The sequence below is a fragment of the Mycobacterium deserti genome (genome assembly GCF_025345615.1).
In the GTDB taxonomy this organism is placed as follows: domain Bacteria; phylum Actinomycetota; class Actinomycetes; order Mycobacteriales; family Mycobacteriaceae; genus Mycobacterium; species Mycobacterium deserti.
Window position 1 is genome coordinate 896,311 of sequence record NZ_JAODWD010000001.1, and the last position, 112,686, is coordinate 1,008,996.

Here is a 112,686-nt window from a genome sequence, read left to right on the forward strand (position 1 = left end):
GCGCGTTTTCCCAGGTGGTAGAGCCGGTGGTCGAGTACCGGCAGTGGCCGATCGCGACATGGCCGTCCATCGCAGCCAGCGTCTGCTCGTCGAACACCTGACTGACAAGGCCTAGATCTTTGAAAACGAGCACCTGCGAACCGTCCGCGACCGCGATGCCCGCCGCCTCCTGGCCGCGGTGCTGCAGCGCGTACAAGCCGTAGTAGCTGAGCTTCGCGACGTCTTCACCCGGCGCCCAGACGCCGAATACGCCGCATTCTTCACGCGGCTCTTGATCGGTCTGCGGGCCGGTCACAATATGGCTGCTCCCAGGGCGGATTGGGTAGACGCGTTCAGTCTACGGTCATCACGGGTTGAACTGGAGAATGCATCGGTGGTGTCGCCTTAGGAACAACAGCAGCCGACCGCAATAAATTTCAGGCCCAAGCCTCACGACTCAGCCCGGCTTTCGGCTCCAAGCCGTCGCCTCCGCCCGGCGACACCGCATCCGCACCTGCGTTCGCGCAGCTCAGCCTCCCGATACGGGGTAGCCGGCCACCTTCGCATCGTCGCAAGCGCCGCGAGTATTCGATCGCCGGCCACGTCACTGCGGCACCGCAGCGCTTGACCCACCTCGTCGTCGACGCCGGCGGACTGTGGCGAAACTAACCGTCCAGGGGCACCAGCGGCAGCCAGCGCGCGATCTCGCCAGCCCGCCCGCCGGACAGCTGCATCGCCCCACTCGCGGTCGCGTCGTCGGAGTCCAGCAGCCCCGTCGCCAGCAGCAACCACGTGCGCGGATCGGTCTCCACCACGTTGGGCGGATTGCCGCGCCGGTGGGCCGGACCCGAAATGCACTGCACCGCAACGAAAGGCGGCACTCGCACTTCGACACTCGAGCCTGGCGCGTTGTCCGCAAGTGTGCGGGCCGTCAGCCGCACCGCGTCGGCCAGTTGGGCGCGCGAAGGCGCGGAGCTGTTCTCGTCGCGCAGCCAGCTTTCGATCGCTCGGACTGCGGCGCGGGTCTTCGTCGGATCGGCACTACGCCGTGCGGCCATACCTTAGGGTCTCAAAGTGTTTGTCGACCGCCACCGGCCACCGTACAAGGTGGCCGGCGTGGTGCTCCTGACCATCACCGCTGCCGTCGGCGCGCTGATCTTCCTCCAGTTCCGCGGCGACCTGACCCGCAAGGAACAGCTGACGCTGCTGTCGTCGCGCGCCGGACTGGTCGTCGATCCCGGTTCGAAGGTGACCTACAACGGCGTGGAGATCGGCCGTGTGGCCCAGGTCGGCCTGGTCGATATCGACGGCGTCCAGAAGGCCAAGCTGACGCTCGACGTCGATCCGCACTACCTGACGTTCATCCCCGCCAACGTCGACGCGCAGATCCGGGCAACCACGGTGTTCGGCAACAAGTACATCTCGTTCAGCTCACCGGAACACCCTGCCACTGCTCGGATTTCGAATCGCGACGTCATCGACGCCTCGTCGGTGACGACCGAGTTCAATACGCTGTTCGAGGCGGTCACCCAGATCGCCGAGCGGGTGGATCCGATCAAGTTGAACCAGACCCTGTCGGCGACGGCCGAAGCGCTGACCGGACTCGGCGACGAATTCGGCGAGTCACTGCTCAACGGCAACAAGATCCTCGCTGACGTGAATCCGAAGATGCCGCAGATCCGTCGTGACAATCAAGCGCTGGCTCGTCTGGCCGATGTGTATGCCGACGCATCGCCGGAGGTGTGGGACGGGATCGACAACGCCGTGCGCACCGCGCAGGCCCTCAACCACCACCGCGGCGACCTCGACGCGGCACTGATGGCCGCAGTCGGCATCGCCGGCAATGCCGAGGCCTTCGATCGCGCCGGACCGTATCTGGCGCGGGGCGCCAAGGACCTGGTGCCGACGACACAGCTTCTCGACGAGTACCAGGGGGAGATCTTCTGCTCGATCCGCAAGTTCAACCAGGTGCAGCCACGCGTCGCGAAGACGTTGGGCGGCAACGGGTATTCGCTCACCGGCGGCGGGGTCCTGGCGGGTGCGGCCAACCCCTACGTCTATCCCGACAACCTGCCGAGAGTGAACGCCCGCGGCGGCCCCGAGGGCCGGCCCGGCTGCTGGCAGGACATCACCCGCGAGCTGTACCCCGCGCCGTATCTGGTGATGGACACCGGTGCGAGCATCGCGCCGTACAACCATCTCGAGCTCGGCCAGCCGCTGTTCATCGATTACGTGTGGGGCCGCCAGATCGGTGAGCTGACGATCAATCCGTGAGTGTTGACGTCAACTACCGTTGAGGTTTTACGTTGGGCGGCATGACGTTCAAACCGCACGAAATCGACTATCTGCGCAAGGCCGACCTCGGCCGGCTGGCCACCGTTCAACGCGACGGCACACCGCAGAACAGCCCGGTGGGCTTTGCCTACAACGAGGAACTCGGCACCATCGACATCGCCGGCTACGGGATGTCGAAGAGCCAGAAGTTCCGCAACATCGCCCACCAACGCAAGGTGGCTTTCGTCGTCGACGACATCGCGTCACGCGACCCTTGGCGGGTGCGATGTCTCGAAATCCGGGGCATCGCAGAGCAAGCTGAGGTACCGCCGTCCCGCGGTGGCGCGGGCGACCAACTCGACACCGCGATCATCCGCATCACGCCCCGCCGGATAATCAGCTTCGGCATCGACGATCTGGACAGCGAACCTCATCAACTGGTCGCAGATATTCGAGACGTTTGAGTCCTTCGGCGCTGGACGTACAGCGCTGCGACGGCGGCCGTCTGGTTGACGGCCAGGTGCGCGAGCATCGGCGCGATCACGCTGCCGCTGCGGGCGTACAACCAACCGAATCCCCACCCGGCGGCACCCGTGACCACAACGGTGCCTGCCACGGGGTTCTTCGTGATGCGCGCGTCCATGATGTGCCACAGGCCGAACGCGACAGCCTGCAAGAGCCGCCCACCGGCGGTGCCGAACGCCCGCTCGGACTCGGTGCCCAGGATCGCGCGGTAGGCGACTTCCTCGGGCCAGACGGTGCCCAGCGGAATGTCGAGCAACATCCAGCGGGCCGGGCGCGCGGGCAACTCACGCGCGGCCATCCCCGCCCGCACTGACGGGACAAGCGTGGTCGCGGCCACCCCGAGCGCCAACAGTGCGCCCGCGGCGAGGCCATGGCGCACGCCAGACCACAGCTCCGGAGGGCGCAGCCCCAGCGGCGGCCGGGCAAGCGCATACAGGCCGGTGCCCAACGCGGCGCTCTGCGCCGGGTGAAACCGCACGCGCGGCGCGACGAAACTCCAGCCCACCATCGCGGCGGCAATGGCGAAGGCACGAATCTGGCTGCTGTGCATCAGTATTCGGGTCCATCCTCGGACTCGGTCTTCTTCAGTGCGACACGGATACGTTCGGTGTCCCCGGCAGTCCAGCCGTTCGGCGGCGCGACAGCCGCCCAGCCGTCGAGCACGAAGTCGCCGTAGTTGTGCCCATGGCCTCCCGGCACCGATCCCGCATTGGTCATGTCCGCGGCCACCTGCCAGAACGTGACGATCGGATACCACCGCATCGAGGCCGGACGGTCGCGGCCGGCCGGCTCGCGCAGCCAATCAGGGCGGTTGAACAACAGATCCTGCGACCACCACACGATCGGGTCCGACGGGTGCTGGAGGAACAGCACCCGGGTGCCCTCCCACGGAGGGCTGGCATCAGCGGCGATGTCGGCCGCGTCGGTGCCCTGCGAGAAGCGCACTGTGCGCCCGTTGTCGTACCGCGGCTCGACTTCGGGGGTCCCCGGGTCGCGCCGTTCGGTGATCGCCCGCCACAGCGGACTCGCGTTCGGCGGGCCCACCCACAGCACCGACGAGAAGCCCATCTGCGAGACGTCGGGCAGCCACCCGAAGGCGCCCTGGCCCGCCATCGAGCCGAGGCTCTCGCCGTAGAGCAAGAGTTTCGGCCGCCGGTCGGGCGGCAGCTCTTGCCACCGCTGATGAATCGCGTCGATCATCATGCGGCCTGACTCCATCGACTTCTGCTGGTCGCCGAGGAATGAAATCCAGCTGGGCAGATAGGAATACTGCGATCCGACCATCGCGGTGTCGCCGTTGTACATCAACTCCAGTGAGCGTGCCGCGACGGGGTTGATCCACCCGGTGCCGGTGGTCGGAACGATCACCAGCAGCTTGCGGTCGAACGCGCCGGTACGTTCGAGTTCGCTGAGCAGCACCGCCATGCGTTGCTCATCGGTCTCGGCGGTCTGCAGGCCGACGTACACCCGAATCGGCTCTTTGGCCGGTGCACCGTTGACCGCAGCCAGTTCGGCGGCGTCGGGTCCGCTGGCCACGAAATTCCTACCCTGAAAGCCCAGCGTGTCCCACTCCGCGAAAGAGTCTGGGCTGCCCGACCTTTCGAACTGCTGCGGCTGGACGATGCCCTCCCGGGTGGTGGTGTTCTGAGGCTGGAACACCCGGTTCGCCCCGGCCAGGAACCCTCGGACCAGCACGCCGTTGACCAACGTGAGCACCAAAACCACCACGATCGCGGTGCCGATGAACAGCGCCATCTCGTCGTGCAGATGCCACCGCCGGATGAGAAGCGCGCCATCGTCTTGATGACATCCAGAAGGATGCGCGACAAGGCGACGCACACGCCGCCGACGAGCACCGCGATGAGCAGCGTGCGCAGATAGCCGAGCGTGTTCGGGCCCTCGATGCCCATCACCGCCGACACCTGTCGCTGCCACGCAGCCGCGGGAATCAGCATCAGCACGCTGGCGGTGGCGGACCCGACCACCGTCACGGTCTTGAGCACCCACAGCACCCGCCTCGAGGGAGGCCACCAATCCCGTCGGCGCAGCACGAACCGTCGCACCATCCGTCCGACGAAAACACCTATGCCGTAACCAATTGCCGCGTTCACGCCGCCGATCAGGCCTTGGAACAACCAATCACGCGGCAAGAGCGACGGAGTCAGCGACAGGCAGAAGAACAGCGCGCCGACCGCGACGCCGACGAAGTCGAGTTTGACCAGGCTCCACGCCCAGACGGGAAAGCGGTGTCGTTCGCGGACCGGCGCGGTCACCCGAACAACCCGGGAAGCACGCCCTCCGACGTGCTGCGCAGGTCCTCTAACGTCACCGTGAACATGCCCTGTACCTCAACCGCATCGCTACCCTGATCCACGACGCCAACGCGGGTGACCGGCAGCCCACGGGCCTCGCACATGGAGCGGAAACGGCTCTCCTCGGTGCGTGGAACCGCGACGAGGGCTCGGCCGGCCGACTCGGAGAAGAGCGTGACGAACGGATCGAAGCCCTCGGGAATCAATATGCGGCAACCGGTTTCGCCCGTCAGGGCAGCCTCCACGACGGCCTGGATGAGCCCGCCCTCGGACAGGTCGTGCGCGGCCGACACCAGTCCGTCCCGGGACGCCGAGGCCAATACCTCCGCGAGGAGCTTCTCGCGCGCCAGGTCGACCTTCGGCGGCAGCCCACCGAGATGGTCGGCGGTGACTTGCGCCCAGATCGAGCCGTCGAACTCGTCGCGGGTGTCGCCGAGCAGCAGCAGTGTTTCGCCCGGTTCGGTACCCAATCCGGTCGGAATGCGTCGGCGAACGTCTTCCAAGACACCGAGCACGCCGACGACAGGCGTCGGCAGGATCGGTGTGCTGCCGGTCTGGTTGTAAAAGCTGACGTTCCCGCCCGTAACCGGAATACCAAGGGCCGCACAACCGTCGGCGAGACCTCGTACGGCCTGACTGAATTGCCACATCACGCCGGGGTCCTCGGGCGAGCCGAAGTTCAGGCAGTTGGTCACCGCGACGGGCGCGGCGCCGGTGACCGCGACGTTGCGGTAGGCCTCGGCCAGCGCGAGTTGCGCACCGGTGTACGGGTCCAGGACCGTGTAGCGGCCCGACGCGTCGGTGGAGATGGCGACGCCACGGCCGGTGCTCTCGTCGACCCGCAGGACGCCCCCGTCGGCGTCTTCGGCCAGCACGGTGTTGCCGCGCACATAGCGGTCGTACTGCTCGGTGATGAAGGCCCGGCTGCACAGGTGCGGGCTGCCAAGCAGCGCAAGCAAAGTCGCCTTGAGCTCATCTCCCGACGTGGGCCGGGGCAGCGCGGCCGACGTGTCGGCGTTCAATGCGTCCTGGCTGTCGGGGCGTTGGACGGGGCGCTCGTAAACCGGACCTTCGTGGGCCACTGTGCGCGGCGGCACGTCGACCACCGTTTCGCCGTGCCAGGTGATCTGCAGGCGGTCGCCGTCGGTGACCTCGCCGATGACGGTGGCCAGCACCTCCCACTTGCGGCAGACGGCGAGGAACGAGTCGACGTTCTCCGGTGTGACGACCGCGCACATGCGTTCCTGCGACTCACTGGACAGCACCTCGGCGGGGGTCATGTTGGCCGCGCGCAACGGCACGGTGTCCAGTTCGATGCGCATTCCGCCATCACCGGCCGACGCGAGTTCTGAAGTAGCGCACGATAATCCGGCGCCACCGAGATCCTGAATGCCGACCACCAGTCCGTTGGCGTACAGCTCGAGACAGCACTCTATGAGCACCTTCTCCATGAAGGGGTCGCCGACCTGGACCGAGGGCAGCTTCTTGCGTCCGGGTCCGCCGCCCTCGTCACCGCCGAAGGTCTCCGACGCCAGCACCGACACACCGCCGATGCCGTCGAGTCCGGTGCGTGCGCCGAACAGGATGATCTTGTTGCCTGTGCCCGAGGCGAACGCCAGATGCAGATCCTCCTTGCGCAGAACGCCGACGCACAGCGCGTTGACCAGAGGGTTGCCGGCGTAGGACGGGTCGAAGACCGTTTCGCCGCCGATGTTGGGCAGCCCCAGCGAGTTTCCGTAGCCGCCGATGCCGCGCACCACGCCGTCGAGTACACGTCGGGTGTCGGGTGCGTCGGCCGCTCCGAACCTGAGCTGGTCCATCACCGCGACGGGCCGGGCGCCCATCGCCATGATGTCGCGCACGATGCCTCCGACACCGGTCGCCGCGCCCTGATAGGGCTCCACATACGACGGATGGTTGTGCGACTCCACCTTGAAGGTGACCGCCCAGCCGTCGCCGATGTCGACGACGCCGGCGTTCTCACCGATGCCGGCCAGGATGCCTGCTCGCATCTCGTCGGTGGTGGTCTCACCGAAGTAGCGAAGATGCACCTTGGACGACTTGTAGGAGCAGTGCTCACTCCACATCACCGAGTACATCGCCAATTCGGCGTCGGTGGGCCTGCGGCCGAGGATGTCGCGGATCCGCTGATACTCGTCGTCCTTGAGCCCGAGCTCGCGGTACGGCTGCGGCGTGTCGGGGGAGGCGGCGGCGTGGTCGACGGTGTCGACGTGTGGACCTGGATCGACGGTATCGACCCCTTGGGTCAGCCCGGACGTCACCCGGACAGTCTAGTTGTGCCGTCGCCGCGGTTCGTGTCGACGCTCCCGGCGGCGAACTTTGCGGCCATGGCGACCGCGGCAGCGACGACGAACAGCATCGCGGCAGCTTTGGCCGCCGTCATCACCCCGGCCGCCCGCATGGCCAGTGGTCGTTCGCAGGCGGCCAGCGCGTCCGGGACCGGCCGCAACTTTCTGGCATATTGCCAGGTGACCGAGTCGGTCAGCGCGCCGCAGTTGTCGACGCCCCGAAGCAGCAGATAGATCGCCACACCGGCCGCCGCAACGCCTGCGACGGCGACCACTCGTCCGGCGATGGCCACACCCCGCGGGAACGCGCTCGCCGGTGAACGGGGTCGGCTCATCTTCTCGACGGTACCGAGCAGAGCCTGGCTGGGTTCGGCTCAGCGCATCACGTAGGGCGTCAGGCTTCGGCCACGCAGAACGCGTTGCCAGCCGGATCGGCCAGCACCACCCAGCGGAACGCGTCGCCGAAGGAGTGTCTACCGGTTTCCTGAGCGCCCAGGTCGGTCAGCCGCTTGACCTCCACCTCCACGTCGGGGGCGGTGAAGTCGATGTGCAGCTTGTTCTTGCCGGGCGTCGGGTCGTCGACCTTCTGGAACGCCAACCCGGGCCCGTCCGAGCGCGCAAGGATGACGAATTCGCCTGGGGCGACGGGGTGGACCTCACCACCGACCGCATCAGCCCACCACTGCGCAAGCGAGTCCGGATCGGTGCTGTCGAACGTGATGTTCTCGAACTTCAGTGCCATGGGCTGACCCTAGATCAGGCCGGTGACAAGAACGCCTGAAGTGCCGCGGAGTAGGCGCCGACGTCGTCGGCGCCCATGATCTCGCGCGCCGAATGCATGGCTAGCTGGGCCGCGCCGACGTCGACGGTCGGTATCCCGGTGCCGGCAGCGGTCATCGGCCCGATCGTCGACCCGCAGGGCAGATCGGCGCGGTGCTCGTAGCGCTGGAGCGGCACGCCGGCCTGCGCGCATGCCAATGCGAACGCTGCGGCCGTGCGTCCGTCGGTGGCGTAGCGCAGGTTCGGCTGCACCTTCAGTACGGGCCCCCCGTTGACCTCGATCAGGTGACTCGGTTCGTGACGCTCCGGGTAGTTCGGGTGGGTGGCGTGCGCCATGTCGCCGGAGGCCACCATCGAGCCCGACAGCCGACGCAGGAAGTCTTCGCGGCCCCCTCCCTCGGCCAGCGTGATGCGCTCCAGCACCGTCAGCAGCAGATCGGACTGCGCGCCGTGATCGGACTGCGAGCCGACTTCTTCGTGGTCGAACAGCACCAACACGGGTACGTGGTCAGTCGGCTCGACGGCCACGAACGCCTCCATTCCCGCGTAACACGTGGCCAGGTTGTCCAGGCGCGGCGCGCTGAGCAGCTCGCGGCGAGCGCCGACGAGTGCGGACGGGGTCAGGTCGTGGGTCATCAGGTCCGCGCCGAGTACGTCGTCGGCTGCGACCCCCGCTTTCTCGGCGACGTAGCCGACAAACGACAGCGACCCGCTGCCGACGCCCCACACCGCGTTGACGTGGCGCTGGGGGTTGAGCTCCACTGCTTTGCGGTCCTCGGCCAGATGAATGGCCAGCTGCGGCACCCGCAGGATCGGGTCGTCGATGCGCACCAGCCTGTGCTCGACGGTGTTGCCGTCCCGGATCGACAGCCGGCCACTGACGCCCAGGTCACGATCCAGCCAGGAGTTCAACCAGGCGCCGCCGTAGGGCTGCAGTGCGACGACCTGCCAGCCGGCGACGAACCGATCGGGATGCTGTTTGACCCGCAGGTTGGGGCTGTCGGTATGGGCACCGACGATGCGAAACGGCACCGAACGGCTGTCCGCGTCGGTCCGCCAGGCGATCAGGGAACCGGCCCGCACCGTGAAGAAGCGCCCAGTGGCCGGCCAGGCATCGGATTCGGCCACCTCGCGGTAGCCCGTGGCGCGCAGCCTTTCGGCGACCGTCGCGCAGGCGTGGAACGGCGAGGGCGATGCGTCGATGAACTCACACAGACCGTGGGGGCTGGCTGCCATCCCTTCATCTTCGCGGGTGTTTCAAGATCAGTGGCGCTAGGGTCCACTTGTGCCCGATATCCAGCCGGTGCTCGCGCTTCTGACGCCGGCTGCCATCTTCCTGGTGGTCACCATCGTCGAGGGCCGCGAGTCGACGGTGCCTGATGCGCTGCCGGACATGTCAGGTTTGGTGCGGGCCATCGGTTTCCGGGACCGAGCGTGCTGATCAACTCGGTGCGACCAGCGAGAACAGTTTGTCGTCCGCGCGCTGAACCAGCGTGGTGTGCACCCGCCACACCTCTTTAGCCTCATCCGGTGTTGAAGCCGGGATGGACCACAATGTCTGGCACGTTGCCAGGTCGACGCCTTGTGCCGGCCCGTCCCCGCCGAGTGCGACGGCCACCTCACCGTCGGAGCCGATGTAGTAAGACCCGAGGCTGTTGCCTTCGCAAGTCCTGCCGGCTTCGCCGGTGCGCAGATCGAATTGTTCCCAGACCTGATTCTTTGCGTCGGTCGCGACGTAGAACCTCGATCCGATCAGACGGGCTTCGACCGCCGGGATCGACGGCATCAAACGGAGAAGTTGTCGGCCGTCGATCGTGATGACGATGCGCTCGGTTCTGGTCTGGACCATGGGAAAGTCGAGAGAACCGCCCTCCAGCGTGCCGCCCGATGCCGGCTCACTGAGCATCGTGCCCGTGTCATCGAAGAAAGCCACTCGCTGCCTCGTGAAGTCGCCTTCGGGGGTGAACTCGTATCCGAAGCCGCCGGGATAGACGACGGCTCGTCCAAGCTGATTACCTTGCGGCAAGTCGGCTTTCACGATTGTGCCGTCGACGACAGAGAACACCACATCGGCGACCCCGCCACTGCCCTGGACCGCGAGTGTCGACGGAACGACGTCGCGACCCGGTGTTGTGAACTGGGTCGACAGTAGTCCGTCACCCGGTACGAACCAGGTCAGTTCGCCGCGGGGCCCTACGCCGTGCACTCCTCTACCGCTGACCGTCGCAATCGCGAAGTCACCGATCTGTTCGAGACGAGGCTTATCCTGCGCACCGGCGACCCGCAGATCGGTCGGTCCGTCGTAGGTCAGCTTGCCCGACGATGTATCGACCACCCACGCCGTTGACGGCCCGTTGAGATCGGGTCCCTGCCGCACGCAGAGAACCAGAGGTGGCCCGTTGACGTGACAATTGAAATCCGTTGCGTCGTCGGCTGGCCCGAGTCGCACCGGTCCGAAGGCCCGCCGGCCGTTGGTCAGATCAATGCCGAGCAGCCACCAGCCATCGCCGGCGATGCCCAGGAACACTCCTCGATCGCCGATGTTGCCGATCGGCCGAACCACCGTGCCTGCCGGGAGCCCGAGCTCTTTGACTGTCGTGGTCCATCCCGGTACGGGCTGTTGGCGCATCGACGACGACAGGAGCGTTTGTTGCGGGAAGCCAGGCGGTTCAACTCTCGGCTGTCCTTCCGTTGTGTTGCCCGCGCAGCTGACCAACGCCAGCAAGGTGAGCCCGACCAAAAGTGAACGCCGAACCGTCATTTCGCATCCCGAAATTGCGCATCGAGTCGTTCGACGGCTCGACCGTCAGCAAGCTCCTCACGGTGTTCCGGATGCCGCCAGTAGAAACACAACGATTCGCGCAGCGCGTGGCCACCAGGTGTATACCAGTCGGACGGAAGTACTCGAGTCCGCCCGTCTGCGGTCGTGATGTAGGTGGTTCCGGTGCGATGACGCGCCTTCGGCGGCCTATCGGCGATATCCGCAACATCGTCCCAAGATCGCTCGACCGAGGTCAATGTGTTACCCACCTCGATGCCGTCAGTCGTCATCCGGAGATAACTCGTCCCGCGGCGCCTGATGATCTGCCGAAGACTGAACAGACCCAACAGAACCGCTGCGGCGCAGACGATCACGAGGTATCTCTCGTTGCCGCGCGGCACGGCAATGTCGATCATGTCCAGGGGCGCGAAAATGGCATAGATCGCCATCGAGACGAACGCGCCCAATGTCGAAGCCACTTGATACCCGTCCACCTTCCGGTCCGGCCGCACGGTGACTCCGCCTTGGTCGCGCGTCACACGCGGTGTCACTTTGCGCATCGCGACCGTCGCCAGCATCACAACCAGCCCCAGAGTGAACAACGCGAATCCGAACGCGACGACGGCCGACAGGAACTCGGTGCGCTCGACGAAGATGAACGCCCACGCGACACAGAAGGCTCCGAACGGCCCGAAGACGATGCACAGGAACGCCGTAGCTACTGACGTTTTCACTATCCACACATCGCGTTTCCGACCAGCTTGCCCACATAGCCGAAGATGAAGCCGCCCGCGACGTTGGCGCCCATAGCGGCGAACGGGCCGACCCCCGGGACGGCGCCCACGGCTATCGAGGTGGCGATTCCTCCTGCAAGTCCGATGCCCCCGGACCACTTCGCAACGCACTGGTCGAAGGGCGTGTCCGCCATCTGGTGGGTGAGAACCGCCTGCGCTAGGCCCATCGCCGGCCCCGCGTACTTCGCACCCGCCTTGAGCCCGTCGAGCACAGGCTCGCTCATTCCGACGATGCCCCGGCCCGCCTGTACCTCCAAACCCGAGAAGGGTGCCGCGGCAAGTGTCGGCAGCGGGTCCTGGAAGAACGAATCGGGCAACACGGCGTGTCGTCCATCAGCCGTGGTGCAGCTGCCGGAACGCGTCCCGTCAGCGTTTTGCGAAATGGTGATCTGCGTTCCGCCGGCGTACCACACCTCGGTCAACGTGCCGCCGTCCTCCCGAGGAGTGGTCATGGTCTCGGACACGAAGTTGCCGTTCTTGTCGGTGTGGACGACCTTGAGCGTCCCCGCGGGGTAGACCTGCTGACTCGGCAAGCCCTGATCCACGTACCTCGTCTCCACGTGCGTGCTGCCGTCGAGCATGGTAGTCGTGGTGATCTCGTTGCCGTCTTTGTCGACAGTATGGGTGACTTCACGGACCGTGGTGGCCATGTCTTGAGCAAGAGCGGCCTTCTGGAACTCCTCGCCCTCGGGCGTCGCTGGGTTCGGTACGTCGTCGCCTGGCGGCGGCGTCACCGGCGTAGGCGATCCGGGAATGTCCTCGAAGTGCATGCCCTGCGCCCTCGCCAGGATAAGTTGCTGCGCCGTCCAATCGTCGGCCTTGCCCACGGCGAGCAATAGGCGGTTGATGTCGGCTTGCGCAGCCTCCGCTTGCCTCTGCAATTCGGCTGCTTTGTCAGCCGACATTCCGGCGGGGTCGATCATCACCACCCACTGATCGGTCACGCGCAGTTCGGTTGCGTCGATTTCGGCGGCCCTATTCAGCAGCGCGGTCCTCGCAGCAGCGAGGGACGCACTCCCGCTGCGTAATGCGTTTCCGAATGCCTCCGCATAGTTCTTGAATTTCGATGCCCGGTCGGTGGCCCGGCCGAACATCGCGGCAGCGGCATCGTGTGCCTGCCCCGCCCACCCCCGCGACTCGGGCATCCTGTCGATTCGGTCGTCAAGGTCGCGCACCGCTTGGTAAATCGAGTCCCCCGATGCTGTGATGGACGCCGCCGCGGACGCCAACGATTCAGGGTTCCAGCCTTGCAGTCGCGAACGTGAGGGCAGCACCGTTCAGAAGAGATTTCCGAAGGTGCCGGCGAGCGCAGAATCATCCACTTCATACCGGTCTCCGGCACCGCGGACCGCCGCGCTCATGGCCGAAATGTCCTCGACGAGGTCTTTCCCGACCAGCCCCAGATGAGCGCCGATCTGCCGAGCGGCCCATTGCGTATCGGACCCGGGCACTCCGTCGGCCGATGCCGTAGCAACGCCTTCAACGTCTAGTCCGCTGATCGTCGCTGCAGCGGCGTCCACTTGCTCGGCGAAGGCCCGCAACACCTCAGGATCGACTAACACTGAACCCCCGTAGCCCTTTTCGACGTGGCAGCACACACCAACACGAATCGAACCTAACACCGGCTGCCCGACGCGCAGCGCACCAATTTGCGCAAGCTCGCAGCAAAGGCGCTAGGCGGCCAGGACCACGTCCAGCGCGGAGTAGAACAGGCCGAGGCCGTCGTCGGACGGTCCGGTCAACGCCTCGGTGGCGTGCTCGGGATGCGGCATCAGGCCGACGACGCGACCGTTGGCCGAGCAGATTCCGGCGATGTCGCGCTGCGAACCGTTGGGGTTGTCGCGGTAGCGGAACACCACGCGGCCCTCACCCTCGAGCTCGTCGAGCACCTGCTCACTCGCCACATAGCGGCCTTCGCCGGACTTCAGCGGCACCAGGATGTCCGCGCCCAGTTCGAAGCGCGACGTCCACGCCGACGAGTTCGACGCCACCTGCAACCAGATGTCGCGGCAGACGAAATGCAGTCCCGCGTTGCGTGTCAACGCACCCGGCAGCAGGCCGGCCTCACAGAGAACCTGGAATCCGTTGCAAATACCCAAGACCGGAAGACCCTGCTCGGCGGCCCGAATGACTTCGCCCATCACCGGCGCGAACTTCGCGATCGCACCCGCACGCAGATAGTCGCCGTAGGAGAATCCTCCGGGCACCACCACGGCGTCGACGTTCTTGATATCGGCGTCGGCGTGCCACAGGCTGACCGCCTCAGCGCCTGCCAGCCGGACCGCCCGCGCCGCATCGATGTCGTCGAGCGTTCCCGGGAATGTGATCACCCCCACACGGGCCGTCAAGATTGCTCCCTGGTTACAGACCAGTCCTCGATGACGGTGTTCGCCAACAGCGATTCGGCGATCTCACTGAGCGTGTCGTCGTCGATGCTGTCATCGACCTCGAGCTCAAATCGCTTGCCCTGCCGGACATCCGATACACCGTTGAAGCCAAGACGACCCAGTGCGCCGACGATCGCCTGCCCCTGCGGGTCGAGGATCTCGGCCTTGGGCATCACATGCACCACCACCCTTGCCACGGCGACAACTGTACCGGCGGTCATGTCGACCGCGCCTTACCGGCACGAACCGATATACGCGCTGCACAGCGGTGCCGCCATCGCCGCGAAAACTGTCGCGTCGGACACCGCGGGCCATTCGACCGCGGGCGGCAGGGACGACCACATCGCCAGCTCGACGACGGTGGCGCTGTCGGGGTCGGCCAACAGGTACTCGTGCATGACCTGATCACCGGAAACGCTGATCACCGCGGCGATGCGCTGCCGATCGCTGGTGGTCACCGATGGGGACGCCGCCGGAGCTGTCGCCGCGCAGGAGTCGAACCGGGCCCGGGCGGCGTCCAGCGTCGCCATCGCCACCGGACCGGCATGGGCGACGTCGCCGCGCCAGTGCAGCACCTGCACCAGCAGGTTCCACTGCCCCGGCGGCTGCAACACCACCGAACGCTCGGCTACCACGTGGTGGCGGGGATCCCGGCCCGCAGGCGGGCTCTGGCACAGCGCCTCGAAGCCGAAGCGCGGCGACGGCGCGGTCACCGCGAGCCCAGCCAACCCAGGCCAGCGGTAAACGGAGTTCAGCGGTATCGAGGCCGGCGACATCCACGCGGAGTCCGGAATGGCGTCACAGAAGGGTGGGCACACACCCGGCACGGCTCCGGCGGCGGGCGCAGGCGCGATCGCCATTCCCCAGGCCACCGCGACCACGGCCAGCATCAATCGCACCTAACATCAACCCCCTGCGCCCCCGTGCGCGCCACAATATAGGCATGCAATTGACGCATTTCGGCCATTCATGCCTCCTCGCGGACTTCGGCACCGAATCCGGCGATCGAGCCACGATCCTGTTCGATCCGGGCACGTTCTCGCAGGGATTCGAGGGCATCACCGGGCTTTCGGCCATCCTGATCACCCATCAACACCCCGACCACGCCGACACCGAACGGCTCCCGGCCCTACTCGACGCCAATCCGCAGGCCGCGCTCTACGCCGATCCGCAGACCGCTGAGCAACTCGGCGGCCGGTGGCGCGCCGTGCACGCCGGCGACGAATTCACCGTCGGACATCTACAGGTGCGCGGCGTCGGCGGCCGGCACGCGGTGATCCACCCCGAGCTTCCGGAGATCGACAACATCTCGTACCTCGTCGGCGACGGGCACCACCCAGCCAAGCTGATGCACCCGGGCGACGCATTGCACACCCCCGGCGAACCCGTCGATGTACTGGCGGCCCCCGCTGCTGCGCCGTGGATGAAGATCTCCGAAGCGGTCGACTACCTGCGCGCCGTCGCACCGACCCATGCTGTGCCCATCCACCAGGCGATCATCGATCCCAGCGCCCGAGGCATCTATCACGGGCGTCTCGCCGAGATGACCGACACCGACTTCCAGGTGCTGGACATCGAGCAAGGCACAGAGTTCTGAGCGACAGGCGGCTCCGGTTCACCGGGCACATCGCAGGTTTCGGCACCGCCGCGGGCGTTCGGATGGTCGTCGGATCCTGGCTGCAGTCACCGTTCGGGCCATTCGCAGATGTGATGATCGAGACGACCAAGGGTGAGCGCCTCCTACTGGCCCCCAACGATAAGGTCGCCGAATTCGTCTCGCAGACCTACACTTTCGACCGCGTCGAGCTCACTCCAGTCACGGTGGAGCATCGGCCCGACGGCTTCGCGGTCCGCGCGCAGGGCCTCCGGGTCGACGGAGACCTCGGCGGACCCGCCCCGTTCGACTGGCTGCTGCGTCTGGTTCCGGCGCCGGTGGCGACGGCGCCGGCGTGGCTGGGTACGATCAATCCGATTGCCGCGCGCCTGGTTTCGGGTGTTCGCACGGCGGGAAGTGCGGGTAACGGCCGGCGGGAGTATTACGGCGTGCGACGTACCCGGCGGATCACGGCCGTGCACGCAAGCTTTCGAGGCGCGGACCTCGGCCGCCTGACTGCGCTGGAGCCGCCGGTTCGGTTCGGTTTCTCGTCGGCACCGACGACACCGCAGATGGTTTCGGTGACGACGACGATCGTGCTGCCCTAGCCGACGGCCCGTGCCGCAGCGCGCCCCGCGGCCCGGCCGGAGAACACGCAACCGCCGAGGAAGGTGCCCTCCAGCGAGCGGTAGCCGTGTACCCCGCCGCCACCGAATCCGGCTGCCTCGCCCGCGGCGTACAGCCCGTCGAATACACCGCCGCCCGGCTTGAGCGCCCGGGCGTCCAGGTCGGTTTCCAAGCCGCCCAGCGACTTCCGCGTCAGGATGTGCAACTTCACCGCGATCAGCGGCCCCGCCTTCGGGTCGGTGAGCCGGTGCGGAGCGACGACGCGGCTGACCCGATCGCCGAGGTAGGCGCGGGCCGCCCGGATCGACATCACCTGCGTGTCCTTGGTGAACCGGTTGGCGACCTCCCGATCACGGGCGATGACCTCAGCCGCCACCGTGGCGTAGTCCACGGGTTGGACGTCCGGCACGCTGTTCATCGCGGACACCAATTCGCGCAACGAAGTCGCGCTGACGAAGTCGACTCCGTGGTCGACGAACGCCTGCACCGGCTTCGGCGCGCCGGATCGCACTCGCGACAGCACATCTCTGACACTGCGACCGGTGAGGTCCGGGTTCTGCTCCTGCCCCGAGAGCGCGAACTCCTTGGCGATGATCCGTGCGTTCAGCACGAACCACGTGTAGTCCTGGCCGGTTTGGGCGATGTGTTCGAGGGTGCCCAGCGTGTCGAAACCCGGATACAGCGGTGACGGCAGGCGCCTGCCGCTGGCGTCCAGCCACAACGACGACGGGCCGGGCAGGATGCGGATCCCGTGCATCGGCCAGATCGGGTCGTAGTTCGTGATGCCCTCGGTGTAGTGCCACATCCGATCGCTGTTGATCACCCGCGCCCCGGCACCCTCGGCGATGCCGATCATCCGACCGTCGACATGCTCGGGCACCCCGGAGATCAATTGCTCGGGCACTCGGCCCATGCGCGTTGGCCAGTTCTTCCGCACCAGATCGTGATTGCCGCCGATCCCGCCACTGGCGACGATCACGGCTTGCGCACGAAACTCGAAGTCACCACTGCGGTTTCGTGACGACGCTACACCGCGCGCGGCGTCGGTCGGCTCGAGTGCCGCGCCGCGCACGCCGACCACGGCGTCGTTCTCGACGATCAGCTCGTCGACACGATGCCGGTGCGCGAACCGCACTCGGGGATTGCCGAGCAGTCGCCGGGCGAAGATCTCGACTATCGCAGGGCCGGTGCCCCAAGTGATGTGGAAGCGCGGCACCGAGTTGCCGTGCCCGCGTGCGTCGTAGCCGCCACGCTCGGCCCACCCGACGATGGGAAAGGTCTGCAGCCCGCGTTCGCGCAGCCAGCTGCGCTTCTCGCCGGACGCGAAGTCGACGTAGGCGTGTGCCCACTGCCGCGGCCAGTGATCTTCCTGGCGGTCGAACGCGGCCGAGCCGAGCCAGTCCTGCAGGGCCAGTTCGTGGCTGTCGCGAATGCCCAGGCGGCGCTGCTCGGGGCTGTCGACGAAGAACAGTCCGCCGAAGGACCAGAATGCCTGGCCACCGATGTTGTTGGCGTTCTCCTGGTCGACGATCAGAACCCGGCGCCCCCGTTCGACCAGTTCACAGGCTGCGACCAGGCCCGCAAGCCCCGCCCCCACAACGATGACGTCAGCGTCTGCCATGCCCGCCACGTTAGCGGGCGATCCCTACGCAGCCTCGGTCAGCGCGATGCGCGGCGTCCAGTCGTAGACCGTCGGCTCGCACTGGTGCATCAGCGACAAATCGACCGCGTCGAGCATCGCCTGCCGCGGGCCCGGCCGTCGCAGATGACGTGCCGCCACGGCCACCCGGACGATGCCGTCACGGCGCGCGGTCCGCTCGGCGGACAACACCAGCGTGCGACACCACCACGGCTCGCTGAGGAAGGCCTCGCCGATGCCGAGCACCCGGGACCGCGTCGTCGTACCGCGGACCAGGTCGGTGATGTCGCTGAGCGCCGCGAGTAAACGAAAGCCGTTGCGTGGCAGCGCAGTCACGGTTCCATGCGAGACTGTCCACCCCGGCGCGGCGAACAGGCGGGTTCGCAGCCCGAGGTGTTCCATCACACGATCGGCGGCCATCAGCCGCAGATTGGCCTCGTGCGCGGGCAGGGTCGCGAACTCACCACGTCGCTTCTTGGTGGCGGCCTCGTCGAATCCGTGCAGGACGACGGCGTCACCCGCCCGGCGGCGCGCGGTGAGCCAATCGACGGTGGGAGCGTCATCGTCGAGGCGATAGCCACCCTTGAGTCGCGGGGCCACCAGGAACGACACCGGCACATCACGCGCGTCGAGATGTGCGCAGAAGTCTCGGACCTCGGGCAGAGTGCGTTCGCTGATGCCCGAGATCGAGACGATCAGTTGTCCAGCCACCCGATCAGTGTGGCAACTTCAGGTGTCGCAACGGTTTCCAACACGTGGTCGCCAGTTGGCCATCGCGTGCCCAGGCTACCGGGGCAGGACGTCCTCGATGGCCGCGATCACCTCGGGGGCGTCGGGTTCGGTGCGCGGACGGAACCTCTTGACGACCGTTCCGCCGGGCGCGAGCAGGAACTTCTCGAAATTCCACTGGATGTCGCCGGCCTCGCCGCCGTCATCGGGCGTCTTGGTCAACTCGGCGTACAAAGGATGTCGATCCGCGCCGTTGACGTCGGTTTTCTCCAGCAGCGGGAACGTCACGCCGTAGGTCGTCGAGCAGAAGGTCTGAATTTCCTCGGCAGAGCCCGGCTCCTGACCCATGAACTGGTTGCACGGAACGCCGATCACTGTCAGCCCCCGCTCGCCGTAGTCCTTGGCCAACTGCTCCAGCGCGGCGTACTGCGGGGTGAGACCGCACTTGGAGGCGACGTTGACGACCAGTGCGGCGCCGTCGGCCAGCTCGCCCAAAGTGGTGTCGCGGCCGTCGAGGGTGGTCACAGCGATGTCGGTGAGCGGTGTATCGGTCATCACCAGCACGCTACTCGCTCTTGAACAGCATCCCCGCAACTCGGTGCACCGTCGCGATCGGATCAGTGTCGTTGTCGATGGCCTTATTGAGCCACAGCAGTGAAAAGCCGTGTACCAGTGACCATGCCGCCAGCGCAGCCGCCTGCGGATCCTTGGTGGCGCGCGCGTCGTCGAGCGTTCCGACACCTTGTGCGAGCTCGCTCCCCGCGGCTCCGACCGCGGCAATCAGCTCCGGGTCCTCACGGTTGATGAGCGAGCGATCGAACATCACCGCGTAGTGACCGGGGTGGTCGATCGCGAAGCGCACGTAGGCCAGCGCGGCATCGATGAAGTCGGGCCTCGCGTCTTTCAGCGCGGCGGCCAACAGTCGCCAGCCTTCGGCCGCGAGCGCGGTGAACAACCCGCGGCGGTCGGTGAAGTGGTGTGCGGGCGCGGCGTGCGACACCCCGGCGGCACGGGCCAGCTCGCGCAACGAGATTCCGTCCGCGCCGCGCTCGGCCACCAGGGCGGCGGCCTGGGCCAGGATGACGGCCTTCAAGTCGCCGTGGTGATACGAGGTCCGGGCCATGGGCGCGATCATACTCCGGCAATCTTGACACTGACTAGATCATCGCCTAGCGTGTCATCTTGTCACTGACTAGATTACGACGAAGGAGGTGCCGTTGTGGCGACTCTCCCGTGGACCACGCCTGCAGACACCGCATGCGACGGACAAGATGCCTTGGTCATGGCCTCACGCTTTGAGCTGAAGAAGCGGCGAGATGTGCCGATGTTCCTCGTGGCAGCCCTGCGGGTTCGCCAGCAGATGCTCGCCTCGCCGGGTGTGATCGGCGTATCCCTGATCGCCCAGCCGCTGCGAAAGACGTTCTACACGCTTTCGGCTTGGCAGGATCGCCAGGCCCTCGATTCGGCTGTCGCTACTGCACCGCACGCAGAAACGATGGCCAGGTTCCGCACGAAGATGGCCAGCTCGGTGTTCACCTTCTGGAGAGTCTCCGACGGTCGGCGCCCTGAATGGCCGGACGCCCGCAGACGGCTTGAACAGGCCGCTGTTCACGGGCCGATCTCGTGATCTGCCTTGGCAGCATCTAGCAGCCATGCGTACATGAACGCCGTTTCCTTCCACCGCTCGTAGCGGCCGCTGATGCCACCGTGGCCGGCGTTCATCTCGGTCTTGAGCAGGATGCGATTGGCGTCCGGGTTCGCATACCTCAGTGCCGCAACCCATTTTGCGGGCTCGACGTAGTACACGCGAGTGTCGTTGAGTGAGGTCATCGCCAGTATCGGCGGATAGTTCCTGGTATCGACGTTCTCGTAGGGCGAGTACGACTTCATGTACTCGTAGACGGTGCTGTCCTCCAGCGGATTTCCCCACTCGTCCCACTCGGTCACCGTCAACGGCAGCGAAGGGTCCAGAATCGTCGTGAGCGCATCGACGAACGGCACCTGCGCCAGGACACCGGCGAAAAGCTCGGGCGCCATGTTGGCGACCGCGCCCACCAGAAGGCCGCCCGCACTGCCACCGAGAATGACAAGGTTTTCCGGGCGGGTGACGTCGGTGGTGACGAGATGACTTGCCACGGCGATGAAGTCGGTGAAGGTGTTGCGCTTCTCCAGCATTTTGCCGTGCTCGTACCACGGCCGGCCCAGCTCACCGCCACCGCGCACATGAGCGACTGCGAAGACCATGCCGCGGTCCAGCAGCGAGAGCCGGGCGATCGAGAACCTCGGATCCTCGCACGCCTCATAGGCGCCGTAACCGTAGAGCAGCAGCGGCGCCGGGAACTGCAGACCGATGCGATGGACGATCGAGATCGGCACCCGCGCGCCGTCGGCGGCGACGGCCCAGTCGCGGCGCTCGACGTAGTCTTCGGGCCGATAGTCGCCGAGCACCGGCTGCTCACGCAGCAGGGTGCGCTCACCCGTGGCGAGGTCGACGTCGTAGATCCGCACCGGCGTGACGAACGATGTCGCACCGATACGCAGTTTGGGAGCGCTCCAGTTCGGGTTGCCGCCCAGACCCGCCGACATCAACTCGGATTCGAAGGTGAAGTCTTCGGGCCGGCCGTAGTTCCCGTCGGCATAGATGGGCCACAGCTGGATCTTCGGCAGTGCCTCGCTGCGGTAGCTGACGACGAGGTGACCCTCGAATGCGTCGACCGAGTCCAGTCGCACGTCGTCGCGGTGCTCGATCAGCGTGCGCACCTGCGTCGGGTCACCGACGGGGGCCTCGACGAGCGTGAAATTCTCCGCGCCGTCGTTGTGCAGGATCAGGAAGCGGTCCTCGCCACCCACAACAGCGTGCTCGACGGAGTACTCGACCAGTTCGCGGCGAGGCCACACGGGGGTGAACTCGGTTTCCGGGTCGGTTGCGTCGCCGTAGCGCACCTCGGACGTGACGGCGCTGCCCGCCGCGATGAGCACGTACTTGTCGCTGCGGGTGCGGCCGACCGCGAGCCAGAACCGTTCGTTGGGTTCGTGATAGACCTTCTGCGCCGGTAACCCGGAGCCGATGCGGTGACGCCAGATGGTGTCCGGGCGCCAGGCCTCGTCGACCGTGCTGTAGTAGACGGTCCGGTTGTCGGCCGCCCAGGTGACGCCGGGGCCGATGCCGACGACCTGGTCGTCGTAGAGCTCACCGGTGCGTAAGTCCTTGAACCGCAATGTGTAGCGCTCGTCACCGGTGGTGTCGGTGGAGAAGGCGAGCACGTTGCCGTCCAAGCTCACCGAGGCGGCACCGAGCGCGAAGAAGTCGTGGCCCTCGGCCTCGACGTTCTCGTCGAGCAGTACCTGTTCACCTGCGATGTCGACATCTTCGTCGAGCACCGGCGGCGTCCAGTCGTCGGGATCGGCTATCGGACAACGGCAGTGCACGCTGTACTGCTTGCCCTCGAAGCTGCGGCCGTAGTACCACCACGAGTCGCGGCGCGTGGGCACCGAGAGGTCGGTCTCCTTGGTGCGGGCCTTGATCTCGTCGAAGATCTTCTGCCGCAACGGCGCCAGATGTTCGGTGGCGTGGGTGGTGTAGTCGTTCTCAGCGTTGAGGTAGTCGACGACCTCTGCATTCGTCTTCTCGCGCAGCCACTCGTAGTGGTCGACGAAGACGTCGCCGTGGTGCTCTCGCCGGTGCTCGACGCGCTTGGCAACCGGTGGCTTCATCCGCCGATCCAGCCGTCGAACTTCAGACCGGAAATGCTCTCGTAGGCCTCGATATACCGCGCCCGAGTCGCCTCGACGATGTCGGGCGGCAGGGGCGGTGGAGGGGTGGTGCCGTGCCGGTCCCACCCGGAGTCCGGGCTGGTGAGCCAGTTGCGGACGAACTGCTTGTCAAAGCTCTGCTGCACAACACCTTCCTGCCAGTCGTCGGCGCGCCAGTATCTGCTCGAGTCGGGAGTGAAGACCTCGTCGGCGAGTCTCAAGTCGCCCTGCTTGTCGGCACCGAACTCGAACTTGGTGTCGGCAACGATGATCCCGTTGCTCAACGCGTGTTCGGCGCCGCGGCCATAGGTCTTGAGTGTGAGTTCGCGGAGCTGATCGGCGCGCTGCTCACCGACCAGGCCCACCACGTCTTCGAAAGTGATGTTCTCATCATGTTGTCCGAGTTCGGCTTTGGTCGCGGGCGTGAACAACGGCTCGTCGAACTTGCTGGCCTCGGCAAGACCGGCGGGCAGCGTGTGCCCACACAGTTCGCCGGTCTTCTGGTAGTCGATCAGGCCGGAGCCGGTCAGGTAGCCGCGGGCCACACATTCGACCGGCATCATCTCGAGCTGCTGGACGACAAGGGCCCGGCCGAGAACTTCGGTGGGGATGCGCTCGTCGTCGGGTGGACCGGCCAGGTGGTTGGGCACGTCTGCCGACCGACTCAGGTAATCGAAGAAGAAGACGCTCATCGCGGTCAGGATCCGACCCTTGTCCGGGATCTGGGTGTCGAGAATGAAGTCGTAGGCCGAGATGCGATCGGTGGCGACGAAGAGCAGGTGTTCGTCGTCGATCCGATACAGCTCGCGAACCTTGCCGCTGGCCAAGTGTTGATAGTCGGACAGAGCGGGGCGCATCGGGCCAGCTTATTGTGTTTGATCTAGTCCATGAACTCCCGGTATCTGCCATATGCCACCACACCGGCCCGCTTGCTCGGCCAGCTAGTCAGCGACATCGCCGTGTTCGTCTGGACCGCCATCTGGGTGCTGGTCGGAACGGCGGTGCATGCCGCGGTGTCGACGATCGCCGATGTCGGCCGTCAAGTCGAGGTCGGCGCCAACGGGGTGTCGGAGAACCTCGATACCGCGGGCGATCGCACCGACGACGTCCCCCTCGTCGGCGATGCGCTGAGCAAGCCGTTGCGAGCTGCCAGCGAGGCCGCGCTGGACATCGCCGGCGCCGGGCACAGCCTCGACACGACGGCGTCGTGGCTGGCCTGGGTGCTGGCGATCGCGGTGGCCGCCCCGCCGATCCTGTTCGTCGGGATGCCGTGGCTGGTCCTGCGTATCCGGTTCTTCCGGCGTAAGTGGACCGCGATCACGCTGGCCGCCACCCCGGCGGGTGAGCAGCTGCTGGCTCTGCGGGCCCTGGCCAACCGGCCGCTGGCCAAGCTGGTCGCCGTCAACGACGATCCGGTCAACGCATGGCGGAGCTATGACAGCGTCGCAATTCGCGGCCTGGCCGCATTGGAGTTGCGTGCGGCGGGAGTCCAGCGCATCCGCCGCTAGCTCAGTGCCAGGCGAGCATGCGCCGAAACGCGGTGCCGAAGGCGTAACGCGCCGTCAACGAACCCATTCGGACTTTCCCGCGCACCTCGAGATGCAACCGCTGCGACCGCGGGCCGTGCGGAACCTTCAGCGTCGCGCTGCCCGCGATCGTCTCGAGGCCGTTGAGGTCGGCGGTCGCGCCGTCGGGCAAAATCAACTCCGTCGAACTGCAGTAGTCGTCGATGTCCACGACCACGGAGGCGCTTTGCAGAATCGCGCTGCTGAAATCCAGTGTGGTGTCGCACATCCGCGTGTTGAGCGCCAGCCGCGCCGGCACCCTCCACGGTCCTCGCCGCGACACCGTCGACATCCGACCCCGCAACTGCTCGGCGACCGCAGGCACCGGCGCCACCGGGTGGAGCAGATCCATTCCGGGCAGATCGGCCACGACCTCACTGAGCTCACCTCGGGTGCGCGCCGCCAGCGTCTGATCCATCCGCTCGGTGAACTCGTCGAGCGTGAGCATGCCCTGGCCGACGGCGTGTTCCAGCAGCCGGGTCACATGCGACCGATCGGCGTCGGAGATCCGGAGCTTCGCATCACCTTCGTCCATGCTCACGAGCGTAGGCAATGAGCCGCAGCGCCGCCGCGACCGTCACGGTCATCCACGCCGCGAACGCAATCCAGAAGAACGCCAGCGAAATCGTCCGCAAACCGGACCAGCCCGTCTCGTTCGCCGTCGCGAAGGTGGCCGCCGAGTACATGCCCAGCGGAAACACCATCGCCCACCACACCCCGGCGAAGCGCCGCGCTTCGGCCCGCCGGATGTGCCGCAATCCGAAGATCGACAGCGGCAACAGCCACGCCGTCGCCAGCACCCATGTCACGACGGTCGCCATCCGCATCTCGTCGATGCCCGCGCGGTGCAGGTGGTCGCCCGCGAGCGTCGCGATCGCCAGACCGCCCATCAGAATCCACGCGTCGGGTTCGAACCCTTCGGGGTCCAATCGCGCCGCGAACGCACGCCCGAGTATCAACGCGGTCATCATCGCGTAAGTCAGGATTGCCAACAGCCATACCGCCGCCGAGACGACCAGCACCACCTGCCAGCCGGTATGGCGCGCGAGCAGCACGCCGACGATCACCAGACCTGAGGTGCCGACACTGGCCAGCTCCCACGCACCGCACGCTCGCTGCTGAAGATCCGTCCACGACCACGCAACGAAGTTGCGTGTCAACAACACGACCAGCAGCATCCACGCGATCAGCGCCAGCGCCGACAACACCCACAACACAACGGGATTCGCCGTCACCCTGCTGTCGAGCACCGCGCATGCGGCCACGAACGTGAACAACCGGACCGTCACATCGGGGTCGGTCACGTCAGGCCGACGCCGCGACCACACAATCGAAGCAGTCACCAGCAGGGCGGGAAGCCCGACCGCAGCGAGCACAGCGAGGACATCGCTGATCAGCACCGACTCGTGATCCGCGGCCGCGATCGACACGATGCCGGTCGCCATGACCACCGCGAACACGTCGGGCTTCACGTTCGCAGCTCGACCACCAGATGCCGCATCCCCGTGTGCCGATTACTGCGGGTCCACTCCACAGGCTTCACCACCGACACCGAGCCGAACCGGCTGAGCAGTTCCTCGAACAACACCCGCAACTCGAGGCGAGCCAAGTTCGCCCCAAGGCAGTAGTGCACTCCCTGCCCGAAACCCAAGTGGGGGTTCGGTTTGCGGCCGACGTCGAAAGCGTTCGGGTCGGCGAACACCGAACGGTCGCGGTTGGCCGACCCCTCCCAGATCTGCACCTTCTGCCCCGGCGCGATCTCGTGTCCGCCCAACGACGTCACACAGGTGGCCGTGCGCCGTTTGGACGGCGACGGCGAGGTCCACCGGACCATCTCTTCCACCGCCGTCGGCAGCAACGACGAATCCTCACGCAGTGCGCGCAACTGGTCCGGATGAGACGCCAATGCCAACAGACCGCCGGCCACCGCGTTGCGCGTCGTTTCTGCTCCCGCGCTGAACAGCAGACTGAAGAACAGATACAACTCGAGGTCGGACAGGCCTTCGTCGTCCAATGTCGCGTTGGCGACGATCGACAACATGTCGTCAGTCGGGTCCGCCCGCTTCGCGGCGATCAGTTCTTGCCCGTAGTCGTACATGCGCGAGCCGGCTTCCTCGGCTGACAGCTGCGAGACCGCGGCGCTTCGGGCCCGGCCGAAGTCGAACTGCGGCTCGATGGCCTCGAACAGCCAATGCCGTTCGGAATCAGGCACTCCCAGCAAGATGCAGATCATCTGCATCGGCAACTCCGCCGCCACGTCCACCAAGAAGTCGATGGGTTCGCCCGGTTCGATCGCGTCCAGGAGGCCACACGCGCGGGCCCGCAGATCGTCCTCGACGCGGGCGATCATGCGCGGCGTCAGCCCCGAACTCACCAGCCGGCGGATGTGCGAGTGCCGCGGGTCGTCCATCATGTTCAGCACCTGACCCGCGACGGACAGGTCCTGCAGCAAGGTTCCGCCGTACGGCCGGCTCCCACCGGTCACCGACGAGAACGTTGCGGGATCCTTGAGCACCGCAAGCGTTTCGGCGTATCCCGCGACGGACCAGAACCCCTCGCCGTCGGGCGTGTGCTCGGTGGGTTCGTGCCAGTACACCGGTGCTTCGCGACGGTGGATCTCGAACAGGTCATGCGGAAAGCCGTTGGCGAAGTTGTCCAGATCGGTGAAATCGATCTCCGCCAGGACCGCCGATGTCACAAGATCGCACCCGACGTGTACTTGGCCGCCTCCGGATGGCGGGCCACCAGATCATCGACCGCCCCGACGACCCGATCCACCTGGTCGCCGGCCGCTCCGGTGAAGGCCTGCTTGTCGGCCAGCGCGGCATCGAGCGCGGGCCGGTCCAATGGCAGCCGCGGATCGTCGGCCAACCGGTCCAGCAGATCGGGCTCTCGGCCCTTCTCGCGCATCGCCAAGGCCACCGCGACGGCATGCTCCTTGATGACTTCATGCGCGGTCTCGCGCCCGACGCCCGCCCGCACCGCTGCGATCAGGATCCGGGTGGTCGCAAGGAACGGCAGATAGCGGTCGAGTTCGCGTTGAATGACAGCGGGATACGCGCCGAACTCGTCAAGCACCGTCAGGAACGTCTCGGTCTGACCGTCGAGCGCGAAGAACGCGTCCGGCAAAGCGACACGACGCACGACCGAGCAGAACACGTCGCCCTCGTTCCACTGCGCACCGGCGAGTTCGGCAGCCATCGACGCGTACCCACGCAGCACCACCTGCAGCCCGTTCACCCGCTCGCACGACCGCGTGTTCATCTTGTGCGGCATCGCCGACGATCCGACCTGGCCGGGCGCGAAGCCCTCCGTCACGAGCTCATGGCCCGCCATCAACCGGATGGTGTGCGCCAGTGAGGACGGTCCCGCGCCGACCTGAACCAGAGCCGAGACGACATCGTGGTCCAGCGACCGCGGGTAGACCTGGCCGACGCTGGTGAAAATGTCTGTGAAGCCGAGGAATTCGGCGACCCGACGCTCCAGATCCGCCAATCGTTCGGTGTCGCCGTCGAACAGGTCCAGCATGTCCTGCGCAGTGCCCATCGGACCCTTGACGCCGCGCAACGGGTACCGGTCGATGAGCTCGCGCAGCCGGGTCAGCGCCACCAGCATCTCCTCGGCGGCCGAGGCGAACCGCTTGCCCAACGTGGTGGCCTGCGCTGCGACGTTATGGCTGCGCCCGGCCATCACCAGATCGCGGTACACGACGGCCCTCTCAGCGAGGCGGGCCACGACGGCCACCCCGTGTGAGAAGGCCAGTTCCAGGGAGCGGCGGATCTGCAACTGCTCGACGTTCTCGGTGAGGTCGCGACTCGTCATGCCCTTGTGCACATGCTCGTGGCCGGCCAGCGCGTTGAACTCCTCGATGCGCGCCTTGACGTCGTGGCGCAGCACCCGCTCGCGCGCCGCGATCGAGGCCAGGTCGACGTCCTCGAGCACCCGCTCGTAGTCGTCGACGACGCCCGCGGGCACATCGACACCGAGTTCGGCTTGCGCGCGCAGCACCGCCAGCCACAGCCGACGCTCGGCGACGACCTTGGCCTCCGGCGACCATATGGCCACCATCTCGTCGCTGGCGTAGCGATTGGCCAGCACATTCGGGATCGTCACAAGCACACAGCTTACGACCGCGGTGCAGACCTCGGATAAGGCACAGTGGCCACCATGCACTTCGTTGGACTCGATCTCGCGTGGGGTGAGAAAAGCCAGACCGGCGTCGCGGCCATCGACACCGACGGGCGGCTGCTGCACGTCGGGGTGGCCCAGGACGACGACAGCATCGCCGCCGCCATCGCCCCGTTCACCGGTGCCGACTGTCTCGTCGCCGTCGACGCTCCGCTGATCGTCAACAACCCGGACGGTTATCGACCCGCGGAAACCGCCTACAACCGCGACTTCCGAGGATTCGATGCGGGCGCGTACCCGGCGAACACCGGCAACCCACGATTCAATCCGCCCCGCGGCGCACGCATCGCCAGCGCACTGGGCCTCGACATGGATCCCGCGTCGGCGGCCAGTCGGCGCGCCATCGAGGTCTACCCGCATCCGGCCACGGTCGTGCTGTTCGGCTTCAAGAAGATCCTGAAGTACAAGAAGGGCGAATTCGCAGAGCGCCAACGCGCGCTACTGAAATTGATGTCACTGATCGAGGGGCTCGACGGCGGATCGCCTCGGCTGCGCGCGAACCGCAACGTGTCATGGGTCGAGTTGCGACGTCGCATCGAAGCCGCGACGCGGCCGGCGCATCTCGACCGCGACGAGGATCCGGTCGACGCCGTCCTCTGCGCATACGTCGCGCTGTACTGGTACCGCAGGCCCGAGGACGTGACGATCTACGGCGACTTCGCAACCGGATACATCGTGACGCCGACACTGCCGCCCAGCGTCGCCCCGCGGCGTGCAGCTGCAGAGCCCGGACCCGGCGACGTCCTCATCCGTCTCGAGCAGGTGCAGTCGCTCATCGAGCGCGCCCAGCGCGAGCTGACCGCTATCCGCAGGCAGCTGGGCGGCTAGTCCGGCTTCTCGGCCAGCTGCGTCGGGTCGAGGATGCCCGCTCCCTTGATGCCGAGCTGACGGTTGATCGCCATCGTGAGGAAGAAGAGCACGACGCCGACCGCGACGAGAACCCCGGCCAGAATGTACTGCTGCGCAGGACGACCCGATAGCGGTGTCACCAGATACAGCGAGAGGACGAACCCGATCACGGGCAGTGCCGTCGGTGTCTTGAAGTGCCCGCCGGCCGCGACGACATCGCGCCGCAACACCAGCACCGCGACGTTGACCACAGCGAAGACCGCCAACAGCAGCAGCGACGTGGTGCCGCCCAGCAGTGTGATGGCGCTGCTGTTGGCGAACGCCGTGACATAAAAGATCAACCCGAACGCGATCAGCGTGGTGAAGATGATCGCCACCCACGGCGTCCGCGTCCTCGGATGGACAGACCCCAGCACCGGTGGCAGCACGTGCTGACGAGCCATCCCGTAAATCAGCCGGCTTGCCATCAACATGTTGATCAATGCGGTGTTGGACACCGCGAACATCGTGATGAACGGCAGGATGTTCTCGATCGGCAGGCCCGGCGCTCCCGCCTTCACGACCTCGACCAGCGGGGTGTCGCTGGCCGCCAATTCGCCGACCGGCACCAGCGCGACGGCCACGATCGACACCAGAATGTAAACCATGCCGGCGATCGTCAGACCGCTCAACAGTATTCGCGGGAAGGTCTTGACCGGATCCTTGGTCTCCTCGGCCATGTTGACCGAGTCCTCGAAGCCGACCATCGCGAAGAAGGCCAACGACGTCGCGGAGGTGACCGCCATGAACGCGTTCTTGTCCTCGGCCGTGTCGAAGGCCACCACCCGTGAGAAGTCGACGTCGCCGCCCTTGGTGAAGGCCCACAACCCGACCAGAACGACCAACGCCAGGCCCGCGATCTCGACGATCGTCAAAACGACGTTGAGAATCAGACTTTCGGTGACACCGCGCAGGTTCACCAGCGCAAGAACCAGCATGAACAGCAGCGCGACGACGACCACACCGGCCGTGCCCCATTCCCCACCGATGTCAAGCCCGGTGAGCCCCTCCTCGAAGTTGGCGGCGAACGCACGCGATGCCGTCGACGCCGACGTGATGCCCGAACACATCACGACGAACGCCACCAGGAACGTCACGAACTGAACGCCAAAAGCTTTGTGTGCGTAGAGCGCAGCGCCAGCTGCCTGTGGGTACTTGGTGACCAGCTCCAGATAGCTGAACGCCGTGATGGTCGCGATCAGAAACGCGACGAGAAACGGAAGCCACGCTGCGCCACCGACTTCGGAAGCCACGTCGCCCGTCAGCGCGTAGACACCGGTGCCGAGGATGTCGCCGACAACGAACAGAAGCAGTAGTCCCGGACCCATGACCCGACGCAGCTCTGGCTGCTGTTCGACGGTGTCGGCCTTACTCATAGCCCTCCTTGTCTCACGCCCCGCTTACACCCGCGCAATTCGCTCATCGACCGGTGCCAACACGTCTATCACGTCGATGAGTGTCGCGCGCGCTGTGGCGCGCGGGCCGTCACCGTCGCCGACGAGTGCCGCAACCACCGCACCGTCGACGGCATTGACCAGTGCCGCGAGGTATTCGGTTCGCACCCGCCGCCCGCATCGCTCGATCACTTCGATGACCGCGTCGGTGCGCTGCTGCAGGATGCGCCGCTGAATATCGCGCAGCAGCGGTTGGCGCGCGCACGCGATGTAGCGCTCGTAGCGGGAGATCAACTGCTCGGTGACCCGTTGCCCCACCGCGTCGCCCACCAACAGATCGACCAACACATCAGCCGTCGACTCCGCTCCGCGCCGCCGCCGCGACAGCCCGGCCAGCCGCACCCGAAGCTGTTCGGCCTCCCGCTCGCCGACGTGCGCGACGGCCTTGGCGATCAAGTCGTCGAGAGAGGAGAAGTAGTACGTCGTCGACGCGAGCGGCAGGCCGGCGCGGCGAGCGACGGCGCGATGTCGGACCGCGTCGAAGCCGCCCTCGCACAGCAGATCGGCAGCAGCACTGACCAGCGCATACCTGCGCCGTTCTCCTTTTGGAGTGACCGCTGCCGTCACCTCTAGCATGCTGCCAGTCGGGATGGTTCAGCCGTTGCGCTTTCGCCTAATCAGGCTGCCCTCGACGACGCGGTCTTCCTGGCGATCATCCAAACACCGCCCGGAAGCGCCGAGAAGCCGATGGCATGATGGCCGCCATGGTCGAACTGAGTCGTCGCACAGTTCTGCGCCTCGGGGTCGGCGCAGCGGCGGGCGTCGCCGCCGTGCGGCTTGCCCCGTCGGCGACCGCGGCGCCGACCTACACCACCGGGTCCTTCGTCTCGGCCGCGCGCGGTGGCGTCTCGACCAATTGGGCCATCGCGCGCCCGCCCGGGCAGACCACCCCGCTGCGACCCATCATCGCGCTGCACGGCAAGGGACAGGACGCTGCAGGCGTGATGGCAGGTGGCGTCGAACAAGGTCTGGCCGAGGCGGTCGCCGCCGGACTACCTCCTGTCGCGGTGGTCGCGGTCGACGGCGGCGGAAGCTACTGGCATGCGCGGGCGTCCGGCGAGGACTCGGGGGCCATGGTCCTCGACGAGCTGATCCCGATGCTGGGCAGTCAGGACATCGACACCTCACGCGTCGCGTTTCTTGGGTGGTCGATGGGGGGCTACGGCGCATTGCTGCTCGGGTCGCGCTTGGGTTCCCCGCGGACCGCGGCCATCTGCGCGGTCAGCCCGGCGCTCTGGACGTCGCCCGGCGCGGCCGCGCCGGGCGCGTTCGACGGCGCCGAAGACTACGAGGCAAACAGCGTGTGGGGCGATCCGGCGTTGAATTCCATTCCGCTGCGCATCGACTGCGGCGACAGCGACCCCTTCTATTCGGCGACCCGGAAGTTCATCGCGCAGCTGCCCAATCCGCCGGCGGGCGGGTTCTCCCCCGGCGGCCACGACGGCGCGTTCTGGAGTTCGCAACTGCCGGCGGAGTTGACCTGGATGACCCCGCTGCTGGCGGCCTAGACCGAGACCCGACCCTCCGCCGCGGCCAGCCCGATGTCGCCACGAAAATGACTGCCCGGCAACCGAATCGAGTTGATCAGCGCATACGCCGCTTCACGCGCGGCCGTCAGGTCGGCGCCTGTGCCGACGATCGAGAGAACCCGACCGCCGGACGAGACGATCGCGCCGTCCTCGCGACGGGACGTGCCTGCGTGCAATACCCCGTCGGCTTCGGACCCGACGATCACATCGCCCACCCGGGGCCTGCCGGGGTAGTTCTCTGCGGCGAGCACGACGGTCACCGCCGATCCGTCACGCCATTGCAGCGCCGGCTCACCGGCCAGATCACCGATGGCCGCGGAGTACAGCAATTGCCCAAGCGGGGTTTCCAGAAGGGCGAGCACCGCTTGGGTTTCCGGATCACCGAAGCGGCAGTTGAACTCGACGACCGCCGGGCCTCGCGACGTGATGGCCAAACCCGCGTACAGCAGCCCCGAGAATGAACTGCCACGCGCAACAAGTTCGGCGGCAACGGGTTTGACGATCTCGTCGACGATCTGGGCCACAACGGCGTCGGGCAGCCACGGCAACGGAGCGTAGGCGCCCATACCACCGGTATTCGGCCCGGTGTCGTCGTCGCCGACACGCTTGAAGTCCTGCGCCGCCAGCAGTGGCACGACGGCCTCGCCGTCGACGACGCAGAACAGTGACACCTCGGGGCCGTCGAGGAACGACTCGAGCAGCACGGGGTGCCCCGAGTCGAGCAGTCCGGCGGCGTGCGCGCGCGCCGCCGAGCGATCGGCCGTCACGACCACCCCTTTGCCTGCGGCCAGGCCGTCGTCCTTGACCACCCAGGCCTTATCGCCTGCCGGCGGGCCGAACCGGTCGAGCGCACCGTCGAGGTGGGCCGGATTGTCGACGATTTCGCTCGTTGCAGTGCGCACGCCCGCGGCGGCCATCACGTCTTTGGCGAACGACTTCGACCCTTCGATCCGCGCAGCGTCCTTGCTCGGACCGAAACAGGCGATACCTGCGCCGCGGACCGCGTCGGCGACACCGAGCACCAGGGGCACCTCGGGCCCGATCACCACGAGATCGGCCCCGATCCGCCGGGCCAACGTGGCCACCGCGTCTCCGGAGGTGATGTCGACGTCGTACTGGTCGGCGATGACCGCGGTGCCCGCGTTGCCGGGAGCGACGGCCAGCGTCTCGACCTCCGGGTCACGACGCAGCGCCAGCAGCAGCGCATGTTCACGGGCTCCGGATCCGATCACCAGGACTCGCACAACTGCCAACCCTAAACCCTGCCCGCGGGCCGCAGCGGCCATACACTTGACAAGACACTGTATGGTCGAATGTATGACGCAGAGCACATGTCCGTTCGGTGCCGGCTACGACTTCACCGATCCCGACGTCCTGGTGCGGGGCATTCCCGTCACGGAGTTCGCCGAACTGCGCAAGACCGCGCCGGTGTGGTGGAACGAGCAGCAGGAGTCCGTTTTCGACGACGGCGGCTACTGGGTGATCAGCCGCCACGAAGACATCAAGGCGATTTCACGCAACGGTGAGCTGTGGTCGACCAGTCGCAAGGGCGCGGTGATGCGCCTGCCCGACGGGGTCACCTCGGACCAACTCGAGCTGACCAAGGCGCTGTTGATCAATCACGACGCGCCTGAGCACACCCGGCTACGCAAGATCGTGTCGCGCCTTTTCACACCGAGGGCTGTCGCGGCTCTGGAAGAAAAGCTGGCCGTCGCGGCACGCGAAATCGTCCGTGCCGCAGCACAAAAGGAGACCGGCGACTTCGTTGCCGACATTGCGATGGGGCTGCCGTTGCTCGCGATCGCCGACCTGATCGGCGTGCCCGAGGCTGATCGCGAGAAGTTGTTCCACTGGACCAACGCCATCATGAACTGGGACGATCCGGATTTCGAGACCGACCACGTCGCCGCCAACGCCGAGCTGATGGGCTACGCCTACACGATGGCTGAACAGCGGCGCCGGTGTCCGGCCGACGACATCGTCACCCGTCTCGTGCAGGCGGACCTCGAGGGTGAGTCGCTGCAGGACGTCGAGTTCGCCTTCTTCGTCATCCTGCTCGCGGTGGCCGGAAACGAGACCACCCGCAATGCGATGACGCACGGCATGAACGCCTTTTTCGACAATCCCGACCAGTGGGAGCTCTTCAAACGCGAACGACCTGAAACCGCGGTCGACGAGATCGTCCGCTGGGCCACGCCGGTCCACTGTTTTCAACGGACCGCGCAGGCCGACACCGAGGTCGGTGGCGTCAGCGTCCGCGAGGGCCAGCGCGTCGGCCTGTTCTACAGTTCGGCCAACTACGACGAGGCGGTCTTCGACCGGCCCTTCGAGTTCAACGTCCTGCGCGACCCGAATCCGCATCTGGCGTTCGGCGGCAACGGCGCGCACTACTGCATCGGCGCCAACCTGGCTCGCATGGAGATCAAGCTGATCTTCAACGAGATCGCCGACCAGATTCCCGACATCGCCAAACTCGATGAACCGCAGCGTCTTCGATCGGGCTGGATCAACGGCGTCAACCGCCTGCACGTTTCTTACCGAGGGTGACGCTAGTATCGCTGCGTGCGCACCCACGGCTGGTCCGGATCGGCGCCCGCAACCGATGAGGAAGCGGTCGAGAGGATCCTCGACGCCGCGGCCAAAGCGATCGACGCGCGTGGAGCGGACTTCTCGATCACCGACGTAGCGCGCACTCTCGGGGTCACACGGCAGACGGTCTACCGGTATTTCCCCAGTACTGACGCGCTGCTGGCCGCATCCGCCGAGCGTGGCGCAGCGGATTTCCAGGACCGGCTGGCCCACCACGTGCGAGGGCTCACCGATCCGGTCGAGGCCGTGGTCGAAGCGATCGCGACGGTCTTGGAGTGGTTGCCGAAGGAGAAGCACATCGGACTCCTGCTGGCGCCCGATCGTGCCAACGTGTTCACCCCCGCCGTCACGTCCGACATCGCGCTGCAGTTCGCGCGCACGATGCTCAAGCAGTTCGACGTCGACTGGGCGGCAGGCGGTTTCACCGACCAAGAGCTGTCGGAGCTCGCCGAGCACCTTCTGCGGATCATCCAGTCGTTCATCGTCGATCCCGGCCGGCCACCACGGCAAGGCGCCGAACTCCGTGAGTACATGCGACGCTGGGTCGGTTCGGCGCTCAGAGCACCGTCAGCGGCAGCGAATTACGCTCCTCGAAGTCGAACGACGAGCCACCGCTGAACTTCACCACCGCAACTTCCGACAGTTCCTTTGCCGCGGTGTCGGTTTCGATCACCCTCGCGGTCCACTCCTGGGCCTCACCGGTGACCTCGACGTTCAGATGTGGGTCGACGGCCCCGACGACGGCCTGCAGTGGACGAACCTCGTCGGGCCTCACCAACGACACCCACGCCCCGTCCTCGTGTGCCGGCGATCGTCGCACGTGCACCACGTCGGGCCCGAACTCCGCGTCGACGTAAGCGGCCGGGTTGAGCATCGGGTGGAGCTCGAGGACCTTGAGTGCGCCCTCGACGCCACCGGGAAGCTTCAACGCATTGCGGATGCGCTCGGCGGCGACACCGGCCACGCCGGTCAACTGCTTCGTGCAGATCTCGGTCGCGAGTTCGGTATCGGTACCTGCGCGCTTGCCGACGGCAATCACGAAGGACAGGTTCAACAGATGCATCTGAAGGCAGACCTCGTCAGCCATCCGAACCAGCGCGGAGTGCGAGAACGCCGCGAAGTCGAAGTCCGACAGCAGAGGCCCCGAGTAGTCTGCCTGCCCTTCGCCCGAAGGATCGATCGGGTCGAGTGCAGTACGCGCAGCGCGTGTTCGGCCGACGACGTCGAGCACCGGGTGGTCTTCCACTTCCGGGTACGACTCGTCGATGATCACGGTCCACGCACAATGAGGATGGCGGTCGGCCGGCATCCGTGGTGGCCGATGGATCGGGCGGATCTGCGCCCTGCGGTTGGTCGCCACCGCCGTGGCATCGAACGTGGGGTCTTCGATGTCATGGCACATGCCGCGCACGTAGTCCTCACCCATGGGCTCGACATCGAGCAGCGCCCCGCAGTGATCGAGGTGGAATTCGCCGTGCCAACGGTCGTGCACGGTGTACCGGAAGTCCATGAACTGCGGCGGTGCCCCGATGTCGAGCTGCAGGCCCTTGAAGATCGTGATGACGTCGGTGCCCTCGAACTTCAGCGCCTTCTGCATGCGCCTGGTGTAGATCGGGCTCGCGCCCATCCACTCCTCGATGGCGACCTGCAGCATCTCCTCGCGTCCGAAATTGCTGATCACCCAGGCCATCCCGGAACGGTCGATCAGCTGCCCGATCAGCAGCAGTTCGGGCACCAGAACGGCAAGCTCGTCGCGCGACAGGGCCGCGTACCTACTAGTCATCGAGCTTGCTCCCCGAATGCATCTTCAGCGCGGCGTTGACATTGCCCTTCTTGTCCTCACCAGTGCCCTTCTCAGCGGCCTTCCTGCGGTTGTTGGCCACCTTGGTGACGGCACCGTCCAGCTTGGAGCCCAGCGGGAAGCCGAGATAGTGGGTTAAGAAGATGGCCATCTCCTTGAGTTCCTCCTCGGTGAGCTCCTCGTTCGCGAGCGCGGCGTTCGCCTGAATCTCGGCGAGGTCGGAGATGCCCAGAGCGGTCACGACGGTCAGCGTCATGATCCGCTTGTCCCGCATCGACAGCCCCGGCCGCGTCCAGATGGTGCCGAAGAGGTGATCGGCCGTGAGCGCGAAGTACTCGCCGGGCATGTCGGGCATCTCCCAGCCGTAGACCTCGTTCATTTTCTCGAGGCCCTTGCGGCGCAACTCGTCCATACTTTTCTCCTCCTCGCGTGCGGGGCGTCAATCCTTAGTGTGTGGAACACCCAGTCCGGAAGCCAGGTTCTGCAAGGCGATCTCGGCCAACGGCAGGTCGACGTCGAGCTGCTCACCCAGCGCCAGCGCCAGGCCCAGGTCCTTCTCCCCCAGCCCGCGGGCATGCACGAACGGCTGGTACAGGAAGTTGTCCGGATCCAACGGTTTCATGTCGTCGCGAATCATGATCATGCCGGCGCCGGTCGCCGCCTCCGTATGCCGGACGACCTTGCCCAGCGCCTGCAGGTCCAACCCGGCGGCTTCGGCGAGCCGCAGCGCTTCGCAGCCGGCCGCATAGTAGGTGAACGTCAACATGTTGCGTGCGAGCTTCATCCGCGTGCCCGCTCCGGGCTGGCCGGCATGGATGACCATCGATGCGAACTGCTTGAACGCCGGCTTGATGCGCTCGTACACCTCGCGCTCCGCACCGACCATCGTGGCCAGCTCGCCCTTCTCCGCCGCACTTCCGCCGCCGGTGACCGGGGCATCGACGACGTGAAGACCCTTGGGTGCCAGTTGCTCCGCCAGCCCCTCTGCGGTCTCCGGGCTGATCGTCGAGTGGATCGCGATCACGGTGCCGGGTTTGGCGTGGGCGGCCAATTCGCCGACCACCTCCCGTACCTGAGCGTCGTTGAGCACAGTCACGCTGATGATGTCGGCCGCCGCGACATCGGCCACGCTGTCGGCCAGCGAGGCGCCCAGTTCGGCCAGCGGCGTCATCGCCTCAGTGCGCACGTCGAAGACCACGAGTCCGCCGGGCCAGTTCACGAGCCGCTTGGCCATCGGCGTCCCCATGTTGCCGAGGCCGATGTAGCCGAGTTTCAGAACGTCGCTCACAATCATTTCCTCTTCGCGCAAGCGCTCATCAGCGGATGATCTGTCCGCCGTCGACGTTGAAGATCTGACCGGTGATCCACTTGGCCTGATCCGACAGCAGGAACAGGCACATGCCAACCAGATCCTCCGGCTGTCCCATGCGCGACAACGGAATCCCCTTCACGATGTCGGCGACCATCTCCTGCGGTGTGGTGGTGCGGTTGGCCTCGGTGTCGATCGGACCCGGAGCTATTGCATTGACCCGGATGTTCTGTCCCCCCAGTTCGGTGGCCAGCTGCTGGGTCAACCCGTTGACCCCGACCTTGGCCAGACCGTAGAAGTTCGAGTACAACCACGCCGCGGTCGACGACTGGTTGACGATCGCGCCCCCGCCTCGCTTGGCCATCTTGCGGTAAACGGCGCGGGTGCACACCAGCGCGCCGTCCATGTTCACGCTCATGAACTTCTTGTAGTAGTCCCAGTCGACGGTGATCAGGAAGTCGAGCTTCATCCCGCCGAAGATCGCGGCATTGTTGACCAGGTAGTCGATGCCACCGAACTCCGAAAGTGTCTGCGCCGCCATCTCTTTGGCCGACTCGGGGTCAGAGACGTCGACCCGGACCGCGAGGGCGTTGCCGCCCTCACCCTTGATACCGTCGGCCACTTTCTGCGCGCCCTCGGTGTTGATGTCGGCGACGACGACGGCCGCCCCCTCGCGGGCCAACGCCTCCGCGTAGGCCTGGCCGATACCGCCACCGGCGCCGGTGACGATCGCGACCTTCTCCTTGAATTGATCTGCGTACAGTCCCACCCATGTCTCCTTAATCGGCCGCCGTGGCGATGGCTTTCATTTCCAGGTATTCCTCGAAGCCCGCCAAGCCCATCTCTCGGCCGAGGCCGGACTGCTTGTATCCGCCGAACGGCATGTCCGCCGAGTACCAGACGCCGCCGTTGATGTTGACCGTGCCCACCCGCATCCGGGCCGCGGCGCGGTTGGCACGCTCCTCGTCGGCAGAGAACACCGTGCCCGACAGCCCATAGGGCGAATCGTTGGCGATGCGCACCGCGTCGTCGTCGCCGTCATGGGCGATCACCGTCAGCACCGGCCCGAAGATCTCTTCGCGGGCTACCTTGGCGTTGTTGTCCAGTCCGGCGATCACGGTCGGCTCGATGAAGAATCCGGCATCGCGGTCCGCGGGACGTCCACCGCCGCAGGCGAATCGGCCGCCTTCGTCGGTGGCCGAGTCGAGGTAGCCCTGAATGCGGTCGCGCTGACGAGCCGAGATGACGGGCCCGCAGATGGTTCCGGCGTCATTCGGATCACCCGGCTTGAGCCCGGCCATCGTGGCGGCGGCCGCCTCGACGGCCTCGTCGTAACGCGCCCGCGGCACCACCAGTCGGGTGGTGATCGCACATCCCTGCCCGGCGTGCATCGACGCCGTGAACGCCGACATCGAACAGGCGCCAGCCAGGTCCGCGTCGTCGAGAACGAGGAAAGCCGACTTACCGCCCAGCTCGAGGAACACCTTCTTCAGGGTGGCGGCGCCGTCGGCCATCACGGCGCGTCCGGTCGCCGTCGAGCCGGTGAACGAAACCATGTCCACGCGTGGGTCTTTCGACAGCAGGGCACCGACACCGTGATCGCTGGAGGTGATGATGTTCAGTACGCCGGGCGGAAGGTCGGTGTGCTCGACGATCAGCTCGCCGAGCACCGCCGCGCACCACGGGGTGTCGGGGGCCGGCTTTAACACGACGGTGTTGCCCGCCGCCAGCGCGGGGCCGATCTTGGCCAGGTTGATCTGGTGGGGGAAGTTCCATGGAGTGATGGCCCCGACCACCCCGACCGCCTCGCGGACGACCTTGCGATGGGTCTTGATCCCCATCGGCGAGGCGAAGCCGAAATCGGTGGCCCACTGGTAGGACTCCGCGGTGTCGGCGGCGAAGCTCAGATCCTCGACGGGACCTTCGAGTTGAGCCATGGACGTCAACATGCGCGGCGCGCCGACCTCGGCGATCGTCAGCTCCCGCAACTCGTCCACGTGGTCGCGCAGAACCTGCTGCAACTGGCGCACGCACCGCACTCGCAGTTCGGTGTTGGTCGACCAGTCCGTCTCGTCGAATGCGCGCCGGGCCGCCTCGATCGCCCGGTCCATGTCCTCGGCGCCGGCATCAGCCGCCACCCCCAGCACCTCTTCGGTGGCCGGGTTGATCGTCTGAAAATTGCCCCCGCTCCCGGCGACGAGCTTCCCGTCGATGAGCAACTGACTCTCGCGATTGGCCAGAACCGCCATCTCGTCTCCGTTCCACCGTTGCTGGACAAGTGTCCGACTGCTTCTGATCGAACCATAGCCCCACACGACTGCGAGTGGCAAGAACCGCCCATTTCACCTGCGCACTTGCCGATGAGCGGCCCCGTCCATTACGTTGGACATGTGTCCAGCGAACCTGTGGTGACGCTCACCGGCCAGGCCCCGGCCCCGGCCGCGGAGCCACCACGCAACCGTCGGCAGGAGGAGACGTTTCGCAAGGTTCTCGCGGCCGGCCTGGAAATGCTGCGCGAATCCTCTTACGCCGACCTGACGGTGCGCGCGGTCGCCGCTCGGGCCAAGGTGGCTCCCGCGACGGCCTACACCTACTTCTCGTCGAAGAACCACCTGATCGCCGAGGTCTACCTCGATCTGATGCGCCAGGCGCCCTACTTCACCGACGTCAACGACAGCCGAGCCAGTCGCGTCGAGAAGACCCTGCGCAATATGGCGTTGGTCGTCGCCGACGAGCCAGAGGTCGCGGCGGCCTGCACCACCGCGCTGCTGAGCGGAAGCGACCCGGCGGTGCGCACGGTCCGAGACCGCATCGGCGCCGAGATCCATCGCCGCATCCGTTCCGCCGTCGGCCCTGACGCCGACCCGCGCACGCTCTCAGCACTGGAGATGACGTACTTCGGCGCGCTGGTCAACGCGGGCAGCGGCGCGTTCACCTACCACCAGATCGCCGACCGCCTCAGTTACGTAGTCGGCCTCATCGTTGGAGACGACCGTTGACCGCTACTGAGATAGTCCTCGACCCATACGATTACGACTTCCACGAGGACCCTTACCCGTACTACAAGCGGCTGCGGGACGAGGCTCCGCTCTACCACAACGAGAAGCTCGGCTTCTGGGCGTTGTCGCGCCACGAGGACGTACTGAAGGGCTTCCGCAACAGCACCACGCTGTCGAACAAGTTCGGCGTGTCGCTCGACCCGGCCTCGCGCGGCCCACACGCATCCAAGACCATGTCGTTCCTCGCGATGGACGATCCCGCACACCTGCGGTTGCGCACGCTGGTGTCCAAGGGCTTTACCCCGCGTCGCGTTCGCGAACTCGAGCCGCGGGTCACCGAGATCGCCGTCCAGCACCTCGACACCATGATGGAGAAGGCCACATCGTCTGCGGACGGCGAAATCGTCGACTATGTCGACGAATTCGCCGGCAAGCTGCCGATGGACGTCATCTCCGAACTGATGGGCGTGCCTGAGCCCGACCGCGCCCAAGTCCGGGCATGGGCCGACGGTGTGATGCACCGCGACGAGGGTGTCACCGACGTGCCGCCGGAAGCCGTCGAAGCCTCGATCAATCTGATCGTCTACTACCAGCAGATGGTCGCCGAACGTCGCAAGAAGCCCACCGACGACCTCACCACCGCGCTGCTAGAAGCCGAGATCGACGGCGACCGGCTGACCGACGACGAAATCCTCGGCTTCATGTTCCTGATGGTCATCGCCGGCAACGAGACCACCACGAAACTGCTTGCCAACGCGGCATTCTGGGGCCACAAGAACCCCGACCAACTGACGTCTGTCTACGCCGATCTGGACCGGATCCCGCTGTGGGTGGAGGAGACGCTGCGCTACGACACGTCGAGCCAGATCCTGGCCCGCACCGTGGCCGGTGACCTCACCCTGTACGACACTCCGATCCCCGACGGAGACGTACTGCTGCTCCTGCCCGGTTCCGCGCACCGCGACGAGCGGGTGTTCGAGAATCCGGATGACTATGTCATCGGTCGCGAAATCGGCTCGAAGCTCATGAGTTTCGGCAGCGGCGCCCATTTCTGCCTCGGTGCCCATCTGGCCCGCATGGAGGCTCGGGTGGCGCTGGCCGAGTTGTTCAAGCGAATCCGCGGATACGAAATCGACGAGGCCAACGCCGTCCGCGTCCATTCGAGCAATGTCCGCGGATTCGCCCACCTACCCATGACTGTCCAACCCACCTGAAGGTTCGATAATATGCCACGCTTCGCACCGCTACCGCAGCGTCGGCCGGCGATCGTCGCCGGCGCGTCATCCGGAATCGGCGAGGCCACCGCCATAGAACTCGCGGCCCGCGGGTTTCCGGTCGCCCTCGGCGCGCGACGTGTCGAGAAGCTGACCGACCTCGTCGGCAAGATCAACGCCGACGGCGGCGAGGCGGTCGGCTTCCACCTCGACGTCACCGACCCCAACTCGGTGAAGTCGTTTGTCACACAATCGATCGACGCCCTCGGCGACATCGAGGTTCTGGTGGCCGGCGCCGGCGACACCTATTTCGGCAAGCTGGCCGAGATCGCAGGCGACGAATTCGAATCGCAGCTGCAGATCCACCTGGTCGGCGCCTTCCGGCTGGCCTCCGCCGTGCTGCCGGGCATGCTGGAGCGTCAGCGCGGTGACCTGATCTTCGTCGGCTCCGACGTCGCCTTGCGCCAGCGTCCGCACATGGGTGCGTACGGCGCCGCGAAGGCCGCGCTGGTCGCCATGGTCAACAACTTTCAGATGGAACTCGAGGGCACCGGCGTCCGCGCGTCGATCGTGCATCCCGGTCCGACCAAGACCAGCATGGGCTGGAGCCTGCCCGCCGAGAAGATCGGGCCCGCGCTCGAGGACTGGGCGAAGTGGGGCCAGGCACGCCACGACTACTTCCTGCGTGCCTCCGATCTGGCGCGCGCCATCACCTTCGTCGCCGAGACACCGCGCGGTGGCTTCATCGCGAACATGGAGCTGCAGCCCGAAGCTCCGCTGGCCACCGCGCCCGCAGAACGCCAGCAGCTGAAGCTGAACGAGGAGAACCTGTCATGACTGAATCCAAGACAACGACGGCAACCGTTGTGCCCAGGGTCTCCGGCGGCGAGGAGGAACACGGACATCTCGAGGAGTTCCGCACCGACCCGATTGGTTTGATGAAGCGGATCCGCGAGGAGTGCGGTGACGTCGGCTGGTTCCAACTGGTCGACAAGCACGTCATCCTGCTGTCCGGCGCGGAAGCCAACGAGTTCTTCTTCCGCTCCGCCGACGAGGATCTCGACCAGGCCCAGGCCTACCCGTTCATGACGCCGATCTTCGGCGAGGGCGTCGTGTTCGACGCCAGCCCGGAGCGCCGCAAGGAGATGCTGCACAATTCGGCGCTGCGCGGTGAGCAGATGAAGGGCCACGCGGCCACCATCGAGGGCGAAGTCAAGAAGATGATCGCCGACTGGGGCGACGAAGGCGAGATCGAACTGCTCGACTTCTTCGCCGAGTTGACCATCTACACCTCGACGGCGTGCCTGATCGGGTTGAAGTTCCGCGAACAGCTCGATCACCGGTTCGCCGAGTACTACCACGATCTCGAACGCGGTACCGACCCGCTCTGCTACGTCGACCCCTACCTGCCGATCGAGAGCTTCAAGCGCCGCGACGAGGCCCGCGTGAAACTCGTTGCGCTGGTGCAGGAGATCATGGATCACCGGCTGGCCAATCCGCCCAAGGACAAGGCCGACCGCGACATGCTCGACGTCCTGGTATCCATCAAGGACGAGCAGGGCAACGCCCGGTTCTCCGCCGACGAGGTCACCGGCATGTTCATCTCGCTGATGTTCGCCGGCCACCACACCAGCTCCGGCACCTCGGCGTGGACGTTGATCGAGCTCATCCGCCATCCGGAAATCTACGCCCAGGTCCGGCAGGAACTCGACGAGCTCTACGCTGACGGTCAAGAGGTGAGTTTCCATGCGCTGCGCCAGATTCCGCAGCTGGACAACGTCGTGAAGGAGACGCTGCGCCTGCACCCGCCGCTGATCATCCTGATGCGCGTGGCCCAGGGCGAGTTCGAGGTGGCCGGCTTCCCGATCCACAAGGGAGACTTCGTCGCCGCCTCCCCCGCGATCTCGAACCGGATTCCGGAGGACTTCCCGGATCCCGACGCCTTCAATCCCGACCGTTACAACAAGCCTGAGCAGGCCGACACGGTCAACCGGTGGACGTGGATCCCCTTCGGCGCAGGCAGGCACCGCTGCGTCGGCGCAGCGTTCGCCCAGATGCAGATCAAGGCGATCTTCTCGGTCTTGTTGCGCGAGTATGAGTTCGAGATGGCCCAGCCCGCCGACTCTTACCGTAACGACCACTCGAAGATGGTGGTGCAGCTGGCGCGTCCCGCCAAGGCGCGCTACCGCAGGCGCACCAAGTAGGACTCACATGGGCTGTTACAGAGTGGAAGTCGATCTTGACCTGTGCCAGGGCCACGCCATGTGCGAGCTCGAGGCACCCGATTATTTCACCGTGCCCAAACGCGGCAAGGTCGAGCTCCTGGACCCCGAGCCACCGGACGAAGCCCGCGACGAGATCCAGAACGCGGTCGACATGTGCCCGACTCAAGCACTGGCCATCAGAGAAATAGGAGCATAGGAATGCCGTCACTACCCCGCGAGGCTCTCGACAACTGGGTCGAGCAGTGGCTGGAAACCAACCGCGAATGCGAGCGCAACGGCGACTGGAAGCCGTTGGCCGAGTTTTACACCGACGACGCCACCTACGGCTGGAACATCGGGCCCAAAGAAGACGTGATGTGCATCGGCAAGGACGAGATCCGCGACGTCGCCCTCGGTCTGGAGATGCAGGGCCTGGAGAACTGGGTGTACGAGTATCAGAAGGTGCTCGTCGACGACAGGCAGGGCGAGATCGTCGGCTTCTGGAAGCAGATCGTCAACAAGTCCGACGGCACCCGTGACGAGATCTACGGCATCGGCGGCAGCTGGTTCCGGCTTGATTCCGATCTGAAGATCGAATGGCAGCGCGACTTCTTCGACTTCGGCCATGTGGCCTACATGTTCGGCAAGCTCATCGAGACCGGCGACCTGAGCGAGGGCATGCAGAAGCGCATCGAACGCTCGATGGCCGGGGAGAAGCTTCCCGGCTACTACCCGCTGGGTCAGGCACCCGCGCCCATCTGGTGATATCGCGGCCACCAAGCAGTTGATTGGGGGTGGGTGTGACGCACCTAACTAATGGCTCTAGTCTGGCCTCACTGGCTCTAACGGAAGGCATCGGATGAAGACAAAAGGCGCTCTCATCTACGAGTTCAACCAGCCGTGGTCCATCGAGGAGATCGAGATCGGCGACCCCGTCAAGGACGAGGTCAAGATTCAGATGGAAGCGTCGGGGATGTGCCACTCCGACCACCATCTGGTGACCGGCGACATCCCCATGGCCGGGTTCCCCGTGCTCGGCGGACACGAGGGCGCGGGCATCGTCACCGAGGTGGGCCCCGGCGTCGAAAACGTCGCCCCCGGCGACCACGTCGTCCTCTCCTTCATCCCGTCGTGCGGCGAATGTCCCACCTGTCAGAGCGGCCAGCGCAACCTGTGCGACCTGGGCGCCCTTCTGCTCTCCGGCACCGCCGTCTCCGACGGCACCAACCGGGTCACGACGGCAGACGGCACGCCCGTCATCCCCATGACCCTGCTGGGCACCTTCAGCCCGTACATGGTGGTGCACAAGAGTTCGGTGGTGAAGATCGATCCGTCGATTCCATTCGAGGTCGCCTGCCTCGTCGGCTGCGGTGTGACCACCGGCTACGGCTCGGCTACCCGCAGCGCGAACATCCGCCCCGGCGAGGACGTCGCGATCGTCGGTATCGGCGGCGTCGGCATGGGCGCTCTGCAAGGCGCGGTGAACGCCGGAGCGCGCAACATCTTCGCGGTCGACCCCGTCGAGTGGAAGCGCGACCAGGCCCTGAAGTTCGGTGCCACGCACGTCTATCCGGACATCTTCTCGGCGATGGCCGGCATCGCCGAGGTGACCGCGGGCGGCATGGCGAAGAAGACCATCATCACCGTCGGCGAGCTCAAGGGCGAGGACATCGACAACTACCTCAACGTCACGTCGAAGGGTGGGACCTGCGTCGTCACCGCGGTGGCCAACATGGCCGAATCGGACGTGAAGTTGAACCTGGCGATGCTCACCCTGATGCAGAAGAACCTGCAGGGCACCATCTTCGGCGGCGGCAATCCGCACTACGACATCCCGCAGCTGCTGTCGATGTACAAAGCGGGCAAGCTGAACCTCGACGACATGGTCACCCGGCAGTACAAGCTCGAGCAGATCAACGAGGGCTACCAGGACATGCTCGAGGGTCGCAACATCCGTGGCGTCATCCGCTACACCGACGAAGACCGGTGAGCGCGTGACCGAAACCGTCGCGCAGACACCGGCGTTGACGGCGTCGCAGAACTCGTGGCGCTGTGTCCAGTCTCATGACAAAGAAGGCTGGCTGGGCCTGATGGCCGACGACGTCGTCATCGAGGACCCGATCGGGCAGGCGATCACCAATCCCGACGGACACGGCGTGCGCGGCAAAGAGGCGGCCGCGGCGTTCTACGACTCGAACATCGCCGCGAACAACCTGCGGATCACGTGCGAGGAGACCTTCCCGTCGAGCTCGCCCGACGAGATAGCCCATATCTTGGTGCTCCGCAGTCAATTCGACAACGGTGTCACCAGCACCGTGCGCGGTGTCTTCACCTACAAGGTCAATGACGCCGGGCTGCTGACGAACCTGCGCGGCTACTGGAACCTGGACATGATGGAGTTCGGTCAGGCGGGCGACAGCAATTAGCGCGCCGCTGGCGGGGCGTGGCGCGGTCGTCGTGGGCGGGTCGCGCGGGGTCGGCCTGGCGGTCACCGAACTGCTCGCCGAGCTCGGCGCCGGTGTGGTGATCAACGGTCGCGACTCCGAAGCTGTTTCCCAAGCGGTGCAACGCATCCCGCGATCCATCGGCCTGCCCGGGTCGCCCGCGAGCCCCGCGGTCGCTGACACGCTGATCGACACCTGCGTGCGGGAGTTCGGCCGCATCGACATCCTGGTCAACTGCGCAGGCACCGCGGAACCGCCGGGGTCCTCGATCCTCAACGTCACATCGGCGCAGTTTCGTGACCTGCTCGACACGCATCTGGGCACGGTGTTCGAAACGTGCCGCGCCGCGGCACCGAAGATGGTCGCCCAGGGCGGCGGTGCGATCGTCAACACCAGTTCGTTCGCGTTCCTCGGCGACTACGGCGGCACCGGCTATCCGGCGGGCAAGGGCGCGGTCAACGGGTTGACGCTGGCGATCGCCGCCGAATTGAAACCGCAGGGCGTGCGCGCGAACGTCGTCTGCCCCGGGGCCAAGACCCGGCTGTCGACCGGGCCCGAATACGAGGCACACATCGTCGATCTGCACCGCCGCGGTCTGCTCGACGACATCAGCATGCAGGGGGCCTTGGACGCGGCGCCGGCCGAGTACGTCGCTCCGACCTACGCCTACCTGGCCAGCGACCGGGCCCGCGACATCACCGGCCGGATCTTCGTCGCAGCCGGCGGGTTCATCGGCGAGTTCGCCCGGCCCACCCCCACGATCCTGGCCTACCGGGACCATCACGACACCCCGCCGTGGTCGGTTGCTGAATTGCACGAGAAGGTCGGCGGTTCGTGAACCATCGGGCAAATTGAGCTCTCCCTGAGAAACGCCTGACAAATGCAGACATAGCGACGCACAGCTAATACACTCGCCCGCATGGTGCCAGCGACCCCGAGGCGGGGCAGGTCGTTAGCTGAACGGGCTGCGGCTGAAGCCTTCGCGTACGTCATGCATCGCTGTCGGGTGCGCCAGCACGAACTCGCGGCAGAAGCCTGGATCCAGGCGACCGGCCGACCCGTCGCCGGGGGCACCAGTCGCGAGGTCGTGCGCCGGTACCGGGTGGCGCCGCCGTTCTGGGCGGTGACCGTCGAGATCGACGAACCGGTGCCGACGGGCTACGGCGTCAACGCCCACGCCGTGGTGATCAGATACGCCCAGCGCGATATTCCGCTGAGTACCGAAGCCGACGGCTTCACCTCGGTGCGCACCGAGTTCGGTCCGGGCTGCCGAGATCTGCTCGGGAGGGCGTCGACGGCGTTTCCGGCGTTTCTCTGCGAAACGGTGCCTCCGGCGCAAGCGCAGGAGGTGGCCGGCACCTATCTCATCGACGCGGCGCTCTCGCAGGCCGAGGGACGCGGTCCGCTCCTCACGACATCTGCCAGCGCCACACCCCAACGCGGTGCCGCGGTCAGCTTCCTGGAATGCTCGTCAGCATGGCGACCGTCTTCACCAAGATCATCAACGGGGAGATCCCCGGCCGGTTCGTCTACGAAGACGACGACATCGTCGCTTTCCTGACGATCGCGCCCATCACCCAAGGGCACACGCTCGTGGTGCCGCGGGCCGAAATCGACAACTGGCAGGACATCGAGCCCGCCGTGTTCGGCCGGGTCATGGAGGTTTCGCAGCTCATCGGTAGGGCGGTGTCCAAAGCATTCGGTGTCGAGCGGGCCGGCGTGATCATCGCCGGGCTCGAGGTGCCACATCTGCACGTGCATGTGTTCCCGGCGCGTGATCTGTCAGACTTCGGATTCGCCAACGCCGACCAAAACCCTTCGCAGGAGTCGCTCGACGAGGCACAGGCCAAAATCAAAGCGGCCCTTGCCGATCTGGCCTAAACCTGTGCGGGCGCCTCGGCGATCCGCGGCAGGCTGACCCTGAATCGACACCCCTGTCCCGGCGCGGTGGCGACGCTGACCGAACCGCCGTGCGCACCCACCAATGAGTCCACGATCGACAGACCAAGGCCGGTGCCGCCGCTGGCCCTCGTCCGTGACGTGTCGGCGCGGTAGAACCGCTCGAACACCCGGTTGGCGTCCTCTGTGGTCATGCCCGGCCCCTCGTCGCAGACCTCGAGCACCGCTTGGTCGTCGTCGGTTCCGACCCGCACAGTGACGCCCGCGCTCTCCGGAGTGTGCTGTAGCGCATTGCCCATCAGATTTCCGAGCACCTGACGTAGCCGGGCCTCATCGCCCAGCACCTCCGGTGTGCCCGGTCCGTCGAAGACCTCCATGGCGATCGTGCGCTGCGGGGCGATCGACTGTGCATCGTGCACGGCGTCGCTGGCCAGCGCCAGCAGATCGACTCGACGCCGTTCCAGTGGGCGTTGAGCGTCCAGCCGCGCCAGCAGAAGCAAATCTTCAACGAGCAGCCCCATCCGGCTGGACTCGCTCTCGATGCGGTTCATCAACATCTCGACGTCACTGGCGGCGCCCTGGCGGTACAGCTCCGCGAAGCCGCGGATGGTGGTCAGTGGCGTGCGCAATTCGTGACTGGCGTCGGTGATGAAGCGGCGCATGCGCTCCTCCGAGCGGCGGGCCTGCTCGGCCGACGACTCCGAGGCCGCCATCGCGTGTTGGATTTGGGCGAGCATCCCGTTGAGCGCCAACGAGAGTCGGCCCACTTCCGTGCGCGGGTCGCGCTCGGGAACACGTCGGTCGAACTGCCCCGCGGCGATCGCCGCCGCGGTCCGCTCCACTTCGACCAGCGGCCGCAGGCTGCGATGCACCACCGCGTAACCGGCGACCCCGAGCACCAGAAGCACCGCGGTCCCGATGCCCACCTGCGCGTAGCTCAGCGCCCGCACGGTGGTCTGCACGTCGGACAGGTCGATCGCGACGGTGGTGAGCTCGCCGCGCGGGCCCCGCACGGTCACCGCCCGCCACTGGACCGAAGAGTTGTCGACCGAGCCGATGGTGACCGGCGTCGACCCGACGTCGTTGTCCGCGGGCAGCGCGGGTTCGGCCTCGCGATCGTTGATCGCCGTCCACGCGCGGCCGTCCGGGCCGACTCCCCTGACATAGAAGTTCGACGGCGGGCGGGCCGGGCTGGGCCCCTCGATCGGCATGGCAGGCGGCGTGTGCGGCGCCTGGGCCCAGCCGCGCGACGCGTCGAGCAAGGTTTCGTCGACCCGGTTGATAAGGGTGTGCCGCAGGATCGAGGTGACGGCGATTCCGGATGCAAGCAGCCCGCAGGCCACCAGCACCAGGGTGGCGGCCACCAGGCCGACCCGCAGCGGTATGCCTCGTCGACTCAGGCGCGCCATCTGTGCATTGTCAGTTATTTCGTCAACTCTTCGAGTCGGCGCTCATCGCGGCTCACGCAGCACATAGCCGACACCGCGCAACGTGTGCAGCAGGCGCCTGTCGCCGGTGTCGATCTTGCGGCGGAGATAGGACACGTAGGACTCGACGACGTTGACGTCACCGCCGAAATCGTAGCGCCACACGTGGTCCAGGATTTTGGGCTTGGACAGCACGGTCCCCGCGTTGATGATGAAGTACCGAAGCAGCGTGAATTCCGTGGGAGACAACGACACTGGTTCGCCGGCCTTCCACACCTCGTGAGTGTCCTCGTCGAGTTCGATGTCGGCGAAGGACAGACGCGAAGTCCGGGGCTCCTCGATACCGCGGCCGGTGCGTCGCAGGATCACCCGCAGTCGTGCCACGACCTCTTCGAGGCTGAAGGGTTTGGTCACGTAGTCGTCGCCGCCGAGGGTCAGCCCGGCGATCTTGTCCTGCAGCGAATCGCGGGCGGTCAGGAACAGCGCGGGCGAGTCGATACCGTCGGCGCGCATCCGGCGCAGGACCCCGAACCCGTCCATGCCGGGCATCATCACGTCGAGGATCACGGCGTCCGGGCGCACCTCGCGGGCCTTGTCCAGGGCGGAGGGCCCGTTCGACGCGGTATGGACCTCGAACCCCTGGAACTTCAGGCTCACCGAGAGGAGCTCGACGATGTTGGTCTCGTCGTCGACGACGAGGACCCTGGCCTCTGGGGTGTTATCCGGTAGTGCAGCCATCGCCATCCCGTCAATGTCCACCGCTTCGCTTGGAGTAATCCTGCAGGAAGCCTGTGCACTTGCTGTGAGTTTGAACTTCCCGACTTCATAGACTGAGGAGATGAATCTCGGCAAAGCCCTGACTGACCTGGCCACTGCGCCGGTGCGCGTCGGCCTGGCGGTCGCGGACGCCGGTCTCGACGTCGCCAACAGCGCACTGGGAAGGGCCAGGACGGGGTCCGGTTCGGTGGCCCACATGCTGGGCATCGACGACGCGGTCGTGCGGGCGAACCGCCTGGCCAGGCTGATGGACGAGGATCAGCCGCTGGGCCGCGCGTTAGCACCGGACGGTCCGCTGGATCGGCTGCTGCAGCCGGGCGGGGTGGTCGACAGGCTGACGGCGCCGGGCGGAGTGCTGGATCGGTTGACGCAGGAGGACGGCGGGCTGATGCGCGCGATCGAGCCCGGCGGGCTGGTCGACCAACTGCTCGACGACGACGGCCTGATCGAACGGGTACTGGCCGAGGACGGCCTTGCCGATCGGCTGCTGGCCGAGGGCGGACTGGTCGACAAGTTGACCGCGCGCAACGGGCCGCTCGAGCAGTTGGCTGACGTGGCCGACACCTTGAACCGGTTGGCTCCGGGATTGGAGGCGCTGGAGCCGACGATCGAAGCGCTGCGCGAGGCAGTCATCGTGCTGAGCCAGGTGGTCAATCCGCTGAGCAACATCGCCGACCGCATCCCGTTCCCGGGGCGCCGGCCGCGCAGCACCCGCTCATCGACGCGACCGGTGCCCTCGCAGCGGGTGATCGAACCAAACGAGTGACGTCAGTCGCTCGCCTCGAGGTTCTCGACGGCAGCGGAGATGTCTTCGGGAGCAGGTGGCTGTCCGTCAGGCTGCCACTTCTGCAGTAGAAGCACGGCAGCGCCGCGCAGCATGCGGACGTAGTCGTCGACGTTGTCACTCTTCTTGTACGACTCGATGCGGCTGGCCACCTCGGGTGTCAGCGGTTTGAGCGACGTCGCGATCGACATGCCCAGGCTGCCCTCGGTGCCCGCGCTCTGGTCGAGGAGGGTCAGCAGCCTTTCGACTTCGGGTCGCGCCAACGTGGGATACACGTGCGGTAAATCGGAGAGCAGATCGTCCTTGACGCTCAACAGCCGACCGCCTTTCTGGTTCGGGCACCAGATTGCCCAGACGGCCGACCCGATAAACTCAGGCCCGCAGGCCTCCTTAGCTCAGTGGTAGAGCAACGCTCTTGTAAAGCGTAGGTCGTCAGTTCAATCCTGACAGGGGGCTCCAGTTCGAGAGCGGCTGTGTCGGTACAGGGTCGTAGCGTTTTAGACGTGAGACAGTGCCGCGGCTGTGGTGCCGAACTCTCGAAGCGCAGCCAGAGGCTCTACTGCGGCAATGCATGTCAGGCGGCGGTCCGGCGCGAGCTGAGTACAAGACGTTGGCTCGAATCCGGTGAGGCGCGGATCGACGGCCACGATGGCCATTACATTCGCCAGTACGTCTTCGACGCCCAGGCGGGTTGCTGCGCGATCTGCGGGGGAACGAACGAGTGGCTTGGCCTGCCGCTGGCCTTCGTGTTGGAGAAACCGCGGCAACGGGCGCCACTTCCGCCGACGGCGCTATGCCGATGGCCAGTCGTACTGATCGGGCACCTCAGACCTGCGGCACCCACGTTTCGCCGGACGTGCAATGAGCAGAGCAGCGCTGCTCGTACTGAGTGCGGCAGCGCTGGCCTGACTCCTCGCGGCTCACGGTGATGATGGACTTGATCTGCAGGGGCGCGCGGCAGTGGGGGCAGAGCTGATAGGAGTCGGCAGCATCAATCACCGAAATCGTCCTCCTTCAGTGGCGTGACCGGCTCTACACACTGCACGGTCGGCGACCGCGACCGCCACACCCCAAAGGGGGTAATCCACTCCTCCTGGTAGAACAGATCAATCCCGAAAGGGTGTCGACGCAGGGAGTGATCATGGCCGACGCTGACGCCGCGGCGATCCGCGCCGAACGAGGCGACTGGATGCAAGAGCACCTCGCGATGTATCTCGATTCGGGGGGAGCTCAAGGCCACATCGTGGATTTGAGCTATGTCGGCGGCCGGGAGCTGACCACCCACTGCCTGATCAGGTACACCGGCCGCAAGTCGGGAAAGACGTACGTCAAGCCGCTCATCTACGGCAATGTCGCCGGCGAAGCCGTGATCGTCGCGTCCAAGGGCGGGGCCGACGAGCATCCGGAGTGGTACCTCAACATCCTCGCCAGCGAGACCATCGGCGTGCAGATCGCGACCCAGGCGTTCGAGGCCACGTGGCGCGAGCCGGAGGACACCGAACGGCACGAGGTGTGGGAGTACATGTGCCACCTCTACCCGCCGTATGTCTCGTACCAGCAGTCGACGAGCCGTCACATCCCGCTCGTGATGTTGACGCCGGTGCGAAGCACCGAGGTGTTCACGAGCCAGAAGCATCAGCTGCCATGAGCGACGTCGTCATCATCACCGGCGGGGCGGGCGGCATGGGTTCGGCGACAGCCCAGGTCGTCGGAACAAGCCACGCGGTCGTCCTGTGCGACGTCAGGCAGGACCGCCTCGACGCAGTTGCCTGCGCACTCAAAGGCATTGACGTCACGGCGGTGAACTGCGACGTCACAGACCGGGCCGCGGTCGACGGACTGTTCGCGACCGCATCGGGCATCGGGCGGATCGCGGCCGTCATCCATACCGCCGGCGTGAGCCCGACCATGGGCGCCGCAGACTACGTCATGCGGACCAACGCGGTCGGCACCCTGAACGTGAACGAGGCATTCCACCGCACTGCGGGCGACGGCGCGGCAATCGTCAACGTCGCGTCGATGGCTGCGCACATGCTGCCCGACGAAATGGTTCCTGATCAGCACTTTCCGCTGGCGTTCACCGACGAGGACGCTTTCATGGCGGCCATGCTGGCCGCGTGTGCGGTCGTGCCCGAAGAGTTCCGTTCCGGGATCGCTTACGCCGTCAGCAAGAGCTTCGTGAAGTGGTACAGCACGTCGCAGTCGGAACGGTTCGGCCGCAACGGACTTCGCATCGTCTCCGTCTCACCGGGTTCCATTGAGACCGAGATGGGCAGGCTCGAGGCGGACGCGGGCGCCGGTGCGATGGTCGCCGACGCGGCGGTGCCACGGTGGGGCAAACCCGAGGAGATGGCCGACTTGTTGGCATTCTGCGCCAGCAGCAGGGCCGGCTACCTCACCGGCACCGACATCCTCAGCGACGGCGGCGTCGTCGCATCCATGCGCGAGCGGGCGCGGATCGCCGCACAGAACGCCTAGCCACGCGGCAGCATTTGCTCGATCTTGATGTATTCCCGGCCGTCCTGCGGCATCGTTATTGGGATCGGTAGCCAGCCCGATGGCTTGCACTTGGCGCATTGGCGACGCCAACGAGGCGCGCCCAACGAAAGGAACCGACCTTGAAGCGACTCTCGCGATTTGCGACCGCGGTCGTGGTGGCCGGCGGTATGGCCGCCGCGGGTCTGGCAAGCGGCACAGGCACCGCGACGGCCCAGGGCCCCAGCTACAACGGCGGCAACTGTCCGCAGGGTATGACCTGTACCCACTGGTGCCCCGGCGACCCCGTGCCACCCGGCAGCCAGGTCGTGCGCTGGGATTGGAACGTCTGCCACGACTGGTACTGGAACTCCGAAGGCATCGTCGATGTCATATCGAACACCATGTACCCGTGGTCCGGCGCGGCGCCGCATCCGGCCGCGCCGCCGCCTCCGCTCGTCGGCACTCCGCCCCCGCCGCTGCAGAAGCCCCCGGGCACTCCGTTCTGCAGCCCACGCGGAGCGCTCATCATCATCCCCCCGATCTGCGACGAGATCGGCGTTGACTGGCCGCCCGGGTCGGTGAGGCGCTAACCCTCCAGCAGCGACTGCCCCAGGTAGCCGCCGGGTTCGACGCCGGGCAGGACGGCGAACGTCGCCGAGCCGATCGTCGTCACCCACTCGTTGAGTGCGTCACCGGCGGCGAGTCTCTTTTTGACGGGCACGAACTGCCGCAACGGGTCCCGCTGGTACGCCGCGAATATCAAGCCGCTGTCTGTGGTTTGGCCTGCGGCCGGTGGGTCGTCGTAGTTGTACGGGCGACGCAGGAATTGCTCGTCGTCGCCGCGATGCCGCGCCAACGCGATGTGCGCGTTGGGCGGAATCACGGTGATGCCGTTGTGCGTCGCCTCGAGATCGGCTTCGTCGGACTCCCGCACGCCGGTCAATGGCGCGCCCGAGCCGAGTCGCCTACCGACAGTGAGTTCCTTACTGGCGCGGTCGAGTTCGTCCCACGCATCCATCTCCGCCCGGATCCTGCGCAGGACGACAGTGGTGCCCCCGACGAACCAGGGCTGACTGCTGCCCTGGTCCCATACGTGTCGATCGAAGGCTTGGCCGTCGTGCAGATTGGCGGTGCCATCGATCAGGCCCATCACGTTGCGCATGGTGCCACCGGGGCCGTTGCGAAATCCGCTCTGCCGCCAGCGTTCCGACGCCAATGTCCGCACGTTCTTGAGCAGTACGCGGCTTGCGTGGGTGATCGCGACGGCATCATCGGCGCAGATCTGCAGCAGCAGATCCCCACCGCACCAGCGCGGTTCGAGCCGGTCCGTGCCGAACGCAGGTAGCTCGGATACCGGCCGCCGGTGCGGCATGCCGATGCGGTCGAACACCGCAGGCCCCAGTCCCACTGTGACCGTGAGCCGCGCCGGGCGCTCCGCCAGCTCGGGCTCGGTGTCGGCGAGCGCGGGCACTCCTTGCGTCAGCCGCTCGGCGTCAGCAGTCCACAGCTTCAAGACCGCGCCCAACGTTTCGCGGGAACTCCGGTCGGAATCGGCAGTGAGATCGAGCGCGACGAACAGGGCGTGCGCTTGCGGCGGTGTCGCCACCCCGGCTTGGTGCTGCCCGTGGAACGGCTCGACGGTTTCACCGAAATCACCGACAGGCGTGGCGGACTGAGCAGCACTGCACTGAGTGATACCAACACCCGCAGCCAACGCGGCGGCGCCTCCGGTGAGAACGCGCCGCCGGTTGACCGTCGGCTCAGCCACGGTATTCCTCGTCGGCACCGGCGAAGTCGCGCACCTGCGCGGTGACCGGCAACGTCGAACCATCCTCGAAAGCCACAGTCAGCGCGATGTCGGCGCCCGGCTGTAGCGGCTCGGTGAGGTCCATCAGCATCAGATGGTCCCCGCCGGGAACGAGGTCGTGCGTGCCCCCGGCTGGCACCGTCAAGCCCCGCGCCTTCGGCCGCATCGTCTTGGTGCCATCGGTGTCGGGTACGACTTCGTGGACTTCCATCCTTGCGGCGAGCGGTGAACTGCCCGAGACGATCCGCGCATCGTGGTGACCCGAGTTCGTCAACGTGCCGAACACCGCGGCCATGCCCGAGTCGGCCGAACTGGCCCACTGATCTTTGAATGTGACGGTGGCGGCCATTGGTTCCTCGTCGAGTGCCGGTGACGTGCAGCCCGTGGCGACGAGGGCGGTGGCCGATACAGCGACCCACAACGTGCGCATCATGCGGCCCTGCTTCGCTTGACGGCACCGATCACCAGATCCGTCGCGACGAACGCCGCCAGGCTGATCCCGAGCAAGGGTAGGAAACAACCGACTGCAACGGCCGCGGCACCGACGCCGAGGACCGCTGCCGGGTTGGTGTTCCGCATCGCGCCGCGCAAAGGCGGGCGGCCGACCGCCCATGCGGAGCCACGCGTGGGTCGACGTTGCCACCACATCTGATAACCACGCACCACGGTGGCGATCAGGCCAATCGCTGTGATTATCAGCAGAATCTGATTCGGGAGACCGAACAAGACACCCATGTGCGCGTCGATTGCCCAGTTGGTGAGTTTGGCCAGAAACGGCCAGTCGGCGAAGTTGACCCGGTCGGTGACCGCACCGGAGTCGGGGTCGACGGAGATCGCGTCGTAGCGAGTCGGCCAGACTCTTTTCTCCTCGGCGATCTGCCACCCATGTCCGTGTTCGGCCGGCGGGTACATCCGCATCGGACCGGTCAACCCGGCAGCGCCTGCGGTGCGCAGTGCGGTGTCAGCCCCGTAGAGCACGCCCCCACCGCCGTCGCCGCCGCCGTGGTGATGCCTTTCCGACGGGTCACCGCTTTCAATGAGCGACGTGTCGACCGACGGTGCCGTGGTGTTCAGCTTCTCCTGCAGCAGGTTGACCGACTCCCCGCCGTAGCGCGACCAGGTGACGCCGGTAACCGACAATCCGAGCAGTGCGACGACGATCCACACCCCGATCGCTCCGTGCCACGACAGCGTGCGGCGGCGGCCCTTCTTGTCGCGGTCGGGCGCAGCGAGGCGACGAAGCTTCTTGGTGTCCCGTCGGTGCAGGTACCACAGCACCAGACCGGCCAGCGAAATCACCCACAACCAACTCGCCGCGAGCTCGCTGTAGTTACGGCCGACCGCGCCGAGGTGGAGGTTCCGGTGAAGCTCATCGAACCACGCGCGCAGCGGCATCCACTGCCCATAGGTCGTGAGCGCGCCTCGCACTTCTGCTGTGTACGGGTCGACGAACACCGTGCGCGCGTAGTCGGGCGGGACGTCGTCGACCGCGAGGGTGACATGGGTCGTCTCGTCTGCGGCGCTCGGCGGACGGATGCTTTCCACCGTCCCCTCGGGGTGCTCGGCACGGACACTGCGCAGCTGTTCAGCAAGGGGCAGCCGCTGTTCACCAACGCGGTCCACCTTGAGTTCATGGCGGTAGACGGCGTTGTCGATCTGGGGAATCGCCGCATAGAGCAGGCCCGTGACAGCCGCGAGCAGGATGAACGGGCCGATGAACACGCCCGCGTAGAAGTGCAGCCGCAACAGCATTGGGCGCAGACCGCGCAATCGGGGCCGGCTATGAGTCGTTTCGGGTGATGGACTGTCGAGTTCGTTTTCAGGGGTCGTTGTCATGACAGATGTGCCTTAAGGACTGGGGGCGCGCGCGACTAGACGTCACGGCCGCAGGGATGCAATGCCAACGGCGCAGTCGACGTGACTGCGCATCGAGGATGAGGTGAATCGACCGGCTAGCCGGCAGTTGCGAGCGTGTACGGCGGGGCGCGCATCCCCAAGCCCGACCGCAACAGAACAGCTTGCGCGACAACGCTATCGGCGAACCAGTGGACCGCACGTGCCGGCGGGCACAGCGCGGCGCAGGCGAACAGGCGCAGCCAGCACAGAACCGACGCGCACACGACGTAGAGGTACTCGACGGACGCGATGGCGGCGCCCAGCACGACCGCGGCGCCGGCATGCGCGGCAGCCATCGACGGTGTGACGCCGAGTACGTGGTGGTGATGTCCGCCCGCGAGTGTCAGGTGGCCGAGAAGTTGCGCTAACGCGAGCGCTGCGATGACTCCGAGCGGGCCAGCGCGGCGGCCGGCGAGTTGCAGCGCGCCCGCTGCAGCACCGACGGTTGCGCATACCAACACAGCCACGATCAAAGCGGCGCCCCGCGGCAGCACGCCTCCCGCAGCGGCGTGCGCACCCGCAGTCGCCACCGCGGAGCACACCGCGATCAGCACACCGCGCAACCAGCGCGCACGTGCTCTTGGCGTGCTCACCCGCAGGACTTTACCGTCCAACTAGTACTCGTCAGCGACCTGATGCTGATCCTGATGGCCGCCGGGGGCCTCGGGATCGTCGTTCTGGTGATCCAGCTGATCCTGCAATTGCCGCTGGTCCTCGGTCGCCTCGCTGGCGTCCTCGGGAATGCTCCGATCAGCGCAGGGCATGCCGACCCTCTGACTGGGCATGTCGGCGCAAGCGGAACGGTGCGGTTGCCACTGGGCTGTCCCAGAGCGCTCCGGTCAACACGGCGACAATCATGCCGATCACGCCGGTCATCGCGAAAAAAGTCTCGCCATCCATGCTCTATGCGTACCCATCAATCCGAACGTCAATCCTTGTACCACAGGACTTTTCGCGTTACAGGCGCCCAACGGCGTAGGTCGCGCCTTCAGCAGCTGATCCGTTCACCCCATACAAGGCGTGCTCGAAGCTCGGGCCGCCGGCGGGCGCGCCGTTGCAGATCGTGTCGCCCGGGTTGCACAACTCGAGCGTCTTGCCGGTGTACGACGGGCCGATGTTGATCGCAGGCGCTCCTACGCTGGCCAAGAAATTGGGCGACGGCTTGCCGATCAGCACCACGGCCGCGACATGGTCGGCGATCTCCGGCGCCAGCGGGTTGGGGATGTAGTTCCGGTACTCCGCCGGAACCTCTGCGGGAATCTCGGCGGCGGTCACGTACCCCGCCACCGCAGCGCCTTGGGAGAACCCGCCGAGGACGATTCGGGTGTCGGGGCAGTTCGCTGCGGTCGTCTGGATGCGCATACCTGCGTCGCGAATCCCGTCGATCACCGTCCTGGCGAATTCGATGCGGTTGTTGAAGTCGCCGCTCGCCTGGTAGTTGACCGGATACACATTGACCGACCGGGGAGCCGCCTGCCCACGGAGCGCGTCGACGAACGCTTGGCCGACCCCTCCCACGCCGGGCGCCTCGCCGGTGCCGCGCGCGTACACCACCTCGACGTCAGGACACGCCTGAGCAGTGGCGACGGGCGCGGGCAGACCCGCAACCATGGCACCCGACACCGCGGCAGCAGCAAGGAGGGAGGGGATCTGGCGAAGTCTCATTGACTGCCAGTACCCCCGTGTTAGCCGGCTAAATCATTACGTCGTGGGTTCGCTGAGCTTCACCAGCATCTTGCCGATGTTTGCCCCGGTGAACAGGCCGTTGAGCGCGTCGACACACGATTCCAGGCCCTCGAAGATCGTCTGGCGGTGCACCAGACGGCCCTCCTGCTCCCACTTGCGCAGGTCGGCGAACGCCTCGTCGAACCGGGCCCACTCGTTGAGCGCGTTGAATCCCTGCATCCGCGCCGTCTTGGCCAACAGGTTGACATAATTGGCCGGCCCCGGGTGTTCACCGGTCAGATAACTGGAGATGACGCCACACAGCACCACCCGCGCGTTGTGTGCCAGCCGGCCCAGCACCGCATCCAGAATCGGCCCCCCCACGTTGTCGAAATAGACGTCGACGCCCTTTGGGCAGTGCTGCTTCAACGCGGCGCGCAGGTTGTCCTCGCGATAGTCGATGCACGCGTCGAACCCGAAGTCTTCGACCACGGCGCGGCACTTCTTTTGCCCGCCTGCGATGCCGACGACGCGAGCCCCCGCGATCTTGGCGATCTGCCCTGCGACCGACCCGGTGGCGCCCGCCGCCGCAGACACGACCACCGTCTCACCGGCCTTCGGCTGGCCGATCCCGGTCATCCCGAAGTACGCGGTGGCACCGGTCGGCCCGTACACCGACATCACCGCCAGCTGGTCGGTGACGCCCGCCACCGGGGTGGTGAACAGGTCGTCCCGAACGATGACGTACTCCTGAAACCCGGTGAGTGTCGTGACGATGTCACCGACGGCGTACGCAGCGCACCGCGACGCGATGACCTCGCCGATGCCCGCGGCTCTTATGACTTCGCCCAATTGAACCGGCGGAAGGTAGGACCGCTGATCGTCGAGCCACGTGCGAACCGCAGCGTCGAGGCCGACGTACGTGGTGCGGACCAGGGCCTCGCCGTCGGCGGGTTCCGGCGCGGCCACCGTCACCAGTTCGGTGTCCTCGGGCTGCACCAATCCGGTGGGGCGGCGGCGCAGCAATATCTGGCGATTGGTCAACTCCGGCACGGCAGTGAAACTACCGAACGGCACCGCTGTGACGGGGTCGTAAGTTGCAAGAACAACGGGTATGCGTCCCCCCATGACGGTCATCGGATTCCACTGCTCGCACGAACAGATCAACCCGGCTCAGCTGCTGCGAGACGTCCAACGCGCTGAACAGGCGGGGTTCACCGCGGGCATGTCATCGGACCACCTCAGCCCCTGGAGTACGCGACAGGGCGAGTCCGGCTTCGCCTGGTCCTTCCTAGGGGCCGCGCTTGCCACCACGCAGCTGCCGTTCGGGGTTGTCAATGCGCCCGGGCAGCGCTACCACCCGGCGATCGTCGCGCAGGCGATCGCGACACTGGCGCAGATGTTTCCCGGCCGGTTCTGGGCGGCACTCGGATCGGGCGAGGCCTCCAACGAACGGGTCACGGGCGCCGAATGGCCCCGCAAGGACGTCCGCGACCAACGCCTCATCGAGTGTGTCGACATCATCCGCCGCCTCCTGGGGGGCGAAGAAGTCAGCCACAGCGGCCTGGTTCACGTCAATAGGGCGCAACTGTGGACCTTGCCCGAGACGATTCCCGACCTCGTCGGGCCTGCCGTCACCGCCGAGACCGCGGCCCGCCACGCCGCGTGGGCGGACGGCCTCATCACCGTGAACCAGCCGAGAGACAAGTTGGCGAAGGTCCTCGACTCTTACCGCGACGCCGGTGGTCGTGGGCCGGCCCGCCTGCAGATCCACCTCAGCTGGGCTCCGACCGAGGACCAGGCGCTCTCCATCGCGCACGACCAATGGCGCAGCAATGTTTTCGACCCGCCGGTCTGCTGGGACACCGAGACGGTTGAGGCGTTCGACGTCATGGGCGAAAAGGTCACGCCCGAGCACGTACGCCAATCCGTACGCGTGTCAGATGATTTGGCACAGCACGCCCAGTGGCTTCAAGAGGATCTCGAGCAGGGCTGGGACGAGTTGTACCTGCACTTCGTCGGACAGGAGCAGGCCGGCTTCATCGACGCGTTCGGCGAGCACGTTCTGCCGCAGCTGAACCCCACCGCCCCGCAGGCGGTGACCGCATGAGGAAAATCGAAACCGGTGACCTGTGGTGGAAGAACGCCGTCTTCTACTGCGCCGACATCGAGACCTTCTACGACTGGAACGGCGACGGCTGCGGCGACATCCGCGGCATGACCGAGCGGATCGAATACCTGTCCGACCTCGGCGTGACGTGCCTGTGGCTCATGCCCTTCTATCCAACTGCCCGTGTCGACGACGGCTACGACATCACAGACTTCTTCGGCGTCGACCCCCGCCTCGGCACCCACGGCGACTTCGTCGAACTCGTGCGTACCGCCAAATCCGTTGGCATCCGGGTGATCCTCGACTTCGTGATGAACCACACCTCCGACCGCCACCCGTGGTTCAAGTCCGCCCGCCGCAGCAAGGACGACCCTTACCGCGACTACTACGTCTGGAGCGCGACCGAGCCGAAGGGAACCGGGAAGGACGTCGTCTTCCCGGACCAGGAGGACAGCCTCTGGGAGCTCGAACCAAAGACCAATGAGTACTACCTGCACCACTTTCTCAAGCACCAGCCCGACCTCAACATCGCCAATCCTGCTGTGCAGGAGGAGATATCCCGCGTGCTCGGGTTCTGGCTCGAGCTGGGCGTAGCCGGTTTCCGGATCGACGCCGTCCCGTTCCTGTTCGCCAGGGACGGCGCACCGGGCGACCCCGGCGCGTTCGACCCCTACGAGTACCTCGGCGACGTCCGCAATTTCATCACCCGCCGCGTCGGCGACGCCGTGCTTCTCGGCGAGGTCAATGTTCCGTACAAGGACCAGAAGACGTTCTTCGGGGGTGCCGACGGCGACGGCCTCAACATGCAGTTCGACTTCATCGGAATGCAGAACATTTATCTCTCACTGGCCCGCGGCGACGCGCGGCCGATAGCCAAGTCGCTGAAACAGCGGCCGGCACTGGACATCACCAGCCAGTGGGGCAATTTCGTCCGCAACCACGACGAGCTCACCCTCGACAAACTGAGCGACGAAGAGCGCCAAGAGGTGTTCGCCGCGTTCGGTCCTGAGCCGGACATGCAGCTATACGGGCGCGGACTGCGCAGGCGGCTGCCGTCCATGCTCGGCGGGGATCAACGGCGCATGCGCATGGCCTACTCGCTGATGTTCTCCCTGCCGGGCACGCCCGTGCTGTTCTACGGGGAAGAGATCGGCATGGCCGAAAACCTGGAAATTCCAGGAAGATTCGCGGTTCGCACGCCCATGCAGTGGACCAGTGAACGCAACGGTGGTTTCTCGCAGGCACCGGGGCGCAAGCTCGCCCGTCCACTGCCCGACGGCATGTATGGCCCGGACCGTGTCAACGCCGCCGACCAGCGCCACGACCATCAGTCGTTCTGGTGGTTCGTCCGCGACCTCATCTACACATACCGGCAGCAGCCCGAGATCGGGTGGTCGACACCCGAGGTGCTCAAACAGCCCAATCGCGCGGTGTTGGCGCACGTGTGTCGGGAGAGTTCGGGGTGGGCGATGGTGGCACTGCACAACTTCGGCGCGGAACGCTGCATCGTGCCGATCCAGCTCGACGATGTGGAATCAGGGTGCACGCTGGTCGACCTGCTCGACGGGTTGTCCGAACACGAACTGGACGCCAAAGGCCGCATCGACGTCGGCCTCGAGCCCTACGGCTACCGCTGGCTGCGCTTACGGCGACCGGACGACCCGCCGATCATCTGAGTCGATGAGCTCCTGGACGAATAGCCGGCTCGCCACCAGGTAGCAGACGACCGCGACCACCTGCATCACCGGAACGATCAGCAGCGCCCGTCCCAGCGACATGTTGCCCAGATCCGCGGTCAACGCGTCGCTGATGACGCCGGCCGCGAACGGGCCGGCCGAGCCCACGATCGCGCTGAAGAACAGGAAAACGGCCGACGCCGTCGCGCGCTGCTCAGGTCGCGCCAATCGTTGGATCGCCGCGATCGACGGCGCCATGTAAGCGGTCCCGACGACGTAGCTCAACGCGATGAACAGGACGCACAGAGTGCGGCTGTCGACCAGGAAAGCCGCCGTCGAGAACGGCAGCAGCACCGCGGTCATCAGCGCCACCAGCCACAGCAGCCACCGCGGGTCCCGGTCCGACAGCCGGTCGGCCACCCGGCCCACCACCAACAGGCCCAGAATCCCCGTCACACCGCTCGCGATGCCGTACTGCACGCCGACCTCGCCCAGTGACATGCCCCGTGCCCGCACCAGGTAGGCGGGCGCGAACGTCGTCAGTGCGTAGCCGGCCACCGAGATGCACGCCGCGCCTGTGACGATCGCGATGTAGCTGCGCTTGCTCACCAGATCCCAGGCCTTCGCGGGCCGCACGTCGCGGCGGGCCGGCGTGGTCAGCATCACCTGGCGACGGCCGAGGACCAGCAGAACCAACGGTGCGACCAGCACGCTGATGGCACCCATCACCACGAAAGCCGTTCGCCAACCGAGAGACTGGGCCAGCAGCCCGCCGCCGAGCAGGCTGGCCGCGCTCGCCAGCGGAATCGAGAGCGTGATCACCGCCAGCGGCGCCGCCCGGCGATCGGGGGCGAAATTCCTTGCCACGTACGCGTGTGCGGCCGGTGTGCTTCCCGCCTCCCCTACGGCGACGCCGACTCGGGTGAGCGCCAGCTGAAAGCCCGACTGCACGGCGCCGCCGAGCATGGTCATCGCCCCCCACAGCGTCAGGCACGTCGAGACCACCAGGCCGAAGGCACCGCGGTCGGCGATCCGGGCGATCGCGATGCCCAACACGGCGTAGACGGCGAGAAAACCGAATCCGTTGATCACCCCGATCGCGGTGTCCGACAGCGCCAGATCCTTCTTGATCGGCTCGGTGAGCACCGCGGGCAGGAACCGGTCCGCGTAGTTGAGGGTGCCGACAACGGCAAGCAGCGCGACCGCCGCCCACGCGCGCCGCGGTCCATGATCCGACGTCACGCGCACGAGTTTGCCTTCCCGATGATTTTCGCGGGGGTTAAATTCGCTAGGACGGGGTAGTCCACCCGCATGCCAGGACCAGAACAGTATGTGCGGGTCGACCTTTGCGGCGGGTGCGGTTATCCGACGCTCGGCCCCGCGCTTTGCGCGTTCTGCGAGCCGGTGAGTTCGGCTATTCCGCGAACGTTATCGACGTCTCGTCGCAGCGAGTGACGGCGCGATCCACGGCGAACGACCGTGGATCGGCGCCAGCCACGACCATGTCGCGATAATAGGCGCGCTTGGCGTCGGCCGTGCACTCGAAATCGGAGTTGAGCACGCGGAAGGTGCTCGGGTCGGCGCTGTCGATCGTCTTGCCCATCCAGTACACCCGCGCGGAGTCGCTCGCGTAGGGCCCCTCCAACACGCGGAAACTCGCGCTGTCGGCGGCGGGGATCGGGTCGACGAAGTAGAACATTCGCGAGGCGTCACGGGAGTAAGCGCCCTGCAGGACCTCGAACGTCGCCGGGTCCGCACCCCCGATCGGCGCGCCGTTGACATGCACGGCGCCGCTGTCCTTCGTGTAGAGGTAGTAGTCCTTGTTCGCGATGATCGTGAAGTGCGTGGGATCGTCGGACAACACGCTTCCGTCGGACCGGTACACCGCGCCGCTGTCCTTGGCGAGATCGCCGTCGAGCAGTTCGAAGTGTGCGGGGTCCTCGGAGAGCGGCCGGTCGTGCAGATAGACGTGCGCTCGGTCTTTGGCGAAGCCGGGCCGGTCCAACACCTCGAACGACGCCGCGTCTGCCCCCTCGAGAGGACGGCCGTCGACGTAGACACGGGAGCGGTCCCGCGCGTACGTCGTATCGAAGATCTCGAACGACGCGGCGTCCGCTCCGGCCACCTCGGTCGCCGCACCGGGGAATCCCAACAGGTAGAACACTTTGTCGCCGCGCACGTGGTAGCCCGCGCTGTCGAACAGCGAATTGGGCGCCTTGTCCCGGGCGCACGCCGGCGCCAACGCCACCGCGATCAGACACACCGCCGCGACCCACTTGCGCACCGGCTGATCAAAGCACCTAATTCACCGGCGCATCGAGGATCGGGCGCTGGCTGTACGCGCCGGGCGCGTCGAAGTGCCACCACTCCCCCTTGTAGACGGTCAACCCGCCCGCGGCCATCGCCTCACGCAACCTCGTCCGGTTCTCCTGCGCGGCTGCGCTGACACCCTCGGTGGCATACGCGTTGGCGCGGGGCGTGAACTCGTCGAACCCGGTGCCCATGTCCACCAGCTCGCCGCCGCGCGCAAGCGTCACGTCGACCGACAACCCCGCTTCATGGCTGCGCGCGTACGGCCCCGGCTTGGCGACCCAGCCCGGCTCGGACACGGCCTCATACATCCGGATCTGCACGTCATGCGGCCGGTAGCAATCCCAGAACACCAACACGTCGCCGCCGGGCCGCAGAACGTCGGCCGCCTTGGCGAGTGCGGGCGCCATCGATTCGGCGACGAGGCATCGCGCGTCGGGGGGATACATCGGCGCGCCGACGAAGTTGTCCGGCGTCGCGTATCGCAAGTCGATGACCGCATCGGGAACGACCGTCCGCACGTCGACGAGACCTGCCGCGCGCGCCGCGTCCGACACCGGCGGTACGGGTTCGTCCGGTGAGGCAACCGCGAGACCAGCGGCCCACACAAGGCCGCACAGGACCGCGAAACCGGCGGTGAGCCTGATCGGTACCGCGAACATGACGCCCTTTCGCTTTGGGTGGTGACTAACGCTAGTCCGCCTCCGCACTGCCGCACGACCATCAGACCTGCGGAGTTGTCGATCGAATTCGACGTGCGCTGAGCACTTGCACAGCGCGTTGAGTCGGCGGCATACACTGCGACCGTGCGCGACGTACTCGAAGAGTTGCTCACGGTCTGGCGGTCGGGCGGCACGGCCGGCGTCGCGACCGTCGTGCGCACGATGCGGTCCGCGCCACGTCAGCCCGGCGCCGCGATGGTCGTCGCGCCCGACGGCACGGTCGCGGGCTCGGTGAGCGGCGGCTGCGTCGAGGCCGCGGTGTATGAGCTGGCCAACGAAGTCGTCGCGACCGGCAGGCCCGAGTTGCAGCGCTACGGCGTCACCGACGACGACGCGTTCGCCGTCGGTCTCACCTGCGGCGGGATCATCGACATCTTCACCGAACCTGTCTCCCGCGCGACATTCCCGCAGTTGCAGACGATCGCCGAGGACATCGCCGCACACCGCCCGACGGCCGTCGCCACCGTCATCGCGCACCCCGACCCACGGTGGCTGGGGCGCAGGACCGTCGTCACCGCGGATACGGTCGACGGCTCGCTCGGGTCGGCGCGGGCCGACGCCGCGGTCGTCGACGACGCGCGAGGGCTGCTCGTGGCCGGGCGCACCGACGTCCTGACCTACGGGCCCGATGGGCAGCGGCAGGACGCCGGGATGGAGGTGTTCGTCGCCAGCCACGCGCCGCCGCCGAGGATGCTGATCTTCGGCGCCATCGACTTCGCCGCCGCGCTGGCCCGGCAGGGCGCCTTCCTCGGCTACCGCGTCACGGTGTGCGACGCCCGGCCGGTGTTCGCGACGACTGCCCGGTTTCCGCACGCCGACGAAGTGGTCGTCGAGTGGCCGCATCGTTACCTCGCGGAGCAGGCTGAGCAGGGTGCGATAGATGCCCGCACCGCGATCTGTGTGCTCACCCACGATCCGAAGTTCGACGTGCCGTTGCTGCAGGTGGCACTGCGCCTTCCCGATGTCGATTACATCGGCGTGATGGGTTCGCGTCGCACACACAGTGACCGCATCGGCCGCCTGCGCGAAGTCGGGCTGAGCGACGCCGAACTGGGCCGGCTGGCCAGCCCGATCGGCCTTGACCTCGGCGCGCGCACGCCAGAGGAGACCGCCGTGTCGATCGCGGCGGAGATCATCGCGCGCCGGTGGGGCGGCGGCGGTCATCCACTGACCGACACCGACGGCCGGATCCACCACGATCACCGCGTACGCGAGGAGCGTTAAATCGGATGAGACAAATCATGCGGTAATGTCGCTCTCACTTCCGGCACTGACGTTATCGCACTACGCTAATGACACTCTTTCAACTGTTCGATTGGAGCGAAAGACGTGGCTTACGCAGGCACCCGAGTCGCCCGCGTCGAGGACACCCGCCTGCTTACCGGCCACGGCACGTTCGTCGACGACATCATTCGCCCAGGCATGCTGCACGCCTGCTTCGTGCGCAGCCCGTTCGCCCGGGCCCGCATCAACGGCATCGATGCGACCGCCGCGCTGCGGCTACCCGGGGTGCGGGCGGTGTTCACCGCCGAGGACCTGAACCCAGACGTCAAGGAGGCCTGGCACGCGGTCGCGGGCAAAGACATCGCGGACACGCCGCGCCCGCCGCTGGCCGAGGGCGAGGCGAAGTTCGTCGGTGACCCGGTGGCGCTCGTCATCGCCGAGAGCCGCTACATCGCCGAGGACGCGATCGAACTGGTGGACGTCGACTACGATCCGCTGCCCGCGGTTGCCGACTTCACCAAGGCCATCGGGGGCTCGGCCGCCGGTGTCCCGGTCGTGCACGAGGCCTACCCCGACAACGTCGCGGGCGGCATGGGCGGTGCTCCGCCGGACGAGGAGACGTTCGATTCCGCGGCGTACGTCGCCACCGCGAATGTCTATCAGCAGATCTACGCCCCGGTGCCGATGGAGACCCGCGGCATGGTGGTCGAGTGGCAGGCGTCCTCGGAGGAGCTCACGGTCTGGGCGTCCACCCAGACGCCGCACGAACTGCGGGCGTTCGCCGCGCGCCTGCTCGGCATCCCGGCTCAAGGTGTGCGGGTCATCATGCGCGACTCCGGCGGCGGGTTCGGCCAGAAGGTCGTGCCGATGCGCGAGGACATGTGCATCTTGCTGGCCGCCCGCAAGGTGCCGGCGGCGTTGAAGTGGATCGAGGACCGACGCGAGAACCTGATGTCGGCCGGACAAGCACGACACGTCGACGGCAACACTCGCATGGCGTTGGACGGCGACGGCACCATCCTCGCGGTCGACATCGACTTCACCTACGACATCGGGGCCTACCCGACCCCGTATCCGGTGCTGACCACCGCGGCGGTCGGCATGTTCTTCCCCGGCCCGTACCGGGTCCCGAAGGCCAGCTTCAACTACAAGACGGTGTTCTCCAACACCGCGGGGCTCGCGGCGTATCGCGGACCGTGGCAGTACGAAACGCTGGCGCGCGAAGTGCTTCTCGACATCGCCGCGCGAAAGATGGGCCTCGACCCGGTCGACTTGCGGCGCAAGAATCTGCTGCGCCGCGACGAGATGCCGTACTTCAATCCCAACGGCATGCCCTACGACCACGTCGCGCCGGTCGAGACGTTCGAGCAGGCCGTGAAAATCCTTGACCACGAGGGCTTTCGGAAGGAGCAGGCCGAGGCGCTGGCCGAAGGTCGCTACATCGGTCTCGGCTTCTCGGCGTACATCGAGCCGACGGGTGCCGCCACCGGACACCTGGCTACCGAAGGCGCGACGATCCGGATGGAGCCCACCGGCAGGATCAACGTCTATGTCAACGGCGGGTCGACGGGCAACAGCATCGAGACCACGGTCGTGCAGCTGACCGCCGACGCGCTGGGCGCCAACATCGAGGACGTGTCGACGATCCAGGGCGACACCGCGGTGACGCCATACGGTGCGGGCTCACAGGGCAGCCGTAGCGGACCGATGACCGCAGGCGCCGTCAACGAAGCGGGCGGGATTCTGCGCAAGCAGCTCGTGGCGATGGCGGCGGCGCGGCTCGAAGCCGCTGAGGACGAGATCGAGCTGGGCGGATCGAAAGCCTTTGTGCGCGACGATGCTTCAAAGAGCGTGACGTTCGCAGATCTCGCGTTCCGCGCATACTACGAACCCGCACAGCTTCCGCCGGGAATGTCTGCCACGCTCGAGGCCACCGCGCGATACACCTCGCCGCCCACCGCGATGATCCACTGGGCCAACGCCACTCACGCGTGCACATGCGAGGTCGATGTCGAGACCGGGCACGTCACGTTGAAGCGGTACATCGTCAGCGAGGATGTCGGGCCGATGATCAACCCAAACGTGGTCGAGGGCCAGGTGGCCGGCGGGACGGTGCAGGGCATCGGCGGTGCACTGTTGGAGAACATGGTCTACGACGACGACGGAAACCCGCTGTCGTCAACGTTTGTCGATTACCTGCTGCCCACGGCTACCGAGGTGCCGCCCATCGAATTCGGCCACGTCGAGATCCCGGGCCCCGGTGTCGGTGGGTACAAGGGAGTCGGCGAGGGCGGTGCGATCGGGGCTACGCCTGCGGTCATCAACGCCATCAACGATGCACTCGCGCCACTGGGCGTGACACTGACGCGTCTGCCCGCCACCCCTGCGGCGATCGTCGAGTTGATCGAACAAGCCTCGAAGTAAGGATCCTCACAAGTGGAACTGAACAACGAATTCCGGGTCGCGGTGCCTGCGGCGAAGGCGTGGGAGGTGCTCACCGACGTCGAACGGGTCGCGCCGTGCATTCCGGGTGCCCAACTGCTTTCGGTGAGCGGTGACGACTTCACCGGCGCCGTGAAGGTCAAAGTCGGGCCGATCACGGTGTCGTATCAGGGCGAGGCGTCGTTCCAGGAGAAGGACAAGGCCGCCCAGCGGGTCGTGATCAAAGCCAACGGCAAGGAGACGCGTGGCAACGGCAACGCGGCGGCCCTGGTGACCGCGCAGTTGAAGGACGAAGGCGGCGACGCCACCAGCGTGGTCATCACCACCGACCTGACGATCTCGGGCAAAGCGGCACAGTTCGGCCGCGGTGTGCTGGCCGACGTGTCGTCCAATCTGATCGGCCAGTTCGCACGCAACCTGGAAGCGGACCTGCTGGGCGGCGCCGCACCGGCGGCATCGTTGAACGGCGCTGCCACAGCACAACCCGCGGCGGCCGGCGGCTCCGGCGATTCGGTGGATCTGCTGAAGGTGGTCGCGGCGCCGATGGCGAAGCGGGCCGCGCCCGCGGTCGCAGCGCTGGCGGCCGGTGCGGCGATCGGGTTCCTGATGGGCCGGCGCCGTAAGAAGACCCCGGCGCAGGCGGCCGCAGTGAAGACCGACGAGTTGATCGCAGCGCTCTCGCGGCTGCTCTCATGAAAGCCGCGCCCTTCGCCTACCACCGCCCGGAGGCCGTGAAGGAGGCGGTGGACCTGCTCGCCGAGTTCGGTGATGACGGGAAGCTCCTTGCGGGAGGGCAGAGTCTGGTGCCGATGCTCGCCATGCGGTTGACGCATTTCGACAACCTGGTCGACATCTCGCGGATCGAGGAACTCGTCGGCATCGACCGTCGGGACGACGCGGTGGTCATCGGGGCGGCGACCCCAGACGTCTTCGTCGAACTCGACGACGAGGTGGCGGAATCAGTGCCGCTGCTGACCAGGGCGACGCCGTACATCGGTCATTTCCAGATCCGCACGCGCGGGACGCTGGGCGGGTCGATCGCTCATGCCGATCCGGCTGCTGAGTATGCCGCCGTTGCGCTCGCACTCGACGCGGAGATGGAGGCGGTGTCGCCGCGGGGGTCCCGCAACGTGGCGGCCAAGGACTTTTTCACCGGCTTATGGGAGAACTCGCTGGCGTCCGACGAGATCCTCACGGCGGTGCGGTTCCCGGTGTGGAGCGGCCGCAGCGGTTTCGCGATCGAGGAGTTCGCGCGCAGGCATGGTGATTTCGCGATCGCGGGTGCGGTCGTCGCGGTGGAGCTCGACGACGACGACCGCGTGAAGCGCTGCGGCATCGGACTTTTGGGCCTTGGATCTACTCCGCTGCGCGGCTGGACGGCTGAACAGGCCATCGCCGAAAGATCTGCAAGTGAGGTCGAGGCAGACGAGCTCGGCCGAATGGTGGTCGACGCACTCGACGACATCCCGGCCGACCTGCAGGGGTCGGCCGCCTATCGAGCCAAGGTGGGCGCCACGATGGTGGCGCGCGCCTGGACTTCGGCGATCGCGGAGGCAAGCAATGCATGAGTTGCCGGTGCAGGTGTCCGTCAATGGACAGCCGACCGAAGGGACGGTGGAGCCGAGGCTGACGCTGGCGGACTACCTCCGCGAGCGGTGCGGACTGACGGGCACACATCTCGGCTGCGAGCACGGCGCCTGCGGCGCGTGCACGGTGCTGGTCGACGGGCAGGCGGTGCGCGCGTGCCTGATGTTCGCCGTCCAGGCGGACGGCACAGAGGTCACGACTGTGGAGGGCATCGCGGCACCCGACGGCGAGTTGTCGCCGGTGCAGGCGGCGATGCGGGAGTGTCACGGACTGCAGTGCGGCTTCTGCACACCGGGTTTCGTGGTGTCGATCACCGCGCTGCTGCGGGACAACCCGAAGCCCAGTGACCAGGAGATCCGCGAGGGCCTGTCCGGCAACTTCTGCCGCTGCACGGGTTATCAGGGCATCGTCAATGCCGTGCATCGCGCCGCGGAGATGACGTAAGGTCCGCCTCTATGAGGAGGCGGCGGGCGATGCTGACGGCCGTGGTGGCTGTCGGCCTGTCGATGGGCCTGGCGACGCCCGCGTCGGCGGACGAGGCGCTCGATCAAGCCTTCCTGACAGCAGTGCGCGATCGGGGTGTGCCGATCAAGTCGAACGCCAAGGCGCTCGACTTGGCGCATGCGACGTGCGATCTGCTCAACGGCGGTGGCTCGGTCGACGAGGCTTTGAGTAACGTCAAATCCGCGACGAAGTGGTCTGACGACGACGCGGTGAATTTCGCGGGCCTGGCTGCATACGCGTACTGCCCGGACAAGTTGCCACAATAAGTGCGCGGCCCACTCAGAAGGGCGGAGGTTGGTTGCGTTCGGCGACGTGGGCGTCGTTGAGTTCGCGTTCGGCGTCGATGCGGGCGGCGCGGTCGTGGGCGCGGGTTGTGGTGCGGCGCGGCATCATCAGGCCGCGGCTGGGCCTTGCGTCGCGGATGTCGGTCGCAGCGACGGGCGCGGTGGGGCGGCACAAGCTCGGGAACAGCAGGCGGCTGCCGGGATGGGTGATGTAGGTCTGCCCACTCGGCGAGATCCATTCGACGGTGCCATCGGGTGACTGCTGGTCGCGCCAACCCCAGAACGTTTTCAGTAGGTGGTGTTTTCGGCACAGACATTTGAGGTTCGCCGCTTGGGTCGGGCCGTGCGGATACGGGATCGTGTGGTCGATGTCGCAGACATGAGCCGCGACGTCGCAGCCCGGGAAGCGGCAGGTCAGATCCCGCGCCCGGACAAACCACGCCAACACCGCGGTCGGAATGTAGCGCTGCTGCGGCGGAGCGGCGCCGGGATGAACCATCGGCTGCACCTTCACCGCCGCGCCAGCCACCGCCGCAGCGACCACCGGCGCAGGCAGCAGCCCGCCACCCAGGATCACCGCCGGCGCAGCCTGCGTGGTGGCCGGCGCGGGCTGGTGTTCCCCGTCGAGCACCGCTGCGGCCTCCTCGGACAGTGCCTTCTCCTCGGCGATGACATGCACGACCACGGTGCTCGGCGTGGCTGCGGCGGCCTCACAGTCCGGCGCCCCACAGCCGCACGCCAACCGGTCAGCACCATGGGCCAGAGCCGCGATCGCATCGGCGCGACGCTGATCACCAGTGCGCGGATCAGCCGCACACACCGTGGCGGCCAACGCCTCCAGGCGCTGATCGAGTGCCTCGCCATCCTGGGCGAACAAGCTGCCCGACAACGAGCACGTCCCGCTGCCATCACGCGCCACCACGATGTCCACACACCGATCCCGCCCACGCTCCTGCACCCGGCGCAACGCCGCAAGATCGAAGCGATCCACCCAGTAATCAATCGCGGTCTCGGTCCTGGCCACCGACCACGACCCCCACCCCGCCACCGCGGCGGCCAACTCGGCATCGACCTTCGCCAACGCGCCCGGATCCTTGATCAGACCGGTGCGGAACACGATCGTGTTGACCAACCGCAACGACACCAAGCCCGCGGCGAACACCTCACCAATCCGGGGCAGCCGCTCACGCAACGTGATCGCCACCAACAACTGATGCGACGCCACCCCCAGCGACACGTTCTGCGCCGCACCGATCTCAGCGCACACCGCATCCCAGTTGTCCACACACCATTGCTCACGCTCAGCGGACCCGTCAGCGGCATAGGCCGCCTCCAACACCTGAGCCGACGCCCACAACCGCCGCGCCGCCGCGGCGTTCTCCACCCGCGCCCACGCCCCCACCCCAGCAGCAGGACCACCCGCCCCACGCGCTGCCGCAACCAACTTATCGACCATGCTTCGACCGTATGTTCGAAGGCCGACTAACGCACTCGCTAGGAAATCGCCCTGTGGATGAATTCGCGTTTGGGGATAACCGCTAGCTGGACACCACTCCGCGCAAGCCGTCTGCGCCGAACAGCGGTTCGAGCATCGACGAGTAGTCGGGACCCCGTCGTACCAGCACTCCGCCGTCGACGTTGATCACCTGACCGGTGATGTAGCTCGACGCATCGCTGAGCAAGAAGACCGACGCATTCGCGATGTCCTCGACCTCGCCGGGCCGCGGCAGCGGTGTGCACGCCGCGTAGTCGGCCTTGAGCGCCTCTGAGTCCAGAACGGGGGCAACCAGTTCGGTGCGGATCAGGCCCGGTCGAATGCAATTGACCCGCACCCACGACGGACCCAGTTCGTCGGCGGCCAATTGCATCAGGTGGTCGATGCCCGCCTTGGAGACTCCGTAGGCGCCGAACCACCGATGCGTGTTGCTCGCGGCGATCGACGAGATACCGATGAATGACCCGCCTCCGCCGCGCACCATCTCCCGCGCCGCGTGCTTCAGCACGTACATCGTGCCGTTGATGTTCAGGTCGACCGTGCGTCGCCACGCCTCGGAGTCGATCTGCGTGATCGGGCCGATCGTCTCGCTGCCGCCCGCGCAGTGAACCACGCCGTACAACCGACCCGTCCACGCCGTCGCGGCCTCGACGACCCGCGCGACCTCGTCCTCGTTGGTCACGTCCGCGGGCTCGTAGAGGACCTCCCCGGAACCGCCCGAGGCCTTGATCTCTTCGGCCGCCGCAGAAAGCTTGTCGGCGTTGCGGCCGACGAGCATCGCCTTGCCGCCGGCAGCGACGACGGCCGCGGCCACCCCCTTGCCTATTCCGCTGCCACCACCGGTGACCAATACCGTTCGATCCGTCAATGACAGCTGCACCGCGACCCCTTCGTCGGATAACTAGAACAGGTTCTAGTTATACGTCACGGCTCGTTGCGGCGTGCGGGCTTGGGCGCACCCAGCGTGCGCCAGTCCGGCACGTCGGGCGGCAGGCCTACCGGATACCTGTTCTCGTTCGCGGCGGCCCAGTGCGCGTGCCCGAGTTCGTGGATGTGGAACGCGTGCCGAAGCGCCTCGGTGAAGCCCATCGCGTCCGCGGCCGCGTTCACCGAGTCTTTGACCAACAAGGCAGCCATCGTCGGCCGCTCGGCAATGCGCCGCGCGAACTCGACTGTCTTGTCTTCGAGTTCGTCGCGCGCGAACACCTTCGACACCATGCCCAACCGATACGCCTCGTCGGCGTCGATCGAATCCCCGGTCAGCAGAAGCTCTTTGGCCTTGCGCGCCCCGAATTCCCATGGATGAGCGTAGTACTCCACACCGGGCATGCCCATCCTGACGGCGACGACGTCGCTGAACTTCGCATCGTCGGCGGCAACGATCAGGTCGCACGCCCAGATCAGCATCAAACCCGCCGAAATGGCGTTGCCCTGCACCGACGCGATGGTGATCTTCCTCAGGTCACGCCAGCGGCGGGTGTTCTCGAAGAAGTAGTGCCACTCCTGCAGATACGTCCGCTCCGCAACACCGGCGGCCGTCGCCCCGTGCGATCGGAAGGTGGGGTGCTGATCCGGACCGGGCTTGCGCTCCAACAGCGCCGCCTCCGAGCCGAGATCGTGTCCTGCGGAGAAGTTCTTGCCGCGGCCGGCCAGAATCACAACCCGCACGGTGTCGTCGGCCTCTGCGCGACCGAAGGCCTCGTCCAATTGCACCAACAGTGTTCGCGACTGGGCATTCTGCGCATCGGGCCGATTCAGCCAGATGCGCGCGATCCGCCCATCGTCCAGCGTCTCGTACGTCACCTGTTCAGGGCCAGTCACGGTGGACCACCTCGCTTACCTTGTTCGACTGCTAGCACATTACGGTGTCACGCGAATTTGTCACGCAGTGGGATCACAGCAACTTTGCAGCACCTTCACAGCAGAGATGACCGATCGCCTTCCCTCGCCTATTAGTCTGACTCCGACTAGTATTGGTCCGATATCGTGCGGCGTTGACAAGCGAGCCGCATCATTCAGCAAACACCTGCCTGCCTGAGTTCGTGCCGAACAGCCCCTCGCCGTTCTCGACCGTTCCCGGCAATCCCGAGGTTTCGACACCGAAGAAGTTCCACGCAATTCCGCTATCTCTCTTAGACTCTGGGAATGGCGACTTCCTTCTCGTTTCGACGTCTGCTTCTGATCGGTGGGTTTGCCGTGGCGGCTGCCGCCGCACCAGCTCTCGCGGTTCATGCGATGCCGACACCCGGCGCTGCCGTGGCCCAATGCTCGAGTGGTGAAGAACAGGACGAATTCACCACCACGTGTACGCCATACCTGGTGCCCCGGTCGGGTTCGCTGTTCTCCACAACTGCGGCCAACCCCGATGTTCCGGAAATTCAGGGCATCCCGTGCATCGGACACAATGCGGGCGCCTGCCTCGGGCTCGCCGAAAACGAGGCTGACGCGGGGCCGCAGCCGATCCCTCAATCGACCATCAGCTCGAGCCCATAGAGGCCCCGCATACAGGGAACTGTTAGAAGCTGTGCAGAAACCGCCCAGCTTCCTTAGAATCCATGCCGACGACACGGTCAATAACTACAGAAAGCGTGACGATGGCGACTTCTAAGGTCCCTGCACAACGACTCCTCATTGCCGGAAGCTTTGCGCTCGCCGTCGCCGCGGCTCCGGCGATCGCGGTCTTCGCGGCACCGACGCCTGACATCGCGCCCGTCGCGCAGTGCGCCAACGCCGGCGAAGAGCCCGATCAGTTCACCAATGCCTGCGTTCCGCACACCGTTCCGCACTCCGGTTCCGTCTTCACAACCCAGCCCGGCAACCCCCAGGTGCCCGAAGTCTTGGGCATCCCGTGCATCGGACACAACTCGGGCAAGTGCATCGGCCTGGCAGAAGAGCAGCAGGCGATGACGGTGACGCCTCCCCCGGCTCCGGTCTTCGGCCACAGCCCGTAGGCAGAAAGGCCGCTGAACTGGGCGCCAGCGTTGTCGCCTAGAGTTGTCCTATGCCTGCGAAACCAGATCCCGCCGACATCGGCGACGTCGAACCGCTAGCCGACAGCACCGCACGCCAGGCTCGGCGCGTCGTCGCCGCTTACGCGACCGACGCCGACGAATGCCGGGTCTTCCTCTCGATGCTCGGCATTGGACCGTCGAAGCTCGAGGTCTAAGTGCCTGAAGGGGGCGGTCGCGGCGGCTCCGGAGACTCCGAGTTCGTCGTGGTGGCCAATCGGCTGCCGATCGACATGGAAAAGCTGCCCGACGGCCGCACCACGTGGAAGCGCAGTCCAGGCGGTCTGGTCACCGCCCTGGAGCCGCTGCTGCGCCGCAGGCGCGGGGCGTGGATCGGTTGGCCGGGGATCCCTGACGCCGGCGAGGAGCCGATCGAGCAGGACGACATGTACCTGTGTCCGGTCACTCTCTCGGCCAACGACATCGCGGCGTACTACGAAGGTTTCTCGAACGCGACGCTATGGCCGCTGTACCACGACCTGATCGTGAAACCGATCTACCACCGCGAATGGTGGGACACCTACGTCGACGTCAATCGGCGGTTCGCCGAGGCCACCGCGCGCGCGGCCGGCAAAGGCGCGACCGTCTGGGTGCAGGACTACCAGCTGCAGCTCGTGCCGAAGATGCTTCGCATGCTGCGTCCCGATCTCACCATCGGTTTCTTCCTGCACATCCCGTTCCCTCCGGTCGAACTGTTCATGCAGATGCCGTGGCGGACCGAGATCATCGAGGGTCTACTCGGCGCCGATTTGGTGGGCTTCCACCTGCCTGGCGGGGCGCAGAACTTCCTATATCTGGCGCGACGTCTGGTGGGCGCCAACACCTCTCGCGCGACGATCGGTGTGCGGTCCCGCTTCGGGGAGGTCGACGTCGGTTTTCGGACCGTCAAGGTCGGCGCGTTCCCGATCTCGATCGATTCGACAACTCTCGATCAGCAGGCGCGCACCCGAGCGGTGCGGCAGCGGGCGCGTGAGATTCGCAACGAGCTCGGCAACCCGCGCAAGATCCTGCTCGGTGTGGACCGGCTGGACTACACCAAGGGCATTGACGTTCGCCTGGAAGCGTTTTCGGAGCTCCTCGACGAACAGCGCGCCAACCGTGACGACACGGTGCTGGTGCAGCTTGCCACTCCGAGCCGGGAACGCGTCGAGAGCTACAAGGTGATGCGCGAGGACATCGAGCGCCAAGTCGGCCACATCAACGGCGAACACAGCGAGGTCGGGCATCCGATCGTGCACTACCTGCACCGGCCCGTTCCCCGTGAGGAATTGGTGGCGTTCTTCGTGGCCGCCGACGTCATGCTGGTCACCCCACTGCGCGACGGCATGAATCTGGTGGCCAAGGAGTATGTGGCCTGCCGCAGCGATCTCGGCGGGGCCCTCGTGCTCAGCGAATTCACCGGCGCCGCAGCCGAACTCCGTCAGGCATATCTGACCAACCCGCACCACCTCGAGGGCGTCAAGGATGCCATCGAGGCCGCGCTGAATCAGACGCCAGAAGAAGGCCGACGCCGGATGCGGGCGTTGCGTAGGCAGGTCCTCGCACACGATGTCGACCGCTGGGCGCGCGCGTTCCTGGACGCGCTCGCGTCCACCGAGTCAGCGCGCGCCTAGATCGGCGTGATGTAACTGATCAGCCACTTGCCGTCGACCTTCTGATAGTCGACGCGCAACCGGCTGCCGTCGTACACCGGCTCCTTGGACTTGTCGGTGACCGTGCGGTTCAGGAAGACCAAGACCGACGCCGAAACCCGCTGCGCGTCAAGCACTCCGACACCGACCACGTTGGCCTGGCTGACCAACTGGCGCTCGCGGGCCTGCGGGATGATGTCTTTCTCTGCGCGGTCGTCGAACTCGACCCTGTATTGCGGCGTCAACATCGACGACGCGTCGATGAGACTGCGCTCGACAGTCTTGTAGTCGTAGGTGAAGACCTTCGGGATCTGTTCCTCGGCAAGTGAACCGACCTGAGCGCGCGTTTCCTGCGCGGCCCGCAGTTCGAACTTGTTCCAGAAGGTCCAGCCGCCGATGGCGGCGAACGCCACCAGACCGACCGACAACAGTATGGTCAGCAACGCCATGAATCCGTCGCGTCCCGGGCGCATCCGGCGCATCAGTTACCGCCATCCGGATACTTGATGTCGTAGCTGGTCATGTGACCGTTGTCGTCCTCGTGGACGATGATCCGCAGGCGGTACGGCTGCGACGGCTTGTTGTTACCGTCCAGATCGGTGACGGTCACCCGCACCGCTACCAGCACGGACGCATTGTTGGCGACCTCGTCGATCTTCTCCAGCGCTGCACCGTTGATGACCGCCTCCGCGCTGGCGTTCGTGTCGCGGAACAGCAGCTTGAGATTCTCGACGTTGTTGCCCTGACTCATCATGTCGCGCAGCGGCCCGCTGGTGCCTTCGACGAAGCGGTCGACGTTCTGGTCGATGGTCTCCTGCGTATAGCTGAACATGTTGGTCACCGTCTGTGACGCGGTGTCGACAAACCGCTGTTCGCGCGCGTCTTCGGCCTCAACCTCGTGCCGTTGGTCCGCCAGGACTTTGGCCGTGGTCGCGACGAACGCGCAGGTGAGGAGTGTGACGAGCAGCGCGATCGTCGCGACCAGTCGCCGATTGGCCGGGCGACGCGGTGGCGCGCCGACGGTCGGCCGTTTGACCGTCACGGGCGCTTGGCGCTCGACGCGTACCTCTGTACCGGCCGGGACGGCCGGCGAGCCGGCTGCCGGTCCAGCCGCCCTCGAGGCGCGGCGCCGCGACGGCTTCTCCGTCGAGGCGGTGTTGTCTGTCATCAGTCCTGCCTTGGTACTCAAAATCGGGTCAGCCCGCTTTCACGGACGGCTTCCGACGATAGTTCGTCTCAGGCCTGCCGCGGCGACAGCATGAGATCGACCCAGTTCTCTGCGGGCAGCAACTCGTCGGTGCCCGCGGCGAACACCCCGGTTCCGCCGGCCGGATCGACGAACTTGCCGCCCTGGTCGTACGTCGCGAACTGACCACCGGCCATCGGCGCTTCCGCAGGCAGCGGCGGCCCGACGGCGGGTGGCGCGCCCGGAGGCGGCGGGGCCGGTGGAAGCGGCGCCCCTGGCGGCGGCGGGGGCGCGGGCCTGCCGTACGGCGGCACCACATGATCAGGCGGAGAGAAGAACGGCCACGCGGGCGGCAGCGTCGGCCGCACTTCGTTCGGTGGAACCGGCAACGGGTAGGGCGCATGCGGCGCAGGCCCCTGTCCCGGCGGGATGCCCGGCGGCAGCTGCACAACCGGCGGCCCCGGATCCGGGTCCACCTGCGGAGGAATGTAGGGGAACTTGTTGGGCGGCAGGATGTTGCGCCCGTCCTCGTAAGTGTCGTCCTCGAGAACGTCCATCGGCGTGCCGACCGGCACCGGGGGTCCCCGCCACGGGTTGTTGCCGATCGGCACGTACCCGCGCGGATCACGGCACAGGGCGACCGTGGGTGCCCGCTTGCCGGGGAATTCCTGACATGGGTAGTTACGGGCGCCGCGCACCACCGACGGGTCGTTCTGCGGCACCTTGCAGTACAGGTCGGTCGGCAGCTCGCGCAGCGTCTCGTCGGCGGGCGACCGGATCTCGGTCGCCGGGATGAAGCCGGTCGAACACGGTGGCGGGTCCTGCAGGTGGATCTTGAAGTCCAGCTTGCCGCCCTCGTCGACGGGCACTCCACCACCGACGGTGAGCAGCGCCGACATCAGCGCCGGGAACACCACCAGCGCGTGCTCGATCGACTTGCTGTAGATCACGCCGATGCGGCCGAAATTCGCCAGGTTCGCGGCCAGCACCGGGAAGGACGGTCGGATGCCCGCGAACAGTTCGTTCGCCTCTTCCGTCGCGCCCGGGACGGTGCGCAGCGTGGTGCGCAGCTGCGGGTCGGCGTTGGCCAGCTCGGTGGTGAACCGCGCCAACCCTTCGGACAGCGAACGGATGTCGTCGCCGCTGCGGATCTGCGCGTCGAGGAAGGGTCCGGCCTGGTCGATCAACTGCGCCACTTGGCCGTAGTTGGCGTTGGCCTCGTCGACGAGCATCCGTGAGGCCTGAATCAGCCGCGCCAGTTCCGGCCCGGATCCATTGAAGGCTTTGAATGTCTCGCGTAGCAGGTCCTGCAGCCGGCTGTTGCCGATACTGGCGACCAGATCTTCGGACTCCCGCAGCAGGCCGGCGACGTCCTGGCCGATCGCGGTGTGCTCCAGGTCGATGTTCGACCCGTCGCGCAACTCGGAGCGTGACGGCTCACCGGGTGGCACCAGGTCGATGTACTGCTCACCCACCGCAGAGACGCTCTTGACCGTCGCGGTGACATTCTCCGGTATCGACGCGCCGTTGTTGAGCCGCATGTGCGCGACCACGCTGTCGTCGGTCAGTCCGACAGTCTCCACTCGGCCGACGGTCACACCGCGGTACGTGACGTTGGCGTTCTCGTAAAGCCCGCCACCGGCAACGAAATTCGCGGTCACGTTGTACGCCCCGATTCCCACGGCGGCAGGCAACTGCAGGTAGAAGATCGATATTGCGCCGACGGTCAGGACCGTGACGATTGCGAAGATCGCCAGCTGCAGGCGAGTCAGACGGTCCAGCATTACGGCCCCGTCCCATGTTGGGTGGCGGTCCCGGGCGGAATCGCGAACGGATCGGCGGCCTGCCCCGACAGGTTTGCCATGGCGCCGGTGAGGAATTCCGGCGGGTTGATGATTTCGGGCATGCGCTTCATGTTCGGGTCAAGGCCCCACGACGTTGTGAAGATCGACTCGCCGACTCGGCGCAGCGTCAGGTCGAACGTGACGTAGACGTTCAGGTAGTCGCCTCGCACGGCTTGCTTCAGATAGTCGTAGTGGAACGGGAACGTGGGCAACAGCTCTAGGTCTTTGATGAAGGTGTCCGCGTTGTCGTTGAGCGCCTTCACCACTGGGAACAGGTCCTTGAAGTCGGCGGTGAAGTCGTCCTTGGTCTGCTGCAGGATCCGCGAGGCGATCGTGGCGAAACTCCGCAGCGCACCGAAGGCGTCGACGATGTTGGTGCGGTTCTCGTTGAGCACCTCGAGCGCCGCGGGAAGGGTGTCCAGCGTGCGGCCGAGGCTGTCCTTGCTCTGCGCGAGGATGCTGGCGAACCGGTTCAGCCCCTCAGCCGCGGCGATGATGTCGCCTGTCTGCCGGTCCAGGGAACCGGTCAACTCGGCGAGGCGCGGTATCAGGTCGACGAAGGTGCCCTGCCGACCGGCGATGGCGTTGAAGGTCTCATCCGTGATGTCCTGCAGCGCACCGAGATTGCCCTTGTTCACCACAACACCGAGCGAGGACAGCACTTCCTCGGTGGTCGGGTAACGCCCGGTGCGCTCCAACGGAATGTTGGAGCCATCCTTCAGCTTGCCGTCGACAGGCCCCTCGGCCGGCTCGGTCAACTCGATGTGCTGCGACCCGAGCAGCGAGGTCTGCGCCACCTTGGCCGTCGCGTTGGCGGGCAGCTCGACGTTTCCGTCGAGCGACAGCTGCACCGCTGCGTAGAACGTCCCGTCGGAGCGCTGCACGGCCTCGATGCCCGAGACGCTGCCGACGGTCACGTCGTCGACCATCACCGGCGAATTCTGTGGCAGCGTGGCCACATCGGGCAGTTCGACCGTGATCTTGTACGAACCGGAGCCATGCCCAGACGTCCCTGGCATGTTCAGCGAGTTCAGTCCGCCGAATTGACAGCCCGCCAGCAGCACGGAGCCCGCTGAGATTGCCAATACCTTGCGCAGCATCATCCACCTGCCTCGGCGGGAAGTGGCGCGACGGGAGCGCCTTCGATCGGCGCGGGCGAACCACCCTCGGCGGGAACAGGTCCTGCCGCGGGTGCGGCCTCCGGTCCCCCGGAGTGCGACGACGAGGGCGGTGCGCCCGGTGCGGCACCCGGCGTCGGCGGCAACATGAACGAGCTGAGATCCGTGTCCGCCGATATCACCGGCGGCGTGACCCCGGGCGCAGGCTGCCACTGCAGGTACGGCACCGGCGTCTCGGCCTTCGCCTCCGTCGCGGGGGTGTCGTACTGAATCTGTCCCTTGTACGCCGTGATGCTGTTGATCGGATGGAACAGCAGGGGCGGGAAGTTCATCGTGATGCGCTTGAGCACGGGACCCATTCGCTGGCGGCAGATTTCAGCACGCTTGTAGTTGTCCGTGGTAGCGGCGGCCTCAAAAGTGCCCCCGCAGATGAACTGTATCGGGTTGGCCAAGTTGGGCAGGGTCAACAGACCGCCGACCGTGCCCTGTGCGGGGTTGTAGATGTTGTAGAAGTTCGACAGGCCGTTGGGTGTGATGTGCAGGATCTGCTCGATATCCTCGCTGCGCTCGGTGAGCAGGCTGGTGAAGTCGGTCAGCCTGTTGACCTGACCGATCAACGCCTCGTTGCTCTCGCCCAGGAATCCCTTCACGTCGGTGAGCGCCTGGTTGAGCGTGCCCAGCGTGTTGTCGAGATCCGCCGAGCTGTCGGCCAGTACCTGCGACACCGAGGCGACGTGGTTGGAGAACTGCACAATCTGTTCGTTGCTGTTCGACAGCGCGTTGACGAGCACCTGCAGGTTGCGAATGGTGCCGAACAGGTCGCCACTCGAGTCGCCCAGCCGCCCCGCGGTCTGCGACAGCTCACGCAGCGCCTGCCGGAACGAATCGCCGTTGCCGTCGAAGGTGTCGGCCGCCTGGTTGACGAAGTTGCTCAACGGCCCCTGCATGGAGCCGGGCTGCGGACCTAGCTGCTCGCTCAGCTGGGTGAGTTGTTCTTTGACCTCGTCCCACTCGACGGGCACCGCAGTGCGGTCGAGCCCGATCTCGGCGCCGTCGCTCATCGCGTCACCGCCGGTGTAGGCGGGTGTCAGCTGAATAAACCTGGCGGCCACCAGGTTCGGTGCAATGACGAGCGCTTGCGCATCGGCGGGCACCCGGACGCCGTCCTTGACCGTCATCGTGATTTTCACGTCGCTGGCCCTGGGTTCGATCGAGTCGATCTCACCCACCGGAACACCGACGACGCGAACTTCGTCGCCGGGATAGAGCCCGACTGCCGAGGTGAAGTATCCGACGATCTTGTGACCGCCGCGCGACGGCCAGATCAGGTACACGCCGACGGCCAGCGTGACCACCAGCAGGACGGCCAGCGCCACCCGCAGCCAGCGACTGCGGGTCGGGGACTGAGCTGCATTCGTCATGGCGACTTCGGCCTAATAATCATGCGCTCGGAGATGAACCCGCGCAGATAATCGGCCAGGCTGTCGGGCAGCTTGCCGGGCTGGAAATACGTATCGAGCAGCACCTCGCCGAGCGGAGCAGGCGGGAGGCCGTACAGGTTGATCTGGAAGCCGGGACCGGAGCCGACCACCTCGCCAAGAGCTGTCGCATATGGCGGCAGCCGCTTCAGCGCCTCACTGATGTGCTCGCGGCGCTCCAGCAGGTTGTCCATCACCAGGTTCAGCTTTTCCAACGCGGGCTTGAACTCGCGCCGGTTGTCGGCCACGAAGCCCGAAAGCTGCTCGGAGACATCGTCGATGCCCGCGATCAGGTTGCTGAGCGCCTGGCGCCGCTCGTCGAGCGCGCCGAACAGCAGGTTGCCGTCGACGATCAGCTGGTTCACCTGACCGGCACGCTGGGCGAGGGTGTCCGACACCCGTTTGGCATGTGTGAGCAGTTGATCGAGCGCCGCGTCACGCTTGTTGAGGCTGCGCGACAAGTTGGCGACACCGTCGAGCGCTCCGCGCAACTGCGGGGTCGCGTCGCGCAGCGAGTCGGTGAGCGTTGTCAGCGCCTGCTCGAACCGCGGCTTGTCCAGCTCACTGGCGTTCTGCCCGAGATCCTGCAGCGCGGTGTTAAGGGTGTAGGGAGTCGTGGTGCGGCCCACAGGAATCACCGTGGACTCGCCACCGCCGCCGGGGGTGACCGCCAGCGACTTCTCTCCGAGCACGGTGTCGGTCTTGATCGCGACCAGCGTCTGGTCGCCCACGGCGATACCGCGGTCGACGGTGAACAGGACCTTGGCTTTGTCACCGGCCAGTTCGACGCCGGTCACCTCGCCGACGGTGATGCCGGATACGTTCACGTCGTTGCCGGGCGAAATGCCGCCGGCATCAGTGAAATACGCCTCGTACGGCTTGCCCTGTGGCCAGAACGGCAAGCTGGTGTAGCCGAAGGACACCAGGACCAGGCAGACCACCAGCGTGATGCCGAAGATTCCGGTGCGCAGCGGATTGGATTCGTCGGGTCTACTCATCGAGCGGTGCACACCTCCCCTTCGACGGATCGGGCGGTCCACCGAGCGGGATCAGAATGTCGCTGCCCGCAGGACCATTGATCTTCAACCGCGTCGAGCAGTAGAAGATGTTGAAGAACGAACCGTACGCGCCGAGCGCATTGAGACGCAGGTAGTTCTCGGCCAGTGGCTCGATGACCTTATTGACGTCGCCCTTGCGTTCGTCGAGGCGCTGGGCCAGCGGGCGGACATTCTCGATCACGCCCTGCACCGGTCGGCGCGACTCCCGCAGCATTTCGGTCAGGTCGTTCGACGCCGACGCCAGCGGGGGGATGGCGCCCGCGATCGGGTCGCGGCCCTGGGCCAGGCCGGTGATCAGCTTCTGCAGTTGATCGACGCTGGCGTTGAACTCCGCGCCCTTCTCGTCGACAGTGCCCAACACCGTGTTCAGGTTGTTGATGACGTCGCCGATGAGTTGATCTCTGGCAGCGAGGTTCTGGGTGAAGGCGCTGGTCGTGGACAGCAGATTCGACAAGGCGCCGCCCTGGCCCTGCAGCAGTTCGATGACTGCGTTGCTGACCTGGTTGACCTTCTCGCCGTCGAGACCCTTGAGCACCGGCTTCAACCCGCCAAGTAGCGCGTCCAAATCGAGGGCCGGCTGGGTGTTCTCCTTCGGAATCGTGCTGCCCTCAGGGAGTTTGCGTAGCTCGCCGGGCCCCGACGTGATCTCCAGATAGCGGTCACCGACCAGGTTCTCGTAGCGCACGACCATACGGGTCGAGGTGTACAGCTGGTAGCGCTTGTCGACGTCGAACGAGACGTCGACGGTGTTGTCGTCGTTCAGCTTGACCTCGTTGACCGCGCCGACGGGCACTCCCGAGATGCGCACATCTTGTCCGGCCTTCAGCCGGGACGCGTCGGTGAACGTGGCGTGGTACCCGCCCTCGGAGGCGAACCGGAATTCGCCGAACACGACGATCAGCAGCGCGGCGACCAACAACATCGCCACCGTGAAGACGGACACGCTGAGAAGGGTGTGATCCCTTTTCATCTAGAAATCGTCCCTTTCCGCGAAGGCCCCATTGAACAGCCACTGCAGCGTCGACGGTGCGTCGAATTGCAGTTCGGTGTTCGGCTGGAACGGCACGTAGGCATTGTCGGTGACGAGGAACGGTGACCGATACCAGGATCCGCCGAACTGCTTGCTTGGCATGTGCGGCAGGCCGCGGCAGTTCGGGCCGCCCGACGCGTTGACGATCGGCAGACTCTCCGGATACGTGTACGCCGGCGAACCGGGAAGGAAGTTCGATGAGGTGAACAGGCCGGGCCGGGTGCCGCCGATGACCGGGGCGAAGGTGTCGATGGCCTCCGCCACACCCTGCAGCGTGCAACCGATCATCGGTGAGTAATCGGCCGCGACCTTCAACGGCGCGCGCAACCGCTGAATGGCGGCGATGAAGTCGTCCTCGGCCGGCGCCAGGGTGGCCGTGCCGTTGTTGGCCAATCCCGTTGCGGCCAGCAAGGTCGCGTTCAGGTTGTCCTGTTCGTCGACGATGGTGTTGGCGATGGTCGGTGCGTTGTCGAGGATGCGGGCGATGTCGGGGCCCGCGTCGCCGTAGATGTTGGCCACCACGGCGGTCCGACGCAGGTCTTCCTGCAAGGTCGGCAGCTTCGGATTCAGTTGCTGCAGGTAGTAATTCAAACCCGACAGCATCGCGCCGAGGTCGTCACCGTTGCCTCGGAGGCCCTCGCCCAGTGCGCTCAGCGTCGCGTTCAGGTTGATCGGGTCGATTTTGTTCAGCACGTCGGTCAACGTCTGGAACAGCGTGTTGACTTCGAGCTGAACCGAATCCGCCTTCACCGCGGCGCCCGGCTCCAACTGTCCCATCGGCTGCTCCGGTGGAATGAACTCCACTGCCTTGGCGCCGAACACCGTCGTGCTGGCGATGCGTACCGGCGCATTCGCCGGGATGTAGCGCATCTCGTTGCTGTCGATCGCAAGAGTCAGCCTGGCCTCTTCGCCGGCGTACTCGATGGACCGGACTTCCCCGATCTGGATGCCGCGGTACTTGACCTTGGCGTCGCGTTCCATCACCAGGCCCGCCCGCTTCGACATCACCGTCACCGTGTCAGTCGAGGTGAAGGCGGCGGTATAGAACAGGTAGGTGAGGACGGTCGCCGCCACGAGGAGCACCGCCAGGATCGCCGCGGCAATCCTGACGTGGCTGCGCTTCGCGTCCAGGTCTGACATCGCCGCCTACCCGGAGAGGTTGAAGTTGCCGGACGCGCCGTAAACGGCGAGTGAGATGAACAGGGTGATGGTCACGACGACGATCAGCGATGTGCGCACTGCCTGACCGACCGCGATGCCGACGCCCACGGGACCGCCGGATGCGTTGTAGCCGTAGTAGGTGTGCACCAGCATCACAGCGACCGCCATCACGATGGCCTGCAGGAACGACCACAGCAGGTCCGTCGGCACCAAGAACGTGTTGAAGTAGTGGTCGTAGAGGCCCGCGGACTGTTTATTGATGTACACGGTCGTGAACCGGGCGGCGAAGAATGCGGCGAGCACCGACAGCGAGTACAGGGGAATGATCGCGATCAGTCCGGCGATGAGGCGGGTGGACACCAGATACGAGACCGAGTGCACTGCCATCGCTTCGACGGCGTCGATCTCCTCGGCCACCCGCATGGCGCCCAGCTGTGCGGTGGTGCCCGCGCCGATGGTGGCCGCCAAGGCGATACCGGCAATCACGGGTGCGACGATGCGGACGTTGAGGAACGCGGACAAGAAGCCGGTCAGCGCCTCGATGCCGATGTTGCCCAGCGAAGAGTAGCCCTGCACGGCGATGACGCCGCCGGAAGCCAGCGTCAGGAACGCCGCGACGCCGACGGTGCCGCCGATCATCACCAGCGCCCCGGTGCCCATCGTCATCTCGGCGATGTTGCGGATCGTCTCTTTGCGGTAACGCATGAAGGCGTTGGGGACGTAGCGGATCGACTCGCCGTAGAAGAGCGCCTGCTCCCCTACGGTGTCGACGGCTCGCGGCACGCCGCGGAAGAAGCGGCGGAAGCGGACGGTGAGGTCGTAACTCATTCGAGCACCCGCACACCGACCGCGGTCATGATCACGTTGATCACGAACAGACAGATGAAGGCGTAGACCACGGTCTCGTTGACCGCTATGCCGACGCCTTTGGGGCCGCCCTGCACGGTCAGGCCGCGGTAGCAACCCACCAGGCCGGCGACGACGCCGAACAGCAAAGCCTTGATCTCCGCAAGCACGAGCTCACCGAGGCCGGTCAGCACCGTCAGTCCGTTGATGAACGCGCCGGGATTGACGCCCTGCAGGAACACGGAGAACACGTAGCCGCCCGCCAGGCCGATGAGGCACACCAGACCGTTGAGCAGAAGCGCGACGACGGTCGAGGCGAGCACGCGAGGCACCACCAGCCGCTGGATCGGGTCGATGCCCAGCACCCGCATCGCGTCGATCTCCTCGCGGATGGTGCGCGCCCCGAGGTCGGCGCAGATCGCAGTGGCACCGGCGCCTGCCACCACCAACACCGTCACCACCGGGCCCAGCTGGGTGATGGTGCCGAACGCGGTACCGGCACCTGATAGGTCGGCAGCGCCGATCTCGCGCAGCAGGATGTTGAGCGTGAACGCGACGAGCACCGTGAACGGAATGGCGACCAGCAGCGTCGGGATGAGCGAGACCTTCGCGATCATCCATGTCTGCTCGAGGAACTCTCGGAATTGGAACGGACGACGAGGCAGCTTCGCGAAGGTGTCCAAGGACATCTCGAAGAACCCGCCTACGGCCCTAGCCGGCGCCGCAAGCTGTTCCTTCAACCTCGACTCCGTTCTCGGGCGTCGGAGCGTTCGGCGCGTGCACCGTGGCGAAGAGATGAAACTCGTTGCCGCGGCAGGCTTCCCACCCCTTGTCTAAGCGTTGCTCTTAGTGAGCCGGATCATACTAACTAGAACACGTTCGCAGTGTCAAAGAACAACAAAACTGGTCGAAATTGTAACTTTTGTGCTGGTCAACGCAGGTGTGACGCAAGTCATTCTAGAACATGTTCTAGTCGATTGCAGGCGTTCCCACCGAGACTGTCAGTCTTGCTACGCCATGAGTCCAGTCGCTGAGAAACACTTCTCGAATTCCCGTCCAGCAAAGTACTGGCGAAGCGTTTCGGACAACTCTGATGGGTCCCAGGCTTCGGATTCCGCACTGAATTGCGCCTCCGCCGTCGGCGCCGCAACCAAGGTCACCGTTGGACCGTAGACGATGAACAGCTGTCCGTTGACCCCTTCCGAGGCCGGCGAGGCAAGAAAGCGCACCAGGTTCACGACATGCTCGGGCGACAGCGGGTCGATCTGCCCGTCCGTCAGCTCCGGGGCATCGCCGAACACGTCGGCCGTCATCGCGGTGCGGGCGCGGGGAGCGATCGCATTGGCCCGCACACCGTACTTCTCCAGCGCACGCGCCATTGATAGCGTCAACGCGGTGATGCCGGCTTTGGCCGCGCCGTAGTTCGCCTGGCCGACCGGCCCGACGAGGCCTGCCTCCGACGAGGTGTTGATGACGCGACCGTAGACCTTGCCGTCGTTCTCCTTGGCTTTCGCACGCCAGTACGTCGCGGCATTGCGGGTGAGCAGAAAGTGCCCACGCAGGTGAACGGCGATGACCGCATCCCAGTCCTCGTCGGCCATGTTGAAGAGCATGCGGTCGCGGGTGATGCCCGCATTGTTGACGACGATGCTCAGACCGCCGAGGCCGTCGGCCGTCTCGACCATCTCGTCGGCCGTCGCCCGCTCGCTGACGTCGCCGGCGACCGCCACACCTTTGGCACCGGCGGCCGCGATCTCATCGAGCACATCGGACTTGTCGAGCGCGGTCGCGATGTCGTTCACAACGACTGTCGCGCCCGATCGGGCGAGTCCGATGGCCTCTGCACGGCCCAGTCCCGCGGCCGCGCCGGTCACCACGGCGACCCGTCCGGACAGATCGTTCGCTTCTGCTGTCGAGCTCAATTTATGAATACCTCTAGTCTTTGCGGATCAGGGCGGCCCGGGGGCACTCGGCGATCGATTGCTCCGCCACGTCCTCCTGGTCGTCGGGCACCGGGTCGGCCTTGACGACGGCGTAATCCTCGTCATCGAGATCGAACAGGTCCGGGGCTATTCCCACGCACACCGCGTTACCTTCGCAGCGGTCGCGGTCCACTTCCACTCGCATCACAACCTCCTCGTGGTTCGGCCCCTGAGGACCACTGCGTCAGGCACCGGCCTGGACCCTAAGACTAGAACGTGTTACAACCGGGGGTGAATCAGGGTCTGCGGACGGATTCCTCCATACGAGCAAGTTAGGACACAGCCATGCGCATCGGCTACACCCCGGAGCAGGAGGAATTGCGGCGGGAGCTGCGTTCGTATTTCGCCAAGCTCATGACCCCTGAGCGTGCCGAGGCGCTGTCGGCCAGCGACGGCGAGATGGGCCGCGGCAACGTCTATCGCGAGACCGTCGCACAGATGGGTAAGGACGGCTGGCTGACCCTGTCGTGGCCGAAGGAATTCGGCGGCCAGGAACGCCCGCCGATGGACGGGCTGATCTTCAACGACGAAGCCTCGATCGCCAACGTGCCTGTGCCGTTCCTGACCATCAACAGCGTGGCGCCGACGATCATGGCCTTCGGCACCGACGAGCAGAAGAGGTTCTTCCTGCCCAAGATCGCGGCGGGCGAACTGCATTTCTCGATCGGCTACTCCGAACCGGGCGCCGGCACGGACCTCGCCGCGTTGCGCACTACCGCGGTGCGCGACGGCGACGACTACGTGATCAACGGCCAGAAGATGTGGACGAGTTTGATCGCCTACGCCGACTACGTCTGGCTGGCGGTGCGCACCAACCCCGAAGCGAAGAAGCACCGTGGTATCTCGATGCTGATCGTGCCGACCACCGCGGAGGGCTTCTCGTGGACGCCGGTGCACACGATGGCGGGCGTCGACACCAGTGCCACCTACTACCAGGACGTGCGGGTGCCGACGTCCGCCCTGGTGGGCGAGGAGAACGCCGGCTGGAAGTTGGTCACCAACCAGCTCAACCACGAACGCGTCGCCCTCGTGTCGGCCCAGCCGATCTTCTCTGCCCTCGACGGCGTCCGCGAGTGGGCGCAGAACACCAAAGACGCGCACGGCCGCCGGCTGATCGATTCCGAGTGGGTCCAGCTCAACCTCGCGCGCGTGCATGCCAAGGCCGAAGTGCTCAAGCTGATCAACTGGGAACTCGCCTCGAGCGACGCGGCCCCCTCCCCCGCCGACGCCTCGGCGGCCAAGGTCTACGGCACCGAGCTGGCCACCGAGGCGTACCGCCTGCTGATGGAGGTGCTCGGCACGTCGGCCACACTCCGGTCGGACTCGCCGGGGGCCCTGCTGCGCGGCCGCGTCGAGCGGATGCACCGCTCCTGCCTGATCCTGACCTTCGGCGGCGGCACCAACGAGATTCAGCGCGACATCATCGGGATGGTCGCACTCGGCCTGCCCCGAGTGAACCGTTAGGACGGACATGGATTTCAAGACGACAGAAGCCTCTGAAGACCTGGGCGGGTTGGTCCGCACGATCGTGGACTCGGTCGTGACGCCCGAGCGGCAGCGTGAACTCGACGGCCTCGAGCAGCGTTTCGATCAGACCCTGTGGTCGAAGCTCAAGGATGCCGACATCCTGTCCACCACCGCACCGGAGTTCTTGGGTGGCGGCGGCTTCGGCGCGCTCGAGCAGGTCGCGGTGCTGGTCGCGCTCGGCAGGCAGATGGCCGCGGTTCCCTACCTCGAGTCGGCAGTGCTGGCTGCCGGCGCACTGGCGAAATTCGGGTCGGGTGCGCTCCAGCAGGAGTGGGCGATACCCGCCGTCAACGGCGAGACGATCCTCACCGTCGCCCTGGACGGCGAGATGGGCGAGGGCCCGGTGCGGGCTCAGTCCTCCGGGGATGGCTTCCGACTGACCGGCACCCGCACGCAGGTAGCATATGGTCCGATCGCGCAAGCATTCCTGGTTCCGGCTGAAACCGACTCCGGCATCAGAGTTTTCGTTGTGGCGGCCGCTGATTCCGGCGTCACGGTCAGCTCGTTGAGCACCACCGGGCACGGCAGCATCGGGCATCTCGAACTGCAGGGCGTCGAGTTGGGCGCCGATCGCATCGTCGGCGGGGACCAGGGTGACGCCGTCGCGGCGTGGCTCACAACCCGTGGCACGTTGGGGCGCAGTGCATTCCAGCTCGGCGTACTTGAGCGTGCGTTGGAACTCACCGCGGAGTACGCCCGCGAGCGTGAGCAGTTCGACCGGCCGATCGGCAGCTTCCAGGCGGTGTCGTCGCGGCTCGCCGATGGCTACATCGACGTCAAGGCTCTGCGGCTCACGGTGACACAGGCGGCGTGGCGGCTCTCGGAGGATCTTTCGGCCGACGTCGACGTCAACACGGCGGCCTTCTGGGCCGCAGACGCGGGGCATCGCGTCGCGCACACCGCCGTTCACGTGCACGGCGGTGTCGGGATCGACACGGACCATCCCGTGCACCGGTACTTTCTGGCCGCCAAGCAGCTCGAGTTCGCGGTCGGCGGCGCCACCGGTCAGTTGCTGCGCATCGGCCGCGACCTGGCCGATACCCCGGCCTGATCCGTGACCGGCCTGCCGACCGTCGCGGGCCTGTTGACGCCGTTGATCGACGTCGACGATCGCGGAGTCTATTTCGAGGACACATTCGTATCGTGGCGCGAGCACCTGGCGCACGGAGCTGCGATCGCTGCCGCGCTTCGGGCGCGCCTCGATCCCGACCGTCCGCCGCATGTGGGCGTGTTGTTGCAGAACACGCCGTCCTTCTCGGCGGTGCTCGTCGCCGCGGGGCTGACGGAGATTGTGGTGGTGGGGCTGAATCCGGTGCGGCGCGGGGCGGCGTTGCAGCGCGACGTCATCCATGCGGATTGCCAGGTCGTGCTGACTGATTCGGCATCTGCGCAGGCGCTGGGCGACCTCGAGCACATCAACGTCGACTCGGCTACATGGGCCGACGAGGTCGCCGCTCACGCCGACGTGCCGGTGGTGGCGCGCCAGGCTGATCCTGCCGATCTGTTCATGCTGATCTACACCTCCGGAACCAGCGGTGATCCCAAGGCCGTCAAATGCAGCCAGGGCAAAGTGGCGATCGCGGGGGTCACCATGACGCAGCGGTTCTCCCTTGGACGCGATGACGTCTGCTATGTCTCGATGCCGCTGTTCCATTCCAACGCCGTCCTTGTCGGCTGGGCGGTGGCGCTCGCGTCGCGGGGCTCACTTGCGTTGCGGCGCAAGTTCTCCGCGTCTCAGTTCCTGCCCGATGTGCGCCGCTACGGCGCGACGTATGCGAACTACGTCGGCAAACCGCTGTCGTATGTGCTCGCTACCCCGGAGCGACCGGACGACGCCGATAACCCCTTGCGAGCGGGGTACGGAAACGAAGGGGCGCCAGCCGATGTCGAGAGGTTCGCCCGCCGATTCGACGCTGTGGTGATGGACGGGTTCGGATCGACAGAGGGCGGTGTCGCGATCGCCCGCACCCCTGACACGCCACCTGGCGCGCTGGGCCCGCTGCCGGAGGGGACCGAGATCGTCGACGTGGAGACCGGGGAGCCGTGTCCACCTGGGGTGACCGGTGAACTCGTCTCCACGAACGCGGGCCGATTCGAAGGTTATTACAACGATCCGGATGCCGACGCCGAGCGCATGCGCGACGGGGTGTACCACAGCGGTGACCTGGCCTACCGCGACGAGAACGGCTACGCCTACTTCGCGGGACGCCTCGGGGACTGGATGCGGGTCGACGGCGAGAATCTGGGCTCCGCGCCGATCGAGCGCGTGCTGCTGCGGCACCCCGACGTGGTCGAGGTCGCGGTGTACGGGATACCGGCTCCCGATGTCGGCGATCAGGTGATGGCAGCGCTGACACTGACCGAAGGCGCGTCGTTCGATCCGAGCACATTTCGCGAATTCCTGGCTGCACAAACCGATCTCGGCCGGAAGCAGTGGCCGTCATTCGTCAGGATCAGCACGGCGTTGCCACGCACCGAGACGTTCAAGGTGATCAAGCGCCACCTCCAGGCAGAAGGTGTCGACTGCGCGGATCCGGTGTATCCGATCGAGCGCTAGGGCGACTTGCCGTCGACTCGTCCCACTTCGCTATCTCCCTATCGACTCCGGCCGCAAGACGCACCGGGTCCCGTCATAGATCGTCGCCATGCATTTCGTGCAGTGCACGCACAACCCCTCGTGTGCTGTGCCGGCCTGAAACTTGTTGACGAGTGCGGGATCACGCAGCAGAGCGCGGGCCATGGCCACGAACTCGAAACCTTCGTCCAGTGCATTGGTGACTGTCGTCATCGTGTTGACACCGCCGAGAAGGATCAGCGGCATCGTCAATGCTTCGCGGAACTGGCGGGCCTGGGGCAGGAAGAAGGCTTCCTCGAACGGATAGGTCCGAAACATCCGGTTGCCGATGACCCGTAGACCGAGTCCCACGGAGGCCGGCTGAGAGGCGATGAACTCGGCCATCGGCACGTCACCGCGAAAGTAGTACATCGGGTTGAGCAGCGAGCTGCCGCCGGTCAACTCCAGAGCGTCGAGGTGACCGTCCGTTTCGAGCAGGCGTGCGGTCGGCAGGCTGTCGGTCAGCCAGAAGCCACCTCGGACACCGTCGTCCATGTTGAACTTCGCGGTGACCGCGACGGTGTCGCCGGCCTCGGCGCGCACTCGTTCGACGACCCGACGTGCGAGTTCGGCCCGCCGTGCCGTGTCACCACCGAAGCGGTCTCTGCGTTTGTTGAGGTTCGGGCTCAAGAAGGAGCTCAGCAGGTATCCATGTCCGAGGTGCACCTCGATGGCGTCGAAGCCGGCATCGACGGCGTTGCGGGCCGCCACCCCGAAGTCGCTGACCACTTCATCGAGTTGTTCTATCGTGGCGGCGCGCACCAATCCCATTGCGGGCGCGCTGAATCGGGTCGACGGCGCGAGAGTGCGCATCCGGTTCGAGCGGGTGTTGGCGACAAGACCCGCGTGGCCGATCTGTGCGCACACCAGCGCACCGCGGGTGTGCACCGCATCGGTCAACCGGCGCAATGCAGTGGCCCGGCGGGTGTCGAGCACCATGGTGTCGCGGTGGACCCGGCCGCCGGGTGAGATCGCGCAGTAGGCGACGGTCGTCATCGCGGCGCCACCCTCGGCTACCTCGATGTGGAAATCAATGAGACCGTCGGTCACCTCGCCGCGCGGCATTCGTCCCTCGAAAGTCGCGGCCTTGATGAATCGGTTCTTCAGGGTCAGCGGCCCCAGCCTCATCGGCGTGAACGCCGCGGACGGAGCGGTCGTGATCTCGTGCACTTTCGATACCATTGGCCCCGTAATATAGCAGTGCGCAATCTCGAGAGCAGGAGTGCCACGATGATCGCCGTCACCGGCGGCACCGGTGATGTCGCCGACGTCCACAGTTCCGATGAGCCAGAGGGCTTTTCGTGGCCGGAGCTACGAGGCGGCGCTCCTTCTCACCGCGGCGACACCGACCGACGACTCGGAAACCATCCGAGACCTCGGCATGAGGAGACGTTCAGCTGTCGACGCCATCATCGCGTCCTTCCCGGACCGCGGCCTCGCTCAGGATGCCGGTGATCCGGGCGTGTAGCGCATCCGTGTCATCCTCGAGGGCAACGGTGGTGAGGAATAGGGCCGCGCCCGCGGCCATCGCTATGACGGCACGGGCGTCGCGCTCGGCGCCGTCCGGGTCGGGATCGCCGCCGGTGAACAGCGCGACCGCAGGACCACTGAAGTCCGCCCACAATCGAGCGCGAAGCTCATCGTTCTGAGCCATCGCCAGCAGCAATCCGGGCACCGCGGCCCTGACCTCCGGCCGCGCGAACAACTGGCGGCTGCCGCGCGCCACCCAGTCCACCCAACCCCGCTGGTCGGTGTTCGCGAACGGCGCGAGATCCGGCGTCGCGCCGAGTATCGCGTGCAGCACCAGCTCCGCCTTCGACGCCCAGCGACGGTTCAGGCTGGACCGACTGACCCCGGCGCTGGCAGCGATGGACCGCATGCTGAGTTCGTTCCAGCCCACCTCGATGAGCGACTCGCGGACCACCGCGAAGACGCGCGCATCGATCGATCCGTCTCGCGGGCGGCCTGCCGGCCTGGCGTCCTCCACATCAGCAATTCAACCCCGGCAGCCCGTCTGAGCGACCGGCGAGAGGGACTATTCGCGATAAAGCGCGCCGGCGCAGAGGTCGGGGGCCGTCGCTAGCCTCGAGGCGTGGGTTATCGCGAGTATGCGCCGCCCGGCTCACTGGGCGAGCTGGTCGAATGTGCCTGGGTGCTCGACGGGCCCGCCGCGCCGGTGCGGGTGCTGCCCGATGGGTGCATGGACCTCATCCGGATGAACGGTCGCATTGTCGCCGCGGGCCCGGATACCACGGCATCGACGAGCTTTCGAGCCGGAGAATCGTTTGTGGGGTTGAGGTTTCGGCCTGGCGTGCTGCCCCGGTTGCTCGGCGTTCCGGCTTCGCAGGTACGAGATCAACGGGTGGCGCTGGCAGACCTGCATCCAGCGCCGCGAACCGAGTCGCTCATCGAGCTGACCACACGACTGGCCGCAGATCGTCCACGCGGTGAGACCGCGCCGTGGCAGCTCCCGCAACTGCGCTGGATCACCGCTCGGTTGGCGGCCGGGTCGGCGGTCAGCGCGGTCGCGGGCGAGGCTGGCTGGTCAACACGCACGCTGCAGCGCCAGTGCACAGCTGTGTATGGCTACGGCCCGGCGACGCTGCGCCGGATTCTTCGCTTCCGCCGCGCGACCCGGCTCCTGGCAGCCGGCCTTCCCTTTGCCGAGGTGACCACCCGCGTCGGGTACGCGGATCAGCCTCACCTCTACCGCGAGGTCCGCCAGATCGCCGGTGTGCCGGTGGCGTCGCTACGTCAGGATGGCAAGGGGGCGAACAGGTCCACCCAGTTGCCGTCGGGGTCGGCGACGGTCGCATAGCGCTGGCCCCACGGCGCGTCGTAGGGCGCCAACGCCCCGGCGTGGCCGGCCGCGGTGACCTTTTCGAAGAGTGCGTCGACCTCCGCCGGTTCCGCCACGCCCAAGGCAAGCGCCAGTCGGGCCTCCGGCGACGTGGGTGGCGCCCAACCCGGATGCATGCCGGCGATGGTCTGTTCGACGTCGAGCGACATCGTGTTCCCACCGGGCAACTCGATGGCGACGTGGGGGGCGTCGGACTCGGGCACCGGCAGGCCGAGCAGCCGATAGAACTCCAGTGATCGCGCAAGGTCGCCAGTGAAGACTTGAAAGACCGCTGATGTCAGGCGAATGTCCATGCCGAACAAGTTGGGTCCACGGCGCTGCCGCAGTCTTGAACAAATCGGACAAGCGCCTGCTGGATTTGCTCCACCTCGGTAGTTGAGTACTTGTACTCAACCAACATAAGTGCGCTTCTGGGCTACGCTGCCAAACGGCGATCAAGATCGAATGTTTGCCCAGGATTCTTGACCAGACGGGAGTGATCAATGAGGTTCACTACGCTGTCGGCCGGGGCCGCGTTGGCCCTGGCCGTTGTGTTGACGGGTTGCGGTTCGGACACTGAGTCCGAACCGGGCACCCAGGCCGAGTCGTCGACGACCACGACGACAACCACGACCGCGAAGGCGGCGCCGTCGACCGCCAAAGTGGCACCGCGTGGCGAGGATGCGGCGGGCCCGAACCCGACGATTGCGAGCTACATCGCCGAGAACAACATTCAGGAGACGCCCGTCAAGCGCGGCGACCCCGGCTCGCCCACAATCGATCTCCCCTTCCCGCCGGGGTGGGAGGACGCCGGTCCGGACACCCCGGAATGGGCTTACGGCGCCATCATCTACACCGGGCCGGAGGCCGCCGAGTACACGCCGAGCATCGTCGCGATCGTGTCGAAGCTGACCGGCAACGTCGATCCGCAGGCGATCATCGATCTCGCGCCCGGAGAGCTGCAGAACCTCGAGGGCTACGAGTCGATGGCCGAGGGCTCCACCGATACGCTCGGTGGCTATCCGGCTGTACAACTGGGCGGCTTCTGGGTGCAGGACGGACAGAAGAAGGTCGTCGCACAGAAGACGGTAGTGATCCCCGGCGCCGACGGCGTCTACGTGTTGCAGCTCAACGCGGACGGGTTGGAAGACCAGATGAGCATCATCGGTCCGGCGACGAATGTGATCGACGAGCAGACGACGATCACACCCTGACCGCTACGCGAGCCCGTGAAGGACGTCAGCGAGCGCCCCGGGGCGCGACAGAAACGGTGAGTGACTACCCGCCATCTCGACTACGTCAGCACCCAACCGCTCTCGCGCCATCCGCCTCGACCAGTCGGGGTTCACCATCCGGTCCTCGGCGCACAGGATGTAGGTGTTGTCGACGCGCGGAAGTTCGGTGAGCGAGCACGGCAGTCGATACGGATGCGTCGCTTGTGGGCACAGCCGGGCGAACGCCGCCGAGGCCGTGTCGTCGTCACAATCGCCGAACAGATGGCGGCACGCCACCTCCTCATCGACCCAGGTCCGGCGGCCGTGAATGTCCTTCTCGCTCAATCCCATCGCGTAATCGGGGTTGAGCATCGACTCGTCTTCGGCCATCTGCTGCGCGAGGGCTATCCCGGGGACGGGCAGCAGCGCACACAGATACACGACCCGGCGCACCGACTGGCGCGCAGCCACGAGCGGAATGGTCTGCCCCGCCAGTGAGTGACCGACCAGTATCAGATCTTGGCCATCGACGCCCCTGACGGCGTCGCAGACGACATCGGCGTAGTCGTCGAACGTGGCGGCGCCGTCGTCACACGGCAGATCCATCGCGATCGTGCGATGGCCCTTCGATTCCAGTTCGGGCGTCAGCCGATCCCAGCACCATGCGCCGTGCCAAGCGCCATGTACCAGAACGAACGTCGCCATCGCCACCCCCGTGTGATCCGTCGAATCGTATGGGGGCTGGCCCGCGCTGCGGCTAGTTATCGCGGATGTCGTCGAGGCGGCGACTGGCTTCGTCGAAGCCGGAGACCAGTTCGGCAATGATGTCCGCGACGGGGCGGATCTCGTTCATGCGCCCGACGATCTGACCGACCGGCATCGCGACGGTGTCAGGGTTGTCCGCCTCGTTCATCCGCTGATGAGCCTCGCTGACGAGGATGTTCTGCAACGGCATCGGCAGCGGTTCGGGCGCGTCGGGAGCATCCCACGCCTCGGTCCACTTCGTCTTCAGCAGGCGGGCGGGCTTTCCGGTGTAGATCCGGCGGCGCACGGTGTCGGCGGAGGTGGCGCGCAGCAGCCCCTCCTGAATGGTCGAAACGCCGCTCGGCTTCCGGTGGCCCAGGTCGTATTCGGCGGCGGTGAGGAATGCCGAGCCCATCCACACTCCCTGCGCGCCCAGCGCTAGCGCAGCGGCGACCTGCCTGCCGGTGCCGATGCCGCCCGCAGCCAGTACCGGCGCTTTACCGTCAAGCGCGTCAACGATTTCCGGCCACAGCACCATCGATCCGATCTCACCGGTGTGCCCGCCGGCCTCATGGCCCTGTGCCACAACGATGTCAACGCCGTTTTCGGCGTGCCGCTGCGCGTGCTTGGCGCTGCCGGCAAGAGCGGCGACCGGCACACCGGCCGCATGTACCTGGTCGATCACGTCCTTCGGCGGCGAGCCCAGCGCGTTCGCGATCAGCTTGATCGGATGTTTGAGCGCCACGTCGACGTGCGAGCGGGCCACCGAATGCAACCAGCCCAAAACCCCCTCGTTGCGTTCCCCGTCCTCTGGGAGGGGCGGAACACCAAGATCGGCAAGCGTTTTCGAGACGAAATCGCGGTGGCTGTGCGGAATGAGCTTGTCGATATCGACCGCCGTACCCTCCTGCGGGATCTTGGCGGGCATCACCACGTCGACGCCGTAGGGCTTGCCTTCGGTGTTCTCGTCCATCCAGCACAGGACGTTCTCGAGATCCTCGGCCTCGTTGAACCGAACGCAGCCCAGCACGCCGAGACCACCGGCCTTGCTGACCGCGGCGGCCACCTTCTCCGACGGCGTGAAGACGAAGATCGGGTATTCGATGCCGAAGCGATCGCAGAGTTCCGTGCGCATCTATCTCTCCCGTCGCTTCGCTCGCCCCTACGAGGACGACGTTCCTACATGGTTGGCGTGTGCGTCGTCGGCGGGCCGTTCCTCGGTGGTGTCCTTGGCCCAGCGGTAGTCGGGCTTGCCCGCCGGCGTGCGGTGAATCTCGTCGACCCACCAAATCTTGCGCGGCACCTTATATCCCGCAATCTCCTGACGGACGAAGGTGTCCAACTCCGCCAGGGTCGGGTTCGTGCCGGGGCGGCGGTGCACGACCGCGGCCACGCACTGGCCGTAGCGCTCGTCGGGCACTCCGACGACCAGTGCGTCGAACACATCGGGATGGCCCTTCAGCGCGGCCTCGACCTCTTCGGGGTAGATCTTCTCGCCGCCGCTGTTGATCGACTGCGAACCGCGGCCCAGCATCGTCACGCTGCCGTCGGCCTCGACCTCGGCGAAGTCACCGGGGATCGCGTACCGCACGCCGTTGAAGGTCTTGAACGTCTCGGCGGTCTTCTTCTCGTCCTTGAAGTAGCCGACGGGGATGTGGCCGCGCTTGGCGATCATTCCGCGCACCCCGGATCCGGGCTTGACCTCGTTACCGTCCTCGTCGAGCACGACGGTGTTCTTGTCGATGGTGACGCGCGGACCACCGGTATGCGACTCCCCCTTGGCCACCACACTGGTGCCGCCGAATCCGGTCTCCGACGATCCGATCGAGTCGGTGATGACGCGATTGGGCAGCAGTTCGAGGAACTTCTCCTTGATGCTCGTGGAGAACAACGCCGCGGTGCTGGCCAGCAGGAACAGACTCGACAGGTCAGGTTCCCTTCCGGCGTCGTGCACCTTGGTCAACGCGTCGAGCAGCGGACGCGCCATCGCGTCGCCGGTGAAGAAGAGCAGATTGACCTTGTGCTTCTCGATCGTCTGCCACACCTTTTCGGCGTCGAATTCCGGTGCGAGCACGATGGTTCCGCCGGAGAACAACGCCATCCAGGTCGCTGACTGCGTCGCGCCGTGGATCATCGGGGGAATCGGATAACGGATCATCGGCGGCCCCGCGGCCGCCTGCTTGGACAGGTCGTACTCGTCAGCGATCGGTTCACCCGTCGCAAAGTCGGTGCCGCCGAACAGCACACGGTAGATGTCCTCGTGGCGCCACATGACGCCCTTCGGGAACCCGGTGGTGCCGCCGGTGTACAACAGGTAGATGTCGTCCTCGCTGCGCGGGCCGAAATCGCGTTCGGCCGATGCATTTTCGAGGGCGGAGTAGAACTCGACGCCACCGTAGCGCTGATAGTCGTCGTCGCTGCCGTCCTCGACCACCAGGACGGTCTGGACGGCCGGTGTCTCGGGCAGCACGTTGGCGACGCGGTCGGAATAGCGGCGCTCGTGCACCAGCGCGACCATGTCGGAGTTCTCGAACAGATACTTCAGCTCGCCCTCGACGTAGCGGAAGTTGACGTTGACCAGGATGGCGCCCGCCTTGATGATGCCGACCATCGCGATCACGATCTCGATGCGGTTGCGGCAGTACAACCCGACCTTGTCGTCCTTCTTGACGCCCTGCTCTTGAAGGTAGTGAGCCAGGCGGTTGGCCTTGTCCTCCAATTGGGCATAGGTGAGCTGGTCGTCGCCGCAGATCAGGGCAACGCGGTCAGGCACAGCGTCAATGGCGTGCTCGGCGAGATCAGCGATGTTCAGGGCCACGAGACCTAAACTAGAACGTGTTACATTTCCAGACAAGTCTATGGCATCGACGCTGAAAGGCGGACCTCCGTGAGCGAGTCTGAGAAAGGCCCCGACGCCCTCATTGAGCAGCGCGGACACACTCTGATCGTCACGCTGAATCGACCCGAGGCGCGCAACGCGCTTTCCACCGAGATGCTCTCGATCATGGTGGAAGCCTGGGACCGCGTCGACAACGATCCGGAGATCCGCAGCTGCGTCCTCACCGGAGCTGGCGGCTACTTCTGCGCGGGCATGGATCTCAAGGCGGCGACGGCCAAGCCGCCGGGCGACTCGTTCTCCGACGGCAGTTATGACCCGTCGCGGATCGACGCCCTGCTGAAGGGCCGCCGGCTCACCAAGCCGTTGATCGCGGCCGTCGAGGGTCCCGCGATCGCGGGCGGCACCGAGATTTTGCAGGGCACCGACATCCGCATCGCCGGCGCGAGCGCGAAGTTCGGCATCTCCGAGGCGAAGTGGAGCCTCTACCCGATGGGCGGGTCAGCGGTGCGTCTCGTGCGCCAGATCCCGTACACGATCGCGTGCGATCTTCTGTTGACAGGCAGGCACATCACCGCGGCCGAGGCGCTGGACTACGGGCTGATCGGTTACGTGGTGCCCGACGGCACGGCGCTGGACAAGGCGCTGCAGATCGCCGAGGTGATCAACAACAACGGGCCGCTCGCCGTGCAGGCGATCCTGAAGTCGATCCACGAGACCGAGGGCATGCACGAGAACGACGCCTTCAAGATCGACACTCAGATCGGCATCAAGGTGTTCCTCTCAGAGGACGCCAAGGAAGGCCCGCTGGCGTTCAAGGAGAAGCGGGCGCCCAACTTCACTATGAAGTAGCCCGCGCTAGGTGCATGCCGTCACGTCCGATCGGGCGACACTGTGGTGGGTCCGAAGGTTCATGACGGCCGGCGACGATGATCAATCCTCTGCCTTGTGCAGAACCGCCAACACGGTCAGCAACAGAATTCTGAAATCGAGGCGCAGCGACCAGTTCTCGATGTAGTAGTTGTCGAATTCGGCCCTATCGGCGATTGAGGTCTGCCCCCGAAGGCCGTGCACCTGGGCCCAGCCCGTAATGCCGGCCTTGACCCTGTGCCTGTCGCCATAGCGCCGCACCTGCAGTTCGAACAACTCGACGAATGCCGGCCGCTCGGGACGCGGGCCCACCAGACTCATGTCTCCGCGCAGCACGTTGAGCAGTTGAGGCAGCTCGTCCATCGACGTCTGACGCATGACCTTGCCGATCCGAGTGCGCCGATCGACGCCTTCCACCCCACCGGGCGCGGACCCGTCCTCCATGGCGAAGCCCGCGTCGGCCGGATCCTGGGGGCGCATACTGCGGAACTTCAAACAGTCGAAGATCTTGCCGTCACGCCCGATGCGTTCCTGACGGTAGAAGACCGGTCCCGGCGAGCTGATCTTGACCAGTAGCGCCAGGCCGATGAACACGGGCGAAATGGCCAACAGTCCGACCCCGGCAACCAACTTGTCGGAAACGTGCTTGAACGCAAACTGCCAACCCTTCGGATCGACGTGGCAGAGGACAATGAGAGGGATGCCGCCCAGGTGCTCGACCCGGGCGCCGACGCCGACGACGTCCATCAGTCGCGGTACTACACGTACTCGTATTCCGAGGGTGTGCGCCACCATGGCGGCGTGCGCCAACTGCTCGTCGGGGACCAACGACGGCGCGACGATGAGCTCTTCGGCATGAGTTGCGCGTGCTGCACTCTCCAGGTTGTACAGGGTTCCCAGGTATGGCACGTCGAGCAAGCCATCGTCTGGTGGTCGGGTGTCATCCAGCACGCCGACGGGACGTAGACCGTACTCAGCTACCTGGTGCATCCTCGCGATCAGTTGATGGGCGATCGGACCTGAGCCGACGATCAGCGTCGGCGCGGCAATGCGGAACTTCCGCCGCAGGTAGCGATACACCAGGGATTTACCCAGACGTACCGTGGGCATGAGGATGGCCGCACACACCCACACGCGCAGAACCAAGTCGCCGGGACGGTCCTGCGCGGCCGCCAACTCAACGCTCTGGAATGACGGGTCGGCCTGCAGCAAAACGGTCAACGTCGCCAGTGCGGCCATTGCGACTGCCGTCTCCACCGGTTCGAAGTCGTCGAGAAACTTGATGTTCAGCTTGCGCGTGTACATGGACCGAGTGGCCAATGCGGCCACCACGAACAGCACGAAGGCCCACGAATCCTCCGAGAAGTCGCGAACTTCCATCGCGCCCGGGAGCCACCACTGAGCGAGCACAACTGCACCGGCAGCTGACAAGACGTCGAGCACCACGGTGATCGCGGAGAACCACCGAGCACTGCGGAAGCGTTCGATCCGGCGGGGCTGCGTTGCGGCATCCCGTTGCGGTGTCACCGGGCGACTGGGCGCCAGTACCGGTGCCGGCCTGATGTCCAGTGTCATGCATCACATCATAGCTGCATGACTGCATGCATGACACAACTCCTCGTGAAACTGCTGGGCCGCCCACGCAATCACATGGGCGAAGAGGGGTTGAACGTGCCCGCGGTCGCGGACAGTGGCTACCCCGGCGGAATAGCTGAGCGAGGCCGTTTAGCGTCCGTACCGGCCCCGGAACCAAAGATCCGTTCACCGACGAGGTTGGCGAGGTCACCGAGAACCTGGACGTGGCCGGTGCTCCACAGCCGCGGCTTGCTGTCGAAGACGCAGAGGGTACCGATGGCGTTGCCCTCGTGATCGATCAAAGGCATCCCGAGGTAGGCGGCCACGGCGCCGCCGCGGACCACCGGATGGTTCCTGAAGACCGGGTCGCGCCGCGCATCTTCGAGAATCAACGGTGCACCGTTTGCCACCGCATACTGACAGATCGATAGCTCGAGTGGCGTCTGTCTGTCCTCGACGGAGCCATCACCCATTCCGTGGGCGCTCTTGAAGAATTGCCGGTCGACGTCTACCAAAGCCACCGCTGCGTGCGGGGCGTCCAGGGCGGCGGCGGCCGCGCGGGTGATCCGGTCGTACACCTCATCCGGAGGAGAATCGAGCAGCTCGGTCCTATGCAGCGCGCGCAGCCGGTCGGGGTCGCCTATCGCAGCCGATACGTCCGGCATCCCCTCGTGGGTGAGCACCTCGGACTCGGACAGCCGGGCCAATAGTTCCTTGACCGATGGATTCTCGGCTTGCAAGAGATCGCTCACCATCCGTGACGCCACGGCGCGGGCTACATAGGTCGCGACGTCTTCGCCGACTTCGCGCGCACACTCGACCAGCTGGTGGTTGAGCCAATCGTCGAACGATGGCAGCCCGCTGGTCACCCGTCCACGGTATCCGAGTTTCGCTGAAACAGGCATAAGAGGTGCACACGCCGGGGTGACCCCTTAGCGAAGTAGCCTTGGGGCCCACCGCCGGCGATCAGGAGGGGATGTGCCAGAACCACGGACGGTCGACCGCCCCGTCGATCTCCTTTTCGATGCTCGGCATGTGCGCCAGAGCGGCATAGGTACCTACATCCGCACCCAACTTGCTCATTTGGAAGAGGCCGCGGCTCGTCACGGCCGCTCGCTGGCGATACTGCGAGACCGCGACGCCCTGCCTGAACTTCGCCCGGGCACGGGTGTCATCCTTGCCTCTTCGCCGGCGGCCGCGATGTACTCCGTCGCCGAACAGCTCGTGTGGCGTCGCGCGTTCGAAGAAGCGCGACCCCGTGCGGTATGGCTGCCGCACTACCCCTACCCGTTGGCCCGGTTGCTGCCCGGTAACCGCCGGATGCTGACGTATGTCACCGTGCACGACACCATTCATCTTCTGCCCGCGAGCATCAGCGGACAGGGCGCGGCCGGCCGCTCGTATGCGCGCGTGATGCTCAGTGCAGACGCCCGATCGTGTCGCCGGATGTTCACACCGTCAGAAGCGACCGCGACCGACGTGAAGGCAATTGCGCCGAACGCGCGAGTGATGGTGACGCCGATACCCGTTGACGACATCTGGTTCGCGCCAGCCGACCCGGGTCTGTCACCTGTTGTCGGCCCGTATCTGCTATATGTCGGAAATACCAAGCGCTACAAGAACTTGCCGCTCATGGTGGCAGCTTTCTCCGATCTCGCCGAGACCATCCCACACAAGCTGGTGATAGCCGGAGGAGGCGCCTCACTGCGGACGTTGGACGGACGAGTGCGCCGACTCGCTGAGGACAACCGGGACCGGATAGTGCTGACGGGGCAACTCACCTTCGGGGCCTTGCGCGCGCTAGTCGCATCGGCGGACCTGTTGATCATGCCGTCCCTGTACGAAGGTGCCGGGTTGCCACCATTGGAGGCAATGGCCTCGCGCACGGCTGTTCTGTCGTCGGACATCCCGGTTCTGCGAGAAACGTGCGGCGACGGTGCCGACTATTTCGACCCGCACGACCGCGACGGGTTGGCGCGCCTGTTGCGGTCGTACTGCGCGGACGACATGGCCAGATCGGACCTGGCGGCGCGGGGCCACTCCCATGTGCTGCGGCGCCAGCAGCGCATCTGCGCGACCGCCGCAGCCGACGAGATATTCACCGAAATGGCCAGAAGCCGACCTCGATGATATCGAGGCGCAAGCTCCTGGTCAGCGCATCTGCCGCAGCCGCCCTGGCTGTTCTGCCGGGTTGCCAGCGGGAGGGGCGCACCGTCGTCGATGTCAGGAGTTTCGGGGCCAGGGGTGACGGCGCCACGGATGATTCGCACGCCATCCAAGCCGCCGTCTCGGCGCTACGGTCAAGTGGCACACTGTATTTCCCAAGGGGTACGTACCGATTCGCGCAGCGTGGACCCGCGGGGGCAGCGGCCATCCTCATCACCGGGGTCTCGGATGTCGCCGTCGCGTTCGAACCCGGCGCCGAGCTTCTCATGGACAATCTCGATCCCATCGCACACGCCGGTACCAGCCACGGTGTCCTGGTCCGTGGACCGGTATCGCGAATTTCGTTGCGCAATGTGAACATCCGGTGGGCGGAAAATGCGAAGCGGTCCCTCGGCGACGGCATCCGGGTGGTGGGCTGTCCTACCCATGACGGGTCCCCACCGACCGGATGGTCAGGACCGCGGGCACCCGTTGCCGGAATCAGCCTGTCAGACTGCGTCGTTCGATCGAGCCCCCAGGCGGGGGTGATCATGCTCGGCGTGTCCGACGTCACGGTCGCCGGACTGCGGGTTGCCGACACCCAGGCCGATGGCCTGCACTTCAATGCGTGCCGACGAGTCATGGTCGACGATTACAGCGCAGTCGACACCGGCGACGACGGGTTGGCGCTCGTGACCTATTTCGCGCGCGAGTTCTCGTTCGACGAGACCGCGCACACCTTCGCGTTTCCCTCGCTCACCGAGTGGTCCAACACGGACTTTTCCATCGGCAACGTCAGCGTCGTCGGCGGCAACGCGAACGGAGTCCGGATCGCGGGAGCAAACCGGGTCACCGTCGGCGGACTGCGCGTCGCCGGGGTGCGATCCGGCTCGGCGGTCTTGGTGGACTCGGCGGAACCGGGCTCCGACGTCGGCTGGAACTACGTGGCGAGCCGCGCCGTGCACCTTACTGACATCACTGCGGTCACCTGCGACACGGGAATTCACCTTCTGGCCCGACCAGGCGGCTCCGGTGACCGGCGATTCACCGACTTCGACCTCCGTGTCGATGACGCGACCCTCAGCGACTGCAGCAATTGGTCGCTGCGGGCCGAGTCGTTGACCGATCGCAAGGTCAGTGGTCTGCGGATAGCGCGCTGCCGCATCTCGTCCACCTCTACCACGGGTGGCAACGGCGGGGTCGGGATCGGCAACGCACAGGGAATTTCTCTGGGCACCGTCTCGATTCGCCACGCGGACCCGGTGGTCGCCTTCAGCGCTGTGAATACCGCACTGCTCGCAGTCGACCGTCTGAGCGTGGCGATCAGCAAGTCGTATCAGCCTGCAGACACCGTGGCGCCGTCGGTGTGGTTCGACAATTCCGACGGTGTGATCAACGACCTCCAGTTCGATTGGCCGGCTGCACCCTGCTGGTGGAACCCGTTGCGGCGCTCTGCCGAAGGCGCGTGTGGTGACAATGTGTGCGACGCACCGGTCAGTTCTTCCGAGGCGGCCGTATCCTGGCGGCTAGGAGTGCGCTTCCGGCCGTCAGCAACAACAGGAAGACGACGATGCCGTAGGTGAGGATCTGCACGCGCCACACCTCGAGGAAGCAATACGCAACCACACCCGCCGAAGCGGCGATGACCGGGCTGAAACTGAATATTCGCGCGAAGGCGTATCCGGCGAATCCGTAAGCCAGGATCGTGTAGACCCAACCCCAGGCCCCGTACACGGAATAGGTGTCGGCGAACGCGGAATTGGTGAAGAAGTTGCCTGCGAAGGTCACCGAGAATCCATATGTGGCGGCCTGTTTCCAGCTGTCGTCCTTGGCGACCTTGTCGAACTGCAGGAAGGTGGGCTGGACGGCACCCAGCGACGTCAGGGCATCGCCCTGGTTCTCCCAGGCGCCCCGCATCACCGCATCCGATACTCCCAGCGAAACCTGTGCCGGGACGGCCAGGTAGGCCCCTGTCTGATAGACGTTCATCGCGACCGGATTCGAGACCCCGTGCTCGCGGTAGTAATTCGCGTTGCGGAAGTAGTTCAACGCTGTGAGCACAGTGAATCCAATGAGCGCTATCAGCACGAGCGCGATCCCAACGCGCACAGCTGACCTACTGTCAACTAGCTGTGGTTCGCGACTTCTCACCCATGCGGCCAGATAGACCGCGCATGCCATCAGGAGCGCGAGACGCGACGAAATCATGGAGTTCGCGATCAACAGCAGCATCGCAACAACCATGTACGGCCACCCGACGACCTTTTTGCGCCAGAGGAAGACGCTAATGGGCGCAGCCAGAATCGTGGCGTATCGCAACGTCTGCAAACCGGCGAAACCCGAGAGCGCATTGCTGAAGTCGTTGGCAGTCTGCTCGCTCAGGGATTCGACGATGGCGGAGATGCCGCCGACCCTCAAGACCGAGTAGCTGACTCCGAGGGCGCCGGCAGCGAGCAGGAGGAAGAAGTAACGCCGTTCGAACCAGAAGGTTTTCGTGCGCTCGTTGCCGATCGCAGGCCGTGACCTGTGTGAGCCGAGCCAGAAACCGACCATCGACACCATCACGATCGCGCCGTACCACAACACGAGAAGCGCGATACCTCTACCGCTGGCCTGGGCCGGGGTCGAAAACCCGGTCAAAGCCTCGGAACCGGCCTGGGCTCGCCCGAACTGTCGGCTGGTCAACGCCAACCACGCCAGAAATGACATACCCACCGGCGCCAAGATCAAGGCGCCGGGAGTAAACCAACGCGGGACCCGAAGATCTGTTCGGGCGTGGCGCACAGGGGATTCGGCGCTGATGTCTGTGTGCATACCTAGCTGAGCCGTTCGCGTAGCTGTCGCAATCCGAAAGCCGCCGCGTAGTCCGAAGCGTCTTTGACGGCCGCTCGGTGGTAGATGAGGGCCGTGATCATCTCGGCCACGACGAAAGACAGGAAGATCGCGGCCGGGGCGTGCCAGACAAGGAGAAAGCCCACGCTGATCATCAAGTAGATCACCGTGCTGGCACCTCGAATCCAGAACACGGGCACGGTCTTACCGGCCTTGCGGAGCGCGGCGAACGGCACGGTCGACAACAACATGAAGCCCTTCCACAGGCAGGCCAGTAGCAGCGCAGCGACGCCAACATCGCGCCACGCCGGACCGAAGATCAGGCTTCCCAGCCCCCCGAAGGCGGCAATTAGGACTGCCACCATTGCGGCGACGAAAACCACGGTGAAGGGTGCGAGTTCACCCCGGTGGCCGTGGGCGAGCAGTCGATACCTGCCATAGGCCAGGATCGGCTCTACGGCGCCGGCCACCGTGGAGATGACGCGAAACGTGACCGACGCTGCCGGTCCGACCATGACCAGGAGCAGCGACGTGATCGCCGGCTGTACGACGCCGACGACGGCAGTCTCCGCGGTGACCCAACTGGACCTACGGACATCTGGCGGAAAACCCATCCGCGGCAATGCCCTTCCCGGCCGATACCGGACGAGCACCGCGAGTACGGCGCCGACGGCCAGTACCCGTACGCATTGCGGGTTGTGTTGAACGGACATCCAGAGTGCGATCGCACTGGCAACGATCAACACCGCCGCGCCGAGGCCTTCACGTTTCCACGCTCCGCTGACCACCCCGATCGAGCGGGCCATCAGCAACCCGGTCATCACGCCGACAGAGCTCGTCATCAACGCCGCGGTCGTCGCGACCGCTGGTCCGATGACCAGCAGTGCGCCGGAGGCGATGGTCAACAACACCACCCACAGGGGCAGGCCCAAGTCGCCTTCTGCGTCCGGGGTCGCCAGGCGGCCCTCGACGACGAAGGCGTTGAACAGTTGTGCGACGTAGACGCCGACGACGAGCGCCAACGCGAGAAAGCCCTGAGTGTCGATGGGCGCTATGCGCGCATAGATCGCGATGAAGATCGCCGGAAAGACATTCAGCGCGAGACCGGCACCCACCTGGACGGCGGTATGCAGGTGCTTGCTGTCAAGCACGGCTGCGCCCGGCTCCGGCGCGGTGGTCAGCCATGTCGGTGGGCCGCTAGCGTCCGCGTCACCACGCCGGCCATCTTGCTGCGGAAGGCCTCCGGCGAGAATTGTTCGGCGTGCCTTCGGATCCCGACCGGGTCGAAGTGGCGGCCATCGAAGGACGTGAACTTCTCCGCGAAGTTGCTGACCACTTCGGCATCACTGGTGCCGACGACGAGCGCTCCCGTGATGCCGTCGACGACGCTGTCGAGAGCGCCACCGACACCGAACGCGATCACCGGTGTGCCACAAGCCATGGCCTCGACGGGGGTTATGCCGAAGTCCTCCTCCCCGGGCATGACCATCGCCTTGGCGCGGCGGTACAAGCTGCGGAGCTCTCCATCCGACACCCGACCGACAAACGTGATGTCACCGCCTTCGGCAAACTTCCTGCACTTGGCGGCCTCGCGGCCATCGCCCGCGACCACCAGCTTCACCCCGGCCTCCGCCGCCGCCCTGATGGCGATGTCGGGACGCTTGTACCCCACCAACCGCCCCGCGAGCAGAAAGTAGTCGTCACGGGCCTCAGCTGCGTCCGGTGTGTAGAACGAGACGTTCACCGGAGGGTGGACGACCTCTGCCTCACGCTCCCAATGGCGCTCGATCCGCTGTGCCACCGCAGCGCTGTTGGCCACGATGGACGTGATCTTCGGAGCAGCGGCCAGCTCCGCTTTGATCGCCAATCGGGACAACACGTCGAGCGCGAGGCGACCCGGTCGCGACGATGCCTCTTCGCTCCGCATCCTCTCGTCCCACGCCCACCTCGCGGGTGAATGCACGTAGACGACCGTTGGTCTGGTTGTGGCGGCGTTGACCGCGGCCACAGCGAATGCGTGATGGCTGATGATCACAGCGTCCGCGGAACCGAAATCCCGGCGCCTCAACCATCCCGGCACCAGCGGGAGCAACGGCGCGTAGCTGCGGTAACCCGTCATGCGGTAAGCCGAGGACAGCGGACCAGTGATCACGCGCGAGGCAAACGCCGCAGCCACCCGTGTATCGACGATGGGAATGCTGATGGGCGCATCCGGCCACTCCCGCGACAGCTCGGTAACGACGTGCTCCGAACCGGCGATCTCGGTCAGCCGTTCGTGAACGATCGCGACCCTCACTGCGGGCTCTGCGCGTCGTCGGTGCCTGCGGTATTCGGTTGACGTCTTCGTGATCTTGCCCGCTGCCGTCGGCGGTAGGTGAAAGCCGCCACCACCGGCGCGGCACTGGACGCCGCTGTAGCCCGCAGCGCCAACGCTTGCGCCACCGTGTCGGCCTCGATTCGGACCACGAGCACGATGCCCGTGGCGGCACCGATGATGCCGGGGGTCAGTGTCGGGTCGCCGACGGCTCCGCCTGCGACGACTCGTGTCGTGGGCGGTTCAGCCGAGGAGGGCAACGAATGTTGCCCCATCGGACTCGCCGCACCCGCCGCAGGCACACTTTCGGCCGCCGCGAACTCGAGCAGCGAAGCCACCTCTGAGCTCCCCGACGACGACGACGCGCCGATGACGAGGATCACGCGATTCGCCCCCGCAGACGGACATTGCGCATAGAGCGTGCGGGCGAGCCGCACCTGTTCATCGGACCAGGCATCACGGGGCGGCATGTCGAGATCAACGGCGGGCAGGAGCACACCGTCGACACTGTCGGTCAAGGTCTTCACCAACGACCCGCGACCCGAGCGTCGCCGTCGAGCGAGTAGGACCGCCGCCACGCACGAACCGCCCACCAGTGCACCGAGAAACACGCCGATGACCCACTGCTGAGAGCTCGGATGGTTCGGAATCGGCGGCTGCACAACCGTCAACACGCTGGCCTGAGCCGCTTCGAGCTCGATGCTCTCGCGCACTCGTTCCCATTCCCGCATCCGCGCGGGGTCTGCGGCATCGCGCTGCTGCCACTCGGACAGCGTCGGCAGAATTGTTCGTAGCTGCTCGTCGACGCGCCGCCCAAGCTCTTGGCCGTAGAGATCAATGGCCGTCTGCACCGTTCTGGTGGCTTCATCGTCGGAATTGCTGCTGCAGCTAATGGTGACCACAGACGACTCGCTGGCCTGCGCAACATTGAGTTCCGCGGGCTCGTCCTTGGCCAACTTCTCGGCCACCGCCTGAGCAAAGCCCTCGCCAGACAGGTAGGCGATTTCCCCAGCGACGAATCTGCCTGTGCTGTCCTGGTTGTCAGGGGTGATCTGACTCGCCCCGCCTGCGAGCGCCGTCAAATCGGCCGGATCCTGGAG

117 protein-coding genes, 1 tRNA gene and 4 pseudogenes (2 of these 122 cut by a window edge) are annotated in these 112,686 nt (G+C 66.1%); 49 read left to right on the forward strand and 73 right to left on the reverse strand.

The window, feature by feature from the left end:
• Both purF and N4S67_RS04505 read right to left on the reverse strand, forming a co-directional pair.
• Positions 1–295: the start of an amidophosphoribosyltransferase gene (purF, locus tag N4S67_RS04500; protein ID WP_260991703.1), read on the reverse strand. 1,238 nt of this gene lie to the left of the window's left edge; the window shows 295 of its 1,533 coding nt (coding positions 1–295); its start codon is at positions 293–295; its stop codon lies off the left edge, out of view.
• A gap of 349 nt (positions 296–644) precedes the next feature.
• The gene (locus N4S67_RS04505; RefSeq protein ID WP_260991704.1) at positions 645–1,037 is read right to left on the reverse strand and encodes a sterol carrier family protein; all 393 of its coding nucleotides are present in this window, start codon (positions 1,035–1,037) and stop codon (positions 645–647) included.
• 16 nt (positions 1,038–1,053) lie between these two features.
• Between N4S67_RS04505 and N4S67_RS04510 the strand changes: the two genes are divergently transcribed.
• On the forward strand, positions 1,054–2,253 hold the full coding sequence (locus tag N4S67_RS04510) for an MCE family protein (protein ID WP_260991705.1): 1,200 nt from the start codon (positions 1,054–1,056) through the stop codon (positions 2,251–2,253).
• Positions 2,254–2,294: 41 nt separating this feature from the next.
• Positions 2,295–2,717 (forward strand): PPOX class F420-dependent oxidoreductase, encoded by a 423-nt coding sequence (locus tag N4S67_RS04515; protein ID WP_260991706.1) that lies wholly within the window; start codon positions 2,295–2,297, stop codon positions 2,715–2,717.
• Here N4S67_RS04515 and N4S67_RS04520 read toward each other — a convergent pair.
• From N4S67_RS04520 to N4S67_RS04545, 6 genes and pseudogenes are all read right to left on the reverse strand, one after another.
• Complete coding sequence (locus tag N4S67_RS04520; protein ID WP_260991707.1) at positions 2,687–3,328, reverse strand: Rv0804 family intramembrane glutamic endopeptidase; 642 nt, start codon at positions 3,326–3,328, stop codon at positions 2,687–2,689. The genes N4S67_RS04515 and N4S67_RS04520 overlap by 31 nt on opposite strands.
• A pseudogene (locus tag N4S67_RS04525) lies at positions 3,328–5,051 on the reverse strand (alpha/beta hydrolase). Before N4S67_RS04525 ends, N4S67_RS04520 begins: the two are co-directional and overlap by 1 nt.
• Positions 5,048–7,360 carry a phosphoribosylformylglycinamidine synthase subunit PurL gene (purL, locus tag N4S67_RS04530; protein ID WP_260992055.1) on the reverse strand — a complete coding sequence of 771 codons (2,313 nt, stop codon included), beginning with the start codon at positions 7,358–7,360 and terminating at the stop codon, positions 5,048–5,050. The pseudogene N4S67_RS04525 and the gene purL overlap by 4 nt, the downstream one beginning before the upstream one ends.
• An 8-nt stretch (positions 7,361–7,368) precedes the next feature.
• Entirely contained in the window at positions 7,369–7,734 is a 366-nt protein-coding gene (locus N4S67_RS04535; RefSeq protein ID WP_260991708.1) for a hypothetical protein, read from the reverse strand.
• A 59-nt stretch (positions 7,735–7,793) separates the two neighbouring features.
• Positions 7,794–8,141 carry a VOC family protein gene (locus N4S67_RS04540; RefSeq protein WP_260991709.1) on the reverse strand — a complete coding sequence of 116 codons (348 nt, stop codon included), beginning with the start codon at positions 8,139–8,141 and terminating at the stop codon, positions 7,794–7,796.
• Between the two features lie 14 nt (positions 8,142–8,155).
• Positions 8,156–9,415, reverse strand: a complete 1,260-nt coding sequence (locus tag N4S67_RS04545; RefSeq protein ID WP_260991710.1) for a M18 family aminopeptidase — start codon at positions 9,413–9,415, stop codon at positions 8,156–8,158.
• Between the two features lie 49 nt (positions 9,416–9,464).
• Here N4S67_RS04545 and N4S67_RS04550 point away from each other — a divergent pair.
• Positions 9,465–9,608: pseudogene (locus tag N4S67_RS04550) on the forward strand (Dyp-type peroxidase); the annotation flags it as partial.
• 12 nt (positions 9,609–9,620) lie between these two features.
• Here the strand turns inward: N4S67_RS04550 and N4S67_RS04555 are convergent.
• The 7 genes from N4S67_RS04555 to N4S67_RS04585 all read right to left on the reverse strand — a co-directional run bounded on the left by N4S67_RS04555 (position 9,621) and on the right by N4S67_RS04585 (position 15,020).
• A complete protein-coding gene (locus N4S67_RS04555) occupies positions 9,621–10,808 on the reverse strand; it encodes a hypothetical protein (RefSeq protein WP_260991711.1) in 1,188 nt (395 codons plus the stop codon).
• 128 nt (positions 10,809–10,936) lie between these two features.
• Complete coding sequence (locus N4S67_RS04560) at positions 10,937–11,674, reverse strand: hypothetical protein (RefSeq protein WP_260991712.1); 738 nt, start codon at positions 11,672–11,674, stop codon at positions 10,937–10,939.
• Positions 11,674–13,008 carry a WXG100 family type VII secretion target gene (locus N4S67_RS04565; protein ID WP_260991713.1) on the reverse strand — a complete coding sequence of 445 codons (1,335 nt, stop codon included), beginning with the start codon at positions 13,006–13,008 and terminating at the stop codon, positions 11,674–11,676. Before N4S67_RS04565 ends, N4S67_RS04560 begins: the two co-directional genes overlap by 1 nt.
• 3 nt (positions 13,009–13,011) lie before the next feature.
• Entirely contained in the window at positions 13,012–13,296 is a 285-nt protein-coding gene (locus N4S67_RS04570) for a type VII secretion target (protein WP_260991714.1), read from the reverse strand.
• A 111-nt stretch (positions 13,297–13,407) separates the two neighbouring features.
• Complete coding sequence (gene purQ, locus N4S67_RS04575) at positions 13,408–14,082, reverse strand: phosphoribosylformylglycinamidine synthase subunit PurQ (RefSeq protein WP_260991715.1); 675 nt, start codon at positions 14,080–14,082, stop codon at positions 13,408–13,410.
• Positions 14,079–14,318, reverse strand: coding sequence for a phosphoribosylformylglycinamidine synthase subunit PurS (purS, locus tag N4S67_RS04580; RefSeq protein WP_260992056.1), 240 nt, complete (start codon positions 14,316–14,318; stop codon positions 14,079–14,081). The genes purQ and purS overlap by 4 nt, the downstream gene beginning before the upstream one ends.
• Positions 14,319–14,354: 36 nt before the next feature.
• Positions 14,355–15,020 (reverse strand): ATPase, encoded by a 666-nt coding sequence (locus tag N4S67_RS04585; protein ID WP_390893213.1) that lies wholly within the window; start codon positions 15,018–15,020, stop codon positions 14,355–14,357.
• A gap of 44 nt (positions 15,021–15,064) precedes the next feature.
• On the opposite strand from N4S67_RS04585, the gene N4S67_RS04590 reads away from it, so the two are divergent.
• Together N4S67_RS04590 and N4S67_RS04595 are read left to right on the forward strand one after the other, a co-directional pair.
• Entirely contained in the window at positions 15,065–15,718 is a 654-nt protein-coding gene (locus N4S67_RS04590; protein WP_260991717.1) for an MBL fold metallo-hydrolase, read from the forward strand.
• A 62-nt stretch (positions 15,719–15,780) separates the two neighbouring features.
• Positions 15,781–16,323 (forward strand): hypothetical protein, encoded by a 543-nt coding sequence (locus tag N4S67_RS04595; protein ID WP_260991718.1) that lies wholly within the window; start codon positions 15,781–15,783, stop codon positions 16,321–16,323.
• Here the strand turns inward: N4S67_RS04595 and N4S67_RS04600 are convergent.
• The 4 genes from N4S67_RS04600 to N4S67_RS04615 all read right to left on the reverse strand — a co-directional run bounded on the left by N4S67_RS04600 (position 16,320) and on the right by N4S67_RS04615 (position 19,833).
• The gene (locus N4S67_RS04600) at positions 16,320–17,963 is read right to left on the reverse strand and encodes an FAD-binding dehydrogenase (RefSeq protein WP_260991719.1); all 1,644 of its coding nucleotides are present in this window, start codon (positions 17,961–17,963) and stop codon (positions 16,320–16,322) included. The two genes, N4S67_RS04595 and N4S67_RS04600, sit on opposite strands and share 4 nt — an antisense overlap.
• Before the next feature lie 24 nt (positions 17,964–17,987).
• Positions 17,988–18,692: a DUF2334 domain-containing protein gene (locus N4S67_RS04605; protein ID WP_260991720.1), complete on the reverse strand. Its 705-nt coding sequence runs from the start codon at positions 18,690–18,692 to the stop codon at positions 17,988–17,990.
• A gap of 75 nt (positions 18,693–18,767) precedes the next feature.
• Positions 18,768–19,265, reverse strand: a complete 498-nt coding sequence (locus N4S67_RS04610) for a glutathione peroxidase (protein WP_260991721.1) — start codon at positions 19,263–19,265, stop codon at positions 18,768–18,770.
• Positions 19,266–19,275: 10 nt separating this feature from the next.
• Positions 19,276–19,833, reverse strand: coding sequence for a TetR/AcrR family transcriptional regulator (locus N4S67_RS04615; RefSeq protein WP_260991722.1), 558 nt, complete (start codon positions 19,831–19,833; stop codon positions 19,276–19,278).
• Between the two features lie 159 nt (positions 19,834–19,992).
• On the opposite strand from N4S67_RS04615, the gene N4S67_RS04620 reads away from it, so the two are divergent.
• A complete protein-coding gene (locus tag N4S67_RS04620) occupies positions 19,993–20,337 on the forward strand; it encodes a DUF3291 domain-containing protein (protein ID WP_260991723.1) in 345 nt (114 codons plus the stop codon).
• Here N4S67_RS04620 and N4S67_RS04625 read toward each other — a convergent pair.
• Together N4S67_RS04625 and N4S67_RS04630 are read right to left on the reverse strand one after the other, a co-directional pair.
• Complete coding sequence (locus N4S67_RS04625; protein ID WP_260991724.1) at positions 20,319–22,424, reverse strand: S9 family peptidase; 2,106 nt, start codon at positions 22,422–22,424, stop codon at positions 20,319–20,321. The two genes, N4S67_RS04620 and N4S67_RS04625, sit on opposite strands and share 19 nt — an antisense overlap.
• A complete protein-coding gene (locus tag N4S67_RS04630) occupies positions 22,421–23,320 on the reverse strand; it encodes a phosphoribosylaminoimidazolesuccinocarboxamide synthase (RefSeq protein WP_260991725.1) in 900 nt (299 codons plus the stop codon). Before N4S67_RS04630 ends, N4S67_RS04625 begins: the two co-directional genes overlap by 4 nt.
• Before the next feature lie 30 nt (positions 23,321–23,350).
• On the opposite strand from N4S67_RS04630, the gene N4S67_RS04635 reads away from it, so the two are divergent.
• Entirely contained in the window at positions 23,351–23,971 is a 621-nt protein-coding gene (locus N4S67_RS04635) for a hypothetical protein (protein WP_260991726.1), read from the forward strand.
• A 1-nt stretch (position 23,972) separates the two neighbouring features.
• Here the strand turns inward: N4S67_RS04635 and N4S67_RS04640 are convergent, their stop codons facing one another.
• Genes N4S67_RS04640 through purB form a run of 4 tightly spaced genes read right to left on the reverse strand, consistent with a single transcriptional unit; the run spans position 23,973 to position 28,141 of the window.
• Positions 23,973–24,563 (reverse strand): DUF1707 SHOCT-like domain-containing protein, encoded by a 591-nt coding sequence (locus N4S67_RS04640; protein ID WP_260991727.1) that lies wholly within the window; start codon positions 24,561–24,563, stop codon positions 23,973–23,975.
• Positions 24,550–25,500, reverse strand: coding sequence for a tellurite resistance/C4-dicarboxylate transporter family protein (locus tag N4S67_RS04645; RefSeq protein WP_313959925.1), 951 nt, complete (start codon positions 25,498–25,500; stop codon positions 24,550–24,552). Before N4S67_RS04645 ends, N4S67_RS04640 begins: the two co-directional genes overlap by 14 nt.
• Positions 25,497–26,726, reverse strand: coding sequence for a cytochrome P450 (locus tag N4S67_RS04650; protein ID WP_260991728.1), 1,230 nt, complete (start codon positions 26,724–26,726; stop codon positions 25,497–25,499). The genes N4S67_RS04645 and N4S67_RS04650 overlap by 4 nt, the downstream gene beginning before the upstream one ends.
• A complete protein-coding gene (gene purB, locus N4S67_RS04655) occupies positions 26,723–28,141 on the reverse strand; it encodes an adenylosuccinate lyase (protein WP_260991729.1) in 1,419 nt (472 codons plus the stop codon). Before purB ends, N4S67_RS04650 begins: the two co-directional genes overlap by 4 nt.
• Before the next feature lie 54 nt (positions 28,142–28,195).
• Between purB and N4S67_RS04660 the strand changes: the two genes are divergently transcribed.
• Positions 28,196–29,044, forward strand: coding sequence for a DUF429 domain-containing protein (locus tag N4S67_RS04660; RefSeq protein ID WP_313959926.1), 849 nt, complete (start codon positions 28,196–28,198; stop codon positions 29,042–29,044).
• Here N4S67_RS04660 and N4S67_RS04665 read toward each other — a convergent pair.
• Positions 29,041–30,480, reverse strand: coding sequence for an APC family permease (locus tag N4S67_RS04665; RefSeq protein ID WP_260991730.1), 1,440 nt, complete (start codon positions 30,478–30,480; stop codon positions 29,041–29,043). The genes N4S67_RS04660 and N4S67_RS04665 overlap by 4 nt on opposite strands.
• 24 nt (positions 30,481–30,504) lie before the next feature.
• Positions 30,505–31,134 carry a TetR/AcrR family transcriptional regulator gene (locus tag N4S67_RS04670; protein WP_260991731.1) on the reverse strand — a complete coding sequence of 210 codons (630 nt, stop codon included), beginning with the start codon at positions 31,132–31,134 and terminating at the stop codon, positions 30,505–30,507.
• A 119-nt stretch (positions 31,135–31,253) separates the two neighbouring features.
• On the opposite strand from N4S67_RS04670, the gene N4S67_RS04675 reads away from it, so the two are divergent.
• Positions 31,254–32,066, forward strand: coding sequence for an alpha/beta hydrolase (locus N4S67_RS04675; RefSeq protein ID WP_390893248.1), 813 nt, complete (start codon positions 31,254–31,256; stop codon positions 32,064–32,066).
• On the opposite strand, the gene purD is transcribed toward N4S67_RS04675, so the two are convergent.
• On the reverse strand, positions 32,063–33,331 hold the full coding sequence (gene purD / locus N4S67_RS04680; protein WP_260992058.1) for a phosphoribosylamine--glycine ligase: 1,269 nt from the start codon (positions 33,329–33,331) through the stop codon (positions 32,063–32,065). The two genes, N4S67_RS04675 and purD, sit on opposite strands and share 4 nt — an antisense overlap.
• 73 nt (positions 33,332–33,404) lie before the next feature.
• Here purD and N4S67_RS04685 point away from each other — a divergent pair, with 73 nt between their 5' ends.
• A complete protein-coding gene (locus N4S67_RS04685) occupies positions 33,405–34,634 on the forward strand; it encodes a cytochrome P450 (RefSeq protein ID WP_260991733.1) in 1,230 nt (409 codons plus the stop codon).
• Between the two features lie 15 nt (positions 34,635–34,649).
• Positions 34,650–35,294 carry a TetR/AcrR family transcriptional regulator gene (locus N4S67_RS04690; protein WP_260991734.1) on the forward strand — a complete coding sequence of 215 codons (645 nt, stop codon included), beginning with the start codon at positions 34,650–34,652 and terminating at the stop codon, positions 35,292–35,294.
• Here the strand turns inward: N4S67_RS04690 and N4S67_RS04695 are convergent.
• From N4S67_RS04695 to N4S67_RS04715, 5 genes are read right to left on the reverse strand one after another with little or no spacing between them, the layout of a single operon-like run.
• Positions 35,233–36,459, reverse strand: a complete 1,227-nt coding sequence (locus tag N4S67_RS04695; protein ID WP_260991735.1) for a hypothetical protein — start codon at positions 36,457–36,459, stop codon at positions 35,233–35,235. The genes N4S67_RS04690 and N4S67_RS04695 overlap by 62 nt on opposite strands.
• Positions 36,452–36,889 (reverse strand): carboxymuconolactone decarboxylase family protein, encoded by a 438-nt coding sequence (locus N4S67_RS04700; protein ID WP_260991736.1) that lies wholly within the window; start codon positions 36,887–36,889, stop codon positions 36,452–36,454. Before N4S67_RS04700 ends, N4S67_RS04695 begins: the two co-directional genes overlap by 8 nt.
• Before the next feature lie 27 nt (positions 36,890–36,916).
• Positions 36,917–37,765, reverse strand: a complete 849-nt coding sequence (locus tag N4S67_RS04705; protein ID WP_260991737.1) for an NAD(P)-dependent oxidoreductase — start codon at positions 37,763–37,765, stop codon at positions 36,917–36,919.
• A 28-nt stretch (positions 37,766–37,793) separates the two neighbouring features.
• A complete protein-coding gene (locus N4S67_RS04710) occupies positions 37,794–38,555 on the reverse strand; it encodes an SDR family oxidoreductase (RefSeq protein WP_260991738.1) in 762 nt (253 codons plus the stop codon).
• A gap of 10 nt (positions 38,556–38,565) precedes the next feature.
• On the reverse strand, positions 38,566–40,035 hold the full coding sequence (locus N4S67_RS04715; RefSeq protein WP_260991739.1) for an aldehyde dehydrogenase: 1,470 nt from the start codon (positions 40,033–40,035) through the stop codon (positions 38,566–38,568).
• 141 nt (positions 40,036–40,176) lie between these two features.
• On the opposite strand from N4S67_RS04715, the gene N4S67_RS04720 reads away from it, so the two are divergent.
• From N4S67_RS04720 to N4S67_RS04770, 11 genes are all read left to right on the forward strand, one after another.
• On the forward strand, positions 40,177–40,785 hold the full coding sequence (locus tag N4S67_RS04720) for a TetR/AcrR family transcriptional regulator (RefSeq protein WP_260991740.1): 609 nt from the start codon (positions 40,177–40,179) through the stop codon (positions 40,783–40,785).
• Positions 40,782–41,999: a cytochrome P450 gene (locus N4S67_RS04725; RefSeq protein ID WP_260991741.1), complete on the forward strand. Its 1,218-nt coding sequence runs from the start codon at positions 40,782–40,784 to the stop codon at positions 41,997–41,999. Before N4S67_RS04720 ends, N4S67_RS04725 begins: the two co-directional genes overlap by 4 nt.
• A gap of 12 nt (positions 42,000–42,011) precedes the next feature.
• Entirely contained in the window at positions 42,012–42,836 is an 825-nt protein-coding gene (locus N4S67_RS04730) for an SDR family oxidoreductase (protein ID WP_260991742.1), read from the forward strand.
• Positions 42,833–44,203: a cytochrome P450 gene (locus tag N4S67_RS04735; RefSeq protein WP_260991743.1), complete on the forward strand. Its 1,371-nt coding sequence runs from the start codon at positions 42,833–42,835 to the stop codon at positions 44,201–44,203. Before N4S67_RS04730 ends, N4S67_RS04735 begins: the two co-directional genes overlap by 4 nt.
• Positions 44,204–44,210: 7 nt before the next feature.
• Complete coding sequence (locus N4S67_RS04740; RefSeq protein ID WP_260991744.1) at positions 44,211–44,420, forward strand: ferredoxin; 210 nt, start codon at positions 44,211–44,213, stop codon at positions 44,418–44,420.
• A gap of 2 nt (positions 44,421–44,422) precedes the next feature.
• Positions 44,423–44,968, forward strand: coding sequence for a nuclear transport factor 2 family protein (locus N4S67_RS04745; protein WP_260991745.1), 546 nt, complete (start codon positions 44,423–44,425; stop codon positions 44,966–44,968).
• Positions 44,969–45,062: 94 nt separating this feature from the next.
• Complete coding sequence (locus N4S67_RS04750; protein WP_260991746.1) at positions 45,063–46,193, forward strand: NDMA-dependent alcohol dehydrogenase; 1,131 nt, start codon at positions 45,063–45,065, stop codon at positions 46,191–46,193.
• Positions 46,194–46,197: 4 nt separating this feature from the next.
• A complete protein-coding gene (locus N4S67_RS04755; protein WP_260991747.1) occupies positions 46,198–46,629 on the forward strand; it encodes a ketosteroid isomerase family protein in 432 nt (143 codons plus the stop codon).
• A 31-nt stretch (positions 46,630–46,660) separates the two neighbouring features.
• Positions 46,661–47,485 carry an SDR family NAD(P)-dependent oxidoreductase gene (locus tag N4S67_RS04760; RefSeq protein ID WP_260991748.1) on the forward strand — a complete coding sequence of 275 codons (825 nt, stop codon included), beginning with the start codon at positions 46,661–46,663 and terminating at the stop codon, positions 47,483–47,485.
• 81 nt (positions 47,486–47,566) lie between these two features.
• The gene (locus N4S67_RS04765; RefSeq protein WP_260991749.1) at positions 47,567–48,208 is read left to right on the forward strand and encodes a hypothetical protein; all 642 of its coding nucleotides are present in this window, start codon (positions 47,567–47,569) and stop codon (positions 48,206–48,208) included.
• Positions 48,124–48,528, forward strand: coding sequence for an HIT family protein (locus N4S67_RS04770; protein WP_260991750.1), 405 nt, complete (start codon positions 48,124–48,126; stop codon positions 48,526–48,528). The genes N4S67_RS04765 and N4S67_RS04770 overlap by 85 nt, the downstream gene beginning before the upstream one ends.
• On the opposite strand, the gene N4S67_RS04775 is transcribed toward N4S67_RS04770, so the two are convergent.
• Complete coding sequence (locus N4S67_RS04775; RefSeq protein WP_260991751.1) at positions 48,525–49,955, reverse strand: sensor histidine kinase; 1,431 nt, start codon at positions 49,953–49,955, stop codon at positions 48,525–48,527. The genes N4S67_RS04770 and N4S67_RS04775 overlap by 4 nt on opposite strands.
• A gap of 42 nt (positions 49,956–49,997) precedes the next feature.
• Positions 49,998–50,717, reverse strand: coding sequence for a response regulator transcription factor (locus N4S67_RS04780; RefSeq protein ID WP_260991752.1), 720 nt, complete (start codon positions 50,715–50,717; stop codon positions 49,998–50,000).
• Between the two features lie 94 nt (positions 50,718–50,811).
• On the opposite strand from N4S67_RS04780, the gene N4S67_RS04785 reads away from it, so the two are divergent.
• Positions 50,812–51,516 carry a hypothetical protein gene (locus tag N4S67_RS04785; protein ID WP_260991753.1) on the forward strand — a complete coding sequence of 235 codons (705 nt, stop codon included), beginning with the start codon at positions 50,812–50,814 and terminating at the stop codon, positions 51,514–51,516.
• Between the two features lie 2 nt (positions 51,517–51,518).
• Here the strand turns inward: N4S67_RS04785 and N4S67_RS04790 are convergent, their stop codons facing one another.
• Positions 51,519–51,848: a hypothetical protein gene (locus N4S67_RS04790; protein WP_260991754.1), complete on the reverse strand. Its 330-nt coding sequence runs from the start codon at positions 51,846–51,848 to the stop codon at positions 51,519–51,521.
• A gap of 70 nt (positions 51,849–51,918) precedes the next feature.
• On the opposite strand from N4S67_RS04790, the gene N4S67_RS04795 reads away from it, so the two are divergent.
• From N4S67_RS04795 to N4S67_RS04815, 5 genes and pseudogenes are all read left to right on the forward strand, one after another.
• Positions 51,919–51,993 (forward strand) — tRNA-Thr (locus N4S67_RS04795).
• A gap of 44 nt (positions 51,994–52,037) precedes the next feature.
• Positions 52,038–52,350: pseudogene (locus N4S67_RS04800) on the forward strand (HNH endonuclease).
• 325 nt (positions 52,351–52,675) lie between these two features.
• A complete protein-coding gene (locus N4S67_RS04805) occupies positions 52,676–53,182 on the forward strand; it encodes a nitroreductase family deazaflavin-dependent oxidoreductase (RefSeq protein WP_260991755.1) in 507 nt (168 codons plus the stop codon).
• On the forward strand, positions 53,179–54,012 hold the full coding sequence (locus N4S67_RS04810) for an SDR family oxidoreductase (RefSeq protein ID WP_260991756.1): 834 nt from the start codon (positions 53,179–53,181) through the stop codon (positions 54,010–54,012). The genes N4S67_RS04805 and N4S67_RS04810 overlap by 4 nt, the downstream gene beginning before the upstream one ends.
• Positions 54,013–54,152: 140 nt before the next feature.
• Positions 54,153–54,602, forward strand: a complete 450-nt coding sequence (locus N4S67_RS04815) for a hypothetical protein (RefSeq protein WP_260991757.1) — start codon at positions 54,153–54,155, stop codon at positions 54,600–54,602.
• Here N4S67_RS04815 and N4S67_RS04820 read toward each other — a convergent pair.
• The 7 genes from N4S67_RS04820 to N4S67_RS04850 form a co-directional block, all read right to left on the reverse strand.
• Positions 54,599–55,780, reverse strand: coding sequence for a Dyp-type peroxidase (locus tag N4S67_RS04820; protein WP_260991758.1), 1,182 nt, complete (start codon positions 55,778–55,780; stop codon positions 54,599–54,601). The two genes, N4S67_RS04815 and N4S67_RS04820, sit on opposite strands and share 4 nt — an antisense overlap.
• Entirely contained in the window at positions 55,773–56,249 is a 477-nt protein-coding gene (locus tag N4S67_RS04825) for a copper chaperone PCu(A)C (RefSeq protein WP_260992059.1), read from the reverse strand. Before N4S67_RS04825 ends, N4S67_RS04820 begins: the two co-directional genes overlap by 8 nt.
• The gene (locus N4S67_RS04830; protein WP_390893219.1) at positions 56,249–57,655 is read right to left on the reverse strand and encodes a PepSY-associated TM helix domain-containing protein; all 1,407 of its coding nucleotides are present in this window, start codon (positions 57,653–57,655) and stop codon (positions 56,249–56,251) included. The genes N4S67_RS04825 and N4S67_RS04830 overlap by 1 nt, the downstream gene beginning before the upstream one ends.
• A gap of 116 nt (positions 57,656–57,771) precedes the next feature.
• A complete protein-coding gene (locus N4S67_RS04835; protein ID WP_260991760.1) occupies positions 57,772–58,308 on the reverse strand; it encodes a hypothetical protein in 537 nt (178 codons plus the stop codon).
• Positions 58,309–58,329: 21 nt separating this feature from the next.
• Complete coding sequence (locus N4S67_RS04840; protein WP_260991761.1) at positions 58,330–58,479, reverse strand: hypothetical protein; 150 nt, start codon at positions 58,477–58,479, stop codon at positions 58,330–58,332.
• Between the two features lie 193 nt (positions 58,480–58,672).
• Positions 58,673–59,380, reverse strand: a complete 708-nt coding sequence (locus N4S67_RS04845) for a cutinase family protein (protein WP_260991762.1) — start codon at positions 59,378–59,380, stop codon at positions 58,673–58,675.
• A 36-nt stretch (positions 59,381–59,416) separates the two neighbouring features.
• Positions 59,417–60,433, reverse strand: a complete 1,017-nt coding sequence (locus N4S67_RS04850; RefSeq protein WP_260991763.1) for an NADP-dependent oxidoreductase — start codon at positions 60,431–60,433, stop codon at positions 59,417–59,419.
• A 73-nt stretch (positions 60,434–60,506) separates the two neighbouring features.
• Here N4S67_RS04850 and N4S67_RS04855 point away from each other — a divergent pair, with 73 nt between their 5' ends.
• Together N4S67_RS04855 and N4S67_RS04860 are read left to right on the forward strand one after the other, a co-directional pair.
• Positions 60,507–61,490, forward strand: a complete 984-nt coding sequence (locus N4S67_RS04855) for a TIGR03885 family FMN-dependent LLM class oxidoreductase (protein ID WP_260991764.1) — start codon at positions 60,507–60,509, stop codon at positions 61,488–61,490.
• Positions 61,487–63,166 (forward strand): alpha-amylase family protein, encoded by a 1,680-nt coding sequence (locus tag N4S67_RS04860; RefSeq protein ID WP_260991765.1) that lies wholly within the window; start codon positions 61,487–61,489, stop codon positions 63,164–63,166. Before N4S67_RS04855 ends, N4S67_RS04860 begins: the two co-directional genes overlap by 4 nt.
• Here N4S67_RS04860 and N4S67_RS04865 read toward each other — a convergent pair.
• From N4S67_RS04865 to N4S67_RS04875, 3 genes are all read right to left on the reverse strand, one after another.
• A complete protein-coding gene (locus N4S67_RS04865; RefSeq protein WP_260991766.1) occupies positions 63,134–64,408 on the reverse strand; it encodes a spinster family MFS transporter in 1,275 nt (424 codons plus the stop codon). The two genes, N4S67_RS04860 and N4S67_RS04865, sit on opposite strands and share 33 nt — an antisense overlap.
• A 172-nt stretch (positions 64,409–64,580) precedes the next feature.
• On the reverse strand, positions 64,581–65,450 hold the full coding sequence (locus tag N4S67_RS04870) for a DKNYY domain-containing protein (protein WP_260991767.1): 870 nt from the start codon (positions 65,448–65,450) through the stop codon (positions 64,581–64,583).
• 16 nt (positions 65,451–65,466) lie between these two features.
• A complete protein-coding gene (locus N4S67_RS04875; protein ID WP_260991768.1) occupies positions 65,467–66,138 on the reverse strand; it encodes a M15 family metallopeptidase in 672 nt (223 codons plus the stop codon).
• Between the two features lie 144 nt (positions 66,139–66,282).
• Between N4S67_RS04875 and N4S67_RS04880 the strand changes: the two genes are divergently transcribed.
• The 6 genes from N4S67_RS04880 (at position 66,283) to N4S67_RS04905 (ending at position 72,221) form a co-directional block, all read left to right on the forward strand.
• Positions 66,283–67,422 carry an XdhC family protein gene (locus N4S67_RS04880; RefSeq protein WP_260991769.1) on the forward strand — a complete coding sequence of 380 codons (1,140 nt, stop codon included), beginning with the start codon at positions 66,283–66,285 and terminating at the stop codon, positions 67,420–67,422.
• A 105-nt stretch (positions 67,423–67,527) separates the two neighbouring features.
• Positions 67,528–69,846: a xanthine dehydrogenase family protein molybdopterin-binding subunit gene (locus tag N4S67_RS04885; protein WP_260991770.1), complete on the forward strand. Its 2,319-nt coding sequence runs from the start codon at positions 67,528–67,530 to the stop codon at positions 69,844–69,846.
• 12 nt (positions 69,847–69,858) lie between these two features.
• Positions 69,859–70,560, forward strand: a complete 702-nt coding sequence (locus N4S67_RS04890; RefSeq protein WP_260991771.1) for an SRPBCC family protein — start codon at positions 69,859–69,861, stop codon at positions 70,558–70,560.
• Positions 70,557–71,432, forward strand: a complete 876-nt coding sequence (locus N4S67_RS04895; RefSeq protein ID WP_260991772.1) for an FAD binding domain-containing protein — start codon at positions 70,557–70,559, stop codon at positions 71,430–71,432. Before N4S67_RS04890 ends, N4S67_RS04895 begins: the two co-directional genes overlap by 4 nt.
• The gene (locus tag N4S67_RS04900) at positions 71,425–71,895 is read left to right on the forward strand and encodes a (2Fe-2S)-binding protein (protein WP_260991773.1); all 471 of its coding nucleotides are present in this window, start codon (positions 71,425–71,427) and stop codon (positions 71,893–71,895) included. Before N4S67_RS04895 ends, N4S67_RS04900 begins: the two co-directional genes overlap by 8 nt.
• A gap of 11 nt (positions 71,896–71,906) precedes the next feature.
• Positions 71,907–72,221, forward strand: a complete 315-nt coding sequence (locus N4S67_RS04905) for a DUF732 domain-containing protein (RefSeq protein WP_260991774.1) — start codon at positions 71,907–71,909, stop codon at positions 72,219–72,221.
• 13 nt (positions 72,222–72,234) lie between these two features.
• Here N4S67_RS04905 and N4S67_RS04910 read toward each other — a convergent pair whose 3' ends face one another.
• The 3 genes from N4S67_RS04910 to N4S67_RS04920 all read right to left on the reverse strand — a co-directional run bounded on the left by N4S67_RS04910 (position 72,235) and on the right by N4S67_RS04920 (position 75,555).
• Positions 72,235–73,695: an HNH endonuclease signature motif containing protein gene (locus N4S67_RS04910; protein ID WP_260991775.1), complete on the reverse strand. Its 1,461-nt coding sequence runs from the start codon at positions 73,693–73,695 to the stop codon at positions 72,235–72,237.
• A gap of 82 nt (positions 73,696–73,777) precedes the next feature.
• Positions 73,778–74,614 (reverse strand): SDR family oxidoreductase, encoded by an 837-nt coding sequence (locus tag N4S67_RS04915; protein WP_260991776.1) that lies wholly within the window; start codon positions 74,612–74,614, stop codon positions 73,778–73,780.
• A 44-nt stretch (positions 74,615–74,658) separates the two neighbouring features.
• Positions 74,659–75,555, reverse strand: a complete 897-nt coding sequence (locus tag N4S67_RS04920) for an enoyl-CoA hydratase (protein WP_260991777.1) — start codon at positions 75,553–75,555, stop codon at positions 74,659–74,661.
• 324 nt (positions 75,556–75,879) lie between these two features.
• On the opposite strand from N4S67_RS04920, the gene N4S67_RS04925 reads away from it, so the two are divergent.
• From N4S67_RS04925 to N4S67_RS04940, 4 genes are all read left to right on the forward strand, one after another.
• Positions 75,880–76,227, forward strand: coding sequence for an intersectin-EH binding protein Ibp1 (locus N4S67_RS04925; protein WP_260991778.1), 348 nt, complete (start codon positions 75,880–75,882; stop codon positions 76,225–76,227).
• Between the two features lie 101 nt (positions 76,228–76,328).
• Complete coding sequence (locus tag N4S67_RS04930) at positions 76,329–76,685, forward strand: hypothetical protein (RefSeq protein ID WP_260991779.1); 357 nt, start codon at positions 76,329–76,331, stop codon at positions 76,683–76,685.
• Positions 76,686–76,735: 50 nt separating this feature from the next.
• Positions 76,736–76,900 (forward strand): hypothetical protein, encoded by a 165-nt coding sequence (locus N4S67_RS04935; RefSeq protein ID WP_260991780.1) that lies wholly within the window; start codon positions 76,736–76,738, stop codon positions 76,898–76,900.
• Positions 76,901–78,355 carry an alpha,alpha-trehalose-phosphate synthase (UDP-forming) gene (locus N4S67_RS04940; RefSeq protein WP_260991781.1) on the forward strand — a complete coding sequence of 485 codons (1,455 nt, stop codon included), beginning with the start codon at positions 76,901–76,903 and terminating at the stop codon, positions 78,353–78,355.
• Here the strand turns inward: N4S67_RS04940 and N4S67_RS04945 are convergent.
• The 12 genes from N4S67_RS04945 to N4S67_RS05000 form a co-directional block, all read right to left on the reverse strand.
• On the reverse strand, positions 78,352–78,846 hold the full coding sequence (locus N4S67_RS04945; RefSeq protein WP_260992060.1) for a mammalian cell entry protein: 495 nt from the start codon (positions 78,844–78,846) through the stop codon (positions 78,352–78,354). The genes N4S67_RS04940 and N4S67_RS04945 overlap by 4 nt on opposite strands.
• 8 nt (positions 78,847–78,854) lie before the next feature.
• Complete coding sequence (locus N4S67_RS04950) at positions 78,855–79,541, reverse strand: mammalian cell entry protein (RefSeq protein WP_260991782.1); 687 nt, start codon at positions 79,539–79,541, stop codon at positions 78,855–78,857.
• Between the two features lie 68 nt (positions 79,542–79,609).
• Positions 79,610–81,343 (reverse strand): MCE family protein, encoded by a 1,734-nt coding sequence (locus N4S67_RS04955; protein WP_260991783.1) that lies wholly within the window; start codon positions 81,341–81,343, stop codon positions 79,610–79,612.
• Positions 81,343–82,503, reverse strand: coding sequence for an MCE family protein (locus tag N4S67_RS04960; protein WP_260992061.1), 1,161 nt, complete (start codon positions 82,501–82,503; stop codon positions 81,343–81,345). The genes N4S67_RS04955 and N4S67_RS04960 overlap by 1 nt, the downstream gene beginning before the upstream one ends.
• Positions 82,503–83,942, reverse strand: coding sequence for an MCE family protein (locus N4S67_RS04965; protein ID WP_260991784.1), 1,440 nt, complete (start codon positions 83,940–83,942; stop codon positions 82,503–82,505). The genes N4S67_RS04960 and N4S67_RS04965 overlap by 1 nt, the downstream gene beginning before the upstream one ends.
• Positions 83,939–84,997, reverse strand: a complete 1,059-nt coding sequence (locus tag N4S67_RS04970) for a virulence factor Mce family protein (RefSeq protein WP_260991785.1) — start codon at positions 84,995–84,997, stop codon at positions 83,939–83,941. Before N4S67_RS04970 ends, N4S67_RS04965 begins: the two co-directional genes overlap by 4 nt.
• Entirely contained in the window at positions 84,990–86,027 is a 1,038-nt protein-coding gene (locus N4S67_RS04975; protein WP_260991786.1) for an MCE family protein, read from the reverse strand. Before N4S67_RS04975 ends, N4S67_RS04970 begins: the two co-directional genes overlap by 8 nt.
• Positions 86,028–87,227: an MCE family protein gene (locus N4S67_RS04980; RefSeq protein WP_260991787.1), complete on the reverse strand. Its 1,200-nt coding sequence runs from the start codon at positions 87,225–87,227 to the stop codon at positions 86,028–86,030.
• Between the two features lie 6 nt (positions 87,228–87,233).
• Positions 87,234–88,076: an MlaE family ABC transporter permease gene (locus N4S67_RS04985; RefSeq protein ID WP_260991788.1), complete on the reverse strand. Its 843-nt coding sequence runs from the start codon at positions 88,074–88,076 to the stop codon at positions 87,234–87,236.
• Positions 88,073–88,834 carry an MlaE family ABC transporter permease gene (locus tag N4S67_RS04990; RefSeq protein ID WP_260991789.1) on the reverse strand — a complete coding sequence of 254 codons (762 nt, stop codon included), beginning with the start codon at positions 88,832–88,834 and terminating at the stop codon, positions 88,073–88,075. Before N4S67_RS04990 ends, N4S67_RS04985 begins: the two co-directional genes overlap by 4 nt.
• Positions 88,835–89,104: 270 nt before the next feature.
• Positions 89,105–90,016 carry a 3-oxoacyl-ACP reductase gene (locus N4S67_RS04995; RefSeq protein WP_260991790.1) on the reverse strand — a complete coding sequence of 304 codons (912 nt, stop codon included), beginning with the start codon at positions 90,014–90,016 and terminating at the stop codon, positions 89,105–89,107.
• 13 nt (positions 90,017–90,029) lie between these two features.
• Positions 90,030–90,221: a ferredoxin gene (locus N4S67_RS05000; RefSeq protein ID WP_260991791.1), complete on the reverse strand. Its 192-nt coding sequence runs from the start codon at positions 90,219–90,221 to the stop codon at positions 90,030–90,032.
• A gap of 140 nt (positions 90,222–90,361) precedes the next feature.
• On the opposite strand from N4S67_RS05000, the gene N4S67_RS05005 reads away from it, so the two are divergent.
• From N4S67_RS05005 to fadD17, 3 genes are read left to right on the forward strand one after another with little or no spacing between them, the layout of a single operon-like run.
• Complete coding sequence (locus N4S67_RS05005; protein ID WP_260991792.1) at positions 90,362–91,540, forward strand: acyl-CoA dehydrogenase family protein; 1,179 nt, start codon at positions 90,362–90,364, stop codon at positions 91,538–91,540.
• A gap of 7 nt (positions 91,541–91,547) precedes the next feature.
• Entirely contained in the window at positions 91,548–92,654 is a 1,107-nt protein-coding gene (locus N4S67_RS05010; RefSeq protein ID WP_260991793.1) for an acyl-CoA dehydrogenase family protein, read from the forward strand.
• A 3-nt stretch (positions 92,655–92,657) separates the two neighbouring features.
• Positions 92,658–94,160, forward strand: coding sequence for a long-chain-fatty-acid--CoA ligase FadD17 (gene fadD17 / locus N4S67_RS05015; RefSeq protein WP_260991794.1), 1,503 nt, complete (start codon positions 92,658–92,660; stop codon positions 94,158–94,160).
• 30 nt (positions 94,161–94,190) lie between these two features.
• On the opposite strand, the gene N4S67_RS05020 is transcribed toward fadD17, so the two are convergent.
• Positions 94,191–95,399, reverse strand: a complete 1,209-nt coding sequence (locus N4S67_RS05020) for an NADH:flavin oxidoreductase (RefSeq protein ID WP_390893222.1) — start codon at positions 95,397–95,399, stop codon at positions 94,191–94,193.
• Between the two features lie 121 nt (positions 95,400–95,520).
• Here N4S67_RS05020 and N4S67_RS05025 point away from each other — a divergent pair.
• A pseudogene (locus tag N4S67_RS05025) lies at positions 95,521–95,685 on the forward strand (NAD-dependent epimerase/dehydratase family protein); the annotation flags it as partial.
• On the opposite strand, the gene N4S67_RS05030 reads toward N4S67_RS05025, so the two are convergent.
• Positions 95,611–96,204 carry a TetR/AcrR family transcriptional regulator gene (locus N4S67_RS05030; RefSeq protein WP_260991795.1) on the reverse strand — a complete coding sequence of 198 codons (594 nt, stop codon included), beginning with the start codon at positions 96,202–96,204 and terminating at the stop codon, positions 95,611–95,613. The pseudogene N4S67_RS05025 and the gene N4S67_RS05030 sit on opposite strands and share 75 nt — an antisense overlap.
• 105 nt (positions 96,205–96,309) lie before the next feature.
• Here N4S67_RS05030 and N4S67_RS05035 point away from each other — a divergent pair, with 105 nt between their 5' ends.
• Entirely contained in the window at positions 96,310–97,035 is a 726-nt protein-coding gene (locus N4S67_RS05035) for an AraC family transcriptional regulator (protein ID WP_260991796.1), read from the forward strand.
• Here the strand turns inward: N4S67_RS05035 and N4S67_RS05040 are convergent.
• Complete coding sequence (locus N4S67_RS05040; protein ID WP_260991797.1) at positions 96,972–97,370, reverse strand: VOC family protein; 399 nt, start codon at positions 97,368–97,370, stop codon at positions 96,972–96,974. The two genes, N4S67_RS05035 and N4S67_RS05040, sit on opposite strands and share 64 nt — an antisense overlap.
• Before the next feature lie 189 nt (positions 97,371–97,559).
• Between N4S67_RS05040 and N4S67_RS05045 the strand changes: the two genes are divergently transcribed.
• On the forward strand, positions 97,560–98,270 hold the full coding sequence (locus tag N4S67_RS05045) for an LpqN/LpqT family lipoprotein (RefSeq protein WP_260991798.1): 711 nt from the start codon (positions 97,560–97,562) through the stop codon (positions 98,268–98,270).
• A 3-nt stretch (positions 98,271–98,273) separates the two neighbouring features.
• Here the strand turns inward: N4S67_RS05045 and N4S67_RS05050 are convergent, their stop codons facing one another.
• The 3 genes from N4S67_RS05050 to N4S67_RS05060 are packed head-to-tail and all read right to left on the reverse strand — an operon-like array spanning position 98,274 to position 101,832.
• Complete coding sequence (locus N4S67_RS05050; RefSeq protein WP_260991799.1) at positions 98,274–98,975, reverse strand: alpha/beta fold hydrolase; 702 nt, start codon at positions 98,973–98,975, stop codon at positions 98,274–98,276.
• A gap of 52 nt (positions 98,976–99,027) precedes the next feature.
• Positions 99,028–100,149 (reverse strand): NAD(P)H-dependent flavin oxidoreductase, encoded by a 1,122-nt coding sequence (locus N4S67_RS05055; protein WP_260991800.1) that lies wholly within the window; start codon positions 100,147–100,149, stop codon positions 99,028–99,030.
• 27 nt (positions 100,150–100,176) lie between these two features.
• Positions 100,177–101,832, reverse strand: a complete 1,656-nt coding sequence (locus N4S67_RS05060) for an acyl-CoA synthetase (RefSeq protein ID WP_260991801.1) — start codon at positions 101,830–101,832, stop codon at positions 100,177–100,179.
• Positions 101,833–101,901: 69 nt separating this feature from the next.
• On the opposite strand from N4S67_RS05060, the gene N4S67_RS05065 reads away from it, so the two are divergent.
• On the forward strand, positions 101,902–102,702 hold the full coding sequence (locus N4S67_RS05065; RefSeq protein WP_260991802.1) for a crotonase/enoyl-CoA hydratase family protein: 801 nt from the start codon (positions 101,902–101,904) through the stop codon (positions 102,700–102,702).
• Positions 102,703–102,783: 81 nt separating this feature from the next.
• Here N4S67_RS05065 and N4S67_RS05070 read toward each other — a convergent pair whose 3' ends face one another.
• Positions 102,784–104,295, reverse strand: a complete 1,512-nt coding sequence (locus N4S67_RS05070; protein ID WP_260991803.1) for a sugar transferase — start codon at positions 104,293–104,295, stop codon at positions 102,784–102,786.
• Between the two features lie 119 nt (positions 104,296–104,414).
• Complete coding sequence (locus N4S67_RS05075; RefSeq protein ID WP_260991804.1) at positions 104,415–105,164, reverse strand: GAF domain-containing protein; 750 nt, start codon at positions 105,162–105,164, stop codon at positions 104,415–104,417.
• A gap of 109 nt (positions 105,165–105,273) precedes the next feature.
• Here N4S67_RS05075 and N4S67_RS05080 point away from each other — a divergent pair, with 109 nt between their 5' ends.
• On the forward strand, positions 105,274–106,425 hold the full coding sequence (locus N4S67_RS05080; protein WP_260991805.1) for a glycosyltransferase family 4 protein: 1,152 nt from the start codon (positions 105,274–105,276) through the stop codon (positions 106,423–106,425).
• Positions 106,422–108,023, forward strand: coding sequence for a glycosyl hydrolase family 28-related protein (locus N4S67_RS05085; protein WP_260991806.1), 1,602 nt, complete (start codon positions 106,422–106,424; stop codon positions 108,021–108,023). The genes N4S67_RS05080 and N4S67_RS05085 overlap by 4 nt, the downstream gene beginning before the upstream one ends.
• Here N4S67_RS05085 and N4S67_RS05090 read toward each other — a convergent pair.
• The 4 genes from N4S67_RS05090 to N4S67_RS05105 form a co-directional block, all read right to left on the reverse strand.
• Positions 107,935–109,149 carry a hypothetical protein gene (locus N4S67_RS05090; RefSeq protein ID WP_260992063.1) on the reverse strand — a complete coding sequence of 405 codons (1,215 nt, stop codon included), beginning with the start codon at positions 109,147–109,149 and terminating at the stop codon, positions 107,935–107,937. The two genes, N4S67_RS05085 and N4S67_RS05090, sit on opposite strands and share 89 nt — an antisense overlap.
• Before the next feature lie 107 nt (positions 109,150–109,256).
• Positions 109,257–110,423, reverse strand: coding sequence for a hypothetical protein (locus N4S67_RS05095; RefSeq protein WP_260991807.1), 1,167 nt, complete (start codon positions 110,421–110,423; stop codon positions 109,257–109,259).
• A 26-nt stretch (positions 110,424–110,449) separates the two neighbouring features.
• A complete protein-coding gene (locus tag N4S67_RS05100; RefSeq protein ID WP_260991808.1) occupies positions 110,450–111,568 on the reverse strand; it encodes a glycosyltransferase in 1,119 nt (372 codons plus the stop codon).
• Positions 111,565–112,686 carry the 3' portion of a hypothetical protein gene (locus N4S67_RS05105; protein WP_260991809.1) on the reverse strand. 171 nt of this gene lie beyond the right edge of the window, so 1,122 of the gene's 1,293 nt are visible here — the last part of the coding sequence; its start codon lies beyond the right edge, outside the window; the stop codon is at positions 111,565–111,567. The genes N4S67_RS05100 and N4S67_RS05105 overlap by 4 nt, the downstream gene beginning before the upstream one ends.

Bases quoted from the DNA above. Each gene is read 5' to 3' on its own strand.
- N4S67_RS04505 (WP_260991704.1), bottom strand. From the start codon at position 1,037: ATGGCCGCACGGCGTAGTGCCGATCCGACGAAGACCCGCGCCGCAGTC.
- N4S67_RS04515 (WP_260991706.1), top strand. From the start codon at position 2,295: ATGACGTTCAAACCGCACGAAATCGACTATCTGCGCAAGGCCGACCTC.
- N4S67_RS04520 (WP_260991707.1), bottom strand. From the start codon at position 3,328: ATGCACAGCAGCCAGATTCGTGCCTTCGCCATTGCCGCCGCGATGGTG.
- N4S67_RS04535 (WP_260991708.1), bottom strand. From the start codon at position 7,734: ATGAGCCGACCCCGTTCACCGGCGAGCGCGTTCCCGCGGGGTGTGGCC.
- N4S67_RS04540 (WP_260991709.1), bottom strand. From the start codon at position 8,141: ATGGCACTGAAGTTCGAGAACATCACGTTCGACAGCACCGATCCGGAC.
- N4S67_RS04545 (WP_260991710.1), bottom strand. From the start codon at position 9,415: ATGGCAGCCAGCCCCCACGGTCTGTGTGAGTTCATCGACGCATCGCCC.
- N4S67_RS04555 (WP_260991711.1), bottom strand. From the start codon at position 10,808: ATGCGCCAACAGCCCGTACCGGGATGGACCACGACAGTCAAAGAGCTC.
- N4S67_RS04590 (WP_260991717.1), top strand. From the start codon at position 15,065: ATGCAATTGACGCATTTCGGCCATTCATGCCTCCTCGCGGACTTCGGC.
- N4S67_RS04595 (WP_260991718.1), top strand. From the start codon at position 15,781: ATGGTCGTCGGATCCTGGCTGCAGTCACCGTTCGGGCCATTCGCAGAT.
- N4S67_RS04600 (WP_260991719.1), bottom strand. From the start codon at position 17,963: ATGGCAGACGCTGACGTCATCGTTGTGGGGGCGGGGCTTGCGGGCCTG.
- N4S67_RS04610 (WP_260991721.1), bottom strand. From the start codon at position 19,265: ATGACCGATACACCGCTCACCGACATCGCTGTGACCACCCTCGACGGC.
- N4S67_RS04615 (WP_260991722.1), bottom strand. From the start codon at position 19,833: ATGGCCCGGACCTCGTATCACCACGGCGACTTGAAGGCCGTCATCCTG.
- N4S67_RS04620 (WP_260991723.1), top strand. From the start codon at position 19,993: ATGGCCTCACGCTTTGAGCTGAAGAAGCGGCGAGATGTGCCGATGTTC.
- N4S67_RS04625 (WP_260991724.1), bottom strand. From the start codon at position 22,424: ATGAAGCCACCGGTTGCCAAGCGCGTCGAGCACCGGCGAGAGCACCAC.
- N4S67_RS04630 (WP_260991725.1), bottom strand. From the start codon at position 23,320: ATGCGCCCCGCTCTGTCCGACTATCAACACTTGGCCAGCGGCAAGGTT.
- N4S67_RS04635 (WP_260991726.1), top strand. From the start codon at position 23,351: ATGAACTCCCGGTATCTGCCATATGCCACCACACCGGCCCGCTTGCTC.
- N4S67_RS04640 (WP_260991727.1), bottom strand. From the start codon at position 24,563: ATGGACGAAGGTGATGCGAAGCTCCGGATCTCCGACGCCGATCGGTCG.
- N4S67_RS04660 (WP_313959926.1), top strand. From the start codon at position 28,196: ATGCACTTCGTTGGACTCGATCTCGCGTGGGGTGAGAAAAGCCAGACC.
- N4S67_RS04665 (WP_260991730.1), bottom strand. From the start codon at position 30,480: ATGAGTAAGGCCGACACCGTCGAACAGCAGCCAGAGCTGCGTCGGGTC.
- N4S67_RS04670 (WP_260991731.1), bottom strand. From the start codon at position 31,134: ATGCTAGAGGTGACGGCAGCGGTCACTCCAAAAGGAGAACGGCGCAGG.
- N4S67_RS04675 (WP_390893248.1), top strand. From the start codon at position 31,254: ATGGCCGCCATGGTCGAACTGAGTCGTCGCACAGTTCTGCGCCTCGGG.
- N4S67_RS04685 (WP_260991733.1), top strand. From the start codon at position 33,405: ATGACGCAGAGCACATGTCCGTTCGGTGCCGGCTACGACTTCACCGAT.
- N4S67_RS04695 (WP_260991735.1), bottom strand. From the start codon at position 36,459: ATGACTAGTAGGTACGCGGCCCTGTCGCGCGACGAGCTTGCCGTTCTG.
- N4S67_RS04700 (WP_260991736.1), bottom strand. From the start codon at position 36,889: ATGGACGAGTTGCGCCGCAAGGGCCTCGAGAAAATGAACGAGGTCTAC.
- N4S67_RS04715 (WP_260991739.1), bottom strand. From the start codon at position 40,035: ATGGCGGTTCTGGCCAATCGCGAGAGTCAGTTGCTCATCGACGGGAAG.
- N4S67_RS04730 (WP_260991742.1), top strand. From the start codon at position 42,012: ATGCCACGCTTCGCACCGCTACCGCAGCGTCGGCCGGCGATCGTCGCC.
- N4S67_RS04735 (WP_260991743.1), top strand. From the start codon at position 42,833: ATGACTGAATCCAAGACAACGACGGCAACCGTTGTGCCCAGGGTCTCC.
- N4S67_RS04740 (WP_260991744.1), top strand. From the start codon at position 44,211: ATGGGCTGTTACAGAGTGGAAGTCGATCTTGACCTGTGCCAGGGCCAC.
- N4S67_RS04745 (WP_260991745.1), top strand. From the start codon at position 44,423: ATGCCGTCACTACCCCGCGAGGCTCTCGACAACTGGGTCGAGCAGTGG.
- N4S67_RS04750 (WP_260991746.1), top strand. From the start codon at position 45,063: ATGAAGACAAAAGGCGCTCTCATCTACGAGTTCAACCAGCCGTGGTCC.
- N4S67_RS04765 (WP_260991749.1), top strand. From the start codon at position 47,567: ATGGTGCCAGCGACCCCGAGGCGGGGCAGGTCGTTAGCTGAACGGGCT.
- N4S67_RS04770 (WP_260991750.1), top strand. From the start codon at position 48,124: ATGGCGACCGTCTTCACCAAGATCATCAACGGGGAGATCCCCGGCCGG.
- N4S67_RS04775 (WP_260991751.1), bottom strand. From the start codon at position 49,955: ATGGCGCGCCTGAGTCGACGAGGCATACCGCTGCGGGTCGGCCTGGTG.
- N4S67_RS04780 (WP_260991752.1), bottom strand. From the start codon at position 50,717: ATGGCGATGGCTGCACTACCGGATAACACCCCAGAGGCCAGGGTCCTC.
- N4S67_RS04785 (WP_260991753.1), top strand. From the start codon at position 50,812: ATGAATCTCGGCAAAGCCCTGACTGACCTGGCCACTGCGCCGGTGCGC.
- N4S67_RS04805 (WP_260991755.1), top strand. From the start codon at position 52,676: ATGGCCGACGCTGACGCCGCGGCGATCCGCGCCGAACGAGGCGACTGG.
- N4S67_RS04810 (WP_260991756.1), top strand. From the start codon at position 53,179: ATGAGCGACGTCGTCATCATCACCGGCGGGGCGGGCGGCATGGGTTCG.
- N4S67_RS04825 (WP_260992059.1), bottom strand. From the start codon at position 56,249: ATGCGCACGTTGTGGGTCGCTGTATCGGCCACCGCCCTCGTCGCCACG.
- N4S67_RS04830 (WP_390893219.1), bottom strand. From the start codon at position 57,655: ATGACAACGACCCCTGAAAACGAACTCGACAGTCCATCACCCGAAACG.
- N4S67_RS04840 (WP_260991761.1), bottom strand. From the start codon at position 58,479: ATGCCCTGCGCTGATCGGAGCATTCCCGAGGACGCCAGCGAGGCGACC.
- N4S67_RS04845 (WP_260991762.1), bottom strand. From the start codon at position 59,380: ATGAGACTTCGCCAGATCCCCTCCCTCCTTGCTGCTGCCGCGGTGTCG.
- N4S67_RS04855 (WP_260991764.1), top strand. From the start codon at position 60,507: ATGACGGTCATCGGATTCCACTGCTCGCACGAACAGATCAACCCGGCT.
- N4S67_RS04860 (WP_260991765.1), top strand. From the start codon at position 61,487: ATGAGGAAAATCGAAACCGGTGACCTGTGGTGGAAGAACGCCGTCTTC.
- N4S67_RS04875 (WP_260991768.1), bottom strand. From the start codon at position 66,138: ATGTTCGCGGTACCGATCAGGCTCACCGCCGGTTTCGCGGTCCTGTGC.
- N4S67_RS04895 (WP_260991772.1), top strand. From the start codon at position 70,557: ATGAAAGCCGCGCCCTTCGCCTACCACCGCCCGGAGGCCGTGAAGGAG.
- N4S67_RS04900 (WP_260991773.1), top strand. From the start codon at position 71,425: ATGCATGAGTTGCCGGTGCAGGTGTCCGTCAATGGACAGCCGACCGAA.
- N4S67_RS04905 (WP_260991774.1), top strand. From the start codon at position 71,907: ATGAGGAGGCGGCGGGCGATGCTGACGGCCGTGGTGGCTGTCGGCCTG.
- N4S67_RS04910 (WP_260991775.1), bottom strand. From the start codon at position 73,695: ATGGTCGATAAGTTGGTTGCGGCAGCGCGTGGGGCGGGTGGTCCTGCT.
- N4S67_RS04925 (WP_260991778.1), top strand. From the start codon at position 75,880: ATGGCGACTTCCTTCTCGTTTCGACGTCTGCTTCTGATCGGTGGGTTT.
- N4S67_RS04930 (WP_260991779.1), top strand. From the start codon at position 76,329: ATGGCGACTTCTAAGGTCCCTGCACAACGACTCCTCATTGCCGGAAGC.
- N4S67_RS04935 (WP_260991780.1), top strand. From the start codon at position 76,736: ATGCCTGCGAAACCAGATCCCGCCGACATCGGCGACGTCGAACCGCTA.
- N4S67_RS04945 (WP_260992060.1), bottom strand. From the start codon at position 78,846: ATGCGCCCGGGACGCGACGGATTCATGGCGTTGCTGACCATACTGTTG.
- N4S67_RS04950 (WP_260991782.1), bottom strand. From the start codon at position 79,541: ATGACAGACAACACCGCCTCGACGGAGAAGCCGTCGCGGCGCCGCGCC.
- N4S67_RS04955 (WP_260991783.1), bottom strand. From the start codon at position 81,343: ATGCTGGACCGTCTGACTCGCCTGCAGCTGGCGATCTTCGCAATCGTC.
- N4S67_RS04960 (WP_260992061.1), bottom strand. From the start codon at position 82,503: ATGCTGCGCAAGGTATTGGCAATCTCAGCGGGCTCCGTGCTGCTGGCG.
- N4S67_RS04965 (WP_260991784.1), bottom strand. From the start codon at position 83,942: ATGACGAATGCAGCTCAGTCCCCGACCCGCAGTCGCTGGCTGCGGGTG.
- N4S67_RS04970 (WP_260991785.1), bottom strand. From the start codon at position 84,997: ATGAGTAGACCCGACGAATCCAATCCGCTGCGCACCGGAATCTTCGGC.
- N4S67_RS04975 (WP_260991786.1), bottom strand. From the start codon at position 86,027: ATGAAAAGGGATCACACCCTTCTCAGCGTGTCCGTCTTCACGGTGGCG.
- N4S67_RS04980 (WP_260991787.1), bottom strand. From the start codon at position 87,227: ATGTCAGACCTGGACGCGAAGCGCAGCCACGTCAGGATTGCCGCGGCG.
- N4S67_RS04985 (WP_260991788.1), bottom strand. From the start codon at position 88,076: ATGAGTTACGACCTCACCGTCCGCTTCCGCCGCTTCTTCCGCGGCGTG.
- N4S67_RS05000 (WP_260991791.1), bottom strand. From the start codon at position 90,221: ATGCGAGTGGAAGTGGACCGCGACCGCTGCGAAGGTAACGCGGTGTGC.
- N4S67_RS05005 (WP_260991792.1), top strand. From the start codon at position 90,362: ATGCGCATCGGCTACACCCCGGAGCAGGAGGAATTGCGGCGGGAGCTG.
- N4S67_RS05010 (WP_260991793.1), top strand. From the start codon at position 91,548: ATGGATTTCAAGACGACAGAAGCCTCTGAAGACCTGGGCGGGTTGGTC.
- N4S67_RS05020 (WP_390893222.1), bottom strand. From the start codon at position 95,399: ATGGTATCGAAAGTGCACGAGATCACGACCGCTCCGTCCGCGGCGTTC.
- N4S67_RS05040 (WP_260991797.1), bottom strand. From the start codon at position 97,370: ATGGACATTCGCCTGACATCAGCGGTCTTTCAAGTCTTCACTGGCGAC.
- N4S67_RS05045 (WP_260991798.1), top strand. From the start codon at position 97,560: ATGAGGTTCACTACGCTGTCGGCCGGGGCCGCGTTGGCCCTGGCCGTT.
- N4S67_RS05050 (WP_260991799.1), bottom strand. From the start codon at position 98,975: ATGGCGACGTTCGTTCTGGTACATGGCGCTTGGCACGGCGCATGGTGC.
- N4S67_RS05055 (WP_260991800.1), bottom strand. From the start codon at position 100,149: ATGCGCACGGAACTCTGCGATCGCTTCGGCATCGAATACCCGATCTTC.
- N4S67_RS05070 (WP_260991803.1), bottom strand. From the start codon at position 104,295: ATGACACTGGACATCAGGCCGGCACCGGTACTGGCGCCCAGTCGCCCG.
- N4S67_RS05085 (WP_260991806.1), top strand. From the start codon at position 106,422: ATGATATCGAGGCGCAAGCTCCTGGTCAGCGCATCTGCCGCAGCCGCC.
- N4S67_RS05090 (WP_260992063.1), bottom strand. From the start codon at position 109,149: ATGTCATTTCTGGCGTGGTTGGCGTTGACCAGCCGACAGTTCGGGCGA.